Source organism: Nodosilinea sp. LEGE 06152 (assembly GCF_015207525.1).
GTDB lineage: Bacteria > Cyanobacteriota > Cyanobacteriia > Phormidesmidales > Phormidesmidaceae > Nodosilinea.
The window spans coordinates 341,556-455,106 of the sequence record NZ_JADEWR010000001.1 but is presented as its reverse complement, the minus strand read 5'-3'; the positions used below and the strand labels follow the sequence as shown (position 1 = coordinate 455,106).

The 113,551-nt window shown below is 58.5% G+C and carries 108 protein-coding genes and 1 pseudogene (2 of these 109 only partly in view); 57 read left to right on the top strand and 52 right to left on the bottom strand.

Annotated features, from left to right (window positions below):
* Positions 1 to 175: the 3' portion of an STAS domain-containing protein gene (locus IQ265_RS02135; RefSeq protein WP_194050546.1), read on the top strand. Its footprint begins 152 nt before the window's first position; only the last 175 of its 327 coding nucleotides appear in the window; its start codon lies beyond the left edge, outside the window; the stop codon is at positions 173 to 175.
* A 521-nt stretch (positions 176 to 696) separates the two neighbouring features.
* Here IQ265_RS02135 and IQ265_RS02130 read toward each other — a convergent pair.
* Entirely contained in the window at positions 697 to 1,830 is a 1,134-nt protein-coding gene (locus IQ265_RS02130) for a SpoIIE family protein phosphatase (protein ID WP_194050545.1), read from the bottom strand.
* Positions 1,831 to 2,235: 405 nt separating this feature from the next.
* Between IQ265_RS02130 and IQ265_RS02125 the strand changes: the two genes are divergently transcribed.
* Positions 2,236 to 2,700 carry a cupin domain-containing protein gene (locus IQ265_RS02125; RefSeq protein ID WP_194050634.1) on the top strand — a complete coding sequence of 155 codons (465 nt, stop codon included), beginning with the start codon at positions 2,236 to 2,238 and terminating at the stop codon, positions 2,698 to 2,700.
* Positions 2,701 to 2,743: 43 nt separating this feature from the next.
* Positions 2,744 to 4,495: a CocE/NonD family hydrolase gene (locus IQ265_RS02120; protein ID WP_228037467.1), complete on the top strand. Its 1,752-nt coding sequence runs from the start codon at positions 2,744 to 2,746 to the stop codon at positions 4,493 to 4,495.
* 492 nt (positions 4,496 to 4,987) lie between these two features.
* On the opposite strand, the gene IQ265_RS02115 is transcribed toward IQ265_RS02120, so the two are convergent.
* Positions 4,988 to 6,739: an NFACT RNA binding domain-containing protein gene (locus IQ265_RS02115; RefSeq protein ID WP_194050544.1), complete on the bottom strand. Its 1,752-nt coding sequence runs from the start codon at positions 6,737 to 6,739 to the stop codon at positions 4,988 to 4,990.
* Positions 6,740 to 7,098: 359 nt separating this feature from the next.
* Between IQ265_RS02115 and IQ265_RS02110 the strand changes: the two genes are divergently transcribed.
* The 4 genes from IQ265_RS02110 to metK all read left to right on the top strand — a co-directional run bounded on the left by IQ265_RS02110 (position 7,099) and on the right by metK (position 10,128).
* Positions 7,099 to 7,362: a DUF370 domain-containing protein gene (locus IQ265_RS02110; protein ID WP_017298145.1), complete on the top strand. Its 264-nt coding sequence runs from the start codon at positions 7,099 to 7,101 to the stop codon at positions 7,360 to 7,362.
* 166 nt (positions 7,363 to 7,528) lie between these two features.
* Positions 7,529 to 8,125, top strand: a complete 597-nt coding sequence (locus tag IQ265_RS02105) for a Uma2 family endonuclease (RefSeq protein WP_194050543.1) — start codon at positions 7,529 to 7,531, stop codon at positions 8,123 to 8,125.
* Between the two features lie 234 nt (positions 8,126 to 8,359).
* Complete coding sequence (locus tag IQ265_RS02100) at positions 8,360 to 8,806, top strand: SufE family protein (RefSeq protein ID WP_194050542.1); 447 nt, start codon at positions 8,360 to 8,362, stop codon at positions 8,804 to 8,806.
* 167 nt (positions 8,807 to 8,973) lie between these two features.
* Positions 8,974 to 10,128, top strand: a complete 1,155-nt coding sequence (gene metK, locus IQ265_RS02095; protein ID WP_194050541.1) for a methionine adenosyltransferase — start codon at positions 8,974 to 8,976, stop codon at positions 10,126 to 10,128.
* 88 nt (positions 10,129 to 10,216) lie between these two features.
* Here the strand turns inward: metK and IQ265_RS02090 are convergent, their stop codons facing one another.
* Together IQ265_RS02090 and pgl are read right to left on the bottom strand one after the other, a co-directional pair.
* Positions 10,217 to 10,678: an FHA domain-containing protein gene (locus IQ265_RS02090; protein WP_194050540.1), complete on the bottom strand. Its 462-nt coding sequence runs from the start codon at positions 10,676 to 10,678 to the stop codon at positions 10,217 to 10,219.
* A 183-nt stretch (positions 10,679 to 10,861) separates the two neighbouring features.
* Positions 10,862 to 11,617 (bottom strand): 6-phosphogluconolactonase, encoded by a 756-nt coding sequence (gene pgl / locus IQ265_RS02085; protein WP_194050539.1) that lies wholly within the window; start codon positions 11,615 to 11,617, stop codon positions 10,862 to 10,864.
* Positions 11,618 to 11,970: 353 nt separating this feature from the next.
* Here pgl and ureA point away from each other — a divergent pair, with 353 nt between their 5' ends.
* From ureA to IQ265_RS02065, 4 genes are all read left to right on the top strand, one after another.
* On the top strand, positions 11,971 to 12,273 hold the full coding sequence (gene ureA, locus IQ265_RS02080; protein ID WP_106870073.1) for an urease subunit gamma: 303 nt from the start codon (positions 11,971 to 11,973) through the stop codon (positions 12,271 to 12,273).
* Positions 12,274 to 12,281: 8 nt separating this feature from the next.
* Positions 12,282 to 13,340 carry a S41 family peptidase gene (locus IQ265_RS02075; RefSeq protein ID WP_194050538.1) on the top strand — a complete coding sequence of 353 codons (1,059 nt, stop codon included), beginning with the start codon at positions 12,282 to 12,284 and terminating at the stop codon, positions 13,338 to 13,340.
* On the top strand, positions 13,337 to 13,642 hold the full coding sequence (locus tag IQ265_RS02070; RefSeq protein ID WP_194050537.1) for an urease subunit beta: 306 nt from the start codon (positions 13,337 to 13,339) through the stop codon (positions 13,640 to 13,642). Before IQ265_RS02075 ends, IQ265_RS02070 begins: the two co-directional genes overlap by 4 nt.
* Positions 13,643 to 13,791: 149 nt before the next feature.
* The gene (locus IQ265_RS02065; protein WP_194050536.1) at positions 13,792 to 15,180 is read left to right on the top strand and encodes an alkaline phosphatase family protein; all 1,389 of its coding nucleotides are present in this window, start codon (positions 13,792 to 13,794) and stop codon (positions 15,178 to 15,180) included.
* A 229-nt stretch (positions 15,181 to 15,409) separates the two neighbouring features.
* Here the strand turns inward: IQ265_RS02065 and IQ265_RS02060 are convergent, their stop codons facing one another.
* The 4 genes from IQ265_RS02060 to IQ265_RS02045 form a co-directional block, all read right to left on the bottom strand.
* Positions 15,410 to 15,787 carry a type II toxin-antitoxin system VapC family toxin gene (locus IQ265_RS02060; RefSeq protein WP_194050535.1) on the bottom strand — a complete coding sequence of 126 codons (378 nt, stop codon included), beginning with the start codon at positions 15,785 to 15,787 and terminating at the stop codon, positions 15,410 to 15,412.
* Positions 15,774 to 16,019 (bottom strand): AbrB/MazE/SpoVT family DNA-binding domain-containing protein, encoded by a 246-nt coding sequence (locus IQ265_RS02055; protein ID WP_194050534.1) that lies wholly within the window; start codon positions 16,017 to 16,019, stop codon positions 15,774 to 15,776. The genes IQ265_RS02060 and IQ265_RS02055 overlap by 14 nt, the downstream gene beginning before the upstream one ends.
* A 118-nt stretch (positions 16,020 to 16,137) precedes the next feature.
* Positions 16,138 to 16,476, bottom strand: coding sequence for a hypothetical protein (locus IQ265_RS02050; protein ID WP_194050533.1), 339 nt, complete (start codon positions 16,474 to 16,476; stop codon positions 16,138 to 16,140).
* A 60-nt stretch (positions 16,477 to 16,536) separates the two neighbouring features.
* Entirely contained in the window at positions 16,537 to 19,338 is a 2,802-nt protein-coding gene (locus IQ265_RS02045) for a cation-transporting P-type ATPase (RefSeq protein WP_194050532.1), read from the bottom strand.
* An 83-nt stretch (positions 19,339 to 19,421) separates the two neighbouring features.
* Between IQ265_RS02045 and IQ265_RS02040 the strand changes: the two genes are divergently transcribed.
* From IQ265_RS02040 to IQ265_RS01980, 13 genes are all read left to right on the top strand, one after another.
* Positions 19,422 to 20,270, top strand: a complete 849-nt coding sequence (locus IQ265_RS02040) for a DUF3153 domain-containing protein (RefSeq protein ID WP_194050531.1) — start codon at positions 19,422 to 19,424, stop codon at positions 20,268 to 20,270.
* Positions 20,271 to 20,419: 149 nt separating this feature from the next.
* Positions 20,420 to 20,767, top strand: a complete 348-nt coding sequence (locus tag IQ265_RS02035) for a LapA family protein (protein WP_194050530.1) — start codon at positions 20,420 to 20,422, stop codon at positions 20,765 to 20,767.
* A gap of 95 nt (positions 20,768 to 20,862) precedes the next feature.
* Positions 20,863 to 21,117, top strand: coding sequence for a hypothetical protein (locus tag IQ265_RS02030; RefSeq protein WP_194050529.1), 255 nt, complete (start codon positions 20,863 to 20,865; stop codon positions 21,115 to 21,117).
* Between the two features lie 99 nt (positions 21,118 to 21,216).
* Positions 21,217 to 22,083, top strand: coding sequence for a segregation/condensation protein A (locus IQ265_RS02025; RefSeq protein WP_194050528.1), 867 nt, complete (start codon positions 21,217 to 21,219; stop codon positions 22,081 to 22,083).
* Between the two features lie 289 nt (positions 22,084 to 22,372).
* Positions 22,373 to 23,539, top strand: a complete 1,167-nt coding sequence (locus IQ265_RS02020) for an NDP-sugar synthase (RefSeq protein WP_194050527.1) — start codon at positions 22,373 to 22,375, stop codon at positions 23,537 to 23,539.
* Between the two features lie 443 nt (positions 23,540 to 23,982).
* Entirely contained in the window at positions 23,983 to 25,176 is a 1,194-nt protein-coding gene (locus tag IQ265_RS02015) for a BMP family ABC transporter substrate-binding protein (RefSeq protein ID WP_194050526.1), read from the top strand.
* Between the two features lie 9 nt (positions 25,177 to 25,185).
* Positions 25,186 to 26,295, top strand: a complete 1,110-nt coding sequence (locus IQ265_RS02010) for an ABC transporter permease (RefSeq protein WP_194050525.1) — start codon at positions 25,186 to 25,188, stop codon at positions 26,293 to 26,295.
* Positions 26,296 to 26,326: 31 nt separating this feature from the next.
* Entirely contained in the window at positions 26,327 to 27,274 is a 948-nt protein-coding gene (locus tag IQ265_RS02005) for an ABC transporter permease (RefSeq protein WP_194050524.1), read from the top strand.
* A 178-nt stretch (positions 27,275 to 27,452) separates the two neighbouring features.
* Positions 27,453 to 27,869, top strand: coding sequence for a hypothetical protein (locus IQ265_RS02000; protein ID WP_194050523.1), 417 nt, complete (start codon positions 27,453 to 27,455; stop codon positions 27,867 to 27,869).
* 263 nt (positions 27,870 to 28,132) lie between these two features.
* The gene (locus IQ265_RS01995; RefSeq protein WP_194050522.1) at positions 28,133 to 28,909 is read left to right on the top strand and encodes an SDR family oxidoreductase; all 777 of its coding nucleotides are present in this window, start codon (positions 28,133 to 28,135) and stop codon (positions 28,907 to 28,909) included.
* Between the two features lie 102 nt (positions 28,910 to 29,011).
* Positions 29,012 to 29,476: a thioredoxin-dependent thiol peroxidase gene (bcp, locus tag IQ265_RS01990; RefSeq protein ID WP_194050521.1), complete on the top strand. Its 465-nt coding sequence runs from the start codon at positions 29,012 to 29,014 to the stop codon at positions 29,474 to 29,476.
* A gap of 3 nt (positions 29,477 to 29,479) precedes the next feature.
* Positions 29,480 to 29,935 carry an NUDIX hydrolase gene (locus IQ265_RS01985; protein ID WP_194050520.1) on the top strand — a complete coding sequence of 152 codons (456 nt, stop codon included), beginning with the start codon at positions 29,480 to 29,482 and terminating at the stop codon, positions 29,933 to 29,935.
* An 80-nt stretch (positions 29,936 to 30,015) separates the two neighbouring features.
* Positions 30,016 to 30,879 (top strand): alpha/beta hydrolase, encoded by an 864-nt coding sequence (locus IQ265_RS01980; protein ID WP_194050519.1) that lies wholly within the window; start codon positions 30,016 to 30,018, stop codon positions 30,877 to 30,879.
* On the opposite strand, the gene IQ265_RS01975 is transcribed toward IQ265_RS01980, so the two are convergent.
* The 3 genes from IQ265_RS01975 to IQ265_RS01965 form a co-directional block, all read right to left on the bottom strand.
* Positions 30,876 to 31,667: an alpha/beta hydrolase gene (locus tag IQ265_RS01975; protein ID WP_194050518.1), complete on the bottom strand. Its 792-nt coding sequence runs from the start codon at positions 31,665 to 31,667 to the stop codon at positions 30,876 to 30,878. The two genes, IQ265_RS01980 and IQ265_RS01975, sit on opposite strands and share 4 nt — an antisense overlap.
* 85 nt (positions 31,668 to 31,752) lie before the next feature.
* Positions 31,753 to 32,136: a hypothetical protein gene (locus IQ265_RS01970; RefSeq protein WP_194050517.1), complete on the bottom strand. Its 384-nt coding sequence runs from the start codon at positions 32,134 to 32,136 to the stop codon at positions 31,753 to 31,755.
* Between the two features lie 312 nt (positions 32,137 to 32,448).
* Positions 32,449 to 32,787, bottom strand: a complete 339-nt coding sequence (locus tag IQ265_RS01965) for a hypothetical protein (RefSeq protein ID WP_194050516.1) — start codon at positions 32,785 to 32,787, stop codon at positions 32,449 to 32,451.
* Between the two features lie 516 nt (positions 32,788 to 33,303).
* Here IQ265_RS01965 and IQ265_RS01960 point away from each other — a divergent pair.
* The 5 genes from IQ265_RS01960 to IQ265_RS01940 all read left to right on the top strand — a co-directional run bounded on the left by IQ265_RS01960 (position 33,304) and on the right by IQ265_RS01940 (position 38,161).
* Positions 33,304 to 34,323 (top strand): heme A synthase, encoded by a 1,020-nt coding sequence (locus IQ265_RS01960; protein ID WP_194050515.1) that lies wholly within the window; start codon positions 33,304 to 33,306, stop codon positions 34,321 to 34,323.
* Positions 34,324 to 34,444: 121 nt separating this feature from the next.
* A complete protein-coding gene (locus tag IQ265_RS01955; protein WP_194050514.1) occupies positions 34,445 to 35,425 on the top strand; it encodes a heme o synthase in 981 nt (326 codons plus the stop codon).
* Positions 35,426 to 35,663: 238 nt separating this feature from the next.
* Positions 35,664 to 36,689: an ABC transporter ATP-binding protein gene (locus IQ265_RS01950; RefSeq protein ID WP_194050632.1), complete on the top strand. Its 1,026-nt coding sequence runs from the start codon at positions 35,664 to 35,666 to the stop codon at positions 36,687 to 36,689.
* Positions 36,690 to 36,698: 9 nt separating this feature from the next.
* Complete coding sequence (locus IQ265_RS01945) at positions 36,699 to 37,616, top strand: ABC transporter permease (protein WP_194050513.1); 918 nt, start codon at positions 36,699 to 36,701, stop codon at positions 37,614 to 37,616.
* A gap of 170 nt (positions 37,617 to 37,786) precedes the next feature.
* Positions 37,787 to 38,161 (top strand): hypothetical protein, encoded by a 375-nt coding sequence (locus IQ265_RS01940; RefSeq protein ID WP_194050512.1) that lies wholly within the window; start codon positions 37,787 to 37,789, stop codon positions 38,159 to 38,161.
* Positions 38,162 to 38,320: 159 nt separating this feature from the next.
* On the opposite strand, the gene IQ265_RS01935 is transcribed toward IQ265_RS01940, so the two are convergent.
* The 4 genes from IQ265_RS01935 to IQ265_RS01920 form a co-directional block, all read right to left on the bottom strand.
* Positions 38,321 to 38,914, bottom strand: coding sequence for a GUN4 domain-containing protein (locus IQ265_RS01935; RefSeq protein ID WP_194050511.1), 594 nt, complete (start codon positions 38,912 to 38,914; stop codon positions 38,321 to 38,323).
* Between the two features lie 137 nt (positions 38,915 to 39,051).
* On the bottom strand, positions 39,052 to 42,288 hold the full coding sequence (locus IQ265_RS01930) for an efflux RND transporter permease subunit (protein ID WP_194050510.1): 3,237 nt from the start codon (positions 42,286 to 42,288) through the stop codon (positions 39,052 to 39,054).
* Positions 42,289 to 42,413: 125 nt separating this feature from the next.
* The gene (locus tag IQ265_RS01925) at positions 42,414 to 43,673 is read right to left on the bottom strand and encodes an efflux RND transporter periplasmic adaptor subunit (protein ID WP_194050509.1); all 1,260 of its coding nucleotides are present in this window, start codon (positions 43,671 to 43,673) and stop codon (positions 42,414 to 42,416) included.
* 126 nt (positions 43,674 to 43,799) lie between these two features.
* Positions 43,800 to 44,390 carry a TetR/AcrR family transcriptional regulator gene (locus IQ265_RS01920; protein ID WP_194050508.1) on the bottom strand — a complete coding sequence of 197 codons (591 nt, stop codon included), beginning with the start codon at positions 44,388 to 44,390 and terminating at the stop codon, positions 43,800 to 43,802.
* A gap of 588 nt (positions 44,391 to 44,978) precedes the next feature.
* On the opposite strand from IQ265_RS01920, the gene IQ265_RS01915 reads away from it, so the two are divergent.
* Both IQ265_RS01915 and IQ265_RS01910 read left to right on the top strand, forming a co-directional pair.
* On the top strand, positions 44,979 to 46,472 hold the full coding sequence (locus tag IQ265_RS01915; RefSeq protein WP_194050631.1) for a SulP family inorganic anion transporter: 1,494 nt from the start codon (positions 44,979 to 44,981) through the stop codon (positions 46,470 to 46,472).
* 7 nt (positions 46,473 to 46,479) lie between these two features.
* Positions 46,480 to 47,346, top strand: a complete 867-nt coding sequence (locus IQ265_RS01910; RefSeq protein ID WP_194050507.1) for a universal stress protein — start codon at positions 46,480 to 46,482, stop codon at positions 47,344 to 47,346.
* Positions 47,347 to 47,570: 224 nt separating this feature from the next.
* Here the strand turns inward: IQ265_RS01910 and IQ265_RS01905 are convergent, their stop codons facing one another.
* Positions 47,571 to 48,497 (bottom strand): histone deacetylase, encoded by a 927-nt coding sequence (locus IQ265_RS01905; protein WP_194050506.1) that lies wholly within the window; start codon positions 48,495 to 48,497, stop codon positions 47,571 to 47,573.
* 276 nt (positions 48,498 to 48,773) lie between these two features.
* Between IQ265_RS01905 and gyrA the strand changes: the two genes are divergently transcribed.
* Complete coding sequence (gyrA, locus tag IQ265_RS01900) at positions 48,774 to 51,401, top strand: DNA gyrase subunit A (RefSeq protein ID WP_194050505.1); 2,628 nt, start codon at positions 48,774 to 48,776, stop codon at positions 51,399 to 51,401.
* Between the two features lie 32 nt (positions 51,402 to 51,433).
* Entirely contained in the window at positions 51,434 to 51,847 is a 414-nt protein-coding gene (locus tag IQ265_RS01895) for a VOC family protein (RefSeq protein WP_194050504.1), read from the top strand.
* Between the two features lie 96 nt (positions 51,848 to 51,943).
* Here IQ265_RS01895 and IQ265_RS01890 read toward each other — a convergent pair whose 3' ends face one another.
* Together IQ265_RS01890 and IQ265_RS01885 are read right to left on the bottom strand one after the other, a co-directional pair.
* Positions 51,944 to 52,831 carry a hypothetical protein gene (locus IQ265_RS01890; protein ID WP_194050503.1) on the bottom strand — a complete coding sequence of 296 codons (888 nt, stop codon included), beginning with the start codon at positions 52,829 to 52,831 and terminating at the stop codon, positions 51,944 to 51,946.
* Between the two features lie 78 nt (positions 52,832 to 52,909).
* The gene (locus tag IQ265_RS01885; RefSeq protein ID WP_194050502.1) at positions 52,910 to 53,992 is read right to left on the bottom strand and encodes a sirohydrochlorin chelatase; all 1,083 of its coding nucleotides are present in this window, start codon (positions 53,990 to 53,992) and stop codon (positions 52,910 to 52,912) included.
* Between the two features lie 276 nt (positions 53,993 to 54,268).
* Between IQ265_RS01885 and IQ265_RS01880 the strand changes: the two genes are divergently transcribed.
* The 3 genes from IQ265_RS01880 to hemL all read left to right on the top strand — a co-directional run bounded on the left by IQ265_RS01880 (position 54,269) and on the right by hemL (position 57,591).
* Entirely contained in the window at positions 54,269 to 55,096 is an 828-nt protein-coding gene (locus tag IQ265_RS01880; RefSeq protein ID WP_194050501.1) for an ion transporter, read from the top strand.
* A gap of 230 nt (positions 55,097 to 55,326) precedes the next feature.
* Positions 55,327 to 56,163 (top strand): cell division ATP-binding protein FtsE, encoded by an 837-nt coding sequence (ftsE, locus tag IQ265_RS01875; RefSeq protein WP_194050500.1) that lies wholly within the window; start codon positions 55,327 to 55,329, stop codon positions 56,161 to 56,163.
* 126 nt (positions 56,164 to 56,289) lie between these two features.
* Positions 56,290 to 57,591, top strand: a complete 1,302-nt coding sequence (gene hemL, locus IQ265_RS01870; RefSeq protein ID WP_194050499.1) for a glutamate-1-semialdehyde 2,1-aminomutase — start codon at positions 56,290 to 56,292, stop codon at positions 57,589 to 57,591.
* A gap of 112 nt (positions 57,592 to 57,703) precedes the next feature.
* Here hemL and apcD read toward each other — a convergent pair whose 3' ends face one another.
* The 4 genes from apcD to IQ265_RS01850 form a co-directional block, all read right to left on the bottom strand.
* Positions 57,704 to 58,189, bottom strand: a complete 486-nt coding sequence (gene apcD / locus IQ265_RS01865) for an allophycocyanin subunit alpha-B (protein ID WP_194050498.1) — start codon at positions 58,187 to 58,189, stop codon at positions 57,704 to 57,706.
* A gap of 227 nt (positions 58,190 to 58,416) precedes the next feature.
* Positions 58,417 to 59,364 (bottom strand): J domain-containing protein, encoded by a 948-nt coding sequence (locus tag IQ265_RS01860; RefSeq protein ID WP_194050497.1) that lies wholly within the window; start codon positions 59,362 to 59,364, stop codon positions 58,417 to 58,419.
* A gap of 90 nt (positions 59,365 to 59,454) precedes the next feature.
* Positions 59,455 to 62,241: a molecular chaperone DnaK gene (gene dnaK / locus IQ265_RS01855; protein WP_194050496.1), complete on the bottom strand. Its 2,787-nt coding sequence runs from the start codon at positions 62,239 to 62,241 to the stop codon at positions 59,455 to 59,457.
* Positions 62,242 to 62,369: 128 nt separating this feature from the next.
* Positions 62,370 to 62,636, bottom strand: a complete 267-nt coding sequence (locus tag IQ265_RS01850) for a hypothetical protein (RefSeq protein WP_194050495.1) — start codon at positions 62,634 to 62,636, stop codon at positions 62,370 to 62,372.
* Positions 62,637 to 62,906: 270 nt separating this feature from the next.
* On the opposite strand from IQ265_RS01850, the gene IQ265_RS01845 reads away from it, so the two are divergent.
* Entirely contained in the window at positions 62,907 to 63,488 is a 582-nt protein-coding gene (locus IQ265_RS01845; RefSeq protein WP_194050494.1) for a Uma2 family endonuclease, read from the top strand.
* 56 nt (positions 63,489 to 63,544) lie between these two features.
* On the opposite strand, the gene IQ265_RS01840 is transcribed toward IQ265_RS01845, so the two are convergent.
* Complete coding sequence (locus IQ265_RS01840; RefSeq protein ID WP_194050493.1) at positions 63,545 to 64,840, bottom strand: C1 family peptidase; 1,296 nt, start codon at positions 64,838 to 64,840, stop codon at positions 63,545 to 63,547.
* Positions 64,841 to 65,300: 460 nt separating this feature from the next.
* Between IQ265_RS01840 and IQ265_RS01835 the strand changes: the two genes are divergently transcribed.
* The 9 genes and pseudogenes from IQ265_RS01835 (at position 65,301) to IQ265_RS01795 (ending at position 74,052) form a co-directional block, all read left to right on the top strand.
* Entirely contained in the window at positions 65,301 to 65,552 is a 252-nt protein-coding gene (locus tag IQ265_RS01835) for a UPF0175 family protein (RefSeq protein ID WP_194050492.1), read from the top strand.
* Positions 65,549 to 66,037, top strand: coding sequence for a DUF3368 domain-containing protein (locus tag IQ265_RS01830; RefSeq protein WP_194050491.1), 489 nt, complete (start codon positions 65,549 to 65,551; stop codon positions 66,035 to 66,037). The genes IQ265_RS01835 and IQ265_RS01830 overlap by 4 nt, the downstream gene beginning before the upstream one ends.
* 100 nt (positions 66,038 to 66,137) lie before the next feature.
* On the top strand, positions 66,138 to 68,639 hold the full coding sequence (locus tag IQ265_RS01825) for a GH116 family glycosyl hydrolase (protein WP_194050490.1): 2,502 nt from the start codon (positions 66,138 to 66,140) through the stop codon (positions 68,637 to 68,639).
* A gap of 68 nt (positions 68,640 to 68,707) precedes the next feature.
* A complete protein-coding gene (locus IQ265_RS01820; protein WP_194050630.1) occupies positions 68,708 to 68,920 on the top strand; it encodes a type II toxin-antitoxin system VapB family antitoxin in 213 nt (70 codons plus the stop codon).
* Positions 68,907 to 69,305 (top strand): PIN domain nuclease, encoded by a 399-nt coding sequence (locus IQ265_RS01815; RefSeq protein WP_194050489.1) that lies wholly within the window; start codon positions 68,907 to 68,909, stop codon positions 69,303 to 69,305. Before IQ265_RS01820 ends, IQ265_RS01815 begins: the two co-directional genes overlap by 14 nt.
* Before the next feature lie 118 nt (positions 69,306 to 69,423).
* Positions 69,424 to 70,287, top strand: a complete 864-nt coding sequence (locus IQ265_RS01810) for a DUF4230 domain-containing protein (protein ID WP_194050488.1) — start codon at positions 69,424 to 69,426, stop codon at positions 70,285 to 70,287.
* 8 nt (positions 70,288 to 70,295) lie between these two features.
* A pseudogene (locus IQ265_RS01805) lies at positions 70,296 to 71,093 on the top strand (glutathione S-transferase family protein).
* Positions 71,094 to 71,096: 3 nt separating this feature from the next.
* Complete coding sequence (locus tag IQ265_RS01800; RefSeq protein ID WP_194050487.1) at positions 71,097 to 72,377, top strand: FAD-binding oxidoreductase; 1,281 nt, start codon at positions 71,097 to 71,099, stop codon at positions 72,375 to 72,377.
* Positions 72,378 to 72,438: 61 nt separating this feature from the next.
* Complete coding sequence (locus tag IQ265_RS01795) at positions 72,439 to 74,052, top strand: cyclic peptide export ABC transporter (protein ID WP_194050486.1); 1,614 nt, start codon at positions 72,439 to 72,441, stop codon at positions 74,050 to 74,052.
* Between the two features lie 103 nt (positions 74,053 to 74,155).
* Here the strand turns inward: IQ265_RS01795 and IQ265_RS01790 are convergent, their stop codons facing one another.
* From IQ265_RS01790 to IQ265_RS01755, 8 genes are all read right to left on the bottom strand, one after another.
* The gene (locus tag IQ265_RS01790) at positions 74,156 to 74,827 is read right to left on the bottom strand and encodes a hypothetical protein (protein WP_194050485.1); all 672 of its coding nucleotides are present in this window, start codon (positions 74,825 to 74,827) and stop codon (positions 74,156 to 74,158) included.
* A 171-nt stretch (positions 74,828 to 74,998) separates the two neighbouring features.
* Positions 74,999 to 75,655 carry a glutathione transferase gene (gene yfcF / locus IQ265_RS01785; RefSeq protein ID WP_194050484.1) on the bottom strand — a complete coding sequence of 219 codons (657 nt, stop codon included), beginning with the start codon at positions 75,653 to 75,655 and terminating at the stop codon, positions 74,999 to 75,001.
* Between the two features lie 76 nt (positions 75,656 to 75,731).
* On the bottom strand, positions 75,732 to 76,529 hold the full coding sequence (locus IQ265_RS01780) for a hypothetical protein (RefSeq protein ID WP_194050483.1): 798 nt from the start codon (positions 76,527 to 76,529) through the stop codon (positions 75,732 to 75,734).
* Between the two features lie 184 nt (positions 76,530 to 76,713).
* On the bottom strand, positions 76,714 to 77,328 hold the full coding sequence (locus IQ265_RS01775; protein WP_194050482.1) for a chromophore lyase CpcT/CpeT: 615 nt from the start codon (positions 77,326 to 77,328) through the stop codon (positions 76,714 to 76,716).
* A gap of 191 nt (positions 77,329 to 77,519) precedes the next feature.
* Complete coding sequence (locus IQ265_RS01770; protein WP_194050481.1) at positions 77,520 to 78,623, bottom strand: type I secretion C-terminal target domain-containing protein; 1,104 nt, start codon at positions 78,621 to 78,623, stop codon at positions 77,520 to 77,522.
* A 217-nt stretch (positions 78,624 to 78,840) separates the two neighbouring features.
* Positions 78,841 to 79,647 (bottom strand): HAD family hydrolase, encoded by an 807-nt coding sequence (locus IQ265_RS01765; RefSeq protein WP_194050480.1) that lies wholly within the window; start codon positions 79,645 to 79,647, stop codon positions 78,841 to 78,843.
* A 291-nt stretch (positions 79,648 to 79,938) separates the two neighbouring features.
* Entirely contained in the window at positions 79,939 to 81,060 is a 1,122-nt protein-coding gene (locus IQ265_RS01760) for an aromatic ring-hydroxylating dioxygenase subunit alpha (RefSeq protein WP_194050479.1), read from the bottom strand.
* 51 nt (positions 81,061 to 81,111) lie between these two features.
* Positions 81,112 to 83,067 carry an FAD-dependent oxidoreductase gene (locus tag IQ265_RS01755; RefSeq protein WP_194050478.1) on the bottom strand — a complete coding sequence of 652 codons (1,956 nt, stop codon included), beginning with the start codon at positions 83,065 to 83,067 and terminating at the stop codon, positions 81,112 to 81,114.
* A 201-nt stretch (positions 83,068 to 83,268) separates the two neighbouring features.
* Here IQ265_RS01755 and IQ265_RS01750 point away from each other — a divergent pair, with 201 nt between their 5' ends.
* From IQ265_RS01750 to IQ265_RS01735, 4 genes are all read left to right on the top strand, one after another.
* The gene (locus IQ265_RS01750; protein ID WP_194050477.1) at positions 83,269 to 84,042 is read left to right on the top strand and encodes an ABC transporter permease; all 774 of its coding nucleotides are present in this window, start codon (positions 83,269 to 83,271) and stop codon (positions 84,040 to 84,042) included.
* Between the two features lie 187 nt (positions 84,043 to 84,229).
* Complete coding sequence (locus IQ265_RS01745; RefSeq protein ID WP_347404896.1) at positions 84,230 to 85,060, top strand: glutamine amidotransferase; 831 nt, start codon at positions 84,230 to 84,232, stop codon at positions 85,058 to 85,060.
* Between the two features lie 40 nt (positions 85,061 to 85,100).
* On the top strand, positions 85,101 to 85,994 hold the full coding sequence (locus tag IQ265_RS29785; protein ID WP_194050476.1) for an NAD(P)-dependent oxidoreductase: 894 nt from the start codon (positions 85,101 to 85,103) through the stop codon (positions 85,992 to 85,994).
* Positions 85,995 to 86,491: 497 nt separating this feature from the next.
* On the top strand, positions 86,492 to 86,683 hold the full coding sequence (locus tag IQ265_RS01735) for a DUF2949 domain-containing protein (protein WP_106869441.1): 192 nt from the start codon (positions 86,492 to 86,494) through the stop codon (positions 86,681 to 86,683).
* 213 nt (positions 86,684 to 86,896) lie between these two features.
* Here the strand turns inward: IQ265_RS01735 and hisB are convergent, their stop codons facing one another.
* From hisB to aroB, 3 genes are all read right to left on the bottom strand, one after another.
* On the bottom strand, positions 86,897 to 87,538 hold the full coding sequence (gene hisB / locus IQ265_RS01730; RefSeq protein ID WP_194050475.1) for an imidazoleglycerol-phosphate dehydratase HisB: 642 nt from the start codon (positions 87,536 to 87,538) through the stop codon (positions 86,897 to 86,899).
* A gap of 233 nt (positions 87,539 to 87,771) precedes the next feature.
* Entirely contained in the window at positions 87,772 to 88,512 is a 741-nt protein-coding gene (locus IQ265_RS01725) for a DUF2993 domain-containing protein (protein ID WP_194050474.1), read from the bottom strand.
* A gap of 253 nt (positions 88,513 to 88,765) precedes the next feature.
* Entirely contained in the window at positions 88,766 to 89,860 is a 1,095-nt protein-coding gene (gene aroB, locus IQ265_RS01720) for a 3-dehydroquinate synthase (protein ID WP_194050473.1), read from the bottom strand.
* A 343-nt stretch (positions 89,861 to 90,203) separates the two neighbouring features.
* On the opposite strand from aroB, the gene IQ265_RS01715 reads away from it, so the two are divergent.
* On the top strand, positions 90,204 to 90,299 hold the full coding sequence (locus IQ265_RS01715; RefSeq protein WP_106869431.1) for a cytochrome b6-f complex subunit PetL: 96 nt from the start codon (positions 90,204 to 90,206) through the stop codon (positions 90,297 to 90,299).
* On the opposite strand, the gene IQ265_RS01710 is transcribed toward IQ265_RS01715, so the two are convergent.
* From IQ265_RS01710 to IQ265_RS01665, 10 genes are all read right to left on the bottom strand, one after another.
* A complete protein-coding gene (locus IQ265_RS01710) occupies positions 90,286 to 91,569 on the bottom strand; it encodes an O-antigen ligase family protein (RefSeq protein WP_194050472.1) in 1,284 nt (427 codons plus the stop codon). The genes IQ265_RS01715 and IQ265_RS01710 overlap by 14 nt on opposite strands.
* Positions 91,556 to 93,001, bottom strand: coding sequence for an undecaprenyl-phosphate galactose phosphotransferase WbaP (gene wbaP, locus IQ265_RS01705; protein WP_194050471.1), 1,446 nt, complete (start codon positions 92,999 to 93,001; stop codon positions 91,556 to 91,558). The genes IQ265_RS01710 and wbaP overlap by 14 nt, the downstream gene beginning before the upstream one ends.
* A 31-nt stretch (positions 93,002 to 93,032) precedes the next feature.
* Positions 93,033 to 94,166, bottom strand: coding sequence for a glycosyltransferase family 4 protein (locus tag IQ265_RS01700; protein ID WP_228037464.1), 1,134 nt, complete (start codon positions 94,164 to 94,166; stop codon positions 93,033 to 93,035).
* A gap of 7 nt (positions 94,167 to 94,173) precedes the next feature.
* Positions 94,174 to 94,995, bottom strand: coding sequence for an SH3 domain-containing protein (locus IQ265_RS01695; protein ID WP_228037463.1), 822 nt, complete (start codon positions 94,993 to 94,995; stop codon positions 94,174 to 94,176).
* Between the two features lie 199 nt (positions 94,996 to 95,194).
* Entirely contained in the window at positions 95,195 to 95,863 is a 669-nt protein-coding gene (pdeM, locus tag IQ265_RS01690; RefSeq protein ID WP_347404895.1) for a ligase-associated DNA damage response endonuclease PdeM, read from the bottom strand.
* A 55-nt stretch (positions 95,864 to 95,918) separates the two neighbouring features.
* Positions 95,919 to 97,247: a glucose-6-phosphate dehydrogenase assembly protein OpcA gene (gene opcA, locus IQ265_RS01685; protein ID WP_194050470.1), complete on the bottom strand. Its 1,329-nt coding sequence runs from the start codon at positions 97,245 to 97,247 to the stop codon at positions 95,919 to 95,921.
* An 84-nt stretch (positions 97,248 to 97,331) separates the two neighbouring features.
* Positions 97,332 to 98,861: a glucose-6-phosphate dehydrogenase gene (gene zwf / locus IQ265_RS01680; RefSeq protein WP_194050469.1), complete on the bottom strand. Its 1,530-nt coding sequence runs from the start codon at positions 98,859 to 98,861 to the stop codon at positions 97,332 to 97,334.
* A gap of 303 nt (positions 98,862 to 99,164) precedes the next feature.
* Positions 99,165 to 100,220, bottom strand: a complete 1,056-nt coding sequence (fbp, locus tag IQ265_RS01675; RefSeq protein WP_194050468.1) for a class 1 fructose-bisphosphatase — start codon at positions 100,218 to 100,220, stop codon at positions 99,165 to 99,167.
* A 446-nt stretch (positions 100,221 to 100,666) separates the two neighbouring features.
* The gene (locus IQ265_RS01670) at positions 100,667 to 101,560 is read right to left on the bottom strand and encodes an alpha/beta fold hydrolase (protein ID WP_194050467.1); all 894 of its coding nucleotides are present in this window, start codon (positions 101,558 to 101,560) and stop codon (positions 100,667 to 100,669) included.
* 95 nt (positions 101,561 to 101,655) lie between these two features.
* Positions 101,656 to 101,889, bottom strand: a complete 234-nt coding sequence (locus IQ265_RS01665) for a hypothetical protein (protein ID WP_194050466.1) — start codon at positions 101,887 to 101,889, stop codon at positions 101,656 to 101,658.
* Positions 101,890 to 102,148: 259 nt separating this feature from the next.
* On the opposite strand from IQ265_RS01665, the gene IQ265_RS01660 reads away from it, so the two are divergent.
* Complete coding sequence (locus IQ265_RS01660; RefSeq protein WP_194050465.1) at positions 102,149 to 102,511, top strand: DUF1823 family protein; 363 nt, start codon at positions 102,149 to 102,151, stop codon at positions 102,509 to 102,511.
* A 171-nt stretch (positions 102,512 to 102,682) separates the two neighbouring features.
* On the opposite strand, the gene IQ265_RS01655 is transcribed toward IQ265_RS01660, so the two are convergent.
* Entirely contained in the window at positions 102,683 to 103,060 is a 378-nt protein-coding gene (locus tag IQ265_RS01655; protein WP_194050464.1) for a single-stranded DNA-binding protein, read from the bottom strand.
* Between the two features lie 226 nt (positions 103,061 to 103,286).
* Between IQ265_RS01655 and menA the strand changes: the two genes are divergently transcribed.
* The 3 genes from menA to IQ265_RS01640 all read left to right on the top strand — a co-directional run bounded on the left by menA (position 103,287) and on the right by IQ265_RS01640 (position 106,762).
* The gene (gene menA / locus IQ265_RS01650) at positions 103,287 to 104,201 is read left to right on the top strand and encodes a 2-carboxy-1,4-naphthoquinone phytyltransferase (protein WP_194050463.1); all 915 of its coding nucleotides are present in this window, start codon (positions 103,287 to 103,289) and stop codon (positions 104,199 to 104,201) included.
* 183 nt (positions 104,202 to 104,384) lie between these two features.
* Positions 104,385 to 105,380 (top strand): o-succinylbenzoate synthase, encoded by a 996-nt coding sequence (locus tag IQ265_RS01645; protein WP_194050462.1) that lies wholly within the window; start codon positions 104,385 to 104,387, stop codon positions 105,378 to 105,380.
* A complete protein-coding gene (locus tag IQ265_RS01640) occupies positions 105,365 to 106,762 on the top strand; it encodes an AMP-binding protein (RefSeq protein WP_194050461.1) in 1,398 nt (465 codons plus the stop codon). The genes IQ265_RS01645 and IQ265_RS01640 overlap by 16 nt, the downstream gene beginning before the upstream one ends.
* A gap of 10 nt (positions 106,763 to 106,772) precedes the next feature.
* Here the strand turns inward: IQ265_RS01640 and IQ265_RS01635 are convergent, their stop codons facing one another.
* Together IQ265_RS01635 and IQ265_RS01630 are read right to left on the bottom strand one after the other, a co-directional pair.
* Positions 106,773 to 107,228, bottom strand: coding sequence for a hypothetical protein (locus tag IQ265_RS01635; RefSeq protein WP_347404894.1), 456 nt, complete (start codon positions 107,226 to 107,228; stop codon positions 106,773 to 106,775).
* A gap of 84 nt (positions 107,229 to 107,312) precedes the next feature.
* The gene (locus tag IQ265_RS01630) at positions 107,313 to 108,050 is read right to left on the bottom strand and encodes a phosphodiester glycosidase family protein (RefSeq protein ID WP_347404893.1); all 738 of its coding nucleotides are present in this window, start codon (positions 108,048 to 108,050) and stop codon (positions 107,313 to 107,315) included.
* A gap of 232 nt (positions 108,051 to 108,282) precedes the next feature.
* Here IQ265_RS01630 and IQ265_RS29220 point away from each other — a divergent pair, with 232 nt between their 5' ends.
* Positions 108,283 to 108,429: a hypothetical protein gene (locus IQ265_RS29220; RefSeq protein ID WP_255523412.1), complete on the top strand. Its 147-nt coding sequence runs from the start codon at positions 108,283 to 108,285 to the stop codon at positions 108,427 to 108,429.
* 23 nt (positions 108,430 to 108,452) lie between these two features.
* Positions 108,453 to 109,028: a pentapeptide repeat-containing protein gene (locus IQ265_RS01625; protein ID WP_228037503.1), complete on the top strand. Its 576-nt coding sequence runs from the start codon at positions 108,453 to 108,455 to the stop codon at positions 109,026 to 109,028.
* A 50-nt stretch (positions 109,029 to 109,078) separates the two neighbouring features.
* Here the strand turns inward: IQ265_RS01625 and IQ265_RS01620 are convergent, their stop codons facing one another.
* The 5 genes from IQ265_RS01620 to IQ265_RS01600 all read right to left on the bottom strand — a co-directional run.
* Positions 109,079 to 110,476: an FAD-binding oxidoreductase gene (locus IQ265_RS01620; RefSeq protein ID WP_194050458.1), complete on the bottom strand. Its 1,398-nt coding sequence runs from the start codon at positions 110,474 to 110,476 to the stop codon at positions 109,079 to 109,081.
* Positions 110,477 to 110,544: 68 nt separating this feature from the next.
* On the bottom strand, positions 110,545 to 111,654 hold the full coding sequence (locus IQ265_RS01615) for an FAD-dependent oxidoreductase (RefSeq protein WP_194050457.1): 1,110 nt from the start codon (positions 111,652 to 111,654) through the stop codon (positions 110,545 to 110,547).
* 111 nt (positions 111,655 to 111,765) lie between these two features.
* A complete protein-coding gene (gene psbQ, locus IQ265_RS01610; protein ID WP_228037462.1) occupies positions 111,766 to 112,212 on the bottom strand; it encodes a photosystem II protein PsbQ in 447 nt (148 codons plus the stop codon).
* Positions 112,213 to 112,303: 91 nt separating this feature from the next.
* A complete protein-coding gene (gene folP / locus IQ265_RS01605; RefSeq protein ID WP_194050456.1) occupies positions 112,304 to 113,182 on the bottom strand; it encodes a dihydropteroate synthase in 879 nt (292 codons plus the stop codon).
* An 84-nt stretch (positions 113,183 to 113,266) separates the two neighbouring features.
* Positions 113,267 to 113,551, bottom strand: the 3' portion of a protein-coding gene (locus IQ265_RS01600) for an amino acid ABC transporter ATP-binding protein (RefSeq protein ID WP_194050455.1). The gene runs 438 nt beyond the window's last position; 285 of the gene's 723 nt are visible here — the last part of the coding sequence; the start codon falls outside the window, past its right edge — the gene reads right to left on this strand; it ends in the stop codon at positions 113,267 to 113,269.

The following is a 113,551-nucleotide window of genomic DNA, read 5'->3' as shown; positions in this document are numbered from 1 at the left end:
TCTGGGCACGCTGGTCGTGCTGCTCAAGAAAATTCGAGGGTTAGATCGCACCCTTTGCATTTGCTCCATGAATGACCAGGTGAGAATGCTATTTGAACTCACCAGCATGGATCGTGTCTTTGAAATTTACGCAGATCGGCAGGCCTTCGAAGCAGCCAAGCTCACAGTGTCCTAGGGGCTGTCATCAATTAGCTGCTGAATGCCTGCAAATCAAGGATGACAGCCCTAGTTTTTTTGGGGTCGGGCTTGGCAAGGCTTGGGACATAAGGTTTCTGGCCAGAGTTGATGGCACGCCCTAAGGCATCCTTGGGCATCCAGCACGACTGGCGTTTAGAGAGCAAGATCTCATACCAATCGTCCATGCCGCTAGCGCGGCACCCCCAATGATAAAAACAGCCATAGCCGGTCCCTGAGCGAAGTCGTTGGTGAAGCCGCCCCAAAGGGGCTAGGGATGGCTATTTATAGAGCAAATCCTATCTGGTCACACCCGGTTTGTAGGGGCATTGCAGTGCAATGTCCCTACGAGATCCCTATTTTGAATCAGGGTTTCTCAATGCAGATTTCGTATCAGACTTCAGAAATTATCCCAATCGCCTATGCCGCTAACACGGCACCTCCAACAACAATAGCCACAGCCGTTTTCTAAGCCAAGTCGTTGACGAAGCCGCCCCAAAGGGGCCAGGGAATGGGGTAGCGCTAGTCAAGGCTGACCATCATCAGCGACATATCGTCGCTGGCAATTTCCCCTGCCTGGCGCTTGATCACCGCATCGAGAATGTGGTCGACGCTTTTTTCGCGCTTGGCCAAGGCCAGCAGATCGACAAAGGCATCGAGGCCGAGGTACTGCTGATTTTGTTGCAACACCTCGTAGAGGCCGTCGCTAAACAGGTAGAGGCTGCTGTTGGGGGGCAACTGACAGCGCTGCCACTGATATTTGGCATCGGGCAGCATACCCACGGGCATGCCGGGGGTACGCAGGCGGGTGGTGGTCACCTGCTGGTCGGCATCGATGGACACCAGCACCGCCGGGGGGTGGCCCGCGCTGGCGTAGAGCAGCTGGCGGTTGGCGCAGTTGAGCACGCCGTACCAGATGGTGAAATATTTTTGGTTTTGGTCGCTCATCTGAAAGGTTTCGTTGAGCGCTCGCAGTACTTTTTCGGGTCGGTAGAAGCTTACATCGGGCAGCGACTGCGATCGCAGCACATTCAGCACCGAGGTGGACAGCAGCGCCGACCCCAGCCCGTGCCCCGACACATCGAGCAGGTACACCACCAGGTAGTCGGGGTCGAGCCAGTAGTAGTCGTAGCAGTCGCCACCGAGCTGCTGAGAGGGCAAAAACCGCGACTGAATTGGCACCCGACCGGTTTGATCGTTGGGCAGCAGCGATCGCACGTAGCCTTCGGCCTCGGCCATTTCGGCCTCCATGCGCTGCTTTTGCTGGCGCAGGTCTTGGGTCAGCTGGTAGATGCGCAACCCCGCCCGCACCCGCGCATTGAGTTCGTTGATGTCGACCGGCTTCGAGAGCAGATCGTCGGCCCCCATTTCCAACCCCTTGACCCGATCGGCGGTGCTGTAGCGAGCCGTCAGCAGCAGCAGCGAGGTAATTGAGAGCACCGGATGGTGCTTGAGCGCCTGACAAATCGCCAGCCCACCAATGTCGCCCGGAATATTCCAGTCGCAGATAATTACCCCCGGCAGCAGCTTTTCGGCCAGGGTTAGCCCCTCGGCTCCGCTGCGGGCAGTGGTCACGCTATAGCCCTGCTGTTTGAGGGCACTGACCAAAAACTGCTCCGTAGCGGCATCGTGCTCAATGATGAGGATGTCGATCATGCTGCGCTTTGGATCAAAGGGTTAACCGTAAAACCGCGAGTACATAGAGAGGCAGATGGCGGGGAAATGGGCACAGGGTTTTGATAACCAACCCTGCGATCGCCAGTGAGCGGTATACACAGGTTTAGCGTAACCCTAAACCACGTCGTCAAGGAGCTTCATGAAGATCCTACGCGACTGTGCGGCAGGAACCCTCCCGCACCACCAGAAGAGCCCTGGAATTACAGCTGCCCTCGACCAGCTGAGGACAGCCCTGGCCAGCCAGGCAACTTTTTATGAAAGGTACAGTGAGCTACTGTGATCTCCGTGGGACTCTGTAAGCATAGTCAAGCCTGAACCGCTAGGTCGACCTTTATGGACACTCTGGTTATGGACGCTCCTGTGATGGATACGGTGGCTTGCCCGTTGCCCACAAGCTGCGTGGTACCCGTTTTCAAATCGCCTAAAGACTATCAGGCCTACCGCATCAGCCCTGGTGACTCCAACCGTTTGGCCCTGGTGTTTGACCCCACCATTGCCGATATGTCGCTTACCTACTGCGTTGAGATTTTTGACGTCGGCGGCAAAACGCCTCCCAACCGCCACCAGGTCGCCGTCGAAATGTTCTTTGTGCTCAAGGGTGAAGGCTGCGCCACCTGCGACGGCAAAACCGTGGCCATTCAGGCGGGTGACAGCATTTTGGTGCCCCCCAACGGCATCCACGTCGTCGAAAATACTGGCCCCTCCCGGCTTTATACCCTGTGCATTATGGTGCCAAACGAAGACTTCGCGGAGCTGATTCGCAGCGGCACCCCGGTCGAGCTTGACGACGAAGACCTGGCCGTGCTGGGTCGACACGACGCTCGCCACCCCCTATCCCTCGCCTCGTAGGGTGGGCACTGCCCACCAGTCCCCCATCACACGCCATCAACCCTTGCCCACATCCCCCCTCGGTCCCTACACCGTTGCACCCAAGCAGACGCTAAGGCTAGACTTGCCCCCCCTCTCTGCTCAATCAGGCGGATCGACCGAGGTTCAAAGCGCTGCCGCCGTTTACCTCGACGCCGATGTGTACTATCCAGTGGGGGAGGGGCTATTTCCGGTACTGCTAATGCGGCAGCCCTACGGACGCGCGATCGCCTCAACAGTGGTCTATGCCCATCCCACCTGGTACGCCAGCCACGGCTACATCGTGGTAATTCAGGACGTGCGAGGGCGGGGCACCTCTAGCGGCGAATTTGACCTGTTTCGCCACGAGGCCAGCGACGGCTACGCCACGGTGCAGTGGGCCGCCGCCCTGCCCCAGAGCAGTGGGGCAGTGGGCATGTACGGCTTTTCGTACCAGGGCATGACCCAGCTCTACGCGGCGACTCAGAAACCGCCTGCGCTAAAAGCGATCGCCCCTGCCATGGTGGGCTACGACCTCTACGCCGACTGGGCCTACGAAAACGGTGCCCTACCCCTGCAAATTGGGCTGGGCTGGGCGCTCCAGCTCGCCGCCGAAACCGCCCGACTTCAGCAGAATACCGTTGCCTACCAGGCCCTACACCAGGCTGCCCACGCCCTGCCCCTGAACGAGGCGATCGCCGCCCGGCCCCAGGTGCTCAAGACCTGTGCTCCCGACTCGTTTTTTCACCAGTGGCTCGACCACCCAAGGCCCGACACCTACTGGCAAGAGCTACAGCCCGACTTAACCGGGGTGGAGTTGCCCATGCTGCACATCGGCGGCTGGTACGACCCTTACCTGCGCGGCGACCTAAGGCTGTATCAGCAGATGGTGGCGCAAAGCAAAGCCCCTCAAGCCCTGTGGATTGGTCCCTGGGGACACCTGCCCTGGGGTCGCCGGGTGGGGGCCGTCGATTTTGGTCCCGAGGCTGATAGCGCGATCGATCGCCTCCAGATTAGCTGGTTTGACCGTTTTCTAAAGGACCAGCCCACCGCAACTTTCCCAGCTCAGCCGATTCAGCTATTTGTGATGGGGGCAAACCAGTGGCAGGGGCGCGATCGCTGGCCCACTGACCCAGGCCAACCCCTTTACCTCACCAGTACCGGCCTGGCCGGACTGCGCTGGGACGACGGCCATCTCATCCCTGATCTACCCCAGCCCGAGCTATCCCAAGCAAAAAGCTGGCCCCAGCCTCAAGATGTCATTGTGCACGACCCCTGGCGACCGGTGCCCTCCCTGGGGGGCCACTGCGGCCTGCCCCCCGGCCCCTACGATCGATCGACCCTTGACAGCCGCACCGACGTACTTACCTACACGACCGCACCCCTACCCGAGGGGTTGACGCTGATTGGCACCCCCATCGCCCGTCTCTACTGCCAGGCCGATGCCCCTAGCTTCGACCTCAGCGTGGTGCTGTCTGAGGTGCACGCCGACGGCAGAGTGATAAATCTCACCCAGGGCCACTGCCGCGTCGATCGCCCCGATTCGTCCGATCTCAATCCCCAAGTCACGCTGCCCCTACAGCCCACCGCCTGCACCCTGGCCGCTGGCCATCGACTGCGGCTGAGCGTGGCAGCGGCCTGCTTTCCGGCCTATGCGGTCAACAGCGGCACTGGGGCTAGCTACGGCGATTGCCCACAGATTGACCATCGCGTGATCACCCTTACGATTGCCCACGGAGCCCAATACCCCTCCTACATCCAACTGCCGAGGGATGCAAAGGCAGAGCGCGATCGCTAATCTTGATAGATGGCGCGATCGCCACGCCAGGGATAGCCAGAGGAAAAACCTTCACCAACCCACCAAAGGGAGCGTTGCGACAAAAACGTAAAGAATAAAAAAATCGGCTCCCTAGGGAAGCCGACTCAGGTGATACTAAATATCTAACGTTGTTCTCTCAATCTGGAAGAAACCACCAAACATTTAGCGCTTTTGGCAGCGCTGGAGACTGGCTAGTTTTCCCGTGGAGGGCTCTCATCTCCTCCGTTTTCCATTGTAACAACAATTACAGATTTTCTTTAACACAATCTCTACTAGTTGTGTGTTGATTCGATAACTTAAGCTGATGAGCAAACGTACTCAGTAGTTTCTCGGATGCCTCAGCAAACGCCTGGTCCGCCCTGAGATTCTGACAGAACTTGCTTAGGCCAAGTCTTTAGGCCGCAAGACACCCCCGAGATACCCTTTCGGCATTCAGCATTGCTGCCGATCATACCAACGACAGCGCCTTGCTTAAACCAACTCCAGGGGCTGAGTTGCCTGCGTCTGTTCTACCCGGCGAGGCTGTCCCCAGATCACCGTTTCGTGCTTGTAAATCACCATGCCGGGGCGCGCGCCCTTGGGCTTGTAAACGTGCCGGGGCTGAGTATAGATGACAGGCACCTGGTCGGCCTGGCGGGCACGGCTGAAGTAGGCCGTCAGGTCAGCGACGTAGTGCAGATCGCGATCGCTCGGTGCCTGCCCCGCTTCCAGCCGCAGCAGCACGTGGCTACCCGGAATTTCTTGGGTGTGAAACCAGAGGTCGTAGTCGGTGGCTACGGTAGAGATGAGCAGGTCGTTCTGGCGGTTGTTGCGGCCCACCAGCACGGGCAGACCGTCGGGCGTTTGAAGCTGACGAAAACCCTCATCACTCGCCTTGCGCTCACTGGGGCGATAGTCGGGCGAGGCCAAATAGCCCTGCTGAATGAGCTCATTGCGAATGTCAATCAGCGCCTCCAAATCGGCTGGCTCATCGTAGGTAGGAATCTGGCTCAGGGCCGCCTCCACCTGCTCTAGATAGGCCAATTCTGCCTGTACCTCCCGCAGTAGCGGCACCACGGCATCCTTGGCGCGCTTTAGCTTTTGGTGCTGCTTGTAGTGGCGCTGGGCCTGCTGAATGGCGGTTTTGTCAGGGTCAATGGCCAGGATAATGGGCTCACCCGTCTCAAAATCATCCACCGCAAGCTGGGTTACCCCAGGCTGCCATTGGTAGCTGTAGGTCATTAGTAGATCAGCCTGCTGGCGGTACTGGTCGGCCTGGGCCGACTGGTCGAGGCGCTGCTCAAAGGTGCTAGCCTTTTGCCGCAGTTTGTCGAGCACGCCCCTGAGCTTTTGTTGAATTTGGTTTTGAATGCGATCGAACTGCTGCAGGCTAAGCTTGCGGCGGTAGTACTGATTCAGCAGGGTGTGCAGGTCTGCGACAGGGGCCACCCCCTCCCAGTCAAGCACCGTATACCCCCCATCGGCCCAGCCGGGGAAAAACTCCCCCTTCTCCAAACAGAGCAGCCAGCGCTGCCACACCTCAAACAGACGATTCCAGTCAGTCTGGGTAAGGCTATCGGCAGGCTGATCGGGGGCGAGGTGGGCGGCGGTTAGCAGCGATCGCACCAGCGAAGAGCTTAGCCCCCCGTAGCTCTGCATCAGCATTTTTTTGAGCGTGCTTGGCACCAGCGTCACCCGCTCCTGCCAAGATTCCTGAGATTCTTCTCGGCTCGGCAATGTGTTCATAATGGCCGGGGGCAGCACGTAGGGGTCGCCCGTTTGAATCGGCCGCACCCGCGACTGCTGATCGCTTACCTGGTGCGCCGCCGTCACGATCTGGTTTTGGGCGTTCGCCAAAATCACGTTGCTGTATTTGCCCATAATTTCGACATACAGGTGCCACTGGGGCGGGTCGCCAGGGCGAGGGCCAAACTGCAAATCGATCGCGCGCTCCCAGGGGGCCACAGGCGTGATCGCAACCAGGGCCAGCTGGTTGAGCTGGTGCTTGAGCTGCTGACTAAAGGTAAAGGTGTCTTGCCCCTTGGGGGGAGCATCGCCCAGGTGCAGCCTCGCCGCCTGCGGGTGCCACGAAATCGTCAGCCAACCCCGGCGATCGAGGGTGCGCAAGGCCAGGGCCAGGGTGGTGGTATCGAGCTGCACCACCGTCTCGCAGCGAGCGGGTACCCAGTCGGCCCGCAGGCTGTGGCACAGAGCCATCAAAGTCGTAAAGTCAACGGGCTGCACAGTAGCACTCTCCAGGCGAGACAAATAGGGAAGGTAGGGCGATCTCTGGCTAAACTACGTCTGAATCTATGTCTATAGACATAGGAGGATAAGCGGTTTAAAGCGCCAAGAACTTCCGAGCGAGGGTTCTTGGGGCCGAGAGATGTAGCCCAAGGTACGAAAACGCCAAAAAACTGAAGTTTCGCCTGAAATTAACCCTCAGCACTAAAGGGATTCGTTAGTATGGCAGATAAGGTGATTTGGGCCTGATCTCGGCTCAAATGCAGCGCCTTGTGCCAAAAAAGCCTTGGGTTTTCTGGCCGGTCGGGGCTAGTCCTGGCGTCAGTACCAGAATCTCCCGTTATCGCTCCTTTTATATTATGGACATCAAGCTGATCAATATTGGCTTTGGCAACATCGTATCGGCCAATCGGGTGATTGCCATCGTTAGCCCCGAGTCTGCCCCCATCAAACGCATCATCTCCGACGCCCGTGAACGAGGGCAGCTAGTCGATGCCACCTATGGTCGCCGCACGCGCGCCGTCATTATCACCGACTCAGGCCACACCATTTTGTCGGCCATTCAACCCGAAACCGTGGCCCACCGTTTCGTCAGCGGCAAGGATAGCGACGGTAAGGCGTAGGTAGAGTGGGTGGATAAATGTTGATCCAAAAACCGTGAACAAGCGATCTGGTAGCTCGTCAAAAGACTTGATGTACCGTAGGGCGGGCATTGCCCACCAGCCTAGAATCCATGTATTTAGATAGGCTCTAGGTGGGTAGTAGCCTCAATCAGTTCAACAAACGCCCATGATTGCTGTACTGGACAAAGCCCCCATCACCTTTGACGAATTTGTGGAGTGGTATCCAGAAAATTCGGAGTATCGCTACGAACTGCGGCGGGGGGTGGTGATCGAGACGCCCAAACCAAGGGGAAAGTACTCTAAGCTAGCGGGCGATTTGGCTTTTGAACTGGGTGCGGCCATCCGCAGCGCTAACCGCTCCAGTTTCATTCCCAAAGAATGTGTGATTAAACTCTCGAACGACATCGGCTATGAACCAGATATTGTCGTTTTAGATGAAACGGCGATCGCCGACGAGCCCCGCTGGGAGCGAGAATCGGTAATTACTCGGGGCCAGTCGATCAAGCTGGTGGTGGAAGTCGTGTCTACCAACTGGCGGGACGACTATCTGCTCAAGCTAGCCGATTACGAAGCCTTTGGCATTCAGGAATACTGGATTGTAGATTACCTGGGGCTGGGCGGACGGCGCTATAATGGCTCGCCGAAGCAACCTACCTTTACCCTTTGCCACTTAGTAGACGGGGAGTTTGAGCTACAGCAGTTTCGAGGTAGCCAATCCATCGTTTCCCCCACATTTCCGGGATTGTTGCTGACCGTAGACTAGGTATTTGGTTAGGGCTGCTATGGATTAGGACGGTTAGGGTGTGTCATCGCGCCGCGTGATGCCGTGCTTACGGCAGCAACGAATTGATATGGGTGATATGGTCGTTGCGGCTGAGGGAGCAGGAGCGTTCGCCATTATCCTGTAAGCCGACAGCGTGCCCTGCTGTCCCTGGCCTCACCCTATCGCCTTCTTTTGCTTGGTAGACTACTAGCAGGTCATTACCCCAGCCACCGCATGTTCGCCGATCGCCCTGAGTCTATTGAAAAAATTGTGGCCCGCTTTCAAAAGGCCGCTGACCCTAAGCGTCGCTACGAGCAGCTGCTGTGGTTTGCCAAAAAGCTGGATCCGCTGCCTGAGGACTACAAAACTCCCGAGAACAAGGTGCCGGGCTGTGTTTCGCAGGTGTTTGTAGTCGCCGATTTGGTCGATGGCCAGGTAATCTACCAGGCCGACTCCGATGCCCAAATCACCAAGGGGCTGGTGGCGCTGTTGATCAAAGCCCTCAACGGCCTCAGCCCCGCCGAAATTGTCGCGCTCAGCCCCGATTTTATTAAAGACACCCAGCTCGATGTCAGCCTTACCCCATCGCGGGCCAACGGGTTCTACAACATTTTTAAGACCATGCAGCAAAAAGCTCAGGCCCTAGTCGATGGAGCCGCGCCGGGAGCTGTGATCAGCTAATCGACCTGAGGGGGGCACTGCGGCGAATCGCCAGGGGAGACGCTGCGCGATCGCCTTACCGCCCGACTCAGCCCAGCGCTCTAGCTAAACTTTGATAAACTTTGGAATGCGAATCAGCCCCGGCTGACTCCGCTCCTGTTCCTATTGCTACTGGTTGGGCCTATTCCATGAGCGAGTACAGCATTTTTACTTCCGAGTCGGTATCTGAGGGCCATCCCGACAAAATGGCCGATCAGATCTCCGATGCCGTCTTAGACGCCATTCTCAAAGAAGATCTCAACGCCCGGGTGGCGGTAGAAACCCTGGTCAAAACCGGCATGGCCGTGATCGCCGGGGAGGTGCGCACCAACACCTATGTTGATTTAGAAGATATCGTTCGCAACGTCATTTTGGGTATTGGCTACGACAGCTCCGATGTGGGCTTTGACGGAGCCTCCTGCGCGGTGCTCAATGCGATTGGCAAGCAGTCGTCAGACATTGCCATTGGGGTCGATGTCGCGACTGACAAAGACCTGGGGGCAGGCGACCAGGGGCTCATGTTTGGCTACGCCACCAACGAAACCGATACCCTCATGCCCGCCCCCATCTACTACTCGCACCGGCTGGTGGAGCGGCAGGCCCACCTGCGCAAACACGGCGTGCTGCCCTGGCTACGCCCCGATGCCAAGAGCCAAGTAACCCTGCGCTACGAAAACCTGAAGCCTGTGGCAGTTGAAGCGGTAGTGCTCTCCACTCAGCACGACCCCGACATTTCCCAGGCCGATATTCGCGAAGCGGTGATGGAGGAAATCATTAAGCCGGTGCTGCCCAACGAGTGGCTCCACGCCGATACCCAGTACCACATCAACCCCACGGGGCAGTTTATTATTGGTGGCCCCGTGGGCGACTGCGGCCTGACCGGACGCAAGATTATTGTCGATACCTATGGCGGTATGGCCCGCCACGGCGGCGGTGCGTTCTCGGGCAAAGACCCCACCAAAGTAGACCGCTCGGCGGCCTACGCTGGCCGCTACGTGGCCAAAAATATCGTGGCAGCGGGCCTGGCCGATCGCTGCGAAATTCAGGTGTCCTATGCGATTGGGGTGGCTCGCCCGACCTCTATCTCCATCAACACCTTTGGCACGGGCAAGATTGCCGACAGCGCGATCGCCGACCTGGTGAGCCAGCACTTCGACCTCAGGCCCCAGGGGCTAATCGACATGCTCGATCTGCGTCGCCCCATTTACCAGCAAACGGCGGCCTATGGCCACTTTGGCCGCGAGCTGCCCGACTTTACCTGGGAGAAAACCGACAAGGCCGACTCGCTCAAGGTGGCCCTCTAGCCTAGTTTTACAGCAAAGCCCTGCGATCGCAGGGCTTTGCTCGTTGTGCGCAACTGGTTGTAGGCACCTTTTGCATGCACCTGAGCAATCATTCGTCCTCGGGCTCGTCTTCGGGGTTGATAACCGTGGTCTGGTGAGACAAAACCTCTGAGCTATCGTGGGATTCGCTGTGGGTGCCGTGCCCGGCCTCCTTAGCTTCTTCGGTCCGGCGGCGGTTCATTAACAGCTCTTTGAGAGGGTCGCGCTTTTCTTCGGAGACATGTATTTGAATATTTGGCCCCGATCGCGCCAGACGAATGACAATGCCGTCCTCCACTGGCACTTCGGTGATGCGGCGACCGTCTAGGTATGTGCCATTGGTGCCAATGCTCTTGACGGCCCAGCCGTTATCGGTACGGTGAATTTCGACGTGGTGGCGCGAGACAACGGCGCTGTAGAGAACCACATTGTTATCGGTCGAGCGACCAATGCAAATCACAGGCTCTTGATCAAAAGACCAGCTTTGAACCGGAGTTTTGTGGAGAGGGTGCAACAGCGAAAGGGTAATCACATTACTCAATCAAAAACGATCCCTGTAGGTTTCAATCATAGAAGAGTCTGGCAGACCCCGACCTACTTTTAGACCCAGCCGCCACCGCCGCCAGATAGGGGAATCTACTGCCTAGATAATAGTCTAGGTTGAGAGCAATTCAGAGGGGGAGTGCAGCCCCTATTTAGTTCTTCCCGGCTGTACTCACGAGCGCGGTGCGGATCCTAAATCTAGATCACCAACGGCCTGGCGATCGAGCAGCCAGCGCAGTTCACCCTGGGGCCGCACCAGCCGTGAGGGGTAGGCTTGGTCGTCGCCCTCGGGGGCAAACACCTGGGCTAGGGCGGCTTGCTTATCGGCCCCGGCCACCAAAAATAAAACCTGGTGGCTGTGGTTAATCAGCGGGGCGGTAAAGGTAATGCGGGGATCGTCGCCTTTGTTGCCCACGGTCACCAAATGATCGTTCACCGCTAGCGCTGCCGTGTGGGGAAACAGCGAGGCGGTGTGACCGTCATCGCCCATGCCCAGCAAGATGAGGTCAAACTCAGGGATCTGGTCGTGGGAAGTGCCCTGGAGACCGCCAAACACCGATTTCACCATCGCCTCGTACAGGCTAGCCGAGGCGGCCGGGTCACCCTCCAGGGTAGGCGTTACCAGAATGTGGTCGGGGGGAATAGGTACGCGATCGAGCCAGGCCGCCTTGGCCATACCGGCATTGCTGTCGGGGTGGTCGATGGGTACGTAGCGCTCGTCACCCCAAAAAATGTAGAGCTTTTCCCAGGGCAGGTCTTGCTCGGCCAGGCTGGCATAGAGGGGCTTGGGGGTGCTGCCCCCAGCCAGGGCCAGGGTGCAGTAGTCGTGGTCGGCCACGGCGCTACGAATAGTGTCGATCACCAGGGTTAAGGCCCGCTGCACCAGGGCAGGCTTGTCAGGCAAAATTTCAAGCAGGGGGGCAGTCATGGGTAGAATCACCGGTAACGACCCCAGAATGCCTTGTACAGGGCTGACCAGCTAGGTTAGAACAGGATTGAGCATCTCAGCCTAGGCTAGGCACGAGCTGGCGCGCGATCGCCGCTTTCCCGCTGTTGTCATGTTCTAACCCGAGTGGCGGTTGCTATACCAAGGAGTTTTCGCAGGGCTTTTCATAGAGCAGACTAGCTCAGTTCTGCCGCCAATCACAGCGGCTTAAGCTTTACTTTCAAAGCAGAGAGCCTTATGGTTCAATCGTTGGTTGACAAGCCGCTCAAAACCTTGAAAGCTTACGGTTAGCCCTAGTTCTTCCGCTGGTGCCCCGTCATTCCTACCTTCGCCCCATGCAACTGACTCCTCAGGAAAAAGACAAGCTGCTAATTTTTACCGCTGCTTTGGTGGCCGAGCGCCGCAAAGACCGAGGGCTGAAGCTCAACCATCCTGAGGCCGTCGCCTACATTTCTGCGGCCATTCTAGAGGGCGCGCGCGATGGGCGCACCGTAGCTGAGCTGATGAGCTACGGCACCACCTTGCTCAGCCGGGCCGACGTTATGGATGGGGTCGCCGAGATGATTCACGACGTGCAGGTGGAGGCCACCTTTCCCGACGGCACAAAGCTAGTCACCGTTCACGAACCCATTCGGTAGGGCAATTCATGGCTGTCTCAGGCTCTAACCCAGGGGATATTGTGCTGGATGCTGATGCGATCGAGGCCGTGCTGGGAGCGCTGCTGACCCAGCTCGACGCTTACGTCTTTCCAGAGGTGGCGGAAAAAATTCAGGACGACATTGAGCAGCGCCTGGAGTCGGGGGGCTACAGCGACATTACCGGCGGGCAGCAGCTAGCCGATACGCTGACGGCCCAGCTTCAGCAGATGAGCGGCGATCGCAACCTGCGACTGCACTTTAGCCCCGCCCCTCTGCCCCACATCGAACCCAATGTCACGCCCAGCGCTGAAGAAATAGAGCGCCAATACCAGGCCAGCCGCCGCCGCAATTTCGACTTCAACAAAGTTGAGCGTCTGCCGGGCAATGTGGGCTACATTCAGCTGTTTAGCTTTGAGCCGCCGGAGTTTGCGGGCGATGCCCTGGCGGCTGCCATGACCCTGGTAGCCCACACCGACGCCCTGATCTTTGACCTGCGCCACAACCAGGGGGGTTCTCCGGCCATGGTGGCGCTGCTGTGCAGCTACCTGCTCCCCCCTCACCCACCCATTCACCTCAACGACCTGTACTGGAGCGAGACCGACGAAACCCACCAGTGGTGGACGGTGCCTTACGTGCCAGGGCAGCGCTACCTCGACAAGCCGGTCTTTGCCCTCACCAGCCCCGAGACCTTTTCGGCGGCGGAAGAGTTTGCCTACAACCTGCAAGTGCTAAAGCGCGGAGCCGTGGTCGGCGAAACTACGCGGGGTGGGGCTAACCCAGGGCGGGGCTTTCGGCTGCACAACCACTTTTGGGTGTTTATGCCCACGGGCCAAGCGATCAACCCCGTCACCGGCAAAAACTGGGATGGTACGGGTGTGATCCCCACCGTGAAGGTACCGGCAGAAACCGCCCTCGACACCGCCCATCTGATGGCCCTCAATCACCTGCTGGAGGCTGGGCCGGAGGGGGTGGCCCGCCGCGAGCTGGAGGAAACTCTGCCCAGAGTCGAGCGATCGCTCCAGCAAAAGCGCCAAGATCTAATCGCCAACCTAGGAGGCCCCTCATGATCCCTGGAGAACTGCTGCCCGCTGAGGGCGAGATTGAGCTAAACGCAGGCAAAGAGACGGTGACGTTAGCGGTGGCCAATACCGGCGATCGCCCCATTCAGGTCGGCTCTCACTTTCATTTTTTTGAGGTGAATGCGGCCCTGAGCTTTGAGCGCGACTCGGCGCGGGGCATGCGGCTCGACATTCCCGCCGGGACTGCGGTGCGGTTTGAGCCGGGCGACGAGCGCGACGTGACTCTGGTGCCCCTGGCCGGAGAGCGGCGCGTGTATGGCTTTAACGCCCAGGTCGAAGGGGCGCTTTAGCTTTCTAATTGTAGGCATTCCTTATGATGAAGATACGCGGGTGCTCCCCCCTGCCCCCTTTTATTTAAGGGGATACATAATTGCATTTGTGATGGCGAGTATCTGGGGGATTCTCTACGAAACGAACGATCTGATTACTGAGCCTTCCCATGCCCACCCCTCGCCTGCTGATCATCGGCCTCGACTGCATGGCCCCCGACCTGGTGTTTGACCAGTGGCGGCACGATTTGCCCAACCTATCGCGGCTGATGGGGTTGGGCAGCTACGGCAGGCTGGAGAGCAGCATTCCCGCCATCACCGTGCCCGCCTGGAGCTGCATGATGACCGGGCGCGACCCCGGCGAGCTGGGCATCTATGGGTTTCGCAATCGGCGCGATCGCGACTACCACTCGATGGGCATCTCCGACGGACGAGCGGTCAAATTTCCGCGCCTGTGGGATATTTTGGGCGAGGCCGGGTGGAGCGTGGCGGCCCTCAGCGTGCCGGGTACATCGCCACCCTACCCGGTCAACGGCTCGCTAGTCTCCTGCTTTCTCACCCCCAGCACCGAGGTGCCCTTCACCCATCCCCCCGATCTAGGTGAGCAGATCACCGCCTGGATGCCCGATTTCATGCTGGATGTGCCCAACTTTCGCTCTGACGAAAAGGAGCGCATTCTGGCCAATCTCTACAGTCTGTGCGACCAGCGCTTTACCCTGGCCGAAAAGTTGATCACGCGCGATCGCCCCGACTTCTGCATGCTGGTGGATATGGGCGTCGATCGCATTCACCACGCCTTTTGGAAACCCATGGACCCGCGCCATCCTCAGTACGAGGCGGGTTCCCCGTTTGCCACTGCCATCCACGACTACTACGTGCATGTGGATCAGCGGGTGGGGGATCTGCTGGCGGTCTGCGACCCCGATACCGCCGTGCTGGTGGTGTCTGACCACGGGGCACAGCCGCTGATGGGCGGCATCTGCATCAACGAATGGCTGATCGCCAACGGCTACCTGACGCTGAAGGAAGCCCCCGCCGAGGTGCTTCCCCTGGACAAAGTCGAGGTGGACTGGAAGAACACCCAGGTGTGGGGGGCCGGGGGCTACTACGCCCGCATTTTTCTCAACGTCAAGGGGCGCGAACCCCAGGGCACCGTGGCGATGGCCGACTACGAAGCCCTGCGCGACGAGCTGGCGACGAAGCTCTCGCAACTTACCGATCCCGATGGCAACCCGCTACCGATCAAGGCGTTTAAACCTCAAGAAATCTACCAAAAAGTGCGGGGGCGGGCACCAGATTTAATTGTGTATTTTGACGATTTAGCCTGGCGATCGGTGGGCAGCGTGGGCATCAACAGCCTCTACACCGTCGAAAACGACACCGGCCCCGACGACGCCAACCACGCCCCCCTGGGCCTGATGATTTTCCATGACCCCAAAGCGCCAAAGAATGGGCAGGTGCTGGAGGGCGCGCAGCTTTACGACCTGGTGCCGACCCTGCTTCACCGCTACAACATTGACGCACCTTCGGGGCTACGGGGTAAGGTGCTGGCGATTTAAGGGATGATTAATATAGCGATGGCCATTGCGCTTAGGACACTGACCCTTGCCACTGGCTAGAACTGGGACAGCGCAACGGCGTATAGCCACCGCTTTAGGGGTTTAGGGAATGTCCTAACCGTCCTGGCGATGGCTATAACTGAGATTATCGGCAGTAGACAGCCTTGGAAACACATCAGGACTGTGCGTCCGTTACTCGCGGTGCTAGCTAGGGACACTACTCCAGGCACTAAAATCCTCTCTCCCCCTTCAACTTGCTATCGAAGCTGACAGTTTCTGTGCAACCTGCTTGCCGAGATACAGCCCCAATCAGGTAGTCAGAGAAATCTGCCTTGCCCTGTTTGTATCGCTGAAGCGCTTGATCAACCGTTGAGCGGCTTTCAAATTCAAAGGCAGCGCTGTGGAGCATCGCGTTTAAAGTGTGGATCACTTCAGCTCTTTGAAAGCGATAGCTGGCACCTCTGAGCACCCAAACCAGTTCGCACAAAACGATATTGGCAACAAAGCAGGGTTGGTTTCGCTGGATCACCTCAGAGGCTTGCCGCCATTGCTGCTCGTCGTCGCGGGTGAGGTAGCGAACCAGAATATTGGTATCAAGCCCAATCATTCGCGCCCTCAGAGATGGCATCATCTATGTCATCTTGGGTAGCGGGGGAGAGGTTGGGCCGATGCAACATACCTGACAAGGTTTCTACGGCAATGGTGAGGGGAAAGATTTTGACCTGGCCGTTTTCATCAATGACAAACTCGACCCGACTACCACTGACAAGCTTAAGGTGCTGCCGGATCTCGTCTGGCAGGGTAATTTGCCCGGTATCGGTGACGGTGGTTCTGAGCATAGGAAAAAGATAAAGGGAGGCTTACTGCTATTTTAGTAGAGCTTTAGCAAAGCCAATCGAATTAACAATCAAGCTTCGGAACACCGTTTCCTCTTTTTACAAGCGCTGCTAACCTCAATTAAATGAATAAGCTTGGTTGACCATCTATGTGAATAGAGAAGCTTTCGTAATGTGGCGTGTCATCAAAAATCGTTAGACAACAGCCGTTTTCGAAGAATAGGGAGAATGCTTGTGGCGGCTCAACGCTTGTACGAAGAATGGGCACATCAATAATCTGGTGAAGGCGGAAAGCTTCTCGTTCAGTGTGATCCTGCTCTTCGTCAATCACAATTCCCTTATCGTCAAAAAGTTTCCAACGACCTTCAACAAAAATGCTACCTACACCAGATGCGTGAAACTGAATTTGAAAGCGGCCTAAGCAGATTTGATTGAACTCTCGTCCAATAAAAAGATTCACTGGTAAATCAGGTGGCACCCCGTACATTTTGCAACTGCCTCGCTAGTGAGCAAAGCCGCGCTAATCCCTCACGACTTTGCCTCGGATGCGGCGGTAGATTTTTTCGGCTTCGACCCAGACAAATAGTAGGGTACTAAAACCAAAACAGATTAGCAGTTCATAGGGGCTGAGCAGGTGGGTGCCAAAGAAATTTCGCAGTGGCTCAACGTAGATCAGCATGAGCTGGAGCACGCAGGTTAACGTCACCGCCCCCAGCACAAACGGGTTTGACCAGGGCGACATTTCTACGGTGAGGCGAGTGTTGGAGCGCACGGCGATCGCGTGGCCCATCTGGGCCAGGCAGAGAGTGGTAAACACCATTGTCTTCCAGCGATCGGGGTCGCCGCCCTGCTGTGACCAGTTGTAGGCCCACACCATCATCGACACCGAAATAATGGCAAACACCACGCCGATGCGCAGCATGTAGGCTCCCAAGCCACGGGCAAAAATCCCTTCCTGGGGGTCGTGGGGCGATCGCTCCATCACGTCGGGTTCAGCCGGTTCTACCGCCAGGGCCAGGGCCGGGAAGCCGTCGGTAACCAGGTTCATCCACAAAATTTGTAAAGGCGTCAGAGGCACATCCAGAATTGGCAAAATCAGCGGCGACAGGGCAATGGTGAGCAGTTCACCAATGTTAGAGCCGAGGATGTACTTCACAAAGCGGCGAATGTTGGTGTAGACCACCCGGCCTTCTTCGGTGGCAGCGACGATAGTGGCAAAGTTGTCGTCTAGCAGCACCATATCGCTGGCTTCCTTGCTGACGTCGGTGCCGGTAATGCCCATGGCGATGCCAATTTCAGCCTGTTTGAGGGCCGGGGCATCGTTGACGCCGTCGCCGGTCATCGCCACAATCTGGTGGTCTTTTTGCAGGGCTTTGACAATGCGCAGCTTGTGCTCGGGCGACACCCGCGCGTAGATATTGACCTCCTTCACCGCCGCCTCTAGCTCGGCCTGCGACATTTTCTCCAGATCAGCGCCGCTGAGCGATTTGGCTTGGGCGTCAGCAATGCCCAGGTCTTGGGCGATCGCCATGGCGGTGAGCTGGTGGTCGCCGGTAATCATCATTGGGCGAATGCCTGCCCCCCGGCAGCGTTCTACCGCCACGCGCACCTCCGGGCGCAGGGCATCGATCATGCCCACCAAGCCCAGCCACACCAGGTCTTGCTCCGCCCCATCCGGGTCGCCCTCGGTGGGCACTTCGCTCAGGGGACGGTAGGCAAAGCCCAGCACCCGCATTCCCTTAGCGGCCATATCGGCGTTATCAGCCAGAATGTGCGATCGCGTCTCCTCCCCCATTGCCACCCGGTCTGCCCCCTTCAGGCAGCTAGTGCAGCAATCCAGCAGCATCTCCGGCGAACCCTTGGCCAACATCAGGTAAGGAGACCGCACCACTTCCCCAGGCAGGGTGAGGTCGGCCGCTAGCGCCTCGACGCCGCTGAGCACCACGCTCATGCGCTTGCGCTCTGAGGAAAACGGAAACTCCACCACCCGCTGCAACTCATGGCCCAGATGATGACGATCGAGGCCGCTTTTAGCCGCCATTACCACCAGCGCTCCCTCGGTGGGGTCGCCCATAATTGCCCAGTCACCCATCTCCTTTTGCAGCACAGAATCGTTGCACAGCAGGCCATCCACCAGCAGCAGCCCGGTGTCGGTGCTCCGTCGGGGGTCTATCGACTGGCTCTCGCTCAAAAAATCGCCTTCGGGGGCGTAGCCCTCGCCGGTAATGTGCAGCGTCTCGCCCAGAGTGCGCACCTGCTGCACCACCATTTTGTTTTGAGTCAGGGTGCCGGTTTTATCAGAGCAAATAGTGGTGACTGATCCCAGGGTTTCCACCGCAGGCAGGCGGCGAATCAGGGCGTGGCGACGCACCATGCGCTGGGTACCAATCGCCAGCGTCACAGTAATTACCGCAGGCAAGCCCTCGGGAACCACCGCCACCGCCATACTCAGGGCTACCTCCAACAGGCGCTCAAAGGCCTCCCAGCCGCCAAAGATCACGCCCCCAACGACGACAATCGCCACCAGCGTCAGCGACCCGGTGACCAGCACGTTGCCCAGCTGGGTCATGCGTTGCTGCAGCGGGGTGGGCTCGGTTTCGACCCCCTGCAGCATGGCGGCGATGCGGCCCAGCTCGGTCTTCATGCCGGTGCCGGTGACCAGCACGCGGCCTCGGCCCTGCACCACCTCAGTGCCCTGAAACACCAGGTTCTTGCGCTCGGCTAGAGCAGTCTCGCTCGCCAGGGTGGGGGCCGCCTGTTTGTTAACGCCCTGGGCTTCGCCGGTCAGGGCCGACTCGCGCAGCTGCAGATTGCTGGCCTCCAGCAGGCGACCGTCGGCGGCCACCTGATCGCCTGCCTCCAACAGCATGATGTCGCCGGGCACCAGGTCCTGGGAGGGCACCTCCTGTAGACGGTCGTCGCGCTGCACCAGCACGTTGGGGGACGCCATTTGCTTGAGGGCGGCGAGAGCTTTTTCGGCCCGGCTCTCCTGCAAATAGCCCAGCACACCGTTGAGAATGACGATCGCAAAAATCGCGATCGCATCCTTGGGAAATTCCTGGTTTCTAAACGACAGCACCCCCGACACCACCGCCACCGCGATCAGCATCAGCAGCATAATGTTGGTGAACTGATCGAGCAGAATACGCCAGGCGGGGCGGCCCCCGGTTTCTTCTAGCTCGTTGGGGCCGTACCGGCTGCGACGATCAACCACCGCCTGGGCGCTGAGGCCAGTACTGGCATCGCTGTCGAGCTGGCTCAGCGCTGCGTCGATGCCAACCGTATGCCAGGCGGTCGTGGAAGCAGAGGAAAGGTCAGTCATACAACGCTACTAGCTACCGTTGGATCTCACGCTCTAATGGTATAGCCTTGGTCGAAGCTACGGTAACAGGCAGGGGTGAGATTTTGGCACAGCAGACCGTTGCGGTACAAAGGTTGACGGCTCTGGGGCGGATTGGACCTGGCCGTGCTAGACGCCTCATCTGGCGGCTGGCGGTGCTGCTGTGGTTGCCGCTACTGCTGAGTGGCTGTCTGCGCTACGACCTCACCCTGCGCTTTGACCACCACACCCACGGCCAAATTGTGCAGACCATTGACCTAAGCGATCGCGGTGCCGCCCTGGCCCAGCCCACCCTAGAGCCCTGGCTTGAGGAGCTGAAGGGGCGATCGCGCCCCCTTGGCGGCCAGCTTAGCCAAAGCCCGCAGACCGTCACGCTCACTGTGCCCTTTAGCACCGCCCGCGATCTAGGCGATCGCTTTCAGCAGTTGTTTTCAACGCCAGAATCGACCTCAGAGCTGTCTACAGAGCCCGGCCCGGCTGAGGCATTCGACCAGGGAACCCACCCCACCTATCTCCAGCTGCCCGGCTGGGGGGCGGTGCCCTTTGAGCTGAGCCTAGACCAAACCAACTGGGTTTTCGTCAGCCGCACCCACCTCGTCTACAGCCTCGATCTACGCGATCTTCCTGCCAATGAAGAGGACGCGGCTACTCCCGCCTGGGCCGATCTGCGCTTTCGCCTGCAGGTGCCCTGGGGGCTGGCCCAGGTCTCTCCCACCGCTACCCCGCCGCTGAGCCAGGGTGCCGCCGGGGCAATTTGGCAACTGCAGCCCGGTCAAATGACCCGCATTGATGCCGTGTTTTGGCTGCCCAACGCGATTGCCCTCGGCACTCTGGGCATCGTCGCGCTGGTCCTGGGCGGTTACGGGCTGCGCTATCGAGTGTTTAAACCCGCAAAAACCTTTGGCCAAAGTTAAAGTCTGCCTGGTTAAATAACGTTATCTAAGTCCATCTGTAAAGCCCTACTGATTTCGACCCGTGGGAAACCCTTTGGGGAAACCATAGATTCTGGGCTGGACTTAGGGCTAACCTAGCAACTTAGACCAAGCGTTTTGAGGCCAGAGTCATGCGGCAGATCAATTTCGTCGTTATTTTTGTAATTGCCCTAGCCCTGGTGCTATTTGGCATTGAAAACACCGAGCCAGTTATTATTCACCTTGCACCGGGAATGGATGTAGAAGCGCCGCTGTGCGTGGAGCTGATTATGGCCATGGGCATCGGGGCGGTTTTTGCCTGGGTGTTTAGCGTCTGGGCTCAGGTGCAGGGTTATATGTCCTTTGGCAAGCAGGTGCAGCAGCGCGAAATTCGCATTCAGGAGCTAGAGCAAGACGTGCAGCGCTACCAGGTCAAGCTCGAAGAACAAAGCCTGCTGCTGCCCGCCGCCAATGTCGAAGATGGGGAAGCGGTTGCTTAGGGCGTCCCGTGGGGCTGAGGAGCGAGCCCGATCGCCATCGATCTCAGTTGTTATAATCTGACCAATGCACCCGTTGAGCTAGCGAAGGCCTCATCATGCCTGACGATGGTGACTCTACTGAGGTGACTCAGCGCCCACTGCTCAGGTGGGGCTTGCGGTTTGCTGGAGGTGCTGCCCTGGGCATTCTGCTAGTAGCGCTGCCGCTCACCTACGGCTCTCCATGGAGCCTCGATTCAATGCAAATCGCCAGAGTCAGCTTCGTGATTTTTGGATGCGGAACAATGGCCGTGCTCTGGGGACAAGCGCTGATCGATGCGGTGATGGAGGCGCTGGCCAAAACGGGCCTTTGAGCTATCATGGGCCGATTGCCGCGCCGTGGTGGCCCAGTGGCGACTCAGACAGTGGGGGCTGTCTAGCGATCTCCGAGCTTTTCTGCACTGCCTGACCTTATGTCGTCATCTCTGGCTCAAACCGCGATCGCATTTCTTATCGACCTGGCCGATCAGGGCGAAATCGACCCGTGGGATGTCAAGGTGATCGACGTGATCGATCGCTTTTTGTCGCTGCTCAAGACCCAGGCCGAAGCGCTGGCCAGCCAGGGCCGCACCCCCTACGAGGCCAACCTCTCCGAGTCGGGCCAGGGGTTTCTCTACGCCTCGATGCTGGTGCTGCTCAAGGCCGATACTATGGTGCGGGCCGAAGCCGAAGCCGAGGCCGAAGCCAACCCCGAAGAGGTGTGGGAGGAAGACATTCCCGACCTAGTGCCGCTGCCCCGCAACCTGGAGCGCCACCTGCACCGCCGGGCTGTGGCCCCCACCCCCCAGCGGCGGCAGGTCACTCTGCACGAGCTAATTCAGCAGCTCGAAACCATGGCCACGGTGATGGCCGACCACACCCCTCGCCTGCGGGCCAGACGGGCCAGGCCCCAGCCCCAGCGCCAGGCCGTGCGCGCGATCGCCCAGCTCGCTCACCAGGAAAACCTCTCTGAAATTGCCGCCGCCCTCGAAGCCTTCCTCGATCAGTACTGGGACGAACTGGGCGAAGACACCCTGTGGATCGACTTTGAGCTACTGCTCCAGCACTGGCCCAGCTTCAAGCCCGCCGACCTCGAAGACGCCCACGACTTTGACACCCCCCACGCCGCTGAGGTGCACGAGAAGGTAGGGGTGTTTTGGGGACTGCTGTTTCTCTCGGCTCAGTCGAAGGTAGAACTGAGCCAAGACACCTTCTACGCCGATTTACGGGTCAGAAACCTCAATCGCGCCCCTCTGACGGCTGAAGACGCCGAACTACCGGCCTTTATTCTGCCGGATTAGGCCAAACTAGCGTGTATGCGCTTTGGGAGTTGCAGGCGATCGCTACCGTTTCAGAGTTAGGGGGGCTATTTTAAAGAAAGTGTAAGAACTCCTTGAAGGCCAGTCGGCTTACCAATGCTCTGGCTAAGGGCGCTGTTAGCATGACCGAGTGCGATGGCCGGGGACTGGCGCGAGGCCAACGCCCGCTCCAAATTCATTCCCAGCTGGTTTCGACAGCCGGTCGGCCCTCGCTCAAAAAACTGCTCTGCGGCAGATCTATACTCCAATACATATTAAGGATTCTATTTGTATGAAAGCCATGATCCTGGCTGCCGGCAAAGGCACCCGCGTTCGGCCCATCACTTACACCATTCCCAAGCCCATGATTCCGATCATGCAGAAGCCGGTGATGGAGTTCTTGCTTGAACTGCTGCGTCAGCACGGCTTCGATCAGATCATGGTGAACGTGAGCCACCTGGCCAACGAAATTGAGGGCTACTTTCGCGACGGGCAGCGTTTTGGGGTTGAGCTGGCCTACTCCTTTGAGGGCCGCATCGAAGAAAACGGCGAACTGGTGGGCGACGCTATTGGGTCTGCCGGGGGCATGCGCAAAATCCAAGACTTTTCGCCCTTCTTTGACGACACCTTTGTGGTGCTCTGCGGCGACGCCCTGATTGACCTCGACCTCACCGAGGCCGTGCGCCGCCACCGCGAAAAAGGCTCGATCGCAACCATCATTACCAAAACCGTACCCCTCAAGCAGGTGCCCAGCTACGGGGTAGTGGTCACCGACAGCGAAGGACGGGTGAAATCGTTCCAGGAAAAACCGGCGGTGGAAGAGGCGCTCAGCACCGAGATCAACACTGGCATCTACATCTTTGAGCCCGAGGTATTCGACTACATTCCCTCAGGAGTATCGTTTGACATTGGCGGCGATCTGCTGCCCAAGCTGGTGGCTAACAACGCCCCCTTCTACGGCATTCCCATGGAGTTTGAATGGGTCGACATCGGCAAGGTGCCCGACTACTGGCGCGCCATCCAGGACGTCCTGACTGGCGTAGTCAATCTGGTTGATATCCCCGGCGAAGAGATTCGCCCCGGCGTTTATGTAGGCCTCAACGTCAAGGCCAACTGGGACAAGGTCAATATCGAAGGCCCGGTTTACATTGGCGGCATGACCCACATTGAAGACGGAGCCACTATTATTGGCCCCAGCGCCATTGGCAACAACTGCTCGATCTGCAGCGGCGCGATCGTCGACAAGAGCGTAATCTTTGAGTATTCGCGCATTGGCCCCGGCGTGCGCCTGGTCGATAAGCTGGTATTTGGCCGCTACTGCGTCGACAAGACCGGAGCCTCCATTGACATGAAGGCGGCAGCCCTCGACTGGTTGATTACCGATACTCGCCAGGAGTTTCCCCTGGTGCCGCCGGTAGAGCACCGCGCGATCGCCGAACTGCTAGAGCAGCACATCTAAAAGAATCCGTTAAAGGAATCTGTCAGCGCTGCTGAACTGAAGCCTGCACTTAAGGGTGAACGGCACCAAGCCTCTGGCTGAGCTGCCCCTGCGCCCCTGCGAGAGACAATGCCTTTAATGCCTGCCGGCATTCAGCAACCCCATCTGCCGGTTGACGCGCTAACGAATTAATTCTTTAACAAAAAAATTATGGCCCCGGAGTTGAATTGCTCTGGGGCTTTGCTTTAGAGAATCTCTATCTACCGATAGTGGCGAAGAACACGGTAGACGGTTGTTTCTGATACAACTACTTCAGGGTCTTTTACCAATTCTTAGAGGGTAACCTAAACGCTTAGGCGGCCCTGGCAGACCGAGCCGACTTGAAGACCCACTCAGTTTGTCGCTAGGCTGCCATTTTGAAGCTGTTCTGCCACTGTATTCAGAGAATTAAGAGAGTTTACACAATGAGCGATCGCAACCGTTCTTTTCACCTGTCGCGACGGCAGGTGATGCGTGGGCTGCTGGCCACCTCCGCCTTTGGGCTCACCGCTAAGCTTGGCACCGGCTGTGCTCAGTCGCCCGGTTCTGGAGGCGGGGCGGCAGCTGACGGCGGGGCGGCAGAAGAACTGGTCGTAGGCTTTATCTACGTCGGCCCCAAGGACGACTTTGGCTATAACCAGGCCCACGCCGAAGGGGCCGCAGCCATGGCCGCCAGCGTGCCCGGCATTCGCTTAGTCGAAGAGGCCAGCGTGCCCGAAACCACCGCTGTAGCCGAAACCATGCGCAGCATGATCGAAATCGACGGGGCTAAAGTCCTGTTTCCCACTTCGTTTGGCTACTTTGACCCCCACATTTTGGCCCTGGCCGAAGAATTTCCCGAGGTACAGTTTTTCCACGCCGGAGGCCTCTACCAGGACGGGGTGCACCCCAAAAACGTCGGCAGCTACTTTGGCTACATTGACGAGGCCCAGTACGTGGCCGGGGTGGTAGCCGCTACCATGAGCCAGTCGGGCAAGCTGGGCTTTGTGGCAGCCAAACCCATCCCCCAGCTGCTGCGCAACGTCAACAGCTTTACGCTGGGGGCCAGGTCGGTCAACCCCGCCGCCACCACCCAGGTGATCTTTACCGGCGAATGGGCAGAACCCGTAAAAGAGGCCGAGGCCACCAACAGCATGGCCGATCAGGGCATTGAGGTGATTACCTGCCACGTGGACAGCCCCAAAGTGGTGATGGAAACCGCCGAGCGGCGCGGAGTAATGACCTCGGGCTACCACGCCAACCAAAGCTCTCTGGCTCCCCAGGGCTACCTGACCGGAGCCGAGTGGGATTGGTCGAGCATTTACACCGCCCTGGGCCAGGATTTTGTGGACGGCAAAACCCTGATGACAGGGGGTATTCCCCACATTCTGCGGGGTGGGTTGGCCGACAACTTCTGTAAGCTGTCGCCCTACGGCCCGGCGGTCAGCGATGAGGCTAAGGCTGCCGGAGATGCCGCCCTGGCCGCCATTGAGTCGGGTGAGCTGGTGATCTATGCAGGGCCGCTTCAGACCAACACCGGCAGCGAGATTCTGCCAGCCGGAAAAGAACTCAAAACCGACAACGTCGAGCTGGAGAAAATGGACTATTTTGTTGAGGGCGTGATTGGGTCCATTAGCTAGGAAACAGCCATGCAGTTGACGGCGATCTGGCGGCGATTCACGCGGCAATCTCTGCGGGCATCGCTGGAATCGATCGCACTGCCCGCCGGGGCAGTGCTGGCCGCCCTGATGATCTTTGGGGTGTTTTGCGCCCTGGCCGGGGCCAACCCCCTGGCGGTGTACGGCTCGATCTATCGGGCCGCCTTTGGCAGCTGGAGCGCCTGGCAAAACACCCTGATTCGAGCCTCGCCGCTGATGCTGACGGCCCTGTGTACGGCGCTGCCCGCCCGCCTGGGCCTGGTGATCATCGGCAACGAAGGGGCGCTGGTGGTGGGTGGCCTGGCGGCGGTGAGCGTCGGGTTGGGGTTGGGAGGATCTCTGCCCGGTGGCCTAGTGCTGCTGGCGATGGCGCTGGGCAGCCTGGTGGCCGGGGGCCTGTGGATTATGGTGGCGGGGGCATTGCGCCACTACCGGGGGGTAAACGAGACCATTAGCAGCCTGCTGCTGAACTATATTGCGATCGCCCTGCTCAACCACCTGGTGCAGGGGCCTATGCGCGACCCAGCCTTTGTCAGCAAGCCCTCCAGCTTTGAGATTGACCCCTCGGCCTGGCTGGGCACCCTGCCCGCCACCCGAGTTCACTGGGGGCTCATCTACGGCCTGGTGGCTTCGGTGCTGGCCTACGTGTTAATTCAGCGCACCACCTTTGGCTTTGCCGCCCGCACCGCCGGGGGCAACGTGCGGGCCGCCCGCATCGCCGGACTGCCGGTGGGCAAGCTGACGCTGGCGGTGTGTTTTTTGGCGGGCTCCTGCGCCGGGCTGGCCGGCATGGTCGAGGTTGCCGCTGTGCAAAAGCGCCTCAACGAATCGATCGTGTCAAACTACGGCTACGCGGGTATTTTGGTGGCCTTTGTGGCCCGCCACAACCCCCTGGCCACGGTGCTGGTGTCGGTGCTGCTGGGCGGCATTTTGGCCAGCGGCGGCATTTTGCAGCGATCGCACAACCTGCCCGATGCCACAGTGCTGGTATTCCAGGGCATTGTCTTTCTCTGCGTGCTTTACAGCGAGTCGCTCTACGGGCGCTTCCCCATCTTCCAGGAGCGCGAGGTTCAGACTGAAGGTGCGGCTGTGGCTGGGTAGATGGGTGGATGAGTAGGGGAGTGGATGAATAATGGCAACGGAAGCACTGGGCTGGTGGGGTGTACCCCTGGGAATTTTAGCCGGTACTCTGCGGGGGAGTGTGCCCTTTCTGCTGGTCAGCCTGGGCGAATGCCTGACCGAAAAAAGCGGCAAAATCAACCTCGGTCTGGAGGGCACCCTGCTGATTGGGGCCATGAGCGCCTACGCCATTTCCTACCTGAGTTCAGGAATTGTCGGGCCTACGCTAGCTCCCTGGTTAGGGGTGCTGGCGGCAGGGCTGGCGGGCATGGGGCTGGGGGCCATCCACGGCTGGCTGTCGCAGCAGCCCCGCGTCAACGATGTGGCGGTGGGCATTGCCATGATTATCTTTGGCGGCGGCCTGGCCAACTTCTTTGGCAAGCCCTTCATTCAGCCCCAGGCTCCTCAGCTGCCGACGCTGCCAGCGGGCGGCTGGAGTAGCCTACCCCAGGTGCAGTCGGCGCTGCAAGTTAGCCCGCTATTTTTGCTGGGGGTGGCGATCGTGCCCCTGATGAGCTGGTTTTTTAAGTCAACCCGGTGGGGGCTCTACGTGCGAGCCGTAGGCGACAGCCCCGATGCGGCGCGGGCGATGGGTATTTCGATTTTTTGGGTGCGGATGGCGGCGATCGTGGGGGGCAGTTTTTTGGCGGGCATTGGCGGAGCCAGCCTGTCGCTGTTTTACCCTGGCGTGTGGACTGAGCGCATTTCTAGCGGCCAGGGCCTAATGGCGGTGGCGCTGGTCATTTTTGCCCGCTGGCAGCCCTGGCAGTGCCTGTGGGCCTCGCTGCTGTTTGGCGGTGCCCAGGCGCTGGGGCCAGCGTTTCAGTCGGTGGGCATCGACTCGTACTACTACCTGTTCAATGCCGCCCCGTATATTCTCACGCTGGTGATTATGATCATCACCTGTTCGCCTAAGAGAACCCTGGCAGGCGCACCGGGGGCCTTGGGCAAGGATAGTTAGAAAATTTGGCGACCTGCATGGCAAATGCCGGTAAGAGCAGCGGTAGTACAAGCAGTCTAGCGCTTCTCATGACGGGCTAAGCCAATACAGTGAGATAATTAGCGCGGTGCCAAAGGCCAAAGCCACTGGCTCTAGGCATCCCGCCAAACACTTTTGACCTCATTTCGGACAAGCCCCTATGACCCAAGCTGAGCAGCTCATTCGCATGGCAGAAGACGAGCTGACGGAGTACAGCACCGACGCCCGCAAAGTTGAGAAACTGCGCCGCAAGTTTAGCTTTGCGGTGCCCTATCCTCAGCAGCAGGCGGTGCGCGACGAGGTGGCAGCCAGCATTCCCAACAACTTTCTGGCCAAGCTGGTGGAAGAAAACCGACAGACAGTAGCTCTGCCCTTTTGGGGCATTGGCGGGCTGGGGCTGCTGCTGGGTATTTCTGGACGGCAGCCGCTAGATTTAATTGCGACGGGAATTGGCTTTTACGTGGCTTTTCAGGTACAGAAGTGGGGCTGGGAGCTGCAGGCCAAGCGACTGGTGCTGCAAACCCTGGACGAAATCGAGTCCAGCGTGAAGAATCCTGAGCCGGAGAAAACGCCTTAGGGCGCGTCAGCAATTGTGGCCAAAAGTCCGATACATCAAGCCCTGCCACGCCCAACCCCAGGAACAGGCTAGGGGCTGTAAACCTTGATTTTGAGTGTTGAGCAGCTAATTGATGACCGCCCCTAGGGCAGGGTTAAGGGGCGGTAGGGAGTCGGGCTTCAACTTGGCAGTGACTGAGAGGCCCGGCGATCGCCCAGCAATCCGGCCTCCTATCCTTGCTTTCTCGCTAGACTCCGTTGATCTATTCACAGTTTTACCCCCCTATGACCCTATCCCTTGCCAACCAGACCGTCCTGATTACGGGGGCCAGCAGTGGCATCGGGGCCGCCTGCGCCCGTCAGCTAGCTGCTCTCGGGGCAAGGTTGATTTTGGCTGCCCGCCGGTTAGAACCCTTGCAGGCGTTAGCCAACGATCTTCAGCAGCAGCATAGCTCTGAGGTGCTGACGATAGGGCTGGACGTGCGCCAGCCGGAGGCCGTCAGCGAGGCGATTAGTGGTTTGCCGGATAACTGGCAGGCGATCGATATTTTGATCAACAACGCCGGGCTGAGTCGAGGGCTAGACAAACAGTACGAAGCCCCCCTGGACGACTGGGAAACTATGATTGACACCAACGTCAAAGGCCTGCTCTACGTCACGCGGGCGGTGGTGCCGGGCATGGTGGCGCAGGGTCGGGGCCATGTGGTGAATGTGGGCTCAATCGCGGGGCGGCAGACCTACCCCGGCGGCAGCGTTTACTGTGCCAGCAAAGCGGCAGTCAGGTCGCTCTCTGAGGGGCTTAAGCTCGACCTGCTGGGCACCCCGGTGCGGGTGACGAACATTGACCCCGGCCTGGTCGAAACCGAATTTAGCCTAGTGCGTTTTGGGGGCGACGCCGATCGCGCCAAGGGAGTCTACCAGGGCCTGACCCCGCTGACCGGCGATGACGTAGCCGACGTGATTGTCTTTGCCGTCACCCGCCCGGCCCACGTCAACGTTAGCGATGTGCTGCTGCTGCCCACCGACCAGTCCTCGGTATTTCATGTGCATCGGGCCGAGTAAGCACTCCAACGGCGTAAAAGCCCCACCCTGCCCAATCCAGCGTTATAGAAGGCCAGCGCTATACAATAGGCGATGGCGTGTAACGTTTATTGAATACTGACTATGACCCTTTCCGTTGGCGACCCCGCCCCCGACTTCAGCCTCCCCGATGCCACCGGCAAAACCTACAGCCTGGCGGATCTTAAAGGTCAGCGCGTGGTGCTGTATTTTTACCCTCGCGACAACACCCCTGGCTGCACCAAAGAGGCCTGTGGGTTCCGCGATCGCTACGCCGACTACCAGGGCAAAGACGCAGTGGTGCTGGGGGTGAGCACCGACGACGCCAAGTCCCACACCAAATTCATCGACAAGTTTAGTTTGCCTTTTCCGCTTTTGGTGGATGAGGGCGGCGAAGTGGCCAGCCGCTACGGCGTTTATGGCCTGAAAAAGTTCATGGGCAAGGAATATATGGGTATTACCCGCAGCACCTTTATCATTGGCCCCGACGGCAACCTGGAGAAAGTCTACCTCAAGGTCAAAGCCGAGACCCATGCCGACCAGGTGCTAGCCGACCTGGAAACCCTGTAGCCTATGGCTTACTTCGCCCACATTGTGCGCACTCTGCTGGGGCTGCTGCTGCGCCGCCCCATTTTGGGTACCTGCGTTATTCCCCTGATGGCCGACGGCACGATTGTGCTGGTGCGCCGCCGCGACAACGGCCTCTGGAGTCTGCCCGGCGGCATTGTCGACTGGGGCGAAGACGTGATCACCGCCGCGGCCCGCGAGCTGAAGGAGGAAGCAGGGCTGGAAACCGTTGGGCTAGAGCGACTGGTGGGGGTCTACTCGCAGCCTGGGCGTGACCCGCGCTTTCACTCGGTGTGCATAACGGTGGCGGTACGGGTGACGGGCCAACCCTACCCCGCCGACCCACGCGAAATTTTAGACGTGCGCCACTTCACCGCCGACACCCTACCGTGGGATCACCTTTCCCACGACCACCGCCAGCATTTGCGAGATTTCTTTAAGGGAGAAACGGTTTTAGCCTAAGCTTTTGGGTAAACCGCTGAATTGGGATGCTGGAGCACGGCTTCCCGGTTACTCTGGTGCCATCTACCTTACCGAGTGCCATGCCGTTACCAACCGACAGCCCCATTCGCACTGGCCGCATCAAGCTTCCGCTGGGGAGTTTGTTTTGGCATGAGGGCGGCAAACCCCAGGACGAAACGGTGGTGTTTCTCCACGGCTCGTGGCATGACAGTACCCAGTGGCTGCCCCTGATGCAGCATTTGGCTCCCCGCTACCACTGCCTCGCCCCTGACCTGCTGGGCTTTGGCGAATCGTGGCGAGAGGAGAAAACTCCTTACTCAGTGGTCCTGCAGGTGGAGGCGCTGCACAGTTTGTTGAGCGCCCTGCGCATTCGTCGCTGTCGACTGGTGGCCCATTCGCTAGGAGCCTGGGTGGCGGGTCAGTATGCCCTCACCTACCCCGATCAGGTGCAGAGTTTGGCCGTTATCGCCCCCGAGGGGGTGCGCGATCGCGAGCTGAGGGGTCGCTGGCGGCGCGATCGCTGGTTGGTTGCCCCCTGGTCGCCGCTGCCCCTGGTGCTGCCCTGGCTGGGCAAAGCCCCTTGGGTAAAGGCACTGCGCGATCGCCATCGCGGTCTGCGCCAGGCCCCCGCCGCCTGCCAGATGCTCTTTCAGCGCCGCACCGCCGCCATCAACGGCGAACTGCTACACCAGGGACTCGGCAAACTTTGGCTGCCGACGCTGGTGCTAGAGCCTAGTGCTGCCGACCCCGTTACGCACCAGCTCACCCAGGCCTGGCTGCGCCTGCTCCCCAATCCTCAGCATCAGCAGCTTGCTTCGGCTGACTCGCTACTTGGCGTCGACGAAGCCGCCTGCGCCAAGGCTCTAGAGCTGATGATGGCCGCAGATCCACCGCGCCCGCTGCCCATTCCTGCGGTCAATCGACCCCGGCCCGCCGCCCTCTAGGCTTGAGCCGGATCAGTAGCCAGGGTCGCCATCAGCAGCTGAGACAGTTCTTCTGCTCGGTTGAGCACCATCAGGTGGCCGCCATCGGGAAGGACAATATCGACGTTGCGATCGCCCAGGGGGAAGACGCGATCGCGCCCACCGTGAATTTGCACCAGGTTTTTGGGCACCACCTGATTGCGCCAGCCCACCACTCGGTTGATAGCCCACTTGAGGAAAAAGGGGTCGGTATCCACCAAAACCTGCCTAAACAGCGACCGATCTTCCGGATCATCCAACCCAAACAGCCAGGTCATGAGCCCATAGACCGCCCACAGCAGCCGCTTAAACGGCACTACCAACTGTAGCGGCAGCCAGCGAAACAGCTTGTAGTAGTTGGGCACCTGTGCCCCAGTCACGGCGCTTGAGATCACAATGACCTGGGCTGGGTCGCACAGTTTTGCCATTTCCACAGCCATCAACCCACCAAAGGAAAGCCCAACCAAAATGGGATGTTCCGTAGTGACCTGGGCTAACAGGCGCTGGGCGTAGTGCTCGATCGATTCGCCCCGGCAAGGACGCTCCCAGCAAATGTAAACCGGGCGGTACCCCTTTAGCTGCAGGCGATGAAAGACACGCCAATCGGCCCCAAGCCCGCTGATAAAGTAGATCTCGCGGCTGGCCTCATCGGCCTTATCTACGCCCGCAAATGGGTCGAGCCCCTTAGCGATCGCCCCATCCGACTGCAGCTTTGGGGTTTGCAGCTCAGGCCCTAACGACTCAATTTGTAGCTCTGCCGTATCTGTCATTCCTGCCTCTATGTATCTGCTCGGTCGCGAGCTACGGCGTCTGGGTTGGGGTCTACGGCACAGCCCCTAAACCCAGAGGTAGCCCTTAGCGCTGGCCCTTGAGCGCTTCAATCTCTTTGCGAATGGCGGCCAGCTCTTGGGTCAGAGATTCTAAATCGCTCTGCACAGCAGCATCCACCACAGGACTAGCCACAGTGGTAATGGTTGGCCCGTCGGTCGCTGCACCGGAGTTGGTGAAGGGGTTCGGCACCTGGCTGAGCAACGAGTCTACAAACAGCCGGGCTTCACGCTCGGTGGTCGCGCCTTTAACTTCCAGTTCTTCGGTGAGCCGGTTGACATCACCGCCCAGGGTAGAAAATTTTTGGTTAGAGGTTTCGGGGTCTTGAATAGCCTCAATCAGAGATGCGGTGGCCCCGAGGGTAACGCGAAACCCTTTCTGCAAAGTCTGAGAGATATCGTCAGAATACATATTTAATCCCTTAAAAATGCGTTATTAGAACCTTCAAAAGCCAGACAGTCGCCAGCCGCCGTCAGAAGCATGTCAAATCGCTTCCTCGAGCACTTTTCGCTCTGCGCCGGCCGCGTTTTGCGCTCATATTCTATCGTCTTCCCCTTGGGGAAGGTAGCATCTCAGGCTACTATCCTTCTCTGGGTAGAGGGAAAAAACTGGTTTGATATCAGGCCAAAATAGCCGGCGTTGCCAAGGTTTAAGGCTACAACGCCAGCCCCCACTCGCCCCCTGTAAACTCAAACTTGGGCCTACCAGCCCCGACAAGTTCGCCTAGGACAGGTACGCGTTCACGTCTTCATAGATCTGCGACAGCTCAGCTTCGGTGGTAACACGAATGCGATCGTCGCGCAGCGTTATCAGGGCCTTAGCAGCAAAGGGGCTAGGCCAAATGTTGGGGTTGCAAAAGACTTCTAGAAAAACGTCTCCGGTATGGCGGTACTCCATCGGCGGTTGAGGGGTGCGGCGAGTCGGTTCTCCACCCTGCGCCGCCGCCGCTTTGAGCGCGGTCATCAGCTCGCCTAGGGCAACTTTTAAGCCCTGGGCTGCCTCACTAGAAAAGGTGAACTGCAGGGAGCCCTGGGGCAGGTTGAGGGTAAGGGGGGCGCTCATAAAAAACGTGCTCATCGCGATCGGTGGACGGTAGTCAGCTAGCTTTCTGGGCTTAAAATCTGGCACCTGCTAGCCAGCCTACGGCATTGGGGTCTCTGTGAACCAGAGTTGTGAACCAGAGCTGTAAACCGGTTAGGGGCGATCGCAGCAACCCTGCGCGCGGTTGTGGTCACAGCCGCTACTGGGAGCGATCGCCAAAGGTAACGATACGTTACGTTGTGTGTCTAGCTACGGCACGACTTGAATTTTCGTATAGCCCATATCCCCGGGTTTGAATCCCAAAGAAAACCCTAAAGCTTTGCCAATTCAAGGTTTTCACTCCCTACAGTAGTAATCAGTTACCACAATTGTCGGCGCTGATATTCCTGATTAGCTTGTTATCAGTGGGTGGAGCAATTACTCCTGTGTGCCTGCCAAAGTCTTAACACCGGCTGTGGCAGCCGAGCCTAACCCTCACACCATCACGTCTGCTCCTTCCACCCCCCTAAAACTGCACTGCTGAATGCTGGAGATGGCATGGCCGCAAATTTCCCCTTCCTTTCGCCCCCAACAATCGCTCGTAAATCGCTGTGGCCCGCCGCAACGTCTACCCCCGTCGATCGCATTCGCCGCCTGGTCTGGAAGATTGCCTTCGCGACGCTGGCCTTGATGGCGGTAGGCAGCGCTACCCGAGTCATGAACGCAGGCCTGGCCTGCCCCGACTGGCCCCTATGCTACGGCCAGCTAGTACCCCAGCAGCAGATGAACCTACAGGTGTTTTTAGAGTGGTTTCATCGGCTCGATGCCGCGTTAATTGGCCTTAGCACCCTCTGGCTGGTAGTGCTGTGCACCTGGTACCGGCGACAGGTGCCGGGTTGGCTGCCCTGGGCGGCGGTGGGTGCCCTCGCCCTAATTGGCGTTCAGGGAGCGCTGGGCGGGCTAACCGTAACCCAGCTGCTGCGCTTCGATATTGTGACGGCCCACCTGGGCACGGCGCTGCTGTTCTTTAGCGCCATGCTCGTAATCGCCAGTTGCCTGCTGCCCTACCGCTCCACCGGCACTGTCGGTCGCCTGCCCTGGCTGGGGCTAGGGGCTACGGCAATCGTCTACGTTCAGTGTTTGCTAGGCGGGCTAGTAGGGTCGCGCTGGGCGGCTCACCAGTGCCTGGGGCTCAAAGAACTGTGCCAGGTCATGAATAGTCACCTGTTGGGCATAGTGCCCGCGACCGCTGCGGTGCTGGCCCTCACCTGGACAGTGTGGCGCACCCCGGCGCTCACCTATCCGCTGCGGCGACTGGGCGGCCTGGCTAGCATGCTGCTGGTGTTTCAGCTAGTGATGGGCATTGCAACCTTCCGACTCAGGCTTCAGGTCGAGCCGCTGACGGTGGCTCACCATACCCTGGGGGCGGCGCTGGTGGGTACGCTGGTGTGCTTTACCGTGCTGGCCTGGCGCGATTCGCGCAGCGACTTATCCCAAAATCGCCTCGGGCCTGCCCCAACCGACTATCGCAGTAACGAAGTGGCGTCTGCCCAGGAGTTGGCCAGCGCTGCCGAGTAGTTGTACGGGCCTGGAGCAGCTGCTCTAGAGCGAACAACAGAGCTGTTTTGGAGGTTATGCAGTCGTTTTCACCATTTTTTGCTGACAGTTGCGGTTTTTAGAACCATTTAGGATTTTTTGCATGAATCAGACCACCACCTGGAATGCCCCCACCCGCCATCACGACTCGTTTGGGGCCGTCGTGCGCAGCTACGTGCAGCTCACTAAACCCCGCATCATTCCCCTCCTGCTGATTGAAACGGCGGCGGCGATGTGGGTGGCTGGTCAAGGCCAGGTAGACCCGGTGCTGCTGATGGTGACGCTGCTGAGCGGAACCCTGGCGGCAGCTTCGGCCCAAACCATCAACTGCGTCTACGATCGCGACATTGACTACGACATGGAGCGCACCCGCCACCGCCCCCTGCCGTCGGGGCGCATTCAAATTCGCGATGCGCTGGTGTTTGCCGGGGTGTTGGCGGTACTGGCTTTCAGCCTACAGGCCCTGGTTGCAAACCTGCTGAGTGCCGTTCTGGCGATGGTGGGCATCGCTATCTACGTCGGCGTCTACACCCACTGGCTGAAGCGCTCTTCGCCGCAAAATATTGTCATTGGCGGGGCAGCGGGAGCGATCCCCCCGCTGGTGGGCTGGGCTGCTGTTACAGGCGATCTGCCCCTAGCGGCCTGGCTGTTTTTTGCCATTGTGTTTATTTGGACACCGCCCCACTTCTGGGGTCTGGCCATGCTAATTCAGGACGACTACGCCAAGGTCAACGTGCCGATGATGCCTGTGGTGGTGGGCGACAAAGCGACGGCCCAGCAGATCTGGTACTACACCCTGGTGCTGGTGCCGCTGACCCTGATGATGACCTACCCACTCAAGGCGACTGGGGTGGTCTATGCGGCGATCGCCCTGGGTTTGGGCAGCATGTTTATTCAAAAAGCCTGGGCCTTGCTCAAAGAACCGAGCGATCGCGATCTGGCCAAAGACCTGTTCAAATACTCCATTCTCTACATGATGCTGCTGTCGGCGGGCATGGTGGTGGATAGCTGGCCAATCACTCGGGCAGCGGTGGCGACTCTTTCAAGTCACCTGGAGCCTTTGGCTAGCGTGCTGCCATTTTAGGCATGGGTGACGAGTGGGTGGATGAAATAATCTTGAGTTTAGAGTTTGACTGCAACCCGTCCTAGCCAGCACTCGATTCAAGTGCCGGCCAGGGCGTTCAAGGTGGCGAGGGGCTTTCTAGATCCTGTCCAGTTCGGAATCCCCAACCCAAACCCAATATCTGGCGTTCTCCCCCCGCTCAGTGGAGTTCTGTAGAATAACCAGTGTAGGACCAATACGTTTGGGGTTAGCTCTACAGATGGTCGCGGCGGTATCGATTCAAAACCTGAAGAAGTCTTACGGGGCGGTGGCGGCGGTGCGCAATGTATCGCTCACCATTGAGCCAGGCGAAATTTTTGGTCTGCTGGGGCCAAACGGGGCGGGCAAAACCACCACCATTCGCTGCCTCTGCACGTTGACCACTCCCGACAGCGGCACGCTTGAGGTGATGGGGGTTTCGGTAGTAGACCAGCCCCGGCTGGTGCGCCAGTATCTGGGCTACATTGCCCAAGAGGTCGCCCTCGACAAGGTGCTGACCGGGCGTGAGCTGTTGCAGCTCCAGGCGGATATTTACCACATGCCCAAGGGGGTTTCTGGCCGTCGCATCGACCAGATGATTGACCTGCTGGAGCTGGGCGACTGGGCCGACCAGAAGACTGGCACCTACTCCGGCGGCCTCAGAAAGCGGCTCGACTTGGCTCTGGGTCTGCTGCACCAGCCCGACCTGCTGGTGCTCGACGAACCCACCGTGGGGCTTGATATTGAAACGCGATCGTCGGTGTGGAGCTTTCTGCGCCAGCTGCGGGCGGCAGGCACCACCATTTTGATTACCAGTCACTATTTAGAAGAAGTCGATGCCCTTGCCGATCGCGTGGCGATTATCGACCAGGGCAAGGTGATTGCCTCTGGTACCCCCAGCGATTTGAAGGACAAAATTGGCGGCGATCGCATCACTCTGCGCATTCGCGAATTTACCTCCGACGACGAGGCCGAAAGCGCGCGCACGATGCTGGCCGATTTGCCCTTTGTGCGCGAAGTGATTGTCAATGCCGCCCAGGGCAACTCCTTAAACCTGGTGGTCGATCGCCAGCCTGACGTGCTGCTGACCGTGCAGCAGGCGCTTAAAGCGGCTGGTCTGCCCATATTTGGCATTGCCCAGTCGCGCCCCAGCCTCGACGACGTGTACCTGGCGGCGACAGGCCGCACGCTAATGGATGCCGAACTGGCCGCCGTGGGCCAGCGCGACCTCAAGAAAGAAAAGAAACAGGCTATGAAGGGACGCTAGGATAAGACCATGAGCACCACCATTTCCACCCCATCCCCCACCCGCGAGGCTGCCCCTAGCCTCGAAAATTCAGAACTCAACGCCTGGAAGGCCGATGTCGTTAAAGCCCAGGGGGTTGTTTCTGGAGCCTTTTTGCAGGAGACCCTGGCCATGACTCGGCGGCTGTTTATTCAGCTACAGCGTCGCCCCACCACCCTGGTGGCGGGGGTAGTTCAGCCACTGATCTGGCTGGTGCTGTTTGGGGCGTTGTTTCAAAATGTGCCCGCCGGGCTGTTTGGCGAAAGCCGCAACTACGGGCAGTTCTTGGGGGCAGGCATTATTGTGTTTACGGCCTTTGGCGGTGCTCTCAACGCCGGGCTGCCGGTCATGTTTGACCGCGAGTTTGGCTTTTTGAACCGGTTTTTAGTCGCGCCTCTGGCCTCCCGTTACTCCATTGTGATGGCGTCGGCGCTGTTTATTGCAGCCCTCAGCCTGGTGCAAACGGCAGCAATTTTGGGGTTGAGCGCGGTGCTGGGGGCGGGGCTGCCCAGTCTGCCAGGGCTGCTGCTGGTGTTGTTTATCGTGATGGTGCTGGTGCTGGGCGTAACGGCGCTCAGTCTGGGGCTGACCTTTGCTCTCCCCGGCCACATTGAGCTAATTGGGGTAATTTTTGTCACCAACCTACCGCTGCTATTTTCGAGCACGGCGCTGGTACCACTGGAGTTTATGCCCGGCTGGCTGCAGGTGGTGGCCAGCCTCAACCCTCTGACCTATGCGATCGAACCGATTCGCTACGTGTACCTGCACCCCAGCTGGAGTCTGGGCAGCACGGTGCTGCAAACGCCCTTTGCGGCCGTGTCATTGGGCGCTTGTCTAGCGGTTTTAGTGGCCTTTTGCGGGCTATCGCTGGGGCTGATTCAGCCGCTGCTGCGCCGCCGCATTGCCTGAGCCTAGGTTTGACGTGAGCAAAATGAATGCCCTGGCCAGTTGTGGAGCTGGGCTAAAAGGGTCGGCGGCAAGCGAGTTAGCCGCTACAATACAGGCTTAGAAGCACAATTTACCTGTGCCCAAAGCCTGTTCATAAAGTTTGAGTCGTTACGGTGTCAAGGAGTGCTCCTATGGCTTACCCAACTTTTGTCTCCCGTTCGGTAGCTGCCGCGATCGCAGCCCTGGGTCTACTGTCTTTAGCTCCCGCTGCCCTGGCCCAGTCAACCAGCACCGATCCTACCCGTGCCCCTCGGGTTGATCCTAACGAGGGGTTTGGCAACACAGATGCCAACACCGGTTTATTTGGGGAGAATGCCAGCCCCTTCGATCTGATTCACCGAGCCGTGCTGATGAACGATCGCAGCTCCAGCGACTTTAGCCGCCAGCACCGGGGCCGCATTAACACCGCAGCAGAAAATTTTCGGATTCTACAGCAGAATGCCGTGCGTCAACAGCAGCCCGGCTTAGAGGCTCCTGAGGCTGCTCCGGAGACCGGGGCAGAATAGGGTTACGCGTCCGACGGTTGGCCGTTTCGACGTGTATTATCTAAGAACTAACAGAAGGCCCACCCTGACTCCTCAAGGTGGACTTTCTGTATTCGTATTTTTATAGTTGTGGGGCAATAACGCGCTGCCAGCCCGCATACCGCTAGCCGCCGCCAGGCCCTATAGTTCGCAGGTAAATAGCCGGGTGAGAAAGTAGTTGACCATTTTGGCCCCGTAGGGCGAATCCCACCAGACTACGGGATAGCAGCCGATGGGGTCATCTAGGTCGTGGCGAGCCTGATCGATGGTTTTCCACTGGTCGTTTTGTCGCCAGCCTACCCGCTCGCCCAGGCGGTTGAGGGTAGCGCTATCTTGGGCGATCGCGCTCTCCAGGGTGCCGCCCACCGATTGATAAATCTGCAGCTGCACGCTAAAGCCGAAGCGCCCGCCCGTGTAGGTCGTCCACAAGCGATCGACCACCCGCAGAACGCTACAGGGAAACAGGCGAATGGCGTCGGGGGTGAGATCTTCGCGATCGGGCGTGCCCGCCTCCTGCAAGATGACCCGCACAGTTTCTTCGTCGGCCTCCAGCAGCTTGCCCGTTTTAAGCAGCCGCTGGAGCGGCTGGTAGCGCTCGACATCGGTCACCAGGGTAAGCGCATCCTCAAGGCGGGCAATGCGCTCGGTCAACCCCTGCTGAATAAATCCTTCCAACCTAGATTCCAGCGCTTCTAAGCGGGCGGCCAGTTCGGTCTGCGACCCTTCCCCATCCATATCGACTCCTTATTAGGTAATGTGGGCCAAAACGGTGACTTGGGCCAGCGGTATCGGGCCAATCGGTCTGCGTAGAGCCATTTAGCCAACGCTATAAATTCTAGTCTTGGCCCAGCTCAAGTGTCAGCTAGCGCTGCCTAGGCGGGGTTTTCTCCCTGCGACCGTAACGGGGCCAGAGCCTCGTCTGCTTCAACCTGGGAGCGATCGCCATTGCGCGAACTGTTTGAGATAGACGGCGGTGCCCCAGGGCCACCAAACATCCGCTCGGCCAGGCCTTTGAGAATGACGTAGAGCACGGGCACCACCAGCAAGCTCAGCACCGTGGCCACCAGCAGCCCGCCAAACACCGTATAGCCTACGGCCCAGCGGCTAGCGCTACCGGCCCCGGTCGCCACCAGCAGCGGCGAGAACCCCACCAGCGATGAAATGGCGGTCATAATAATCGGTCGAAATCGCTGCTCGGCGGCGGCGATCGCGGCGGGTACCAGGCCCAGCCCTTGGTCGCGGGCCTGGTTGGCAAATTCCACAATTAGAATGGCGTTTTTGCTGGCCAGGCCGATCAGCATTACCAGACCCACCTGGGCGTAGATGTTGAGGTCAAGCCCCCGCAGAAACAGAAACACCAGAGCACCCAGCACCGCCAACGGTACCGTCAGCAAAATGATAATTGGGTCGACGTAGTTTTCGTACTGGGCCGCCAGCACCAAAAACACCACCAGCACCCCCAGCCCAAAGATAATAGTAGCCAGGCCGCCGGAGGCAATTTCTTCTCGGGCGGTGCCCTGCCAGGCCTGCCCCACCACCGGCAGCGACGCCTGGGCGTGGGCATCGCTCATGGCCGCAATTAGCTGACCCGAGCTAGCCCCCGGTGCGGGCATGCCCTCCAGCTTGATCGATCGCAGCAGGTTGAAGTGGTTAATGGTGGATGGCCCCACCACCTCGCTCAGGCTCACCACCTCGCCCAGGGGCACCATCGTGCCCTGGCGCGATCGCACATAAATGCTGTTGATGTCTGACGGCTCGTTGCGGAACCCCTCCTCGGCCTGCACATAGACGCGGTAGTTGCGTCCGCCGCTAGTGAAGTCGTTGACGTAGCGCGAGCCCAGGTACGTGCCCACGGTGCTGAGGGCCTCATTGATGTCAATATCGAGGGCCTTGAGGCGATCGCGGTTGACGTCAACCTGCACCTGGGGCGAGCTGGCAGTGAACTGAGTAAACACCCCCATCGAAGCGGGCGACTGGTTAGCCAGGCCAATAATTTCGTAGGCGTTGCCCAAAAACTGATCGATGCTCATTTGGTTACCGCTGCGGTCCTGCAGCTGCATTTCCAGCGCTCCCGTGGGGCTAAAGCCCGGCACGGGCGGCGCGTTGAAGGCAATCACTAGCGCCTCTTGAATGCCCGAGAGAGCACCATTAACCTGGGGCAGCAGCCCTGCCACCGTTGACTCAGGGGCGCGGCGATCTTCCCAGGGGGCCAGGGTGGCGAAAAACACGCCCTTGTTAGGCGAAGGGCCGTCAAAGCCAAAGCCCGACAGCATAAAGGTGCTGGTCACCTCCGGAAACTCCGAGATAATTGCGTCGGCCTGGGCCATCACGCCTTTGGTATACTCCAGCGACACGCCGTCGGGAGCTTGCACAATTCCTAGAAAATAGCCCTGGTCTTCTTCGGGCACAAAGCCGGTGGGCACAATTCGCAGCATGCCGACCATCAGCAGTATCCCCACCACAAACAGGGCCACTACGCCGTAGCGCAGCCGAATCAGCATTCGCACCAGCTGCCGGTAGCGCTCAATGATGCGCACCAGCTGGCGGTTAAACCAGGTAAAGAACCCGGCCAGGGGTCCGCCGCGCACCGCTGTTGTCGGGCGCAGCAGCAGGGCCGACATGGCGGGCGAAAAGCTCAGGGCGTTAAAGGTCGATACCACGATCGCAAAGGCAATGGTCAGGGCAAACTGCTGATAAATTTTGCCGGTGCTGCCCGGAAAAAACGCTACCGGAATAAACACCGCCATCAGCACCAGCGACGTTGCGATGACCGCCCCCGAGAGTTCCTGCATCGCGTCGAGGGCGGCCAGACGAGGGCGCATGCCCTGGTCAATCTTGGCGGCAATGGCCTCCACAATCACAATGGCATCATCCACCACCACGCCCGAGGCCAGAATGCAGCCAAACAGCGTCAGCGTGTTGATGGAAAACCCAAACACCAGCAGAAACGCCATGGTGCCAATCAGCGATACCGGAATCGCGACCGCAGGCACGATGGTCGCTCGCCAGTCCTGCAGAAAGATGAACAAAATCAGCAGCACCAGGACGATCGCCGTGATCAGGGTGATCAGCACCTCCTTTAGCGACACCCGCACAAAATCGGTGGTGTCAAACACCAGCTCAGCCCGATAGCCCGGCGGAAAGGACGCTTCTAACTCTGCCATTCGCGATCGCACCGAGCGGGCGACTTCTAAAGCGTTGCTGCCCGGCAGCTGGTATACCAACAGGCCCGCCGCCAGCTTGCCCTCGGTTTTGGCATCAAAGCTGTAGTCCTGAGCCCCCAGTTCGGCTCGACCCACGTCTTGCAGACGCACCAGGTCACCGTTTTCGCCTACTTTAACTACCAGGTTCTCAAATTCTTCGACTTCCTGTAGGCGACCGGGTAGCCGCACCGTGTACTGGTAGGCTTGGCCACTGTCCACTGGCGGAGCCCCAATCGAGCCACCCCCCACCTGTACGTTTTGCTCCTGCAGGGCCGCCACCACATCGTTAGGGGTCAGCGCCTGGCTGGCCAGCGCCGCCGGATCGAGCCACAGGCGCATCGCATAGCGGCCAGCCCCAAACACCTCGGCATTGCCCACGCCGTTGAGCTGCTTCATTTCGTCGAGAATGAACAGGTCGGCGTAGTTGCTCAGGAACAGCGCATCGTAGCGATCGTCATCGGTAAAGAAGCGATACACCAGCAAAATGCTGGGCGACTGAGCGTTGACCGTTACCCCCAGCTGAGTTACCTCCGGCGGCAGCTGCGGCTCGGCTCGGGCCACCCGATTTTGCACATCCACCTGGGCAATGTCTTTGCCACGACCGGGCTGAAACACCACGTTAATGCTGCTCTGGCCAGTGTTTGTGCTGCTAGAGGTGATAAACTCCATCCCCTCCACGCCGTTGATCTCGCGCTCCAGCACCGTAGTGACGTTGTTCTCAACGGTTTCGGCGTCGGCTCCGGTATAGTTAGAGGCCACCAGAATCTGCAGTGGGGCAATCTCGGGCAGTTGCTCAATCGGCAGCAGCGGAATGGCCACCGCCCCCGCCAGCACAATCAGCAGCGTGCACACGGTAGTCAGTACCGGGCGACGAATAAAGTTATCGGCAATGGAGAACAGCGCCATAGGTAGAATACCGGGGCTTAAGGGATAGAGGGCCGCGATTTCCAAAGAAATCGCCTTGCGAATCGCGCCACACAGACGCTACACAACCGTCAAAGCAGCAGGAACTCACGCCCTAGCATCACGGCCTAAGGTGTTGCTGAAGCCTGGGCTTCGGGGGCAATCGGACGGCCGTCCTGCAGCTGCAAAATATTGGTCACAATCACTTCATCTCCGGGTTGCAGCCCGTCAATCACCTGATAGTTGTTCCCCTGCATTTGCCCCAGCTGCACTGGCCGCTGGGAAGCCACCCGCAGGGTTTGCCCGTCTTCCTGGGGCTGGTCGGTGGCCACAAACACAAAGCTTTGTCCGGCGATGCGAGTCACCGCCACGGTGGGCACCAGCAGCGTTGCGGTGGTGCTCCAGATCAGCCTGGCTCGCACAAACTGTCCATCCCGCAGGTTGCCCGCCTCATTTGGAAAACGAGCCTTCACTAAGATCGATTGTCCGGCTCCATCGACCTCCGGCGAAATGAAGTTAACGCTGCCCGTGGCCAGAGGTTCGCCCGTATCAGGGCTCAGCAGCTCTACCGGAATACCTGTCCGCAGCTGGCTGGCCCGCGTAGTCGGCACCTGAATGCGTAAAAATAGCTCGCTATTTTGGGTGATGGTGGCCAGGGTTTGCCCCGCCTGTACGTAATCGCCCACCTTGAGCGACACATCGCCGAGGCGACCGGCAACCGGGGCCACCACCTGCTTAAAGCCCACGTCTGCCTGACTGACATCGACCTGGGCCTGGGCCTGCTCAAAGGTTGAGAGCGCCTGCTGCAGCTGGGCCTGGGCCGCTCGCACGTTGTCTTGGGCCTGGCGCTGGGCGGACTGGGCGACATTGAGCTGGTTTTGGGCGTTGTCTAGGTCTTGGCGGCTCAGTGCCCCTGCCCCCACGAGCCGCTCGGTGCGGCGAAATTCTACGGAGGCCAGCTCGACGTCGGCCTGGGTGCGGGTGAGCTGAGCTTGGGCGGCATCGACCTGGGCCTGGGCGGCCTCGCGCCCAAAGCCAGCGGCCTGGGCGGCCGCTTGATTGGCGGCCACTTCAGACTGCACCTGGTCGGGGCTGAGCTGCACCACGGGCTGACCTTGGGCCACGGTGCTACCAGAGCTAACCAGCACCTGAGTCACCCGGCCCTCTACCTCGGGCTTGAGCTCAATGCGCTGCTCGGCCTCAAGGGAGCCAACGAAGTCAGAGCCTTCCTCAAAGGTGCCGGGCTGAAGTTCTTGCACCCGCACCTGCACCGCCTGAGGCCCCATCGCCCCTGGTGGCTGAGGTTGGCTACAGGCCGCTACAGCTAGCGACAGGGCGAGGGCAGCCCCCAAAGCCTGACCCGATCGACGAATGGTTACTGGCAGCATAGGATCACCAGACTTTGAGTGCGTGTTAGACATGAATGCCATTGCCTAATGGTAATGCAGAGAATTTTAGAGGTATGCCCCAAGGTCTCGCCAAAGCCCGCTATGCCAAGCCCTAGATCGTAGCCGTTAACTATTAAGAGAGGGTAATGAACCGCGATCAAGCAGGTAGAGCTTTACCATATCGACCAGCAGGCGGGCGCGATCGCGAAACGAGCAACTCTGCGGCTCGTAGATACGGTGCAGCAAAATGCCGTCTACCGCACAGCAGAGGAATCCCATGAGCTGCGGGTCATCTAACCCTAGCAGGGCGGCTATCTGCTGCTTGCTCTCCTGCCAAACGTCATGAAACACCTCCACTGGTGCGCCACTTTCCCGGTGCTGATGCTGGTAGAACTCAATCCAAATCAGCATTTTCTTTCTCAAAAAGTCCTCGTTCTGAGCCACAAACTCTAGGGCAGCCTCTATGCGCCCCAGCACACACTCATGTTGGCCAGCCGCGATCGCATTTTGAATATCTTGCAGCGTAGTTTCGCGCACCAGTTGCTCAAACAAACCTTCTTTACTAGGAAAGTAATGGTAAAGCGTGCCCGTAGACACCCCCAGCCCCTGGGCAATTTGGCGCATGGTCAGCGCCGCGTAGCCCTTTTCAGCAAATAAGTCAAAGCATTGGTTTAACAACTCCTTGCGGTACTGGTCGTGGTCGACAATCTTGGGCATACATGTTCAGGCGCTGCGGCCTAACCTCTGAGCAGCTTTGAAACGATACCCCAAGCACTAGAAAATTTATGTTGGACGATCGATATAAAAACAATAGAGCCTTTGCCCTTTCCTGTAAACCTTAAAGTGTGTTTATTTGGTTTAGCGCCTAGACATTGGCTTTAATTTGCTCTTACATGGGCATGGGCTAGGGGTCTATTCCTAGATTTACGCGCTGCCCACCGCGCTTTATTTTGCCTTCACCACTGGCAGGTAGCCTGACCATCGTAGTCAGCAGCAAGGGCACAGTGGGGGGATGGGTTTAGGTATAGGCACGCAAACGCAGCGCGGGCGCTGGAGGCAGGTCAAACCTTACCCTTGGGTCTTCTAACTGCCCCGCAAACATTGACTGGAACTGTTGGTTAGCTGAACTCTTGGGTTGACCTGAGGGCAGAGTAAGCTGCCTCGGCTAGCCCCCAGTCCTCGGGTACCCACAGGTAGGAAATCAACGGGGTGCGGGGCCAAGATCAGACGCTGTTCTCTAGGGTTAAACGATTATTTGAGCGTTTAGGAGGCACATTGAATACTTACAAATTAAACACCTATAAGATGAGGCTCCGGCGGCTCAAACCTAGCCACCTGAGGCGAGAGTGGTTGGCTAACCCCAAGGCCGATATTTTAGCTGGGGCCGTGGTAGGGCTGGCGCTGATCCCCGAGGCGATCGCCTTTTCGATCATCGCCGGGGTCGACCCCAAGGTGGGGCTGTATGCCTCTTTTGTCATCGCAGTTACCACCGCGTTTCTGGGCGGCAGGCCCGGTTCTATCTCCGCCGCCACCGGGGCCATGGCCCTGCTGATGATTGACCTAGTGCGCGACTACGGGCTGGAGTATTTGCTGGTAGCCACCCTGTTGACCGGCGTTTTTCAGGTAATTTTTGGGGTGCTTAAGCTAGGCCGCCAAATGCGCTACGTGCCGCGAGCCGTAATGGTGGGCTATATCAACGCCCTAGCGGTGCTGATTTTTCTAGCGCAGCTGCCCCAGCTTATCAACGTACCGCCGGCGGTATACGTCATGGCCGCCCTTTCCCTGGTGATCATCTACGGCCTGCCTCGGGTGACTAAGGCAGTACCGTCGCCCCTGGTGGCGCTGTTTGTGATGACAACGGCAGCAATTTCTTTGGGCATTGACGTGCCCACGGTGGGCGACATGGGAGAACTGCCCACAACCCTGCCTGTTTTTGCTCTGCCCCAGGTGCCCTTAACCCTCGAGACCCTGCGTATTGTGCTGCCCACATCCCTAACCATGGCGGTGGTGGGGCTACTGGCTTCGTTTCTGACCGCATCTTTAGTAGATGAGCTAACCGACACTCCCAGCGATAAAAACCGAGAGGCCAAAGGACAGGGCATTGCCAACATCATCACCAGCTTTTTTGGCGGTATGGCGGGCTGCGGCATGATTGGCCAATCGGTGATTAATGTGCAGTCGGGTGGCCGAGGCCGATTGTCTACTCTGTGCGCCGGGGTGTTTCTGTTGTTCGCCATCCTCGCCCTCAGCGGCTGGGTGCGTCAAATGCCCATGGCGGCTCTGGTAGCCGTCATGATCATGGTTTCGATTGGCACGTTTCGGTGGGCCTCCTTTCGCGACATGGCTCGCATTCCCCGCAGCGAAACGGCGGTGATGCTAACCACCATGCTGGTGACCATTTTTACCCGTAACTTTGCGCTAGGGGTGGCCACCGGTATTGTCATGAGCACGGTGTTTTTCTCGCGCAAAATTGCCCGGCTGGTGTTTGTCGACAGTGTGCTAAAAGATAACGGCAGCCACCGGGTTTACAGTGTGTCGGGGCAAATTTTCTTTGTGTCGATCGACGAGTTTTTAGAAGCTTTCGATTTCAGTGAATTTGTCGATCGCATCACCGTCGATCTGACCCATGCCCACCTGTGGGATCAGGGGGCGGTAGCCGCTTTAGATAAAGTCGTGAATAAGTTTCGCCGGGCTGGGGCAGAGGTGGAGGTCATTGGTCTCAATGACGCGAGTGCCACCTTGGTCGACAAGCTGGCGATCCATAGCCGACCTCCCGTTAGTTCACACACCGCTGACTAGAGAAAATATGGCGCAACGCATCTTACTGTGTACAGACGGTTCACCGTTTGCCCAAAGCAGCTACCCCTACGGGGCGTGGTTGGCCAAGCGGCTCGGGGCCAGTGTAGACGTGCTCTACGTTAGCGATGACCGAGGGCGAATCACGGCAGAAGCTTCTAACCTCAGCGGCAGCATTGGCCTAGGTGCTTCAGAAAGCCTGCTCAAAAAGCTGGTGGAGGTAGAACACGAGCGGGCAAAACTCCACCACCAGCAGGCCAAGCTGATTTTGGCCGCTGCTGAGCAAATCCTAACCACGGCTGGGGTCGAATCGGTCAAGCTGATTCATAGGACTGGTTTTTTAGTGGACTACCTGGAGAAGCTGGAGGTCGATGCCGACCTGATTGTGATGGGCAAGCGGGGCGAGTCGGCCCAGTTTGCGGCGGGGCATCTGGGGGCTAATCTGGAGCGCATTGTGCGGGCCAGCCAGCGGCCCTGCCTGATCACCCCGCGTCACTATCAGCCTATTGAGCGGGTGCTGATCGCTTACGACGGCAGCCTCAGCAGTCAAGCAATGCTGACATTTGTCGCTCAATCGCCCTTGGTCAAAGGGCTGGAGATACATGTGATTACCGTGGCTAAAGGCGCTGATGACGCTGCGGCTGTAGCCTCCCTGGAGCGGGCCAAGCATCAGCTCCAGGCCACCGGTTGGGCACCCGTTTGCACCCTGGCAGAGGGGGACCCTGAGGCGGCGATCGCGCAATATTGCCAAACTAACGCCGTAACGCTGCTGCTGCTGGGGGCCTACGGCTATAGCCGCATGCGCCACTTGGTCATAGGCAGCACCACAGCCCAGGTGCTGCGCAGCACCGATTTGCCAGTGCTGGTCTTTCGGTAACTGGTATTTCGGTGCACCGCGCTGAACTCTCCTGGCCTGACATAGCAATCGCCACTTAGGTTAAGGCATGACACCAGCGAGATGTTGGAGTGGCGGTTGCGAACCAGCTACTGTCCCGGTCTGGGCTGAGATCCTCGATTCTGTCCTAAATCAGCTGGCCAGGGCGATATAACCAATTGCAACCGTCCTAGTCGTCGGCCTTCCGCACCTGGCCAAAACGGCTTTTACACTCCTAACCGCGCTGCGATCGTAGCCAGCACCGACCGGCTGAGCGCGTCGTAGTCATAGCCGCCCTCAAGGCCAAACAGAATCCTGTCGGTGACGCTCAGGCAATGCTGGGTGAATGCACCGTAATCTTGGGGCTGTAGGTTGATGTCGGCTAGGGGGTCAGCGGCATTGGCGTCGTACCCGGCGCTGACGATCAGCAGATCGGGAGCGAAGTCTGTCAGAAAAGGAACTACCTTTTGCTCAAATGCCTCGGTGTAATCGGCGCTGGCGCTGCCGGGGGCCATGGGCAGGTTGAGCACGTTGCCGTGAAAGCCGGTTTCGCTGCTGTGGCCGGTGCCGGGGTAGGCGGGCAGCTGGTGCAGCGAGCAGTAGGCGATCGCGGCATTCTGCTCCACCAGCGCCTGGGTGCCGTTGCCGTGGTGCACATCCCAGTCGAGAATGGCGACACGGGCAATGCCGGGCTGCTCTAGGGCGTAGTGGGCGGCGATCGCCGCATTGGCGAACAGACAAAAGCCCATGCCGCGATCGCGCACCGCATGGTGCCCCGGCGGGCGGGCCAGCACAAAGGCCGAATGCCCTGTTGAGCACAGGTAGTCGACGCCATCTAGCCAGGCGCTCACCGCCAGCCGCGCCACGGCATAGCTCTCCTCAGAGACTACGGTATCGCCATCGACGTGGCCACCGCCGGTATGGGCAATTTCGCGCAGGGCCGCAACGTAGCGAGGGTTATGAATTTGGGCAATGCGCGTATCGACATCGCGCTGGTGCACCGGAGTGGGCGATCGCCAGTCTAGCTGTCCGGCCCAGGTCGCCTGCTCTAAAGCGGCCACAACCGCTTTCAATCGACCCGCGTTTTCAGGATGAAAATGGCCGGTGTCGTGGCTTAAAAATTCTGGCGAATAGATAATAGCAAAATCGGCCATGGTGAAGGCGTGGTGCACAGCAAACTCTCAGGGGACAAACTATCAGAATGAAGGCCCCGTGGGAGGGGTTAAACGAAGCCGCAAAGCACTGCGGAATCAGGGCTCCATGTCCCGTCCTTCTACCATAGCAACCTCTGATTTGACCCAGGGATTTCGTGCTAAAATATAGCCTGTATGCAACCCCAAAAACATAACTGATTAAGCGCTATTCAGCACCGCTCGGTGCGAGGGTCTGACTAGCGCTTTGTTGTTCGCAAATTCGGAGTTTTTCCGCCTATGGCAACCCCAGAAGAGCGCATCGTCCCTACCGATCTGCGCGTTGAAATGCAAAGCTCTTACCTGGAATACGCCATGAGCGTGATCGTGGGTCGGGCGCTGCCAGATGCCAGGGATGGGCTCAAGCCGGTGCACCGCCGCATTCTCTATGCCATGCACGAGCTGGGTTTAGCCGCCGATCGCCCCTTTCGTAAGTGCGCCCGTGTGGTGGGCGAAGTGCTGGGTAAGTACCACCCCCACGGCGACACGGCGGTGTACGACGCCCTGGTGCGCATGGCCCAAGACTTCTCCATGCGAATGCCGCTGATCAACGGCCACGGCAACTTTGGCTCCATTGACAACGACCCCCCGGCGGCGATGCGATACACCGAGTGTCGCCTGCAGTCGCTGACCAGTGACTCGCTGCTGCAAGACATCGAGTCAGACACCGTCGATTTTGCCGATAACTTTGACGGTTCCCAACAAGAGCCAGTGGTGATGCCCTCGCGGCTGCCCCAGCTGTTGCTCAACGGCTCCTCCGGCATTGCCGTGGGCATGGCCACCAACATTCCGCCCCACAACCCCGGCGAGCTGATCGACGGCGTGATCGCGCTGATCAATAACCCCGAGATCTCTACCGCCGAGCTGATGGAGATCATCCCCGGCCCCGATTTCCCCACGGGCGGGCAAATCTTGGGTCGCAGCGGCATTCGCGACGCCTACATGACCGGGCGCGGCTCGGTCACCATGCGCGGCGTGGCCAGCATGGAAACCATCGAGCACCGGGGCCGCCCCGATCGCGAAGCCATTGTCATCACCGAGCTGCCCTACCAGACCAACAAGGCGGGCATGATCGAGCGGATCGCCGAAATGGTGAACGAGCGCCGCCTGGAGGGGATTTCGGATATTCGCGATGAAAGCGATCGCGACGGTATGCGCATCGTCATCGAGCTGAAGCGCGACGCCTACCCCCGCGTGGTGCTCAACAACCTCTACAAGCAGACGCCCTTACAAAACAACTTCGGCGTCAACATGCTGGCCCTGGTCAACGGCGAACCCCAGCTGCTCGGCCTCAAGCGCATGCTGGAGGTGTTCCTGGAGTTTCGTGAAGAAACCATTGTTCGCCGCACCCGCTACGAGCTGCGCAAAGCCGAGGAGCGCGACCACCTGCTCCAGGGGTACCTGATCGCCCTAGACAATTTGGATGCCATTATTGCCCTGATTCGCGGCGCGGCAGACACCCCGACCGCCAAGCAGGAGCTGATGGATACCTACAGCCTCTCGGAGCTACAGGCCGACGCTATTCTGCAAATGCAGCTGCGCCGCCTCACCGCCCTGGAGGCCGACAAAATCCAGCAGGAGCACGAGGAGTTGGTCGCTAAGATCACCGACCTGCAAGACATTCTGGCCCGCCGCGAGCGCATTCTGGAGATCATCACCACCGAGCTGGGCGAACTCAAGGCCAAGCACGACAGCCCCCGCCGCACCGTGATCGAGATGGACGACGGGGAACTCACCGACATTTCGCTGATCGCCAACGAGCAGGTGGTTATTCTCGTCACCGACCAGGGTTATATCAAGCGCATGCCCGTGGCCACCTTTGAGGCCCAGAGCCGCGCCACCCGAGGCAAGGCCGGGGCCAAGATGAAGGAAGACGACGGCGTGCAGCACTTCATCACCTGCTACACCCACGACTACCTGCTGTTCTTTAGCGATCGCGGCGTTACCTACGCCCTGCGCGCCTACCAGATCGCCGAGGGCTCCCGCGCCGCTCGCGGTATGCCCATCGTGCAAATGCTGCCCATCCCTAAAGAAGAGGCGATTACCTCGGTGCTGGCGGTGCGCGAGTTCACCGACGAAGACTATCTGGTAATGCTGACCCAGGGCGGCTTTGTGAAGAAAACCGCCCTGTCGGCCTTCAGCAACATTCGCACCAACGGCCTGATTGCCATTTCCCTCGAAGAGGGAGACCACCTCAAGTGGGTGCGCCTGGCCCGCAACACCGACAGCATTTTGATCGGCTCGCGGCGGGGCATGACCATTCACTTTAAGGCCACCGACGACCAGCTGCGGCCCCTGGGCCGGCCCACTCGCGGCGTGCGGGCCATGGCCCTGCGCGACGGCGACGAGCTGATCAGCATGGATATTTTGCCCAGCCAGGTGGTGGAAGCGGTGGTGCAGGCCACGGAGGCGGGCGGCGACGACGACGACGACGACACCATCACCAACGGCAGCGAAAGCGGACCCTGGGTGCTGGTGATCACCGCCTCGGGCCTGGGCAAGCGGGTGCCGGTGGCCAAGTTTCGCCTGCAAAACCGGGCCGGTATGGGCCTGATGGCGATCAAGTTCCGCAAGCGCGACGACACCCTGGCCTCGCTGCTGGTGGTGGGCGAGGGCGACGAACTCATGCTGGTAACCAACCGGGGCATCATCATTCGCCAGCGGGTGAACGATATCTCGATTCAGTCGCGCCCGGCGACCGGGGTGCGCTTGCAGCGGCTTGATGCCGAAGATGCGATCGCCGCCGTGGCCGTGGTGCCCCCTGCGCTGCAGGAAGAGCCCTTCGACGACACGGTAGAAGCGATTGTGGAAGCGATCGAGGAGGCTGCCGAGGCACCCACCGAAGTCACTCCTGATGAACCAATCTAACTATTGCCCCACCCCTGGGAAAGAAAATCGCCATGGTAGATCTGGGGTTAACCCACATTGCCCTGCCCGTTGCTGACATAGAACGCAGCATTGCGTTCTATAGGACCTATGCAGCGATGGAGGTGATCCACCACCGGGTCGATCAGGCGACGGGGGTTAAGGTTGTGTGGCTGTCTGACCACACGCGCCCCTTTGCGATCGTGCTCATCGAGCAAGCGGCGGTACAGCCCCTGCTGACTCACTTGGCCCATTTGGGAGTCGGCTGCAAAAGTCGCGAGGCAGTAGATACCCTGTGCAACCTGGCCCGGCAGGAGGGTTGCCTACTACAAGACCCGCAAGATTCTGGCTACCCGGTGGGCTACTGGGCCTTTTTGCGCGACCCCGATGGCCACACATTGGAACCCTCCTATGGGCAGGAGATTGGGCTGGCCGCGAAGAAAGGCTAATTTTATAGCCATCGCCCTCCAATTTCCCGGCTCGACGAGCACATTGGCGATGGAGGGTTCTCTTGGCGGTTGGGCTTTAGATGTATTGGAGGCAACCTAGGCCGCCTGTTCTGCTTCGGCGGTTGGGGCTAGGGGAATGACTGGGGCAGGGGCGGACTGGGTGGTGAAGCTGTCCCACCGGTTGAGGTATGGCGCGAGGTGGCGATCGCCCTCAGTGATGCGATCGCGCACCACCGCCCGCACCCGCTCCTCTTCGTCGCCATACTGCTCTGGGCTAAAGAACCCGGCAAATCGCCCGGCCCGCAGCCATACCAGGTAAGTGCTCAACGCGTCGTACTGACTCTGCACCACAATGGATTGCAGATCCCCGTCGACCCACCAATCCACCACATCGTGTGGCTCTGCCCCCACCGGGCCGGGAATGCCCATCGCCGCCGCCAGTTCGTGCAGGGTAGGCGTCGCAATGCCCCAGCCGCTGAGGACGCTTTTCAAATCGATGTGGGCATCGCCGTGGCGGCTAAAGTAGTCGCTGCCCCAGCCCTTGTCGGCCCGGCGGCAAAATTCTGCGGCTGAAATGCCTGAAACCAGCCCGCGCTGCAGCAAAATCGGCAGGTCAGCGGTTTGCGAATTAAAGCCCACCAGCTGAGGATGGTGCTGCCCCAGGTAGCTCAGAAAGGTAGAAATCAGCTCTCCCTTATCCATCAGCTGATCAATCTGCCTCGGCAGGGTGGTCAAGCGCAGGCGAATGCCGCCATCGGGCTGCTGCTCTCGGATTACGGCAGTGACAGCGACCACGCGACACAGCGCCGTTTTGAGGTGCGGGCGAGGCTTGTCTGCCGTAGCCCCAGCCTTAGCCCACATCACGTCGAGAACGTCAGCATCGGGCATCGTTTGAGGCAGGCCGTACACCCGCCGCCCCGAGGCGGGGTCGGGCACCCACTCCAAATCAAAAGCACACACCTGCCGACCGACGGATTTGAACATGGCTGCCCCCTGGGTTGTGCTAAAAACTCACCCAGGCGCTGGCTGGGCATTGTTTTTAACATTCCCAGGTCGCTGAGCCTAGGGAACTTGCCAGGCCCGTTGGTGATAGTCGTCGGGTTCTGGAAATAGATCAACAGGTTCACCGTGGTGATGCCCGTGCCCATGATCATGCCCGTGCCCGTGCCCATGATCATGCCCGTGATCATGGGTATGTCCCTGATCGTGAGCGTGTCCATGATCGTGCCCGTGGGCGTGCCCATGACCGTGCTGCCCGTCCCTAGCAGCCAGACGAAACTTGCACATTTCGCAGTTCATCGCTACCTGACCCAAATGGGTTTCTAGCTCGCGATCGCGCAAAATCTGCATCAGCTGCGGGTGGCTGCCCATCTCCGGCAAATAGACCACCTGCTGATCGCGATGCGCCGCCTGCTCCTGCTGAGTGATATCTACAATCTTCTTCACCAGCACCCCGGTAAAGAGAAAATAGGGCAGCACAATGATGCGCTTGGGGTCGTACAGTCGGGCGCGGCGAAAGCCTTCTTCTAAACGGGGGTGGGTAATGCCAATAAAGCAAATCTCGACGGTTTTGTAGCGGCTGCCCTCCCACACAATTCGGGCCAGCTTATATACATCGCCATTGGCGTCGGGGTCGCTAGCCCCCCGACCCACAAACAGCAGCACCGTATCCTCGCGGCCAATGCCATCGGGGTTAAAGCGGGGCGTATCTAGCTCTGCCAAGCGCTCTTGCCAGAGCTGAATGATTGCAGGGGTAATGCCAAAGTGGCGACCGTAGTGAAAGGTCACCTGGGGGTGGCGCTGACGAGCGCGATCGAGCTCATTGGTGACGTCAAACTTGTTGTGGCGGGCCGCAAACAGCAGAATTGGCAGCACCGAGATATCGGTGTAGCCCTTCTCCACACACAGATCGACGCCATCTTGAATGGTGGGTTCGCTCAGCTCCAGAAAGCAGGGAATCACCGGGCGAGAGGTGTCGAGCGCTTGGTAGGCGGAAGCAAATTCAAGCACGCGATCGCGCCCCTCCGTATCCCTGCTGCCGTGGCCCACCAGCAGCAGCGGTCGCTGGGTGGGCAGGGGCGACCAGCGATCGGGCGCACTGGGAGAAAAATCGTGCAGAGTGGTAATAGTGGGGGCGATCGCCATAGGTACTTAACGTGCCGCAGTGATAATAAATCTAACCTTCAGCTCAGTCAAAAGGTACCGGCAATGACAATTTGGACAGTAGCCAACCTGGCAGGGGGCAACGCTAACCTAAACCTGCACAGACCTAAAGGCCAAATCCACCACCGGACTAGCCTGAGATAAAACCATGGTTGCCATAAAAACGCAGCCAGATAAAAATCAGTCTGCCTGGTTATCTTAGCCCAGGGCAGGGCGTAGAACCATCCTGGGGGTGGGCATTAACACCGCATTGACACCATGGAAGAGATCTTAGACGAGCAACAAGACACCTGGCGCAATGGTCAAAAACCCGCGCTACGCGATCGCCTGCGCAGCGAATTGAACACTACCGACACCCTGGCGGGTCGGCTAATCAACGGCGCGATCGTGCTGCTAATTTTTCTATCTGCCGTCATTTTTGTCCTCAAAACCTACCCAATTCCGCCCACCCTCGACAACTGGTTAAATCGCCTCGATTGGGTGATTGTGCTGGCCTTTACCCTCGAATATGGGCTGCGACTTTGGGTGGCCAAGCGCCCCTGGTACTACGCCCTCAGCCTCTACGGTTTAATCGATCTAATTGCCATCCTGCCCTCCTGGATTGGCGTCTTTGACATTCGCTTTTTGCGCTTTTTTAGATCGCTGCGAATTTTACGCCTGGTGCACATTTTCAATAATCGGCTGTGGTTTGGCCGAGTGACCAGTGCCGACAGCCTGATCCTAATTCGCATTTTGTTGACCCTGGGCACGATTATTTTTATTTACTCTGGCCTCATTTTTCAGGTCGAAAACCCCAGTAATCCAGAAGACTTTGGCACGTTTTTAGATGCGCTCTATTTTGCTGTCGTCACCATGACCACGGTTGGCTATGGCGATGTCACCCCCATCTCCGAAGCCGGGCGAGGGCTAACAGTCATGATGATTCTGACCGGCATTGCGCTCATTCCCACCCAGGTCAGCAGCCTGATTCGGCAGCTGGGCAAAGTGGGGCAGCCCCAGCACCTGCCCTGCCCCGGCTGTGGCCTTAATCCCCACGACAACGATGCCCTGTTTTGCAAACGCTGCGGTACTCTTCTAGAGTCCTAGTTTGCGATCGCCTCCCGTCTTCAAACAGTCCCCCAAAGCGCTGTCTCCTGAGTAACAAAACATAACGATTATTGAAAAAACAAATATGCCTTTTGCCGGGCACAGTCTTTCCGGTACAATGGCCACCCAAAAGCCATGTCAGCCCTATCCCCGGCGCTGGCTGCGCAGTTCATACGTTTCAGCTAGGCTTAGTCCCGAGCCAGCCCAACCCACCTCAGTTAGGACGTTCCATGACCTCTGTGCTCCACCGCCCCACCGACGACACCAAACTCTCCAGCCTTCCCGAGGAAGTCAGAGCCAGACTGCAAGACCGCTTCAAGCTTGTAGTACCCGCTCGCTCCGCTGCCGACCCATCCCCCTCTCCCGTGATTGAAGAGGCCCCGAACAATCCCGATGTCCAGCCTATTGTCTCGCTGACCAATGTAGAAAAAATCTACACCAACGGCAGCAAAGCCCTCACTGGCGTCAATTTAACGGTTAACCCCGGCGATTTTCTCTTTGTTACCGGCCCGTCGGGCTCTGGCAAATCAACCCTACTCAAGCTGCTCTACGGCTACGAGCGCCCTACCAACGGCAACATTTTGGTCAGCGACGAGCCAATTTCTAACCTACGCGGCAATCGCCTGGCCATGATGCGTCGCCGTATCGGCGTGGTATTCCAAGACTACAAACTCATTCCCAAGCGCACCGTGGCCGAGAATGTGGCCTTTGTGCTGTGGGCCCAGGGCTTCACCCGCAAAGAAATTCATCGTCGCCTCTGGCCTACCCTCAAAATGGTGGGGCTACAGGGCAAGGCCCAGTGCTTCCCTGACGAGCTGTCTGGGGGCGAGCAGCAGCGGGTCAGCATTGCCCGGGCTGTGGTCAACACCCCACCCCTGCTGCTGGCAGACGAGCCTACCGGCAACCTGGACGCCGACAACTCCCTTCAGGTAATCAAGATTCTCAAGAAGCTTAACTCCATTGGCATTACCGTCATCGTCACCACCCACGACGAACATCTGGTGCGAATCTCCAACCATCCCGTTGTGCAGATCAAGAACGGCCGCCTGCACCACCTGCGCCGCTAACGCTACATTCCTTAACATCTAGCGGTACGCCTTATCCAATCAATAGGATAATGATCAGAGCTAACATTCAGACGGCCCAACAAGTTTGAGGCGTCGGATGATTTTGGACTCTGAGAGGAACGTGCCTTGGTCAGTACAGCCCCGTTTAAGACAGCAAAATCACAAGAAATTTTTACCGCCGCCCAAAACCTCATGCCCGGTGGCGTTAGCTCTCCGGTACGAGCATTTAAGTCGGTGGGCGGGCAGCCCATCGTGTTCGATCGCGTCAAGGGTGCCTACATTTGGGATGTAGACGGCAACCAATACATCGATTACGTAGGCACCTGGGGGCCCGCCATCTGTGGCCATGCCCACCCTGAAGTACTGGCAGCCCTGTCGGCAGCGCTTGAAAAAGGCACCAGCTTCGGTGCCCCCTGCTATCTCGAAAACGTGCTGGCCGAAATGGTGATCCAGGCCGTGCCCAGCATTGAAATGGTGCGCTTCGTCAACTCCGGCACCGAGGCCTGTATGGCTGTGCTGCGGCTGATGCGCGCCTATACCGGACGCAACAAAATCATCAAGTTCTCGGGCTGCTACCACGGCCACGCCGACATGTTCCTCGTGCAGGCCGGCTCCGGCGTCGCTACCCTGGGCCTGCCCGATTCCCCAGGGGTGCCCAAGTCGGCCACCAGCGACACCCTCACCGCCCCCTACAACGACCTTGAAGCGGTCAAGGCCCTCTTTGCCCAAAACCCCGACGAAATCGCCGGGGTGATTCTAGAGCCTGTGGTAGGTAACGCTGGGTTTATTACCCCCGATGGCGGCTTTTTAGAGGGGCTGCGAGAAATTACCCGCGAAAACGATGCCCTGCTGGTGTTTGACGAAGTCATGACCGGCTTCCGGATTGCCTACGGCGGTGCCCAGGCTAAGTTCAACATCACCCCCGACCTCACTACGCTGGGCAAAGTAATCGGCGGCGGGCTGCCGGTTGGAGCCTACGGTGGTCGCCGCGACATTATGGAAATGGTGGCTCCCGCTGGCCCGGTGTACCAGGCAGGTACCCTGTCGGGTAACCCCTTGGCCATGACGGCGGGCATCAAAACCCTGGAGCTGCTGCAGCGACCGGGTACCTACGACGAGCTAGACCGACTGACTAAAAAGCTCATTGAAGGGCTCCTTCAGGTCGCTAGGGATACGGGTCATGAGGTCTGCGGTGGCCACATCAGCGCCATGTTTGGCATGTTCTTCCACCCCGGCCCCATTACTAAGTTTGAAGATGCCAAGGGGTCTGACCTGGAGAAGTTTAGCCGCTTTCACCGGGGCATGCTGGAGCGCGGTGTGTACCTGGCTCCGTCACAGTACGAGGCGGGCTTTACCTCCCTGGCCCACACCGATGAGGATATTGACGCCACGATCGCAGCCGCCCGCGATGTACTAGCAACTCTGTAAATCTCTTTCGGTCGGTGCGTCATCGATTGGAATGACGCACCCGAGGAAATTAACCTACCTAAAACGAAACCCCGGATTCTTGAGGAATCCGGGGTTTTTAGATTTTCTATACCTACGACATGGCCTGGATGATGTAGTCGAAGTAGGGGGCCGCTTCGGCGGCGTCTTCGTCAGACAGCAGGTTTAGCGAGGCGTCTTTGAGGCAGCGGATGGCTTCAGCCATACCGGGCACAGGGACATCGAGGGCGTTGTACATTTCGCGGACGCCCACGATACCAATGGCTTCAATGGGAGTTTGGTCGCCAGCCAGCACACCGTAGGTAACTAAGCGCAGGTACCAGCCGTAGTCGCGAATACAGAGGGCGCGCTGCTTCTGGCCGTAGGCATTGCCGCCGGGGGCAATAAAGTCGGGCCGCCGCCGCCATAGCTCTCTGCTGGCCTGGTCAACAATCTTTTTTTCGTTCTCAGAGAGCATTGCGGCAATGCGGGTGCGCTGCTCGCCGGTTTTCAAAAAGTCTTCAATCGCCTTGAGCTCGCCGGTGGTTGGGTAGCGCAGCTCGTCGTCGGCATTCAAAATAACTTGGCTAACAACAGACATAGTTAAAAATGACGGGGATGACCTTTTTCATTGCTAGTTTAGCGACTCGGGGGTCGCTAGGGAAAGTTAAATTCTCATTTAGTTGGCCATGCCTGAGCATGGCTAGGGCGATCGCCGGGGTCAGGAACCAGGCAAAACCATCTATTTTGTCTGAGTTTTGTCGCTTTTGCTCACTATTCTTTCCCTGAGCGACCCAGGAAACTCTGTAACGCTTCGCAACAATTGCGCTAGCTGAACAGGTCGGCGCGGGGGCGAAACCGCTCAGTCTGGCGCAGTTCCTCGTAGAGAGCTTTTTCGCGATCGCTCAATTCCCTCGGCACCACAATCTCTAGCTCCACAATTTGATCGCCGCGTCGTTCTTGCCCCGCTAAATAGCCTCGCCCCGGCAGCTGAATAATTTGCCCGGTTTGCGCCCCCTGAGGCAGAGTGCTGCGCACAGGGCCATCGAGGGTGGGAATATCGATGGTGCTGCCCAGGGCGGCCTCGCTAGGCGTGATGGGTACCCGACAGTACACGTCGTTGCCCCGCAGGGTGTAGAAGGGGTGCGGGTCAACCTGAATGCGCAAGTAGAGGTTGCCGCCGCCAATGCCCTGGCCCCGCAGGCGAATGCGCTGGCCGGTAACCATACCAGCGGGCATGTTGACCTCTAGCGATCGCCCGTCCTCCAGGCGAATGCGCTCGCGCCCGCCCCGGAAGGCTTTTTCTAGGGGAACGGTGAGGTCGGCCTCAGCATCGCGGCGGCCGGTGGGGGTAGTTGGTGCGTAGGTAGCCGTGTTGGCGGCATAGCCATCGTCGCTAGCACTACGGCGGGCCGGGCGACGGTTGAGGAGCTGGTCGACAAAAACATTGAAGTCGGGAAATTCACCAAAGCCAAAGTCTTCGAGGGAGATGCGCCCGCCGAAGATATCGCCAACGACCGACTTGCCCTGGCCCTTCTTAAAGCCCTCCTGCTGCCAGTACTCGCTAAACTTCTCATACTGGGCCCGCTTTTCGTCGTCAGAGAGGACGGTGTAGGCTTCGCTCAGCAGCTTGAAGTGATCCTCTGCGGCCTGGTCGCCGGGGTTGAGGTCGGGGTGGTACTGCCGCGCTAGCTTGCGGTAGGCCTGTTTAATGTCGCTAAAGGTCGCTTCTCTAGAAACCCCCAGAATGTCGTAGTAGTTCCGAAAGTTCTCCATGGGGAGGGGATGGGTGGGCGGATAGGGGAATGGTTGCGGGAACGGGTGGCTGACTGCCCTAGCCCGTTGCCCCTGGACAACGTTGGATGACTAGAGCCATTCGTCGCGATCGCTCCAGTTGTCGTCATCATAGCGGGGAGCCGGTCGGCGATTTGCAGCGCGTTCGGCTTCAAAATCGCTGGGCACACCCCGCTCGGGGGCGGCTGGCGGTCGGGGGCGGCTTTCCGGAGCCCGTGACTCTGGGGGGCGGCTGGGCGGTGCTGACTGACCCCAAGGATCGTCGTCCCAGTTGTTTGGCGGGGTAGCCGGAGACTGGCTGGGGCGACCATACGGGTCGTAGCTCTGACCGTCAGCAGCACTATCATTGCGGTAATCAGCCGCACCGTAGTCTGAGCCGTAGCCTGAATTGGGTGAACTGGGACGATCGTAGCGATCGCTGTAGCCTGAGCTACCATAGCCCGATTCGTCATAACTGGGGCGGGAGGGCTCAGAATTGGGCGATCGCGCTGCGTCCCCATTGGAGAATTGGCCGTAGTCTGAGCGACCATAGTTTTGGTCATAGTCCTGACGGTCATAGTCTGAGCGCCCATAGTCTGAGCGGCCATAATCCTGTTGGCTATAGCCCTGCTGACCGTAGCTCGATTGCCCGTAGTCCTGACGACCATAGTCAGAAGCGGGAGGCTGGTTGGGTTCTGGTGGGCGGTTGCCCGATGAAGGCGCTGCGCGGTCGTAGCCAGAGCTGTCGTAGCCGCGGTCAATATCGCGACTGTCGCCATAGCCCTGACTGCCATAGCCTGGGTCACTATAGCCCTGGCTCCCGTAGCCCTGACCGCTGTACCCGGTCGTGCCGTAGGCGCGGTTATCGTAGGCTGGACTGCCGTAGCGCGGCCCACCCGCTCCACCCCGGTTGTCGTAGTCCCAGTCGTCGTCCCAGCTGCCCCAGGAGGCATTGCCCTGGTACCCGTAGTTGGGCCGTGCGTCTAAGTCGTCGTCAAAGGAGAAGGTTTTCTTTAGAGTGCTGCCAATTTGGCCCAAAATTCCGCCTTCGGGAGCCTCGTCCGCCTCGTACAGATAGGCCTCGCGGTTGAGGTCGTAGAGTTCGTCTTGCAGTTCAGCCTGGGCAATGTCGATGCCGCGCTCGTCGCTTTGCTCCAGGTAGTCGCGCAGCTCTTGCACTAGCCCCTCAATGCGGCGACGGCGATCGCGGGCAAACTGCATACCAAAGTCGAGGGCCACCTCCCGCAGCAGTCGCTCAGCTTGGAAGGTCAGCGCTTCGGCTCGGTTGCGCTTTTCGACCCGCTCGCGTTGGAGGCGATCGGTTTCGGCAAATTCCTCCGCCTCGCGGATCATGCGCTGCACTTCGCCTTCTTCTAGGTTGGAGGCACCCTGCACCGTCAGACTCTGCTCGCGCCCGGTCGTCTTATCCATCGCCGAGACTTGTAGAATGCCGTTGGCGTCGATATCAAAAGACACCAGCACTTGAGGCACACCGCGCGGGGCAGGGGGAATGCCCATCAGCTTGAAACGACCTAGGGATTTGTTGTCGGCCCCCATCTCGCGCTCGCCCTGGAGCACATGCACCTCTACCGAGGTCTGGTTATTTTCAGAAGTGGAGAAAATATCCGATCGCCGCACCGGAATGGTGGTGTTGCGCGGAATCACCTTCTTCATCACGCCGCCGATGGTCTCGAGGCCCAGGGACAGCGACGTGACATCGAGCAGCATGATATCCTGCACTTCCTGGGTGATGATGCCCGCCTGCACGGCAGCACCCACGGCTACAGCTTCGTCTGGGTTGACCGCCTGGCTGGGTTCGAGACCAATCAGGCCGCGTACCAAATCTTGCACCATAGGCATCCGGCTGCCGCCGCCCACCAACACCACCTCGTCAATGTCATCGGGGGTGAGGCCCGCATCGCTGAGGGCCTGCTTGAGGGGCGCGCGCAGGGCGCTGACCAGATCGCCGCAGAGGCCTTCGAACTGCGATCGGCTTAAGCGTGTCTCAATATGCTTGGGGCCCTCGGGGCTAGCGGTGATGAAGGGCAGGCTAATCTCGGTGCTGGCCACGCCAGACAGCTCAATCTTCGCTTTTTCCGCCGCTTCGGTCAGACGCTGGAGTGCCTGACGATCTTTACGCAGGTCAATGCCTTCCTTCTCAAGAAATTCATCGGCCAGCCAGTCGACAATTTTGGTGTCAAAGTTGGTGCCCCCCAGCTGGGTATCGCCTGAGGTCGATCGCACCTCAAACACCCCATCGCCCACGTCCAGAATCGATACGTCGAAGGTGCCGCCCCCCAGGTCAAACACCAAAATAGTTTCGTTCTGGGCCTGATCGAGACCGTAGGCCAGCGCTGCCGCCGTGGGCTCGTTGAGAATGCGCTTGACCTCTAGTCCCGCGATGCGCCCGGCATTGCGGGTAGCCTGGCGCTGGGCGTCATTAAAGTAAGCAGGTACAGTAATTACCGCCCCGGTCACCGGCTGACCCAGGTAGCGGCTGGCCTCATCGGCCAGCTTGCGCAGCACAATGGCCGAAATTTCTTCGGGGGCAAAGTCTTTTTCGAGCCGGGGGCAGCGAACTTTGACGTTGCCTAGATCATCGCGGCGAATGGTGTAGGGCACTCGCTTAGACGATGGGTCTAGCTCAGCGTAGCGGCGACCCATATAGCGCTTGACGCTATAGAAGGTGTTCTGGGGGTTCAGCACCGCTTGCCGTCGGGCCATTTGCCCCACCAGCCGCTCGCCCTCTTTGCTAAAAGCCACTACCGAGGGCGTAGTCCGCATCCCTTCGGCGTTGGCAATCACCACCGGCTTGCCACCCTCCATTACAGAGACCACTGAGTTGGTCGTGCCCAGGTCGATGCCAACTACTTTTCCCATTCGCTCTGGCGTCTCCTTATCTGTCTGTCTGCGTGCTCAATGCAGGTTAGCACCGAGGGGGCGTTGCTTCTGCCAACCTACTTACATCAACTTTCTTAATGATAGTCTGTCTCGGGCTGGCCTAGATTCTACATCCCGCCTTCTAGGTAGGCCTCACGGTTGAGGTCATAGAGTTCGTCCTGCAGCTTGGCCTGGGCTATGTCAATGCCGCGTTCGTCGTTCTGCTCTAGGTCGTTCTGCTCTAGGTAGCCGCGCAGCTCCTGTAACAGCCCTTCGATGCGGCGACGGCGATCGCGGGCAAACTGCATACCAAAATCAAGCGCTACCTCCCGCAACAGCCGCTCAGCCTGGAAGGTGAGTGCTTCGGCCTGGTTGCGCTTCTCGGCCTGTCCCATTCACTCTGGCGTCTCCTTATCTGTCGGACTGCATGCTCAATGAAGGTCAGCACCGGGAGGGCATCACTTCTGCCTCGACTTGCTTAATCATAGTTTGTCACAGGCTGGCCTAGATTCTATCGCATGGTCTGAGGAGCAGAGGATGAGGAAGACAAGGGATAGCTAATCTTGATTTTTGAGATGTTGAGCGACATTTGCTTAGTGCTTATAGATAGACTGAAGAAGACGTTCAAATACTGAGCGCTAGTTAGTTCTCCATTTGTTTGTCCTATGGTGCAGACTCGGCCAAGATTCTATAGCTTTGACGACTATCTGGCCTATGACGACGGCACAGAGAACGTTTACGAGCTATTTAATGGAGAGTTAATTGAGGTGCCGCCAGAGTCAGGGCAAAACGTGCAGATTGCCAATCGCTTGCTGCTGATCTTTGCACTGCTGTTAGGAATAGACCGAGTGCGGGGTCACGGCCTAGAGCTTGAGGTCAGGGGCGAGCCGAAGAATCGCTACCCCGACCTGACGGTAATTCAGCCCGAACACATTCAGCTCCTGGCCAAGCGCAACACCATTCGCCTGACGATGCCGCCGCCGACCCTAGTAGTCGAGGTGGTTAGCCCTGGGGAACTGCAGTGGGAGCGCGACTACATCGCTAAACGCGCCCAGTATGAAGATTTAGGCATTCCAGAATATTGGATTATTAACCCTCAAGACCAGACGGTGCTGGTACTGGCACAGCAGGGCCAGGGATTCACAGCTGTGGGTACCTTTGCGGGCAATCAGCAGCTAGAATCGCTCCAGTTCGCAAACTTAAACCTTACGGCAGCTCAACTTTTTGTCGCGGGTGCTCAGGAATAGTTCTATTTTTGTAGAGTGCGTCACGTGAGGCAATGACGCACCGCAGCTCACCCTATTTATTCTTCTTCGGAGTAATCTTCCTCCGCTTCAGATTCCTCGTTTTCTTCCTCAAGCTCTTCCTCAGAATAATCCTCTTCTTCGGGTTCTTCTTCCTCAGATTCTTCCGCTTCAAATTCTTCTTCGGAGTAGTCTTCCTCCGCTTCAGATTCTTCTTCGGAGTAGTCTTCTTCGGTTTCTTCCGCCTCAGAATCATTGCCGTAGCTAAAGCTGTAGGCATCATCTACAGCGTAGTCCTGGCATAGAGCATCAAGGGTTTCGATGAATTCGGTGGCGTCATCGATGGGTAGATCAAAGTTAAGAATGTCTAGCCGGTAGGGGCTGCCTTCGGATTCTTCATACCCGTAGTCGAAGTAGTAGTCGTCCTCGCTTTCAACGTAGTTTAGGCAGAGGGCTTCGAGTGCCTCTGTAAAGCCCTCTGGGTCTTCGGTGTGGATGTAGAACTCGTAGAGTAAAAGGGAGCTATCGTCGGCAAAGAATGACTCGTCGTCCTCCCAAACTTCGGTGCTAAAGTCTAGGTCGCTGAGCGATTTGATGATCCAAGAATCGTGACCGTTGTAGTCGTCGTGGATGACGTAATCGTAGGGAACGTAGCAGTAGCCGCGATCGCCCCACTCCGGCCCCCAGGAATTGCGCACAATGAACATGCGGTCTTTATCGGAGTAGCCCACGCACAGCATGGCGTGCCAGCCGTGAGTTTCACGCACGTTGTCGGAGCGCTTGGGCTGAGGCACCCGGCCTTTATTACGGGTGGCCTCGTCAAACGACTCAAAGGTATTGAGGGCAAAGGCGATGGGGTAGCCCTCAGCCAGGGTGTGCCGCCAGAGGTCTAGATCGGTGTCAATGGTCTCGGCCTCAATGATTTTGAAGTTGGCGGCGTGGTCATAGGCATCGGCATCGGGTTCAGTAAAGATCAGGTCTTCGTCGTTGGGCCAGAGATCTTCGGAACAGGCACCGTGCTGCATCAGGGTTTCGATCGCGCAGTACATCTGAGTGCCGCCGTCTTCATTGTGGCTGCCGGTCTGCGATCGCGCGTTGTAGTACACAAACAGGCGACTAACGTCGGCGGCATCCCCCAGGTCGCGCTTGGCCAGATACTCGTAGGCCCCTACAAAGGCGTTGGCTACGCAGCTGTTGCCAACCTGCGCTTCTACCTCAGTCATATGCTTACGCAGATCTACTCGAGGGGGCAGATTCACCTTCCTAAACCGACCGATTTGGTGATGTTTGACGTTGTCTGGCTTTTCACCCGGTTTATAACCGCCAATACGAAACTTGCGGTTCTGCGTAAACATACCGGTAACCTCGAAGGAATAGTCTCTCTAGCATTCCCGTCGCAGACAGGCCAGAAACAGCGCCTAAACAATTGCCCAAAGTGAGCACGGAAAACATCGAGGGATATCTTTATGTGATGTCATAGGATATCTGTAGCAGCAGCATGGGTATAAAAGTATTTGTTGGCTTTCATAGATCTGGCGAGAAAACACATATAAAACAAGCACATAGCCTGCACTATTGGCCTATGACAGAGGAGTCATCAGAACTCGCCTCGGCGAGAACTTGTATGGTGACCACACTTTTTAGCTCACACCATCAAAGGTTGCAGGTTTTTTTGAATGAATTCCAAATTTATTTGACCATTAACGCTTTGCCAACAAAAAGCCCAAAGAAACTTAGGTTTCAGAGATAAACACCTGCATTCACGCCATAAAAGTCCGGTTTCAAATAGCACCAGTATTGCGCCAACTCTCCACTATGAAAATCGCCCTTAATATTCCAGATGAGATTGCTCAAGACCCTACCTTTTCTAGAGCCAACTGGCTAAGAGAAATTGCGATCGCCCTGTTTGAGCAGGAGCAGGTCACGCTGGGGGGTGCCAGCCAAATTGCTGACATGCACCTGATGGAGTTTCAAAAATATGTCGGCAATTGCGGTGGTTGCATTCACTACGACGTGCAAGAATTTGACGAAGACATGAAAAACCTGTGGAGCCGAGGTTGGCTATGATCCTAGTAAGCGACGCCTCGTCTTTGGGCAGTTTGGCCTTGATTGATTATCTTTGGCTGTTGGAATCTATCTACGGCACCGTCATTATTTCAGAGGTCGCGGCTAACGATTTAGCAACCGCCAAAAATGCTCGTGTTCAGGCAGTGCTTTCGTCTGGCTGGGTTCACGTGCAGGCCCCCTCGGAACTGGCGATCGCTGAGGCTATGCAGCCGGGTAAACAGCTCGATTTGGGCGAAACCCACGCGATCGCCCTGGCCTTACAGCTCAAGGCCGACGATCTATTGATGAACGAGCGCCGGGGTCGCCAGGTTGCCCATGATCTGGAGCTATCGGTGATCGGTATTTTTGGCATCATTGTCCTGGCTAAAAAAAAGGCGCTAATTCCCAGCGTGCGGCGGTTGATGGATACGCTGGTGGAGCAGGCAGGCTTTCGCATCAGCCATCGGCTGTACCAAAGGATTTTGAGGTTTGCCGACGAAATTTAATAAGTGTTGGGTGATGAAGCTGCGATCGCTGGCCTCATTCGTGATCGGGTTCAATTTTGGGGAGATTCTATAAATTAACCCGCTCCGGTAAAATTCTGGGATGACTGAAACCCTACCTCTTCCCCAAATTCCGTCCCAGGCGTGGCAGCGACCCCTCGGCCAGCCGTGGGAGCACCACTACATCGTGCGCTACGCCAGCAACCTCGACGATGGCCCCAACCACGGAGCACCCCTGGGCGGGCTGGGGGCTGGCTGTGTAGGGCGATCGCCCAGTGGCGACTTCAACCTCTGGCATATAGATGGCGGCGAGCACGTGTTCGGCAGCTTTCCGGGATGCCAGTTTAGCTTGTGGGAGCAGGGGGGCGGCAGAACCCAGACCTACGCTCTCAGCACCCAGCCACCCGAGGATGGCAGTCTGTCGTCGTGGTCGTGGTACCCGGCATCGACCAAGGCTCGCACTACGGGCAGCTACCACGCGCTGTATCCGCGCAGCTGGTACCGCTACGAGAATGTGTTTCGCGCCCAAATTACCTGCGAGCAGATTTCGCCGATCTGGCCCGATAACTACAAAGAAGCTAGCTATCCCGTCGTCGCGTTTGAGTGGACGGCCCATAATCCCACCACCACCCCCATCACCCTGAGCCTGATGGTGAGCTGGCAAAACATGGTGGGCTGGTTCACCAACACGCAAAAATCTCCGGAGGTGCTGCTGCGCGACGACGGCAGCCCCTACTACGACTACGTGCCCGCCCTGGGAAAGAGTGCAGGCAACTTCAACGAATTCATCAACGCCGACGGCCTTAAGGCGCTGGTAATGAATGGGGCTTGGCAGGGCGACCCCAAAGAGGGCAATGGCCAGTGGTGCATCGCCGCGCTGGATGACCCCGGTGTAGAGGTCTCCTACGATTTGCGCTGGAACCCGACGGGCGACGGGCGCGACCTGTGGGATTCGTTCGCCAAACTGGGTCGGCTGATGAATTTGCTGGATACGTCCCCGGCCGAGGAAGGCGAGCAGATCGGCTGTGCGATCGCCCTCCGCTTTACCCTGCAACCCGGCGAAACCCGCCAGATCCCCGTTGCCCTGGCATGGGATTTGCCCGTGACAGAATTTGCCACTGGGGTGAACAACTACCGCCGCTACACCGATTTCTTTGGCACCGATGGCCGCAATGCGCGGGCGATCGCCTTCGATGCCCTGACCGAATACAAAACCTGGCAGCAGGCGATCGCCGCCTGGCAGCAGCCGATTCTCGATCGGCTCGACCTGCCCGACTGGTTCAAAATGGCGCTGTTTAACGAACTGTACGACCTGGCCAGCGGCGGCACCCTGTGGAGCGCCGCTACCGAGGCCGACCCCGTGGGCCAGTTTGCGGTGCTGGAGTGCATCGACTACCGCTGGTACGAAAGCCTGGATGTGCGCCTCTACGGCGGTTTTGCCACCCTGCTGCTGTGGCCCGAGCTAGAGAAAGCCGTGCTGCGCGCCTTTGCTCGCGCCATCCCCGCCCAGGACGATCGCACCCGCATCATCGGCTACTACGTCACCATGGGGCTAGAGCAGCCTCCGGCGAAGCGCAAGCTGAAAGGTGCGACGCCCCACGACCTAGGTGCCCCCAACGAGCACCCCTGGGCGCAGACCAACTACACCAGCTACCAAGACTGCAACCTGTGGAAAGACCTGGGCAGCGACTTTGTGCTCCAGGTTTACCGCGCCTACCAGTTCACTGGGGCGACAGATGTAGCCTTTCTCAAAGACTGCTGGCCAGCGGTGGTCGATACCCTGCAATACCTCAAGCAGTTTGACAAGGACGGCGACGGCATTCCCGAAAACGAGGGGGCTCCCGACCAGACCTTCGACGACTGGCAGCTGAAGGGCATTAGCGCCTACTGCGGCGGGCTGTGGCTGGGGGCAATGGAGGCTGCGATCGCGATCGCAGAAATCCTCACCGCCGCTGGTCTGGCCCCCGGCAACACCCCAATTTTGCTCAGCCAGTACCGCCGCTGGCTCGACAACGGCCTCAAGGCCTACCACCCCAAGCTGTGGAATGGCCGCTACTACCGCCTTGATACGGGCAGCGGCTCGGATGTGGTGATGGCCGACCAGCTCTGCGGCCAGTTTATGGTGCGTCACCTGGGCCTGGCCGATTTAGTTGAGGACGAATTTACCCTGTCGGCCCTCGATGCTATTTACGACGCCTGCTTTGTGAAGTTTAACCAGGTCGTTCAAAGCCAGGAACGGCCGCCTCAGCAAAAGTTTGAGGGAGCACAGCTGGGCAACTTTAGCGCCGCGACGCTGAAAATGGCGATCGGCGCGGCAAATGGTGTGTTGCCCGATGGCAGCCCCGAAGACCCCGACAGCACCCACCAGCAGGAGGTGTGGATCGGCATCAACTTTGGCCTGGCCGCCTTCCTTGCCCAGATGGGCAAGCGGGAAGAGGCCATGGCGATCGCCGAATCCGTCGTGCAGCAGATCTACGCTTACGGTCTGCAATTTCGCACCCCCGAGGCGATTACCGCCCTGGGGACCTACCGTGCCTGCCACTACATGCGCCCCATGGCGATCTGGGGTTTGTACGCTGTGTTAACCGCAGGTCGGAATTTCTAGGTCGGGCTAGGATGGAAGGCGACGCAGCAGCTTTCCTGTTGGATCGTTTTCATGTAGGTCTGTTCCCTATGGAAATTACGCTCAATATCGACGAAAAACTGCTTGAGGAAGCGCTGCAGCTCACAAAGCTCACCAGCCAGGAAGAGTTATTGAGTCTTGCCCTGCAGGAACTTGTCAAATCACGGCGTAAGAAGAACTTGCTCGACCTAGCAGGGAAAATTCGTTTTTCTCCCGATTTTGACCATAAAGCCCTGCGCGAAACTCGCCATGCTGCTGATTGATACATCAGTTTGGATTAGTGTCTTTCGCGATCGCAGCGGTCAAGTGCGCCAGCAGCTTGAAACTTTAATTGCCGCTCGCCAGGTCTTACTCAACCGATTCACTCAGCTGGAACTGCTTCAGGGCAGCTTAAATGAGCAAGAGTGGACAATTCTCTCGACTTATCTCGATGAACAGGACTACGTTGAGCTAACGGCTTCCTCTTGGCAAGCCGCTGCTCGTATTTACTATGATTTACGCCGTCAGGGGTTGACCGTTCGCAGCCCAGTTGACTGTTGCATTGCTCAATCTGCAATCGAAAACGATTTACTTTTAGTTCACAACGATCGCGATTTTGAAACCATTGCTCAAGCTAGACCGCTCCGCAACCTTCGCTTTCAGCCTTAAATCTTGTCTACCCAAAACTCAAGTCTAAGAATAACTCGCAAAAGAAAGTACACTTGAACTATATTTCTCGCCTTCCTTAACATCATCCATTTGTCCGTTTAATACCTACTCTCCGCCCATGCGCCCTGCACCTCCCGATCGCAAACTGCCCGACCCGCTGCCGCCGCGCTTTGTAGACCCCAGCGTTCCGGCTGAGCCTTGGCCTATCCCCACGCCCGTGCCGCCGCCGCCTCGTCGATCGCCCTTTCGGCCCATTCGCACGGTTTTTAACGCGCTGCTCGGTGGCGCGGTGCTGGTGGGCGTTGTGGCGGGGGTTGGGTTTTGGCGCTCGGGCGATCGCTTTCTCGAAGGCGTGCGCATTATGCTTACCCCGGCTCCGGCGGAGCCGCAGGTGGATGTGCGGTCCGTCGTCGTTCAGCAGCTGCGCGGGGCCAGCGAGCTAACCACGGCGATTTTTGCCATGGAGGCAGTGGTGCCAACCAAGAGCGATCGCACCCTGGCGGGCTACGTGATTGGTTCTACCAATTTGCTCTACATTGCCTACGGCGAGGTGCGGGCCGGAGTTGACCTGGCCGAACTCACCGCCGCTAACGTGCAGGTGACCGGCGACGATGCGATTCAGATCACCCTGCCGCCACCCAAAATTCTCGACAGCAAAATTGATCTCAGCAAATCAAACGTGTTTGACTACAGCCGGGGCTTTTTGGGCCTGGGGCCAGATGTGGCCCCCGAGCTGCAAGAGCGTGCCCAGCAGGAAGCCCTAATTAAAATAGAAGAAGCTGCCTGTAGTGAGGGCCTGCTGGCCGAGGCCAACCGCCGTGCCGAGGTCACTGTGGGGCAGTTGCTTGCCACCGCTGGGTTTGAAACCGTCACCGTCACCACCCAGCCACCGACTAATTCCGCCTGTGCAGCGCCTGCAAATAGCGATACAGTGTTACCGGGTTTAGCAGTACCCACTCCGCCCCCAGAACCCGGCCAATAAGGATTGTCATGCTAGAGCTGTACCAGTTTGAAGCCTCCTCTTTCTCCGAAAAGATTCGGCTGATTCTCGACTACAAGCAGGTGCCCTACCGCAAAGTCGAAGTAACCCCTGGTGTAGGGCAGGTTGAAGTGTTTCAGATGTCGGGCCAGCGCCAGGTGCCCGTGCTAAAAGACGGTGAGTTGGTAATTCCCGACTCGACCGCGATCGCGCTTCACCTCGAAAGMKSTYWCYYCGATCGCCCCCTGATCCCCACCGACCCCAAGCAAAAGGGCCTGTGCCTAGCACTAGAAAGCTGGGCCGACGAGGCGATCGTGTCTAAGGCCCGCGTTGTGATGGTCGGTGCCTTTAAGCAGCACCCCAACTTTCGCACCGCCCTGCTGCCCAGCTTTACCCCTGGCCCCCTGCGCGACCTAGTCGGCGCACTGCCCGGCGACATTTTGAACCTGGTGGGCACTGGCGTCGGCTTTGGCCCTGAGGATATCAAAGTAGCCACCGCTGGCCTGCGTCAGGATCTCGAAGCCCTGGTACTGATGCTGCAAAACAGCCCCTACCTACTGGGCGATTCGCCCACCCTGGCCGACTTTGCCGTGGCCGCCGCCACTATGTACCTCAAATTTCCTAGTGCCCAGTACGTCGATTTGCCCAGCGGCATTGGCGGCAAGGGCGTACCCGGCCTGGTGGACGTGCCCGAATATCAAGCCTTCTTTGCGTGGCGCGATCGCCTGTATGCTGAGTTCCGCGCCGCCCGCACCAATGTGCCCCCCGCCAGCCCTGGCAGCGGCCCTACCCCGATCAGCATTGACTAGGGTATGGCCAACGTTGCTGAGATTTTGGGACACGTTGTGGGCAGCGATGCCCTCTTCTCCCCCGATGCCCTTGATCTACCCGCACCCCTAACCCCCGAAGCCGTTGTCTGCCCCGCCACCGAAGCCGAGCTGGCGGCAGTGATGGCCTGCGCCAACAAACACCGCTGGCGAGTTATACCCTGCGGCAGCGGCAGCAAGCTGGCCTGGGGCGGCGTTGGGTCAGGGGTTGATCTCATTGTCAGCACCGCCCGGCTCAACCAGGTGATTGACCACGCGGTGGGCGATATGACCCTCACCGCCCAGGCTGGGGCAAAACTGGCAGATTTAGTGCCCACGCTGGCCCAGCACAACCAGTTTTTGGCCATCGACCCGGCCTACCCTGACCGGGCCACTCTGGGCGGCATTGTCGCCACAGCAGATACTGGTTCGCTGCGTCAGCGCCACGGTGGCCTGCGAGATATGCTGATTGGCATTTCTTTTGTGCGCTACGACGGGCAGGTGGCCAAGGCGGGCGGGCGAGTGGTCAAAAATGTAGCGGGCTACGACCTGATGAAGCTGCTGATTGGCTCCTATGGCACCCTGGGGGTGATTTCTCAGCTCACCTTTCGCCTTTATCCAAGGCAAGATGCCTCTAAAACCGTGGTGGTCACGGGGGCAGCGGGGAAAATGGAATCCCTGGTGACCGCCCTGCGCCTGTCGTCGCTGACCCCGGTGGCTCTAGACATCCTCTCGCCCGCCCTAAGTGCCCGCCTGGGCTATGGCGACACCTTGGCGCTGTTGGCCCGATTTCAATCCATTGCGCCGGGGGTAGAGGAGCAGGTAGGGGCGCTCTCGAAAATGGTGGGAGAGCTTTCGCTCATCGTGCTGGAGGGCGTAGAGGATGAACAGATTTGGGCTACGGTACGTGATATTTTGTTTCCCCAGGTCACAGAACCCCAAACCCCAGAATTCCAGGCAACCGTGGCCAAGGTGGGGGTGTCTCCAGCCAAGGTTACAGCCTGGCTCGATCAGCTAGCTTCTGGTAGCTTAGCTCGCCTGCACGCCGGCAGCGGCCTCGGAACCCTGCGCCTAGCGGAGGCGTCGGTAGAGGAAGTGGAAACCTTGCGATCGCGCTGCGCCGCCAACGGTGGCTATCTCACCCTGATTGAGGCCCCCCTCGCCCTAAAGCAGTCGGCCGAGGTCTGGGGCTACGGCGGCAACGCCCTGGGCGTTATGAAAGCCATCAAAGCTCAGTTTGACCCCCACCATCGCCTCAGCCCGGGTCGCTTTGTCGGCGGCATTTGAGGGATGAATTTCAGGGCTGCCAGCGGGGAGTGACCGAAACCTACGACCTCCAGCAAAACCAATGCAGCTGATCACGTTTTTGCTTCGGTCATCGTGGCTAACGGTCGCGATCGCCATTCTCGCTGGTGGGCTCAGCGGGGCGGGCAGCGCGCTCATGCTGGCCTCGATTAACGCCGCCATTAGCAACCCCGATCACAACACAGACCAACTTCTGCTGGGCTTTGTGGGGTTAGCAGTGCTCACGCTGATCGCGGGCAGTGGCTCCCAAATTTTGCTGGCGCGGCTGTCGCAGCAGGCTATTTACAGAATGCGGCTACAGCTGAGCCAGTGGATTTTGGCTTGCCCCCTGCGCCAGCTCGAAGAACTGGGGGCCAATCGCCTTCTGGCATCGCTGACGGATGATATTGAAGCGATCTCTAGCACGGTCATCAACATTCCCTTTCTGTGCGTCAATGCAGCGCTTGTGCTGGGCTGCCTGGGCTATTTGGCCTGGCTCTCCTTCGGGGTATTTTTGACCATTTTGGTGGTAATTGCGGTGGCGATCGCGATCGTCCAGCTCATGCTCAACCACGTCTATGCCCTGCTAAAACTAGCGCGCAACCAGCAAGATCTTTTGTTTAAGCACTTTCGCGCCGTTACCGACGGCATTAAAGAACTAAAGCTGCACACCGCTCGCCGCAACGCCTTTCTCAATGAGGATTTACATACCACCGCCGCTACCTTTCGAGACTATGAAATTCAGGCTGAAAGCATTGCCGCCGTTACCTTGAACTTCAGCGGACTGCTGTTTTTTGGCATTTTGGGCGTGCTGGTATTTGGGTTGCCGCGCTTTGCCGCTGTCACCACGCCCGTGCTGTCGGCCTATGCCCTCACCATTACCTACTTGGCCCGACCCATCGAAAGCATTATTTCAGTTTTGCCAGTGTTGAGCCGGGGTAGCGTAGCCCTTAAAAAAATCGAGGAATTGGGACTATCCCTCGCCCATCAGGCTGAGCGGCTGCCGTTAGAAACGCTGGCTCCGCACGCATTTCAGCGGCAGATTGAGCTGGTCGATATCACCCACACCTACCACACCGAGCGAGCAGGACAGTTTACCCTCGGCCCAATGAGCTTGTCGTTTCAACCCGGTGAACTAGTCTTTATTGTGGGAGGCAACGGCAGTGGAAAATCGACCCTGGCCAAGCTCATCGCAGGTCTCTACGCCCCCGAATCCGGAGAGGTACGCTGGGATGGCCGTGCCGTTACAGAACAGGACAACAATGCCTATCGCCAGCTTTTCTCTGCCGTGTTTTCAGATTTTTATCTGTTTGAAAGAATGCTCGGCATTCAGATGGATAATCTAGATGCCCAAGCCCAGCAGTACCTAGAGAAACTTCAGCTTGAACACAAAGTTGAGGTCAGCCAGGGAATGCTTTCAACGCTGAACCTGTCCCAGGGGCAGCGAAAACGACTGGCTTTACTGACTGCCTATCTAGAAGACCGCCCCATTTATCTCTTTGACGAATGGGCCTCCGATCAAGATCCGTCCTTTCGAGAAATATTCTACAAGCAGATTTTGCTGGAGCTAAAGCAGCGCGGCAAAACTGTCCTAGTGATTAGCCATGACGATCGCTATTTTTACCTTGCCGATCAGCTGATTAAGCTGGAGTATGGCCAACGAGTTAATGAGTCGTGAGTAAGTAGCCGCAATTTATGATGGGGGGTGTTATCGCTGGCACTTCCCCTTTAGCTACTACTTGATTGAACCTGCAATACGATCGCAAGTACGATCAGTAAGCCTAGTCAACCCTGAAGTTGAGAGAATTTTCGGCATCGGCGATCGTCTTCTTCATGTGTCGACTGGTGTTTTTAGCAATCACTTCGACAATTCGGTTAGCCATTTTGAGGTCGTTAATGCCAAGCTGCACCAGTCGTGCCCTCAGGGCGCTGTTAAACGCCGCAGCCAGGGCCGACTGCTGAAAGTGATGCGTGGCCAGGCGAGCATCCTGATCGCTCAGCTCAAAGATGCCCAGGGCTTTCATTTCGAGGGTAATCGTTTTAGCCTGGGGCGTACCGTCCTTAGCCGCCAGCCATTGCTCAACCTTGGGATGCTGCTTAACAAATTCTCGAAAGCTCTCCAAATATGCGGCCTGGCTGATTAGAGCAACAGACTGCGCCAGAGTGAGTTCTTTCTGGGTAGTTTCCAGATAAACCTGCAGCAGTCCGGGGCCAATCGGCAGGAAAGGTAGAGTTGACCCAATCAGCTTGCCCAGAGGAGAGTTAAGCGCGGCCAGCAGTGAGTCAAGCTGGTTCACCAATGGCGCTAGTTTTTGGAGATTGGGGCCTTCTTCTGCAAATACTTTGGCTAGACCCAACACGGCATCGGCGGCATCCACAGTGCCCTTGGCCCCCTCCGGCGGAGCCAGATCGCAGATGTCAGCGGTGAGAAAGCTCCAGAGGCGGGTAGCCATTAACGGTTCCTTAGAGACATTTTGGGTTGAGGAGAAGGATCCATTTCAAGCTCAGGTCAATTATTAGGCTGCGGTCCATAGCCATTGCCAGCATAGTTAGGACGTTTCAAAGGTTCTGGAGCGATGGCTAGATGCCCATTCGCTACCTAAGTTTTCGCCAATGACAGTCACCTATATCCTAAGCGAACTGGCCACCGCTGCACTTTGCCCTACCCAAGCAAGCACCGATGACCGTTGCCACTGGTGCTGAACATACTGTACCAGCCGATCGGGTACCTCATCGCCATTGGCGACCAGGCGATTGAGCATCAGCGCCAAATCGGTATCAGCAATACACCACTGGCTAAAAAGCGACAGGTGGTAGTCTTGAAGCAGGGCCGTTGCGGCCTCAAAAAGGTGCTCGACGGCAATGCGGGCGCTATCCGACAGAGGCGTATCGCAGGGCTGTTGAAAGATGACGGTTGTGGGGCGCTCGTCGCGCAGGGGCAGTAAATCGCTGCGTAGCCAGGCCTGAACCTGTCGCGCCCTGGCCCGATCGCCAGGCTGCTGCGGATAGAGAGCAGCATGGTTCGGCGGCGGAAAAACGTCCTCCAAATACTCCACAATTGCTGAGGATTCGGATAGGGAAAAACTACCATGCTCCAGCATGGGCACTCGACCCGTGAGGGAACGCCGTTGATAATCGGCCTGGCGGTTTTCCTGAGCCGCGAGATCGACGCCGATTAGTTCATGGGGCAACGCTTTCTCGTGGAGAGCCACAAACACCGACATGGCGTAGGGGCTCATGAACTGAGCGTCGACAAATAACCTCAAGGGGGACGGGCTCATACTGTTCACCTAAACACATTGCAGATCGCGGTTCAACTAAGATTGTGGCCCCAATGGCCGTCCCCAAGCGCCCTCGCTAGCGCTTCAAAATCCAGTTCACCAGGGGAATGGCGGCCTTGGCAGGCAGCGGCTGAATGGCGAAACGAAAGGGCAGCAGCAGCATGACGGGCCGACCGCCGCGATCGCTGAAGGGCTTGAGCTGCACTACCAGGTCGAGGGCGTAGTTGCGCAGGGGCGCTTTGAGGTTGACCATTTTCGGTACGTCTATCACCGGGGCGGCCTGCTGCAGCACCTGGGTATCGGCGCTGCGGCCAAAGCAGTCTTCGCTGGTGACAACGGTGCTGAGGTACTGGTTGGGGTTGACCACGCTGGCCACCTGGGGCAGGGCCAGGTCGAGGCGCATGCCGGGGGTCTGGCGAATCACCCGGCGAATTTCGTTGGTCATGCGGCTGATGGAGCTGCGATCCCAGTCGATGATCACCTGAAGGGCACTGCTTTGGTTGACGACCTGCACCGTCAGACCCATGATGGGCTGCAGCGGATGCGGCCCCTGGGGCAGCACCTGCATCACAATTTGCCCAATTTGGGGCGTCTCGGGCTGGTCTTCAGGGGGGGCAAGGCTGCGGGGTTCGGGCAGCACCAGCCGCAGCGAGACGGCTTTACCCAAAGGCTCGACCCCAGCCAGCACCTCAGCAGAAGTTTCGTCAAACCCCTGACGCACCATCTGCGATCGCACTGCGCTCTCCAGGCTGACGGCATCGGGCACCAGCACCACCTGGTCTTCTAACTCCTCCTCAATGGACAGCGCCATCTGATAGACCACGTAGCCTATACAGATGAAGTACACAGTCAGAATGAGGATATCGATCTCCATACGGGTGTCAGAAGGGGCGGGGTTAAAAGAGGGTGCAGCCGGTGAGTCTAGCGATAAAGGGGCAATTTTCCCAAAAACGCTGCGCGAACTCGCCTGCGACAAGGCCACAGAGCCTCAGGCATCGCTTTAGGGTAACACCGATAGCCGCGCTGCAAGCGGAGAAAAAGCCCCCTTTATCAGCGCCTCACGCCGGTAGGGCAAAGGCGCTTTGCTTCACCAGACAAAACGGCCCCATCTTCGGCCCCCAGGTGGTTTTGCCGGTCTCAGGATCAATGCCGCGATCGTTCATTTTGAACACCAGCGGGCTACCGGGGGCCGACGACTCGGGACCAATGTCAAAGGCCAGCCGCACGTAGGAGGTAACGCCATTGGCGGTAAAGGTGCACAGACTATCGCCCGGCAGCCGAGCGCTGTAGGTCTGTCCGTCGGGCTGGCGCTCAATGGCAAGCCCACAGGTAGGCAGGTCGATCAACTCCTGACGGCTAAGACTGGCCAGGCGCTCAGGTTGGGTAGCACCACCCAGGTAGGCACCTGGGTCGGGCAGGGCGTAGTACTGACCCCAGAGGCCGTTTTCCTTGGTCGTCAGGTGCAGAATGCGCTGCCGGTAGGGCGGCTTGCCAGCGGTGACGCCAATCTGCTCGATGAAAAAGCCGTAGCCCTCGTCAAAGATGGGCTTAGGCAGGGGCCGCAGCCACAGCCGCAGGTGCAAATACCAGGCCGGGTCGGCCAGGGACTGGGAACGATTGTCAAACTCTCCGGCTAAGGCGGTGGCCAACGGTTGCAGCTGGGCCTCGATCATAAGTCTTTGCCTGCATTGCTTCAGCCCTGATGCTACCGGAAAGTGGGGCTACAGCGATTGCCACCTGGGTTAGGACAGAACAACAGCGGCATACCTAGAGTGGCGGTTGCGCTCCAGCTAGTCTCCCAGCCTGGGCTGAGGTGCCTGATGACGGCCTCAACTAGCCGACCAGCACTATAAGCTGAGGCGGCTTACTTGAGCAGGGGCACCCCCGTGGGCGGCGTAAAGGTAACGCTGGCGGGGGTAATCGTATCGGCCTGAACCCCCAACAAAATAGCCTCGGTAGAAACCTGACCCAGGGGCGTGGTGATCTGCACGTGGGTATCGGCCCCTACCTGCACAATGTTCAAGAAGGGCAGCAGGTCGCCACCCGCAAACAGGGGCTGGGAGGCAATCAGGCTAAGGTCGAGGCGATCGCCCTCGGCCGCATTGAAGTCGAGGATGGTGTCGGTGTCGGTGCCGCCACCCACCAGCGGGTCGTAAGCCCCTGGGCTATTGAGCCGAAAGACATCGGCCCCCGCTCCGCCCACCAGCGTATTGGCCCCACCCCCACCGTAGAGAATGTCGTTGCCTGCGCCGCCGACCAGCAGGTCGTCACCGACCCCACCCTCGATCGCATCGTCGCCGTTACCCCCAAACAGGCCGTTGTTGCCCACTCCACCCACCAGGGTATCGTTGCCGGAGCCGCCAAAGGCGAGATTGTGGCCCCTGCCGGTCAAAATCAGGTCGTCGCCACCAAAGCCCAGGAGGGCGTTGTCGGCGGCGGTACCAATCAAAAAGTTTTTGCCGCTGGTGCCCTCTACCAGGGCAAACGTGCGCGAGGAGGGCGAGGTGCTGGCTGTGCCTCGCCCGCCCAGGCCCCCTGGTGTGGCCGTAAACAGTCCGTCGAGCGCCGTCGAGAAGAGGTCTACGGGTTCGCTCACGGCCCTCAGGCTGCCCTCCGCCAAATTCACCTGGTACAGTCTTGGGCTGCCCGCCGAGCGCCCGTAGAAAAAGACGTTGTCTACGGTGACGATGGTTGAAGACTGGCTCACTGGGGCCAGCGTGGCCCCAGCGGACAGCGCCGTTGCGCCCAAACTAGAATACGCAGCGCTACCGACGGTATCCCCAGCAGCGCTGGCCTGTTTAACTGAACCGCTTGATCCCACAACACTAGAGGGTGCTGCCGGAGGACTATCCTCAGCCTCACTGGTATCTGAACCACCGGCATCGAGATGACCGAAAGCTAGGTTGTCAGAGATCACGGGCCCTGGTGCGGCGGGAGTTTTAGACGGGGGAACAAATAGGTCAGTCATGGCAACACAGGGGCAAACAGCATGGCTTCAGGGCTGGGCCATCGACGTTAACCAAAGCTTTAACAATGGGCACCAGCTTCTATCCCTGATTCTGGCGCTGGCGCATTTATCCGGAAAATTTTGGTTGGTAGCGTCACGAACAATTTAAGCAATGGGCAGCGCGGTCAAGATTACGTAAATCTACGGTGAAGCGTATGTTACATGATTGAGGCTCACACTACTCGGTTTTTAACGGCCAGTTTGCAAAGGAACCGCAAAACTGAGGCAGAGTTAGCCGACTAATGCCCTGGGTCGCCATCGCCCGATCGGCCGCCGTATTGTAGCCCCAGTCGGCCAAAAACAATCCTACATCGCCCAGGTCTGGCTGGCGCTGAACCGCCTGCAAAGCCTTGAGCCGGTCTTCTACAAACCAAATGGTTTGCCCAGCCTGAGAAGATTTGATCAGCCGCAGAGTTTCGTACTTGGGACGCTTGACCTCTTTGCCCAAAATACGGTCGCCCGGCTCCGGCCCCAACGGTCCATCGCCAGGCAGCGCAATGCCCCCCTGGATCAGTAATTGCTGAATAAATCGCCCTTCTTTGGTAGAAATTATTACCAGCTCAACCCCATCTGCGATCGCCTGCTGCAAACGGTCGACCACGCCGGGGTAAAACCGCTGGTAGCTGAGCCAGTCGTCAATGTTGGTATGAATCCAGCGATCGCGCACGCTATCGACCGCCTGCCCCAGGGCCTGAGGTTCTACCTTCCCCTGCTCTAGCAGCTGCGGCACAATCTCAGACCAGCGCTCCAAAATCTCCTGGTCAGCAATACCCGTCATCAGCCCGTAGAGCACCAGCGGCATCTCCCAGCCCGTTTCTACCACCGGGCGCAGGGGGTAAAATCGCTCGGCCAACCCCTCCGGCGGTGCCCCTGCACTCGGCTCAAACACATCGGTATAGGCCCGCCAGGCGGTTTGAAAATACTCCCGCAGCCCGTCGCAGACCACACCGTCAAAATCGAGCGCCAGGATATCGGGGGAAGCCATTGGAGAAGGAGGTTAGGGGATAGGGAATCAGCTATCAGGTTTAAGGTATCAGGTGCCGGGTTTTAGGTGTCAGGTTCTGCCGTAGATCTTACCCCTCACCTCTTGAACCTGAAACTCACCTATCCCCTTTCTCCCTATGGGAGACGCTAGCGCGAACAACTTCGCTCAGGGACCGTCAACCCTTCGACTTCGCTCAGGGACCACCTTCGACTCCGCTCAGGAACCATCCACTCATCCCCTTCGACTCCGCTCAGGGACCGTCCACCCATCCACCCATCCACCCATCTACACCTACACCTCCGCCTGCTGACGAATCAGCTGCTGCACCGCCGTCAGCGCCCGGTTCAGCTCTGGGCCTCGGTAGGTGGGGTGTTGCTCAAAGGCCTGCTGTTCTTGCTCTAGCATCAGCACGTCTTCGCGCACCAGTCGCCGCAGCACAAAGCTGGCCGAGTTGGTAAACGATCGCTTTACAAACCGCCGCACCGCTAGCGGGGTTTTATGCAGCCTCGGAAACCGTTCCAGGGAGGTAAAGTGCAGCAGGTAGGCGCGGGTGTGGGTTTCGCTAACCGGACAAAACAGGCAGTAGATTTTAAAGTCATCGCCCAGGGTCGACTTCCAGTGGGGGTAGTGGTAGTAGACATCGAGCGGCTCGGGGTGCAGCTTACGCAGGGATGGAATGATCAGCTGAGACGCCGACCAGATTTTGTCGATGCGGTAGTAGCTCTCGGCGTCGTAGTGGGCGTGGACATGGGCCTCGTCGGCCTCTAGCCCGGCCAGCACTGGGTTAGCCCACACCTGGGCACCGCCGTGCAGGTGGCCGTGGTACATGTCCATCAAATTCTCAATTAAGAATGAGTAGTGGGCCTGCACGTCGATGGTGGCCACTGAGCCGATGAAGTTGAGGTGCTCCCACTCGGGTACAGCCAAGGGCAAAACCTGCCCGGCCACAGCCACTTCGCCGGGGAAGATCCAGATAAAGCCGTCCCGTTCTTGCACGGGGTACTGCCGCAGGGTGCAGGTGGGCAGCTTTTGCTGGGGTTCGAGGTAGGGCACGTGGGCGCAGCTGCCGTCGGGGCCGAACTGCCAGCCGTGGTAGGCACAGACCAGGTTGTCGCCCGCCACGGTGCCCTCGCTGAGCTTGACCTGGCGGTGGGGGCAGCGATCTTCGACGGCGATCGCGGTGCCCGCGCGATCGCGGTACAGCGCGATCGGCTGGTGCCACAGAGTGACCGCCAGGGGTTTATCCTTCAGCTCCTCACTCTGGGCCACCACGTACCAGTGGTTGAGGTTGATGCCCAGCTCGCGCAAAGATCGTTTGGGGGCCAGCCTCGTTTCTGGGACTGAGGAATCTTGACCGCCGCCCAAATCAGGCTGTTCAAGGGTTGTGACCGCTGCGCTCTCTAATCCGTCCATCTCACACCTGCCCTATGGCTGAAGACAATCTACCGATGCCGGGAATGCTCCCTAAATTTTTAGCACCCCTTCGGGGTTGACCGAGAGAATGGGGCGGCGCTGCACCCCTTCGCGCTGCAAAATCGCGTTGGCCGCCAGCAGACCACTGCTCACCGCCCGCTCCATTAGCCCGCAGGGAAAGGGCATCCGTACCCAGTCGCCCGCAAACAGCAGGTTGGCGGCGGCGGTAGTGGTTTGGGGCCGGTTGGCAAAGCTGCCGGGGGGAAAACCCGCAAAGTTCTTTTGGTTGACTAACTGCCGGTGCAGCACGGTCGCACCCTTCAGCTCGGGCACAACTTCGTACAGCTCGGCCTCAAAGGTGCTGAGAATATCGGCCTGGGTGGGAAAGTCTTTTTCTTTGTAGCAGTAAGCGTGTAGCTCGACGACGCTGCCCCCGGTGCGATCGCTCCAGGCAATATAGTCGTCTTGAATGCGGTGGTAGAGGGTAATGCTGTCGGTGAGCTGGTAGCCCGAAAGCGAGGTAAACCAGCTGTGCTGCCAGTCGAAGTCGCGATCGAACCAAAAGCGGGCCACGGCAAAGGGGTCGGCCACTCGCAGCTCGTCCACCTGGGCCACCAGGGTCGGTTCTACCTCGCCCTCCGAGAGGGCAAATAGGGCCTTAATACCGGGGATATCGGCGGCCATCACGTAGTAGTCGGCGGTCAGGTCGTGGGCCACATTGGCCTCGGCGTTGGCGTCAGTGGCCACTAGCTGGATGCGATCGCCCTGCCGCTGCAGCACTTTAAACGCCGTCAGATTTTCCCGCGCTGGACCAGCCAGCACGGCACCATCACTGGCGTAGGCGGCCCCGTGGCAGGGGCAGAGGTAGCCGTCTGCTGTGGTAGTAACCTGGCGCTGCACACTACAGCCCTGGTGGGTGCAGGTCAGCGACAGCGCTGTTTTAGCCCCCGGTGCCACCGAGTAAACGCTGTCTCCGGCCCCAAAGTATTCCATTGTCTCTGAACTCAGCAGCGGGTTGCGCTCGACCCAAAAGGGCACCGGGTTAACCGCAACGCTGCCATTCTGGTAGGTGACCCCGGCCACTTTGCCGCCCTGCCAGTTGACCTGGCTCACGGTCACCCCCGTCAGCACCTGACCACCATTGGCTTTGATCGCCGCCACCATGGGGTCAACCAGCGATCGCCCCATATCCTGGCAGGTGCCGTTAAAAGCCAGCCCCTCGGGGTTGCCAAAGAAGTAGAAATGAAAGAACTGCATTAGCTCCCCGGCGCTGAGCACGTCGGGGGCATTGAGACTCGACTTGGCGAAGGGCAAAAAGTAGAGGTCGTACAGCCCGCGGGGAAAGTCGTTGCCCACCCACTCGGTCACCGACAGGTTGTCGAGGCGCTGGTAGGTCTGGGGGTTGCGGAAGCCGGTAATTTCTCGAAACACCTGGAGGTGCTTGAGGTGCGTCAGGTTGATGCCCCACTCCAGTCGGTTCGACGACGAAATGGCCAGATCGACGATGTTCCACGGAAATGCCGAGTTGCTGGGGCGAAACACTTCGGGGTCGTAGTGGTTTTTGTAGACCAGCGAATAGTAGTCGAGGGATTTGAAATTTTGCTGAATGCTGAGCTCGTCGACCAGGCTAAACAGGTTGTAGTACTGCGGAAAAAAGCCGTGGAAGCCGTGCTCCATCATGAAGTGATCGTCGCCCACCTGGATGGGCCAGCTGGCAATTTTGCCGCCTAGCTGGGGCGATCGCTCTAACAGCGTAACCGCCACCCCGCGCTGGCTCAGCTCGTAGGCCGTCGCCAGCCCCGCCAGCCCGCCACCCACAATAATGGCCGAGGTCGATCGCCCCACCTGAGCGGGCAACTCCAGGCGATCGCGCTGAAACACTGTGGGCTGGGGCTTGCTGAGGCGCGAATAGCTCAGCAGAGCCGCAATACCTCCTACACCAAAGAGCTTGAGGACGTTACGACGGGCCAGGGTTTGGGCAAATAGCCCCTCTAAGGATTGACTCATCTGGGGTTTTAGCGTTGCTTAGGTCAAACTCGCCTAGGAAGTACTTCCGAGGGTGTGTGGAGAGCGACTTGGGCATTACGGTAACACAGCTTCGCGGCCAGGGGAGGGGCATCCAGGGCTCCCGGCCAGAGGAGGTTGGATCCCACGTGAAACCTGTTAAAGACTGTAGTATTAAGTTGCCTTTACAGTCTACTCATCTTGATGAAATACGTGCGAGAGACCCTAGCGGTTGCCCAGCGCATCTTGGTTGAGCTGGGGCGGCGGCGACGGAGCCTGATTTTTTGGGCTATTTTTCCGGTGCTGCTGCTCATCCTCAACAGCCTGATCCTGCAGGAGCGGCTGCAAATTTCCCTGGCCGAGGCCTATACCCAGGCGGCTCCCTCCACCCTGGTCGGGGCAGCGCTATTCTTTAGCGGACTGGGGGGCAGCGTAGCCACAGTCGTGTCTGAGCGCGAGCAAAAGACGCTGAAGCGCCTGTTTCTCTCGCCCCTAAGTGGGGTGTCGTATTTTTTGGGCATTTGTTTGGCCTACGGGGCGATTGGGCTGGGGCAGATGGCGCTGGTCTACGCGATCGCCCTCTTCTACGGGGCCAGTCTGGGCGGCAACCCGCTGGCCAACCTGCTGATTGTGCTGCTCAGCATTGCCGCCTACGTGGGGGTGGGGTTTGTGCTGGGCACCCAACTCGCCCGCCGCACTGAAGATGTCAACGCCCTGATTGCCGCCTTTGGCATTCCGCTGATGATTTTGGGGGGCACCTTTTTGCCCACGGCGTTTTTCCCCGACTCCCTGGCCCAGCTTACTCAGTTCAATCCCATCTACCACATGATCGAAGCTCTCTCCGGCGTCGTCGTGGAGGGCAGCACCCTGGCCGAGGTTGGCCCTCACGTGCGCTTTCTGGGTCTGTTTGCCGTGGCTATGGTAGTGGCTGGTTGGTTATCGTACCGCCGCATGGTGCAGGTCGAGCGCCAGCTGTAGGGGCGGCTCAGCCCCGCTTGACGGGCCGAAGCGATACAGTAATAGGCATGTCGGCTCGATGAGGTTGCCGCTCTGTGTATTGGCGGTGCCTTGCTAAACCAAATTCAAGTCCACGTGTGGAGTTTAGCCGATAGGAAAACCCTAAACCCCAAGCTGGGCTTGGCCTAGAGGAGAACTGCTAAGCGTTGTGAGTGCTAGCCTACCCGTTTTGATTGTTGTTCACCAGTCCACCTCTAACCCGGGCCGGGTGGGGGATGTACTGCAAGCCCTGGGGTTTACCCTCGACGTGCGCTGCCCAGCCCTGGGGCAGTCACTGCCCGCCACCCTAGAGGGCCATAGTGCCGTCGTGGTCTTTGGCGGCCCTATGAGTGCCAACGACGACCACCTAGACTTCATTCGTCAAGAACTCGACTGGATTGCGATCGCGCTGGCCTCAGACAAACCCTACCTGGGCATTTGCCTGGGAGCACAGCTGTTGGCCCGCACCCTGGGGGCATCGGTAGTGTCTCACCCAACGGGCCAGCGCGAAATTGGCTACTATCCCATTGTGCCTACCCCAGCTGGTCAAGAAATCTTGCCCGGTCCGCTGGTGGTCTATCAGTGGCACCGGGAGGGGTTTAATCTGCCTGTGGGCAGTCAGCTGCTGGCCACAGGCTCTCTGTTTCCGCACCAGGCCTTTCGCTACGGACGGCGGGCCTACGGTCTCCAGTTTCATCCCGAAACTACCGCCGCCATAGTTAACCATTGGACGACCGAAGGAGCCGACCATCTCACCAGCCCAGGGGCCCAGGCGCGAACCCACCATATTAGCCAGCACCGCCTTTACAGCCCAGCCGTGGAGCACTGGTTACGCCAGTTCCTAGCCGAATGGATCGGCGTTACTGGCAACGCCGAGGTAGTGTGGGGGCAGTATCACCCCCTGCATTCCCCCGGCCCGGCCCAAAGTCCAGCCCAGGGTAGTGGCCAGAGCACAACCACCGACCACCGCCAGCCGCCCACCATGACCGAAATCGGCTAGCACAGCACGGCTCAACTAACCACGAGGGAGAACACAACGGGTGAAAATTGGCGTAATTGGCACTGGGTTGATGGGGTCACCGATGGCTCTCAGACTGCTGTCGGCAGGCCACCGCGTATGGGTGTACAACCGCAGCCCGGAGCGGCTGAAGCCCCTAGAGCTAGCAGGGGTTACGGTCTGCCCCAGCCCCCGCACCCTGGCAGAGGCGGTAGAGGCCGTGATTCTTATGGTGACCAATGGCGATGCGGTGCGATCGCTCCTCGACGACATGGGTCTGCAAGATTACGAGGCGTCCCGCCCGTCCCCCCTGAGCACCTGCGCCATCATTCAAATGGGCACCATTGGCCCCGCCGAAAGTCAGGCCCTGGGCCAGAGCGTAGCCGAGGTAGCAGGCACCTACCTAGAGGCACCGGTGCTGGGCAGCATTCCCGAAGCTAAAAACGGCAAACTCATCATTATGGTGGGGGCCGAAACTGAGGCTTACCAGCGCTGGCAGCCCCTGCTGGCCTGCCTGGGCAGCACCATCTACCACGTCGGGCCGGTGGGCAGTGCTGCCACGCTCAAGCTCGCCATGAACCAGCTAATTGGTTCCCTCACTGCCGCCTTCGCTCAAAGTCTGGGGCTGGTTCAGGCCGCTGGCATCGATGTCGATACCTTTATGGCGGTGGTGCGCCAGAGCGCCCTCTACGCCCCCACCTTCGACAAAAAGCTGCACCGCATGCAGACCCGGCAGTTCGCCGACCCCAACTTCCCTACCAAGCACTTGCTGAAGGATATGAGCCTGTTTGTAGCCGCCGCCGAGGCCGCCGGGCTGCAGGCCCTGCCCGCCGAGAGTGTGCGACAGCTCGTTGACCAAGCGGTCGAGGCCGGATTTGCCGACGATGATTACGCGGCCCTCTTCAATATTGTTAGCCCTCTATCCGATTCTGATTAGGCCAAAAAGCTGGGGGCAAAGCCCTGCCTTTACAACGCAAAAATCGTTGGCGTTGCTGGGATCAGGTACGAATTAAAACTGCAACGTCCTTTGCAGGAGTAAACGGCCGTAAAGCCTTCGGTTTGGCTGCGCCTAGACCCTACCCAAATTTATGCTTCAGTTCAGCAACATCAATTTTTGATCAAATGTTAAGGGTTCCAACGTTCCATGAAGCGTTACCCGAAATTTTTAGCCAAACTTGGGTATCTTTTATTGCGATCACCGAAAACCACTACTGAGCCGCCCCTCAAGTCGTAGGCATCGGTACCGCCTTGCCCAAGCCCCCATTTTCTAAATTGCAGGGAGAATGCTTGAAGATTGTGCTGTCAGCCTGTGCGTGTGGGTGTGACAAAAGTTTGTTCAAACCTGCGCGAAATTAATGTTGTCACCGAGGCATCCTTGTGTAAAATCGTGAGCAATATCTATGTGCCCTAGCGCCCCTAAGGAGGTGAGACTTGATGACGGTTAGTGTTCAACCGAGTTTGATCCGGTTTTTACAGGACGATTTAGCTATTTCGGCAGCCTCTATCCAGGTTGCCCTAAAGCATAGCGAGCAAGACCCTGGGCCATTGCCCATGATTCTTTGGCAGTACGGTTTAGTGACCCTAGAGCAACTAGAGCAAATCTATGACTGGATGGAAGCGGCTTAGACCCACGGCACCCTGCCCCAGCAAACCCTCACCAAGTAACAAGAGGCCCAACCGATAAGAGGCGTAGCACCAGCTGCGCCTCTTGTTTATTTGTAGACAACGACTCCGCTGCTAGGCAGATTCTTTAAAAAGCTGGTTTCCAGTGCGCCTGGAAGCGGTGGTTGGGAGATTTGCCGCTGTAGGGTTTAACTTTTCGAGTTAATTTTGGGGTAGCTAGATTACCCCCTTGGAGCTAGGAATCAAATGCGCCCGCCGAGGGTCGACCTCGGTAGCCATGCGCATAGCTCGGGCAAAAGCTTTGAAGGTAGCCTCGATGATGTGGTGTGAGTTAATGCCGTCGAGCTGGCGAATGTGCAGGGTCATTTGGCTGTGGTTGACCACGGCAACAAAAAATTCGCGCACCAGCTGGGTGTCGTAGGTGCCCACCCGCTGGGTCGGAATCTCTAGCCCATAACTGAGGTGGGGGCGGCCCGAAAAGTCGAGCGCCACCTGCACCAGCGATTCGTCAAGGGGGGCAACGAAATGGCCAAACCGGGTAATGCCCTTGCGATCGCCCAAAGCTTGGTGCAGCGCCATCCCTAAGGTAATGCCCACATCCTCATTGGTGTGGTGGTCGTCAATCTCAATATCCCCCGTAGCCGCTACCTCCAGGTCGATCAATCCGTGGGAAGCAATCTGGTGCAGCATGTGATCCAAAAAGGGAATGCCCGTTTTGGCGCTGCACTGTCCGGTACCGTCTAAATTTAGGCTCACCTGTACATCGGTTTCGCCAGTCGTGCGGCTGACGCTGGCGCTGCGGCTGGGGTAAGTCAGGCTGGCACCGGAGGCCGCTAGGGGACGATCTTGGGTTTGCATGGCAGTTTAACGGGTTAAACCCCTGATCATAAACGACCACTGAGCCAGCCAGGGCATTGAAATAGCCACCTGCACGACACAAAATTTCAACCGCAGCACCCTCTCTATGCATACTGCGGTTGCTCTACTCACCCCATTTCCCCCTACGGGAGACGCTAGCGCGAACGAACCCGCTCAGGGAACCCCGCCTACTCGCCTACCCGTCCACCCATCTACCAAAAACCAACGCCCCCTTAACCACCGGGAAACGTTTTCAAATGGGCCTTGGCTTGCAGGGTCATGTGCTCTTTCTGCACGTCAATGCGCTCGACCTGAAAGGTCATACCGCTGAGGCTAAACTGGCGCAGGTCGAGCAGGTCATTCGCTGCCGCGAGCAGGCTTTGGGTGAGGGGTTCCGATGTGTTGTTTGGTTCCATCTGCACATCGTTGAGCATCAGCTGGTAGCCCTGGGCGTCGACGGCGGGGACCGCGCTAAAGGCGACGTGCTGCTGTTCCCCCGAATCCAGCTTCAGAATGTCGGTTGCGATCGCCACTCGTCCTTCGCCAGGTAGCGAAACCTGAACCTGCTGAATTTTCATCTGCACTGGGCGATCGTCCAGTTTCACCTCCAGATTTTGCAGCTTTTGCTGAATGTAATCAGAATTGCAGGCCCGCTCAATGTCAGCCTCGGTTAGCTTGGCGGCCATTGCGGCATTGGTGGGGCGGGTTAGCTCAATGTTGCCAAAGGCCGCTTTGATCGGGTCAATGGCCATACCGTCGGTTTGCACCCTCAGTTCTTCGGTGCGCAGGTCACCCTTGATGACCAAACCCTGCCCCTGAATATCTGCCGACTCCACTTCCCCCTGCAACAACGCCCCTGGGTTGGTGCGAATTTCGGCTTCCAGGCTTTCCACTGAGTCGAGCTGGGTAGATAGCCCCATTTCGACAGCCTTGCTGAGCGCCTGCTCTCCCAAATCTGAATTGCCCTTGGCCATGATTAGTATCTCTGTATACGCTTGAAGCCCTCAGTCTAGATGGCCCGCAAAGCCTTTAAGCTCCATCGTGGTGGGGGTTTTGGGCGTCGACAAGAGTTTGCTTTAGGAAGATCAATTAATCTTTCTTAATGAGTAGCCCAAGCTGCGATCGGCGTGGCAGCAGCGCGGCCCTATTGCTCCGCAGTGCTTTGCGAAGGGCGATCGCTGGCAAAGACAACCAGCCGATGGAGATACAGCGGCGTGGGATGACCGACTACAGGGCAGCTAAAAGGGTGTCGTGGGTGATGTCGCCCGTGACGAAGGCATCCCCTAGACCCTTAGGCATAACAAAGCGCACCTGACCGTCCTCTACTTTTTTATCGCCCTGGAGCAGCGCCAGAATATCGTCGGCGTTTAGCTGCGCGGGTATTTGAGTAGGTAGCCCCGCTTTTTCGATCAGCTTGAGCTGGCGGGCTTCTTCCGCCGCTGTCCAGTAGTTGAGGGCAGTAGCAATTTTGCCAGCGGCTACCATGCCGATCGCCACCGCTTCACCGTGATTGACGCCCCGGTACTGCATCAGGCTTTCAACGGCGTGGCCAATGGTGTGACCATAGTTGAGAATGGCCCGCCGCCCCGCTTCTTTTTCGTCCTGAGAGACTACCTCAGCCTTAGCCTGGCACGATCGCGTCAGAATAGTGTGCAGCAGCTCGTCGCCCAGGTAGCGGTACTGGTCCAGTCGGGGGGCCGCCTCCAGGGTTTCAAACAGGGCGCGATCGCGAATCACGCCGTACTTGATCACCTCGGCCATCCCAGCGCGAAATTCTCGCGCCGGCAGGGTCTTGAGCACCAGCGGGTCGATCATGACCAGGCGGGGCTGGTGAAAGGCCCCAATTAGGTTTTTGCCCTGGGGATGGTTAACCCCAGTTTTGCCGCCAATAGAGGCATCGACCATCGCCAGCAGCGAGGTGGGCACCTGCACCACGCTCAGCCCCCGCAGCCAGGTGGCGGCAGCAAAACCCGTCATATCGCCAATCACGCCGCCGCCCAGGGCTACCATCGCCGACTTGCGCTCCAGGTGAAAGCCCAGGGCCGCATCGTAGATCTTTTGAATCGACCCCAGGGTTTTGTAGCGCTCTCCAGCCGGCAGCAGGCAGGTCTCGACGGCGTAGCCAGCCTCGGTGAGGGAGGCGAGGGCGCGATCGCCATACTGCTTAAAAATGGCCGGGTTAGATACCAGCAGCAGCTTTTGCCCTGGCTTCACCAGCGGCGCTCCCCCCGCCAGCCAGCTACCCAAATGGTCAATACCCCCAGTGGCAACCACCACCTCATAGGGGTTATTCGGCAGCGGCACAGGAATGACAGATTTCATGAAAATAGCCAGGCGACGGATAGGGTTGTTTAAAAACTTTAGCCGCTTTGGGCAAAGGAAGGTGAGATAAGGAAGGTGAGAGGATGAGGAAGGGAGAGTGCAAAATTCAAAATTCAAAATTCAAAGCGCAAAACCAAAGGTTTCTCGTTCAAAGACGCTGCGCGTAGGCGAAGCCAGTCCGAAGGACTTACAAATTTTGAATTCTCAACTTTGAACTTTGAATTCATCCACCCACCCACCCATCCACTCGCCTACCCGCCCACCCATCCCCCCACCCCCCTCTCCCCACACTTCCCCCGCCGTGGTTCAATAATAGAGTCGTAGCTGTTGTGGAGAGAGCGTTATGGGCGGTGTAGTTGCCTACGTAGTATTTTTGTCGGTCATGGTGGGCACAGCCCTGGGGCTGTACTTTGGCCTGCGAGTGACTAAGCTGATTTAGATGCTGCTGACTGAGCCATCCAGCCCGGTGCCAGGTAGGTGACGGCCTGTAGGCAGCCCAACAGCAGCCAGCCCAAAATATTGATGCGGCCATCGTAAAAGGCCAAATCAAAAAAGGCGAAGGCTGTGGTGCCGCCAAAGCCAGCCAGGTAGCCGCCGAGCAGAGCCAGAGTATCGTCCGGGAGTGGGGTGCAGATCACCAGGTAGGTGCTGCGCCCCACGACCCATCCCACTAGCCCGGTAAACCCAAGAGCAACGGGCAATCCGGCTTCGGCGGCGAGCATGAGCCACAGGTTATGGGCATGGGGCAAAAAATCGCCCGCCACTGGAAAATCGGCTGGGTCGTAGAGCAGCTTAAAGGTGCCCAGGCCGCTGCCAAACCAGGGGTGGTGAGGAATCATCTCTAGGGCCAACTGCCAGACGCTAAAGCGCAATGAGACGGTGGCAAAGGCCTCTGGCAGGGAGCGCCCACCCACGCCCCAAAGGAGGGCGCTGATGAGCATAAGTGCGATCGCCCCCAGCCCAGCCCAAAGAATATAGCGATAGGGCCGCAGCAGACCGCCAAACAGCAGCAGCTGTAGTCCGGCAATTAACAGCCCATTGCGCGACCCAGAGCAAAAAATACCCACCAGTACCAGGGCTGTGGCACCGCATATCCACAGGCCCTTAGCCCTGAGGTCACGGCGGCTGAGGTAGTAGGCGCAAAGGCCCAGCCCCAGACCAAACACAATTACCATATAGTTGGCGAAGGCATTGGGGTGGCCAAATACCGCGCTGGCCCGCTGGCCGTAGTCGGTCTTGAGGTACAGCCACTGTAGCCAGGGCGAGCTGCCCCAGCGGCTGAGGCCACCGGGCGATCGCAGATAAAACTCGGCCACCGCCGCCAGATTGATCGGAATAGTAGCCACCAGCAGCGTTACGCTCCAGCGGTGGAGGGTTTCTAGGGGTTGCCTAAAGGTGGGTAGGGCGACGGCAATCGCCGCGTAAAGGACAAAAAATGGAATAAAGTTCAGCGCCTGGAGGGCCGACTCGCCTGGGGCTTGCGATAGCGCAACGCTAACGCCAAGCCCCAGGGCCAGCCACACCCAGCCCTGAATATACAGCAGCCGCCAAATCTGTCGGTGCCAGCGGCCCAGGCTGACAATTAAAAAGCTGCCTAGCGTGGCGATCGCCCCATAGACGATGTAGGGCAGCACCCCCAAACTGGCCAACACCAGCCGCTCCAGGGCTAAGCTGCTAACCCCAAACCCCTTTCCCTTAGTAGGCTCCATCGCCAATCATGACCACCCAAATTGTTTTTAGCAGAATATAGACATCTAGCCACACCGACCAGTTTCTGACGTAGTAGGCGTCGAGATTGACCCGCTCCTCGTAGGACACATCGTTGCGCCCCGACACCTGCCACAGCCCCGTCAGGCCGGGCAGCACCTTAGTGTAGAGGCTGTATTTGTCGGCATAGCGAAAAATTTCTTCTTTAACGATGGGTCGAGGCCCTACCAGGCTCATTTCTCCCCGCAGCACATTCCACAGCTGGGGCAGTTCGTCTAGGCTGGTGCGCCGCAAAAAGCGTCCCACGCGAGTAATGCGAGGATCGTAGCGGAGCTTGTGGTCGCGCTGCCACTGCGATCGCAGGGTTGGGTTGGCCTCAAAGTAGCGCTCTAGCACCTGGTCGGCGTTAGACACCATCGAGCGAAATTTCCAGGCCATAAACGGCACGCTATTCTGCCCGAGGCGCGGGTGGCCGTAGAAAATTGGCCCCGGCGAATCGAGCTTAACCAGTACCGCAATTAGGGCCAGCAGCGGCAGAACCGCGACGCCTATGACCAGCGTTAGGCTTACATCGAGCAGTGCCTTAATCAGGCGCGGCCCCGGCAGCAGCAGCTGCTGGCGAATTTCCAACCCCAGCACTCCCCCCAAGTCCTTTGAGCTGACCCACAGGCTGGCCACCCCAAACAGGTCGGGAATCATCATCAGGTGCGGGAAGGTGCGGCCGTAGCGCTCTAAAATTCTCAGCAGCTTCTCCCGCTGCACCCCCGGCATGGCCACAATGGCGTAGTGGATGTCGTGCTTGCGGGCCAGGCGGGGCGCGATCGACAATGGCCCCACCACCGGCACGCCGCAGATGGTATCGCTGCGATCGCGATCGTCATCGAGCACCGCCACGGGCTTCAGGCCAAAGTTGGGCTGGTTTTTCAGCGTTTGAATCACCAACTCCCCCGTGCGGCCACCCCCCAAAATGAGCACCTGATACCCCCACCAGGGGTAGGGGGCAAACACCTGCCGCACCAGCAGCCGTCCCAGCAGCACCAGCAGCAGTGACAACACCCAGGCGATCAAAAAAACGCCCCGCGAGTAGGTTTCACTCTCGCCGGTTAAAAATAGCCCTGCCCCCAGCACCAGGTAGGTAAAGCTGGTCGACAGGCAAATGCGACGCAGCTCATCGACCGGGCTGAGTCCCACCGCTGGGTAGAGCCCCGCTGCCGCATAGGCCAGCAAAAACACGCCCAAAATAGGCCATAGCTGCCCGTATAAGATAGGAGAGTACTCCCCCCCCAACGCCAACCGTAGATAAACACCCGCAACTCCGGCCAACAATAAGGCCAGCAGATCAGACGCACCCAGCAGGCCAACCATCGGCAGCGATCGGGTTGACATCCTCAGCGACAACATTACGGGCTGAACCGTACGCTCCAGAGGAAACATAAATTTCCCCAATACTCCTGCAACACCGACACTACTCTAATTCATCGCCCTGCTGAAATTTCAGCCACTTCTGCTGCAAATAGGCGGTTATTTCCCGCTGAAACCGAGCTTCTGAGAATGTTTCGGCCTGATTACGAATGATTTCGGCCTCAAACTGAGAACGGTGCTCGTCAAAATATTGCACCGCCTGCACCAAATGATCAACGGTTTGCTGTCTAAACAGCAGGCCGGTTTTGCCATCGATCACCGTTTCGGCACAGCCCCCTTTGCCGTAGGCAATCACAGGTGCCCCCGCCGCCTGCGCCTCAACCACAGTAATGCCAAAATCCTCCTCGGCTGGAAACACAAACCCCCGACAGCGTTCCATATAATCAGACACCACAGCGTCGGGCGGGTTCCGCAAAAAGGTAATGTTTTGCTGAGCCGTTTTTTGCAGCGAGGCCAGGGCCGGGCCGTCGCCGATGACCACCAGGGGCAGTCCCAAACGGTTAAAGGCCTCTATGGTGAGGTCGACTCGCTTGTAGGGCACGCAGCGCGACACCGTCAGGTAAAAGTTGTCGCGGGGCTGCTGCCAGCGAAAGCGATCGATGGCGACGGGCGGATAGATTACCGTGGCCGGGCGGCGGTAGGTTTTCCAAATTCGACGGGCCACATAGCGAGAATTGGCCACAAAACAGTCAACCCGGTGGGCGGCGGCTAAATCCCACAGCCGCAAGTAGTGCAAAATGAGCCGGGTCAGGGCGCTTTTGGCCCCGCTAGTCAGGCCCGCCTGCTGGAGGTACTGCTGCTGCAAGTCCCAGGCGTAGCGAATGGGAGTGTGCACATAGCTCACATGCAGCTGGTGGGGCCGCGTCAGCACCCCCTTAGCTACAGCGTGGTTGCTGGAAATCACCAGGTCGTAGGCGGAGAGGTCAAACTGCTCAATCGCCAGGGGCATCAGCGGCAGGTACTGGCGAAAGTGCCGTCGCGCCCAGGGCAACGTTTGAATGAAGGAAGTCTGCACCCGGGTGCCGGGAGGAATCAGCGCGATCGCCTCAGGTTCTAAAAACTCGACCAGGCTAAACACATCGGCCTGGGGGCACACCGCTAGCAGCTGCTCGACCACCTTTTCTGACCCGGCGCGGCTGACCAGCCACTCGTGCACCACCGCTGTAGAGGTCGGCAACTGATACCTATTCACAGGTGGCGCTACCCTCAATGCCGGCGTAGCTCAGGTTCACTTGCGAGCCGCTGCGCGGGGTGCCCCCCGACAGATCGACCAGCGATACCGGATAGCTGCGATCGCTGGTGGGCGGGCTGGTGCTGCCCTGGTAGAGCGGCTGCCCCTGGTTGCTGCTGCCCTGGCGATTGAGGGTGGCGTCGAAGGTGTTGTTGGTTTCCATATTTACAAACCGCACCAGGTGAAAACCGTTGGCGTCGTAGAAAGCGGTCACGGTCATGCCGTCCATCAGGCCTTCGCAGGAGCTGCTGGTGTCAGCCCGCTGCGACAGCGGCTTGGCCCGTCCTTCGGTGTTGATAAAGTCGCTGCGAATCCAGCCTTCGGCCCCCGATTCGTCAAACTTGACAAAGTACCAGGTGCCGTCGCTGGCCTGGGCCGATCGCAGCAGCTGCACTGGGTCGCCCACCACGCCATAGCCCTTGGCCGAGGATGAGGTAGTGGGCTGCGATCGCAGGTTAATCTGGGCCTCGGGCTGGGCGGCAATTAGCTGCGCCGCCTGGGGCGGGTTAACCGCTTGCCCCGTGCCCCCAACCCCAGGCTCAGGCGGGTTCGGGGCTGGCGTTGTTCCTGTTCCTGGGGCTGTTCCTGTTCCTGGGGCTGTTTCTGGGCCTGTTCCTGGGGTTGGCCCAGTGGGGTCTAGCGCCCCTGGCTGCTCCTCAGTTTGCTCAGTGGGCATCACCACAGTAGTCTCGCTGCGCCGTCCGCAGGTAACCGCAGCCAGGGCGACCACAACACTACAGAGCGCCACTGCCATCCATACGTTGGCCTTTGTCATAGCTATGCCCCTCAGGAAAACCAGAGATCTAGCATAGCGTTTGGCCCTCAGAGATTTTAGGTTTGAAAGGGGGGATTTTAGATTGGCACAGTAGAGCGATCTACAAGGAGTTTTAGACAGGAATTTGGCGAGCAACCTTCCCCTGCGGTGGCTGGGCTACAGCAACCCCACCAGCCAAAATCTAAAATCCAAAACTGTTCTATTTGCCAAACCCCACCACTGCCCCTTCCGCCACCACGTAGGCCACCTCCCCCGCCGCCAGGGTAATGTCATAGCCGCCGGTAAACTCGCCAAAGGAGGGCAGCGTTAGCCGCGTCTGCCCAGCCTGCCAGTAAAAGCAGGGTAACCGCAGGCGATCGCAGCCCATCTTCAGCCGCAGACAGGGGTGAATGTGGCCACAAATATTTAGGCGGTTCTCGCTGATCTCAGGCTCGTGGCTGAGCAGAATGCCGCCTAGATCCACCGCTTCGACGAAGCACTCCACCGAGAGCTGACTGAGAATGTCTTGCAGCCGGCGATCGTGGTTGCCCAAAATGAGATGGGCGCTCACCTGAGTGCGGTGCAAAAACTTCAGCCAGGTATCAATCACCTCGTCGGCCATACCGTCTCGCCCGTGGAACAGGTCGCCCAAAATCCAAAGCTGCTCGGGCTGGTATTGAGTACACAAAGCCTCTAATCGCTGCAGCGTAGCGTGGTTGATCTGGCTCGACACCGGCAGCCCGTAGTGCTGAAATGTCTCCGCCTTGCCCAGGTGTACATCTGACACTAGCAGCGCCTTGAACGCATTGATATAGACCGCTCGCTCCGGCAGCAGCTGTAGCTGAACCGAGCCAGCGGTGAGGGTCTCTGTGGCAGACGTTGAGGGCACCATCGACAGCATTTCCCTAGCGACTGTTTGCCACTGTAAGGGATTTACCAACCGCCTAGAGCAAGTTCATAATCTTCGCTACCATAGCCAAGCTCTCTTCGTAGAGAATGTCTTCGCCCCAGCGCTGCAGCTGCTGCCCCAGCATAAAGTCGGCTTTCTGGTCAGACAACGCCGTCACCTGCTCTACCTGGCAGGCCTGGGCCCCACCGCCCGCCTCCATGCGCATGCAGCCCGAGGTCTCAGAGCACAAAATGGTGCAGCAGTTAGCGTTTGTGTTGGTAGAAAGCACCCGCAGCCCGGTCAGGTCGCCAATTACCTCTCCCGAGTCGGCTACTGGAATGCTTGCCAGCTCTGCCTCAATAGCCAAATCGTTTGGCCCCTTGAAGTGAACTTGCTTGATGTTGTAAATGCCCCCCTCTTCCACGTAGCCGGTGGGCTCCCAGCCCAGGCGGCTGGCAAACCAGCCCAGATACAGCAGCGCCTGGGCAGCGTTACCCTGCTCATAGTCAATGCTGATGCGATCTACATCCATCAGCGACTCGCGCCGCTCGGGGGGGTCAAAGGCGGCGGCGGTCAGCTCTTGCCAGGGGGCCAAGCGGTGCCAGTTGAGGTCGGCAATATAGGTGCCCGACTCAATCAACTCCTGCATCTTTTGCAGCTCGGCCTCGGCATCGCTAAAGTAGCTGGAGTCAACAATAATACAGTTGCTCGACTTAGCCAGGTTTTGAAAAATGAGCTGCTCGGGGCTGGGGGTGGCCTTCCACCACACAAACTTGGGCAGTTCCGGCAGAATCAACGACGCCACCAGGTCGCTAACGCGCTCTAGAGCAGCTTTGGTGCCGCGCAGATTGATGTACTCACAGCACACCAGGTTGCCCGAGCCTTTTTTCTGTACCGGACAGTACACCGACACCTGGGCCGTCACCCCTGTATCCTCACCAAAGGTAGGGCAGAGACTAATAATACGGCAGGGGTTGTGGGCTGAAATAGACTCGCTGAGGCTAAACCCCCGCTGGTCGAGGTTGGGGTAGAGCTTTTGGGAGGTAGACAGCTTGGCGTACTCCTCGCGAATGCGGGCCAGGGTAGGGGGGTCAACCCGACCAGTCACCCGCAAGTCGTAGGCAATCTGGGCCTGACGCAGCGCCTCGCGGGTTTGAGGACCGTGGTTGCCGTCAATGTAGCCCCCGTAAAAGCCCAGGGCGGCTAAAATCTGCTGCACCTCCTCCGGCTCATAAATCACCATGGTGAAGGTGGTGGCCCGGGTGGCCATTGGGGCTGTTGCCCCCGAATCTTGCTGACGCCAGATACTGTGCAGCTCTGACTCAATCTCGTCGAGGGAGATATCCTTGGGCTTTTGCAGAGCAACGATAGGAGTAGTAGTCATAGGGCCGTGAAATAGGGGGCAGGGAGTAGAAGATTTTGAGGTTTGAGGTTTAAGTTCAGGGATTGAACTCTAACTCAAAACCCTTTAAAGGCGTCGCCAGCGACGACCGTCTTTGTTGAGCAAGAACTCGGCCTCCACTGGCCCCCAGGTGCCCGCCTCGTACATAGGAATCGCCTTAGGATCCGCCGGAGCGTCCCAGGCTTCGAGCAGGGGCGTTAGCAGTCGCCAGGAGGCTTCGACCTCGTCACCTCGGGTAAACAGGGTTTGATCGGCCAGCATGCAGTCAACAATCAGGCGGGCATAGGCATCGGTGTTGGCCTGGCCAAAGGCAGCGTCGTAGCGAAAGTCCATATCGACCGATCGCGTCCGCAGCGAGTTGCCCGGCGTTTTCACCTCAAACCGCATCGATATGCCCTCGTCGGGCTGAATGCGCAGGGCCAGCACGTTGTGGTTCATCTGCTGCGCCGCCGACTGAAACATCAGGTGGGGCACCTCTTTGAAGTGAATCGAAATCTCGCTCACCTTCTTGGGCATGCGCTTGCCGGTGCGCATGTAGAAGGGCACCCCCTTCCAACGCCAGTTGTCAATTTCGAGCTTGATGGCGCTAAAGGTCTGCACCGTCGATTCGGGGTTGGCTCCTTCCTCTTCACGATAGCCCGGTACCGACTGACCCTTCATCCAGCCGCCCGAGTACTGACCGCGCACCGCCGCCTGACTAATGTCGTCGATGTCGCTGAGGCGAGTAGCCTGGAGCACCTTGGTCTTTTCGTTGCGAATGCTGTCGGCATCGAGGGAGTTAGGGGCCTCCATTGCCGTGAGGCAAAACAGCTGCATCAGGTGGTTTTGCACCATGTCGCGCAGCGCTCCAGCGGTCTCGTAGTAGCCCGCCCGGCCCTCTAGTCCTACGGTCTCGGCTACGGTAATCTGCACGTGGTCGACAAACTGCCGGTTCCACAGCGGCTCAAAGATGGCGTTGGCGAACCGAAACACCATCAGGTTTTGAACGGTTTCTTTGCCCAAATAGTGGTCGATGCGGTAGATTTGCCGCTCGTTGCAGACATCTTGAACCACCCGGTTGAGCACCCGCGCCGAGGAGAGATCTTTGCCAAAGGGCTTTTCAATAATTAGGCGCTGCTTGTCAGGGTTTTCGAGCATGCCAGCCGCCCCTAGCTGCTGGGTGGCCTCGCCAAAAAAGCGCGGCGCTACCGACAGGTAAAACACCCGGTTGCCCTGGGTGCCCCGCGTTTGGTCAAGTTCGGCCAAAAAGGTCTTGAGCGACTGATAAAATTCGGGGTCATCAATGTCGCCGGGGCAGTAAAACAGGCCACGGGCGAAGTCTTGCCAGATGGCTTCATAGCCCAGCCCGTTGCCAAACTCCTCTACCCCCTCCCGCAGGTGCTCGCGGAAAAACTCGTGGCTCCACTCGCGGCGGGCCACACCCACAATGGTGAGCTCGGGGGGCAATCGCCGCTCGCGCCGCATTTGGTAAATGGCAGGCACAATTTTGCGCTGGGTCAGGTCGCCTGAGGCACCAAAAATAACTAAAATCTGCGGTTCGGGAATGCGGTCTTGTTGAAGACCGACGCGCAGGGGATTTTCAAGCAGGGACACCATAAGCGTGCGAGGTAAAAGGCAAGGGGGTAAGTGCTAAAACCAAAGGTTAAATTTGAGTTGCGGAGCACCGCTAGGGCACCTTAAGCCGCGCCATAACTACTTTTAGATAACAGAAACCGCAATCTATATTGACAGCAGATTTCATAAATCTAGTGAGACTACAGACCGTCTTAATCAACCAATACCAAAAGCGTATTGAACGTAACTAGCGCGGCTGTTAACGGTAAATTTGACTACTCAAGCCTGGAGCACAAAGCTTAAGCCAGGTTTAACGAATGGCTCACAGAGCGATCGCAGCGTAATTTAAGTGCTTAGCAGCGTGCTCTGGCGGCGGCTATGGTCTTGAATGAACGACTCTACCAGGGCGACATCATCGGTGCTGCCAACAATAAAGGGAGTGCGCTGGTGAATCTCGCCGGGCATCACGCTCATGATGTCTTCGTGGCCCGTGCTGGCCCGTCCGCCTGCCTGCTCAATTAAAAAGGCTAGAGGTGCCGTTTCGTACAGCAGCCGCAGCTTGCCCTCGGGCTTTTTAGTCGTGCCGGGGTAGAGAAACACGCCGCCCTGGGTCAAGATGCGGTGAAAGTCGGCCACCAGTGCCCCTGTATAGCGAGCGGAGTAGCCGTCATGGCGATGAACGTAGCGGGTAAAGTCGCGAATGGCGTCTTCCCACTGCCAGAAGTTGCCTTCGTTGACGCTGTAGGTAGGGCCGTGGGCTGGCACCCGAATGTCTTCGGCGGCCAGAATAAACTCGCCCAGGCTGGGATCGAGCACAAAGGCGTGGACGCCGCGACCGATGGAGTACACCAGCACCGTACTGGGGCCGTAGAGAATGTAGCCTGCCGCTAGCTGCTGGTGGCCATCTTGGAGTAGGTCAGCGGCAGTGTGGTCGAGGTCGTCGCCCTGCTGCCGACGAATAGAAAAAATAGAGCCTACGTTGAGGTTGATATCGACGTTGGAGGAGCCATCGATGGGGTCATAGAGCAGGGTATAGCGCCCAATCGGGCAGTTTTCGGGGATGTAGTAGGGTTTGTCCATCTCCTCCGAGGCCAGGCGGCAGACCAGACCGCTCTGCTCAAATACGGAGATAAAAACGTCGTTGGCGTAGATATCCATTTTTTTGACAGCTTCGCCCTGGACGTTGGTTTCGCCGGTAAAGCCCAAGGCCGATTCCATCAGTCCGGCGCGGCTAAGGTGGCGAGCAATCAGCTTGCCGGCTAGGGCAATGCGGTTCATTAGGGCGCTGAGGTCTTGGGCCTCGGGGCCAAAGCTGTGCAGCTGTTCGAGCACGTGGCGGGAAAGGGTTTTGCAGTCGCGATCGAGGGCAAAGCCAGAATCGGCGGGTTGGTAGTCGGCCATCGTAGGGATCCTTTGTTAGGGGCAGGGTAGCGGCGGCCAGAGGGCGACAGTTCTTAGGTTGCGTCTATAGGTTGCGTTTGTAATCTGTCTTTATGGTAAGAAGGCTGACTGGGTTTGATGGCAACCTTTAGAGACACTTTAGAAATGAGGGGCAGCTGAGAGCGCCGAGAGCGAGCTGAGGTGAGGGGTTAGGGGAGGCTGAGCCCAGTGCCGAAGGCGATCGCAGTAGCCTCACCAATCTACTTTTGCGGCCTCCCCTGGCCCACCGCTGGCAGAAAGCCCGCCGCCTGGGGATCGAGGCAATGTATACTGGGCGCACTTGAGGACACCTACGGCCGATTGACCCGCCTGGTTAGCAGGCCGAGATCAAACTCTGATGGATTCTGAACAGATCTGAAGCCTGTCGGTTTTAGCCTTAGTCCTGTTTAGCATGCGATCGCAGCGGCTCAAGCAGCCTCAGCCTCAGCCAACCACCCTAGCACCAGCGGATTGACCAATTCAGGGGCTTCATCTTGGGGGCAGTGGCCCACGCCCGCCAGTTCTTCCATCGCTTTTACGGCAGGAAAATTAGCCAGGGTGCGGCCCTGGGCGATCGGTTCCCAGGGGTCGTCCTGGCCCCAAATAATCCACACCGGGCAGTGGGCCTGGGGCAGCAAATCTTCGGGCAGCGGCCCCTGGGAGTAGCGCACAAAGGCCAGAAATACATCAGCGGCCCCGGTGGTGAGCGCGGGGGTAAGAATGGCTTCGACCAGCTCGTCGGTAATGGCTTCGGGGCGGTGGTAGGCCTGGCTCAGCAGGTTACGAATCACCTTGCGCTGGGCAATGCGGGAAAAGAAAAAGCGCCCTACCGGAGCGTAGCCCAGCAGGTTTTGCACCACAGGGGTACTGAGGCGCTGGTGCCAGGGAATTTCGGCCCGCCTGCGCTCGTGCAGCATCCGCACCGAGCAGTTGAGCATAACCACGCCCTTGACCCACTCAGGCCCATCGACCGCAGCCTGGAGCGCCACGATGCAGCCAATGGAATTGGCCACCAGGTAGGCGGGCTGACCAATCACCTCACGGCAAAAGTCGAGAATTTGCTGGCCCCAGGTTTCGAAGGTGTAGGGCAAAGGATCGTTGGGGGCAGGTTTGTCAGAGAGGCCAAAGCCCAGCAGGTCGATCGCATAGGCCTGATACTGCTCGCCGTAGACCGGCAAATTTTTGCGCCAGTGATCGCTGGACGCGCCAAAACCGTGAATACACAGCACCGGAGTACCCGTGGTGCCAATCTGCTGGTAGCGAATGGACAACCCCTGCCACGACCAAGTTTTGACAGCGGGGGCAGCTAGAACGGTAGACACGGGCGTTGCCTCTCAAAATCGGGCTTACTTCACACTCCTTAACCCTAGCGAAAAGGATGAGTTTCAGCCAGCGCCGGTCTGGTGCAGCGCTATTGTTACGAGCGGGCCGATTCGTTAATGACCGCGATCGCCCACAGGCAGCCCAGCAGAGCCAGCGATCGCGCCAAAACCTGCTCCAGGAAAAACGCGATCGCTCCAGCGACTAGGGGTAAGTCGAGCACCAGGGCGGCCAGGTAGGCAATGGTGCAGCCCGCTAGCCCCAGCAAGAAGTACTTGATGAGGGTAAAGGTGATGCCGAGCAATTGATTATGGCGGTGAGGGCGTCGCATAGTGAGTTCTCCAGGCTGACAGCATGACCTACAAGCGCAGTTACTACTCATAGTTTCTAAAGATTAGGTGTGCTTTGCGGCCACAGTGTGACGGGAGAGTGAAGTGGATGCTAAAGCAGAAGTGAGCTAACGGACGCAGGCGATCGCGCCTTGAGAAGCATCCCAGGCACAGCAAGGCATTCAAAATTGATCAACCAAACTCTAAAATGGGCGTGGGTTAGCACAACCCAGTGACAGATCGCCAGGTGGATAACTCGCCATGCCCCCGCTAACCGACGATACTCTTTGGGCCATCCTCAACGACGAACTGGGGGATGATGCTGTGAACCAGCTGGTGTGGCACGGCCTGGGCTACCGCGCCACCCCGGCTGGGTGGGATGCCTCGACAGTGGATGCCGCCTGGGCAGAAAAGTACCCCGAGCCGCCCAACTTTATTGAAAGTCGCCCAGCCACGGTGCAGCTAACGCGATCGATTCCGTCAGAATACAAGCAGCTCTTAAAAGAAGAACTGGGCTTTAAAGGCTACACCGTTGACCAGCTCATGCCTCGGCTAACGCGGCGGGCCACGATGGTGAGCTGGCTACTCAGCTATCGCAAGCAGCAGGACCAATCGGGTTCTTGAGTTTAGCCTTTGGAGGGTAAGCATTAGAAAAGGATGCGGAAAACCGCATCCTCGCTCTCAACCCACGGCGCTCTCTCCGTGGATACTGGATCTGCTGCTGTCTCCGGCGACGGCGACCTGTGGAGGGAATGGCCAACCTCTTACCGAGACTCAGCAGAATAGCTAAAATCGCTAGAACTCTTGCGCGGCCTTAGGTTCTTCAACCCTGGGCGACGTGTCTAGGAAAATATCGGTGGCTTTGAGCTGTAGCCCAGCCCGCGCCTGGGAGTCGGCTTTGCTGATGTAGGGGGAGGCATCGATCGCGCCGCTGGCAATAATCAGCGAGCCTTTCTTGATGTGAGTGAGCTTGCGCCAGGCGGGGGAGCCTTCCCACACGCTGATGCTGACAGTAAAACTGTCGTTGTCTTTGCGGCTAGGAACGCGATCGACGTAGATAGTCAGTTCGGCAACCTGGGTGTTGCCCCCGGTCTTGCGCTCAACGTTGCGAATTTCGGGGTCGGCGGCAACATTGCCGGACAGGGTACACAGATTCAGGCCGCGGCTAGACATAGCGAAAGTTTCCTTGGGGTTAGATGCACCAGACCCTGCTCAGCGATGCAGATGTCCGTGGCTTTAATATGCACAGGCTTTATTAATAATTCGCTATGGAAAATCACGTAACTTTTTAGACTCGTCTCTACGTATTTATAGCGGCGTGGTTGAGTTTGGGCGCAAAAATTGGTCGCAATCATCGTCCGGCTAAGCGATATGCTAGGCCTGGAGTAATTGCAGTGCCATGACCACTCGATCGGTAGACCCCGCTGCCCGCAAGCTCTGGCTGGCAGCTATAAAGCCCCCTATGTATAGCGTTGCCATTATGCCAATGGTGGTGGGCAGCGCGATCGCCTACGCTGAGACCAGCCAATTTAACAGCGGTATTTTTGCGCTGTTTATACTGGCGGCGGTGCTTATTTTGGCCTGGGAAAACCTCAGTAATGATGTGTTTGACTCAGAGACCGGCATCGATGTTAATAAAGCGCATTCTGTTGTCAATTTGACTCGCAATCGACGGCTGGTTTTCACCCTGGCTAACCTCTGTTTGGGGCTGGGCATTGCGGGTATTTTGGCGATCGCCCTGATTCAGCAAGACCCCACGGTGCTGGTGCTCATTCTGCTGTGCTGCGGGCTGGGCTACCTCTACCAGGGGCCACCCTTTCGCCTGGGCTACCAGGGGTTGGGCGAGGTGCTGTGCTTTTTTAGCTTTGGCCCTCTGGCCATGGGGGCGGCCTACTACAGCCAAACCCAGAGCTGGTCGTGGGCGAGCCAGCTGGCTGGGGTAATCGTGGGGCTGACCACCACGCTGGTGCTGTTTTGCTCGCACTTTCACCAAGTAGAGGACGACCTGGCGGCGGGCAAGCGATCGCCCATCGTGCGCCTGGGCACCAGGCGGGGGGCAGCGCTAATTCCCTGGACTTGTGGGGTGGTGTTTGCGATCGCGGCTATTTGCCTGACCCTGGGGCTGTTTCCCGTCTGGTCGGCGCTGGTCTTTATCAGCCTGCCCTCGGCCTGGCGGCTGAGTCGCCACGTCACCCGCTTCCACGATCAGCCCACGAGGGTGTTCAATGCCAAGTTTTTTGCCATTGGCCTTCACTTTTGGAGCGGGGTGCTGCTGTCGCTGGGCTTTTGGCTAAGCACCTGGCTAGGCGTTTGATGCCTGTCTTGGAGTGGCTGATGCAGAATTTTGGATTTGCGATTTTGGATTTTGGCGCGTTGTCTAATACCGAATACTATCTGGCTAACCCTCGATTGGTAGGGGCATTGCAGTGCAATGCCCCTACGGGGTACCTGTTTTGAAGCGGGATTTCCTAGGTCGGATTTCGGCTAACGCGGGGTGATGGGGATTGAATTAGCGGTTCGGCCTTACCAGCGGCGGTTCGTGAAGCCTCTACACACTGCCCACGGGCTTTGGACCTGGCGGGAGGGGTTGTTAATTCGACTGCGAGATAGTCTGGGCCGAGTGGGCTACGGCGAGATCGCCCCTATTCCCTGGTTTGGCAGTGAGACATTGGAGGATGCGCTGACGTTCTGTAATGCTCAGAGCAAAGACTGGCAGGTTGAAACCGTGCCCGATGCGCTGCCTGCGACCCAGTTTGGGGTAGGGTGCGCCTTAGCTGAGTTAGTTGAGGAAAATTCTGCTGGGTACGAACCGGCGATGCCTGCGGATAGCTTTGCTAACGCAGACATCTGCGGCCTCCTGCCTGCTGGTGAAGCAGCGTTAGATATAGCATCCCAACGGTTGGCTCAGGGGCACCGTACCCTGAAATGGAAGATAGGTGTGCACGCTATCGCTGACGAAATTGGCCGGCTAGAGCGATTGATGGAGAACCTGCCCAACCACGTTCAGCTTCGACTAGATGCCAACGGTGGCCTGAGCATCAGCCAGGCGGAACAGTGGCTGACGGCCTGCGATCGCATCAATGCGGAGCCTCAGACAGCTGCGATCGAACACCTGGAGCAGCCGCTGCCGCCCAACCAGTTAGCAGCGATGCAGGAGATGGGTAGGCGCTACCAAACGGCGATCGCCCTGGATGAATCGGTGGCGACGCTAACTCAGCTGGAGGATTGCTGGGCTAAGGGCTGGCGGGGGGTGTTTGTGGTCAAGCCTGCGATCGCGGGCTCGCCCCAGCGGCTGCAAGCGTTCTGCCAGACCCACCGACCCCGGCTGGTGTTCTCCTCGGCCTTTGAAACCCCTGTGGGCCGACGGGCAGCCCTGTCCCTGGCGACTCGATGCGCTCCAACTTCAGCCCCAGCGCTAGGATTCGGCACCCAGGGCTGGTTTGCCGACAATTGGGATACCCTACCCCCCGCCGAGCTATGGGACCGACTCTGAGGGATGTGTTGCGCGATCGCCGGGGCGATGACTGGCTAATTGGCCCCAGCAGTGAGGACTTCTGGCAGCGGTTAGAACACCTGTCTCCCGTTTTTGCAGCCTATCGAGCATCCTATGCTGCGCCTGGGACTGGCGTTTTAATTGCCGAGGCTGACCCGCTGCAATTCTTGGTCGTCTGCCTTGCTGCCTGGTCCACCAATTGCGTTGTTGTCTTGGCGAATCCTCGCTGGGGCCAGCAGGAGCGGCAGCAGGTTACCGATATGGTGGCTCCTAACTGGAATGCGCCGCTTGCGCCGAGGCTAGGTGCTTATGCCTGCCAAGTGTCCGGCGCAGAGCCGGGGCAAATTCTGATTCCCACAGGTGGGTCGTCAGGGCAAATCAAGTTTGCGGTACATGCCTGGGAAACGCTAATAGCCTCGGTAGAAAGCTTTTGCACGCACTTTAAAGTTGAGACCGTCCACGCCTACTGTGTGCTGCCGCTGTTTCACGTTAGCGGGCTAATGCAGGTGCTACGGGTGCTGGCTTCCGGTGGACAACTGGCCATTCAACCCTATAGCGATCTCAAGGCTGGCGAACGATTGGCCTTGCTATCTAGCGGGTTTCTCTCTCTGGTACCGACTCAGCTTCAGGACTTGCTAAGTTTGGACAGCGATACTTCCTGGCTAAGGAGCTTTCGAGCGGTGCTGCTGGGGGGCGCTCCGGCGGGGCGATCGCTCCTCGATCAGGCCCAGGCGGCCCAAATTCCTGTTGCCCTCACCTACGGCATGACCGAAACCGCCGCCCAGGTCGCTACCCTGCTGCCCAAGGAGTTTCTGGCGGGGCACCGCAGCAGCGGCAGACCGTTGCCCCACGTAACGCTCACTATTCTTAGCGACCAGGGCGAGCCCGAGCCGTCGGGGCAAGTGGGGCGGGTGTTGATTCAGGCGAGTTCTTTGGCCCAGGCGTATTTGAGCCTTGGTAAGGGGATGGTGGTGGGCAGTACCCACCCTACGGGGCCGTTTGCTACCGACGACATGGGCTACCTCGATGACGGGGGCTATTTGCATATTGTGGGGCGCAGCAGCAGCAAGATTATTACCGGCGGCGAGAATGTGTTTCCTGAAGACATTGAAGCGGCGGTGCTGGCAACGGGCTGGGTGAGGGATGCTTGTGTGGTGGGGTTGCCCTGCGATCGCTGGGGTCAGCAGCTCTGCGCCCTAGTGGTGATGGATTCTACAACACTGCTGCAAGACTTACCGGAGCGACTGCGATCGCTGTTGGCTCCCTACAAATTACCCAAGCAGTGGATACTGGTCAGTGACCTACCTAGAACCGCCCAGGGCAAACTCAGTCGCCCCCAAGCGTTGCGCCTGGCTGAAAAAATTCTGAGCCTGGACGGCTAAAATTCCTGACTCATTGCACAGGTTTGATCCATTTCTGCTGCTGTGCTAGCTCTAGGCTGACGGCGGCGGTGGCAAAGATCAGCAGGCTTTCGGCGATCGCTACCGCAAACGGCCAGCCCCGCAAACTCACCGCCGCCGCCACATTTACCAGGGCCAGCCCCCGCACCAGGCTAAAGGCCAGCACCACCCCCGTTTTGAGCTGAGAGTTCTCGTCCTGGCGCACAGCGTAGCGGTAGGTAATGCCGAAGAGGCCGCCAGAGAGGCCCGCGATCGCGGCGCTGATCCAAAAGGTGCTGCCACTGAGTCCTGATGCGACTGACGCTAGCGCCGCGCCCCAGCCAAGGGATGGCACGCGGTGGGCCAGCAGGAGTCCAGCCGCCACTATGCCAGCCGCGATACCAGCCAGCACCGCCGCCTTCAGCGACTCAATTCGGTCTTCATCGGTAAACGGACGTTCTATGGGCACAGTGCGTTTAAGTGGCAACAGAATTGAGGCTACAGGATTGATTGCACCGCTGCCAAAATTTCCTGCAGGTTTGGGGCAGAAACATCACTTTTGAGCGTAAAACCCCAAATGGTTAGCCACCGGACGCTCCCGCATCAAAATTTTGGTATGAGTAGGAGCATTTAAAACCGTTGGCTTTGACCCGGTTTTAACGACTAAGGTGGATGACCCCCCGCCGTCTAAACTGAGCGCCGTATCAACCCCAAGCTGCTTAAAGACTTCGGTTAGCTCTGCCAAGGTAATGCCCTCACTGTAGAGAGGCTGCTTGCCATCAACGATAGCTAACCATAGCGTTTCCCCTGTCTCGTTCACAGCAACTGCCGTGCGAGAGTAGGGCTGATCCGACTCGGGCTCACTAAGGGCAACCGGGTTGTTGTTAAGGATTAATAGATCTCGGCCCGCAACGGCCTGGGCGGTACCGACAGGACATTCGCCTGTCGCCGAAATTTGAGCCCGATTAGCTGGGGAAATACAGAGGGCTGGCCAATCTGCCTGAGCAGAAGCAAAGGCATTGCCATTGGAAATAGCTTGGCCTACCAGGTTAACGCGATCGCCTCTGCGGGGGTAGAAGTCCCAGGGAGCCTTTTCACGAAATGGATAGAAGTAATTGGCATTGATGGCCAGCTGCAGGTTGAATTCCTGCAAGAATTCTGACGTCGTTCGTGCAGTGGTCTCGCCCCGATTTTCTGCAGATTGGCCCGGAGTAGTGAAGGCTTGGATGCCAGGGGTTGTCAAATCAAGGGTAATGAGGTGAAGGATGTAGGGGCGAGGAGAAGAATACACGCTTCGCTGATAGCTAATTCCGGGGAAAAGGGTTTGCTGAGTAGGCGTGTAGGGGGGCCGCTGAAAACAGAGCTGTGCATATAAAATCAAAGGCAGCAACAGCACTGTTGCGACTATTAACTGCCATTGTCGTCCTACTCGTTTCAGCACGGATAGCGTATGGGTGATTTGGGTTCCCTCGATTTTAGCAATCAGGATTTACGCAACCGCTCCTTTAGGGGCAGAAACCTGAGTGGTGCTGATTTTAGGGGTGCTGATATTCGAGGCTGTGATTTTGGCCAGGCCCAACTGGTGGGGGCTAATTTTGAGCGCGCTAGAACAGGACAAACCCGTCGCCAATTGTGTCTACCGCTTGTGGCTGCTGGAGCGTTTGCTCTAGCGCTTGCCTATGGGCTGAGCCACATGGTTTTTGGCGCTGTGGGGCAGACGCCAGAGCAATCGGCCTGGATGTCTGTCGTCATGCTGCACATCTTTTCAGGAGTGGCGGGGGTTGGTTCGGCTAGCTGCKSTCTATTGGGGTGGGGTGGCATTGGTCGAGCCGGGATGTACCTATCTGGGGTTTGTTCGGCGGCGCTGGTAGGTTTTTTCTACCTTGGCAGCTACTTTGACCAAAACCTGAAGGCTGCGATCGCAGGGGCCGTTGCCGGGGCGGCCCTCGCAGTCGTCTTCAGTGTGGTGGCTAAGCAGCCCATGAGAGTTCTCATTCCCGCCATGGGCGCAATTGCGGCCTATGGGTTCTCCTTTTTGGTATGGACGGCGGCGATCGCCCATTTAAGCGCTAGGCAATACATCTGGGGCGTTGGCTGGGGCGCTTTGTCGCTGGTCTATGTAGGGTTTACTATCTACTCGCTACGGGCTGTGGGGCATGGGGTCAGCCAGCTGATCGGCACCTCTTTTCGAGGAGCCAATCTAACCAATGCTCAGTTTGACCAGGGGAACCTAAAAAGTACTGATTTTTCAAAAGCAATCGGTCGGTAAAGACAGCCAGCGGCAAAGTTGTGCCGCGCCAGCCGCATGGACGATTCGTATTAGGTGTATTCGGAGGAAGAGCCATTGGTCAACGCCTCAGCTCGCTCTAGCCAGCCGCGCATTTTGCCGGGGTTGAGCAACCCGTAGGGGTCTACCTCAGCTTTGAAAGCCACCTGCACCGCGTCCACTTTTTTCATGCCACCGTCTTCAAGCAGGTAGGTGTGGGGGTTAGCGATCAGCGCGCCATTATCTTCGTGGTAACGAATGATTTCGGCCAGCCGTTCGGGGGTTGAGTAGCGCACAATTTGCAGTGCTGCCGGAATCGTGTTGCCGCCCATGCGCAGGTACTCTAGGTGCATGATCACCTCGTCGCCAAAGTGCTCATAGAAGTGCTGCACCCGCTCCAGCTTGGGGTCGTAGGGAAGCAAGGTTTGCAGATAGGTAAGCGACGGGTCAACGCTGCGGGCGTGGAGGGTGGTGTGGTTCCAAGTAAACTCAGCCAAGGGCGCGCCTTTATTGGCCTCCTGGGCCGACTTGCTGTAGGTGATAGTGCCGCCGAATTCTTTCACCAACTCGTTAAATAATTCCAAAGAGGGTTCGGCCACCATTAGCAGTGCCGCCGCTTTGCCCTCAGGCAGGTAGGGCTGTAGGGAGGCAAAATAGCTGGGGATGGGCCAGGCGTGAATACTGATTAGCTTTTTGATCAGCCCGTCGGCGTCACCCAGGGCCTGACCAAAGCGGGCGGCGGTCATAAAGTCATCGAAGGTCACAATCACCTCCGCCCAGGGGTAGGCGGGGCCGAGAGGAATTTCTAACTCGGTGATAATGCCGTTGGTGCCGTAGGCGTGGTTGACCTTGTGCACCTCGTCGCCCCGCAGCTCAATGACGCGGGGATTGTCTTCAAAGGTGACTACGCGCACGGCGTTGAGGTTGCCGCGATCGCGCAGCTGTCCGTAGGTAATCGACCCAATGCCACCGCTGCCGCCGCCAATAAACCCGCCGATGGTGGCTGTCCGGTAGGTGGAGGGGTACATACGTAGCTCCCAGCCGGTTTCGCGAGTCACTTTGTCAATAGCGGCGAGCTTCGCTCCCGGCTCCACCCAGGCCACCCCCGGCTCGACTCGCTTCACCGCGTTCATCTTGCTCAAGTCCAGCACCACGCCACCTTCCAGGGGAATGCACTGGCCGTAGTTGCCGGTACCTGCCCCCCGCACGGTGACGGGCACGCGGGCTTCCACACATACCTTAGCTACCGCCAGCACCTCCTCCTCACCGGTCGGGCGCACAACCAAATCAGCCACCAAATCGGCCAGCTGCCCCTGCAGCACCGGGCTGAAATAGTAATAATCCTTCGAAAGCTTTTCGCGCTGGTTGAGGTCACGAATGGTTTCTATGGTTCCAAAGGCTTGGGCCAGGGCATCCCAGTCGGTGGTGGTAGCGGGGCGAGCCAAAGTCATACGCAGGTGGGATGGAAAGATTACCTTGCTAGTGTAAGGCGCTCGACGGGCGATCGCTGAGGCTTGCGCTACAGCAACAGATCTCGCACCGCCAACGCCGTCGCTGGGGCCAGCAAAACCCCGTTGCGGTAATGGCCGGTGGCTAGCCAAATATTGCTGTACCCCACCAGGGGCTTAATCACCGGGGCAGCCTGGCCCTGGGGGCGGGGGCGGAGGCCAGACCAGCGGTGGGTAATGGTGCCTGTTGCTAGGGCCGGACAGTAGGCGATCGCACCCTGCTGTACATCCTCCAGTCGCTCGGCCTCGGGCTGCATCGCCAGGGCCTCTTCCAGAGAAGTTTCAGGCGGAAACTCGACGGTGGCCCCTACCCAGTAGTCGCCGCTCCCCAGGGGCACTAAGTGAATGTCGTGACCGTTGACCACAGGCTGAAATTCGGGTTTTCCCAGCGGTGCATCCAGGTGCAGGCGCAGGGCTTGGCCCAAAACTGGGCCGACGGCGGTGGGCTGGTTAAGGGCTTGGGTAAGGGGAAGCGTACCTAGCCCGGCGGCAATGATAACCCTATCGGCGGCAATGGTTTGGCTAGCGGTGTGGACGGCGGTGCAGAAAGCGTCTTCCCCAACTGGTTCCGCTTGTTCGAACCCCACCACGGACTGATCGAAACGAAATTCAACTCCGTTGAGCCGAGCCGCAGCCACCAATGCCTGAGTCAGCTCTTTAGGATTGACCTGAAAATCTTGGGGAGAATAGATACCTGCGGCGACTCTATCAGTGCTGAGGTGAGGGCAGCGATCGCGCACCTGCTCCGGCTCCCACAGCTTTAGCTGGTACCCCTGACCCTGGCGAATCTCTTGCAGCGATCGCCACCGGGGCAAGTCATCCGATTCAAAGCACAGGCTAAGAATGCCCTGGGTATTGCGTTGAATCGTTTGTCCCGTCAGCGCTTCTAGTTCGGGAATTAACGTTTGATAGCGGTGCAGGCTGCGCTCTCGCAGTTTCCAGTTGCGGCCCTTGACCTTGTGACTAATCACCGCCATCGCTACCCCCAAAGCAGCGGCAGTTGAGCCCCGGGCAGGAACCGAGCGATCGACTACGGTGACCTGAACCTGCGGACAGAGGCTCAGTTCGTAGGCGATCGCGGCCCCCACCACGCCGCAGCCGATGATAGTGATTTGTTTCAAGGATTCTAAACGGCGCGATCGCGCTAGCCTACCGCAGTCGGTTTTGTGAAGTGAGCATGGGTGCGTCGGTCTTTTCGCGACGCACCAGCATTGAATTGGGCTCAGGTCAATCTATTGAAAGGTCGGCACCAGACTCAAGAACGCGTCAAAGTCATCCAGGGCGTTGCGGTACTCTTGGCCCGCCACCACCTGCTGACCACTGGCCGCTGCCTCGTCTAACCGCTCCAGGTGAACGTACAGCTCTTTGGCCAGCGACTGGGCCTGGGGCTTATCTTTGGTCAGCAGGGTGCCTGCCAGCCGATTCATCCGCGATCGCAGTTCGCCCATTGGACCGTGGATAAAGCTCTGCACATTAACCCAATCCTGGTTTTGAATGTAGCCCTGAAGCTCGGGGAAGCGATCGCGCAGGGATGCCACGCCGGGGGAATACAGCTCTACCTGCTGCAAAATTTCTGGGGTGTAGGTAGTGGGTATTTTAGTCGCCGGGCCACCGCAGGCCACCAGGCAGGTTGCCACAATCGCCAGCACAATTCCCAAAAGAGGTCTAAAGCGTCCCATAGTTACCTTCTGCGCTCTCAACATAGTCGTCTGTATTCTACGCCTCTGCGGGTTTCTAACAAACCCCGTAGAGCCTTAATCAGTCATAGCTCTACGGGATCGATCGCCAAATCGCGTCGGCCACCCGGCACACATCGTGCATCTCCGCCCCGTCGTGGACGCGCAGAATGTCTGCTCCGCCTGCGATCGCCGCGCAGCAGGTCGCAGCGGTACCCCATACGCGCTGCTGGGGGTCAGGCTGATCGAGAATGTGCCCAATGAAGCTCTTGCGGGAGGGGCCGACCAGCAGCGGTTGCCCCAGGTCGCGAAACCGACTGAGCTGACGCAGCAGTTCCAAGTTTTGAGCGTAGGTTTTGGCGAAGCCCAGGCCGGGGTCAACGGCAATTTTGCTGGGTTTCACGCCGACCGCGATCGCATCCTCGATCTGGTGCTGCAAAAACTCGTAGACCTCGCCAATGAGATCGTGATAGTCGGTGTAGTTTTGCATGGTGGCAGGCGTGCCGCGCAGGTGCATGATCACGATTGGCACGCCCAAATCGGCCACCGTCGAGAGCATACCCTTATCGTAGGTACCGGCCGAAATATCGTTAACAATGTCGGCCCCGGCCCGCACCGCCGCCCGTGCCACCGACGATCGCGTGGTATCGACGGAAATAATCGCCTGGGCCAGCGCCTCATCGTCATCGGCGCGAATGGCATTAATCACCGGAATTACTCGGTTGAGTTCCTCCTCACGGGAAATCGACCCTGCCCCAGGCCGGGTTGACTGACCACCGATGTCGAGAATATCAGTGCCGTGGTGCACCAGGTGACGCGCCTGGGCCACCGCCTGGTCTACAGTGTTGAACTGCCCCCCGTCGCTAAAGCTGTCTGGGGTCACATTCAGCACTCCCATAATGTAGGTGCGGCTGCCCCAGCTAAAGGTGCGATCGCGAATTTTCCAAGCAACGGGGGCCGTGAGCACAGACATAGGATTACTTAGGTAGAACCTCTGCCTAGCTTAGACGAATTGCTCCAGCCCCGTACCAACCCTGGCCAGACTTACAAAACCTTTTCACAGCACTTTCTCTAAGAACTGCTGGGCGCGATCGCTCTTGGGGCTGCTGAAGAAAATATCCGGCGGCGCATCCTCCACCAGGTAGCCGCCGTCGAGAAACAGCACGCGATCGGCTACCTCCCGCGCAAAACCCATCTCGTGGGTGACAATGCACATGGTAATGCCAGTTTTGACCAGGGCCTTCATTACCTCCAGCACCTCCTTCACCATTTCGGGGTCGAGGGCGCTGGTGGGTTCATCGAACAGCATTACGGCAGGCTCCATGGCCAGGGCGCGGGCAAT

Bases quoted from the DNA above. Each gene is read 5' to 3' on its own strand.
- IQ265_RS02130 (WP_194050545.1), bottom strand. From the start codon at position 1,830: ATGATCGACATCCTCATCATTGAGCACGATGCCGCTACGGAGCAGTTT.
- IQ265_RS02110 (WP_017298145.1), top strand. From the start codon at position 7,099: ATGGACATCAAGCTGATCAATATTGGCTTTGGCAACATCGTATCGGCC.
- IQ265_RS02105 (WP_194050543.1), top strand. From the start codon at position 7,529: ATGATTGCTGTACTGGACAAAGCCCCCATCACCTTTGACGAATTTGTG.
- IQ265_RS02100 (WP_194050542.1), top strand. From the start codon at position 8,360: ATGTTCGCCGATCGCCCTGAGTCTATTGAAAAAATTGTGGCCCGCTTT.
- metK (WP_194050541.1), top strand. From the start codon at position 8,974: ATGAGCGAGTACAGCATTTTTACTTCCGAGTCGGTATCTGAGGGCCAT.
- pgl (WP_194050539.1), bottom strand. From the start codon at position 11,617: ATGACTGCCCCCCTGCTTGAAATTTTGCCTGACAAGCCTGCCCTGGTG.
- ureA (WP_106870073.1), top strand. From the start codon at position 11,971: ATGCAACTGACTCCTCAGGAAAAAGACAAGCTGCTAATTTTTACCGCT.
- IQ265_RS02075 (WP_194050538.1), top strand. From the start codon at position 12,282: ATGGCTGTCTCAGGCTCTAACCCAGGGGATATTGTGCTGGATGCTGAT.
- IQ265_RS02070 (WP_194050537.1), top strand. From the start codon at position 13,337: ATGATCCCTGGAGAACTGCTGCCCGCTGAGGGCGAGATTGAGCTAAAC.
- IQ265_RS02065 (WP_194050536.1), top strand. From the start codon at position 13,792: ATGCCCACCCCTCGCCTGCTGATCATCGGCCTCGACTGCATGGCCCCC.
- IQ265_RS02060 (WP_194050535.1), bottom strand. From the start codon at position 15,787: ATGATTGGGCTTGATACCAATATTCTGGTTCGCTACCTCACCCGCGAC.
- IQ265_RS02055 (WP_194050534.1), bottom strand. From the start codon at position 16,019: ATGCTCAGAACCACCGTCACCGATACCGGGCAAATTACCCTGCCAGAC.
- IQ265_RS02045 (WP_194050532.1), bottom strand. From the start codon at position 19,338: ATGACTGACCTTTCCTCTGCTTCCACGACCGCCTGGCATACGGTTGGC.
- IQ265_RS02035 (WP_194050530.1), top strand. From the start codon at position 20,420: ATGCGGCAGATCAATTTCGTCGTTATTTTTGTAATTGCCCTAGCCCTG.
- IQ265_RS02030 (WP_194050529.1), top strand. From the start codon at position 20,863: ATGCCTGACGATGGTGACTCTACTGAGGTGACTCAGCGCCCACTGCTC.
- IQ265_RS02025 (WP_194050528.1), top strand. From the start codon at position 21,217: ATGTCGTCATCTCTGGCTCAAACCGCGATCGCATTTCTTATCGACCTG.
- IQ265_RS02020 (WP_194050527.1), top strand. From the start codon at position 22,373: ATGAAAGCCATGATCCTGGCTGCCGGCAAAGGCACCCGCGTTCGGCCC.
- IQ265_RS02015 (WP_194050526.1), top strand. From the start codon at position 23,983: ATGAGCGATCGCAACCGTTCTTTTCACCTGTCGCGACGGCAGGTGATG.
- IQ265_RS02010 (WP_194050525.1), top strand. From the start codon at position 25,186: ATGCAGTTGACGGCGATCTGGCGGCGATTCACGCGGCAATCTCTGCGG.
- IQ265_RS02005 (WP_194050524.1), top strand. From the start codon at position 26,327: ATGGCAACGGAAGCACTGGGCTGGTGGGGTGTACCCCTGGGAATTTTA.
- IQ265_RS02000 (WP_194050523.1), top strand. From the start codon at position 27,453: ATGACCCAAGCTGAGCAGCTCATTCGCATGGCAGAAGACGAGCTGACG.
- IQ265_RS01995 (WP_194050522.1), top strand. From the start codon at position 28,133: ATGACCCTATCCCTTGCCAACCAGACCGTCCTGATTACGGGGGCCAGC.
- bcp (WP_194050521.1), top strand. From the start codon at position 29,012: ATGACCCTTTCCGTTGGCGACCCCGCCCCCGACTTCAGCCTCCCCGAT.
- IQ265_RS01985 (WP_194050520.1), top strand. From the start codon at position 29,480: ATGGCTTACTTCGCCCACATTGTGCGCACTCTGCTGGGGCTGCTGCTG.
- IQ265_RS01980 (WP_194050519.1), top strand. From the start codon at position 30,016: ATGCCGTTACCAACCGACAGCCCCATTCGCACTGGCCGCATCAAGCTT.
- IQ265_RS01975 (WP_194050518.1), bottom strand. From the start codon at position 31,667: ATGACAGATACGGCAGAGCTACAAATTGAGTCGTTAGGGCCTGAGCTG.
- IQ265_RS01970 (WP_194050517.1), bottom strand. From the start codon at position 32,136: ATGTATTCTGACGATATCTCTCAGACTTTGCAGAAAGGGTTTCGCGTT.
- IQ265_RS01965 (WP_194050516.1), bottom strand. From the start codon at position 32,787: ATGAGCGCCCCCCTTACCCTCAACCTGCCCCAGGGCTCCCTGCAGTTC.
- IQ265_RS01960 (WP_194050515.1), top strand. From the start codon at position 33,304: ATGGCCGCAAATTTCCCCTTCCTTTCGCCCCCAACAATCGCTCGTAAA.
- IQ265_RS01955 (WP_194050514.1), top strand. From the start codon at position 34,445: ATGAATCAGACCACCACCTGGAATGCCCCCACCCGCCATCACGACTCG.
- IQ265_RS01950 (WP_194050632.1), top strand. From the start codon at position 35,664: ATGGTCGCGGCGGTATCGATTCAAAACCTGAAGAAGTCTTACGGGGCG.
- IQ265_RS01945 (WP_194050513.1), top strand. From the start codon at position 36,699: ATGAGCACCACCATTTCCACCCCATCCCCCACCCGCGAGGCTGCCCCT.
- IQ265_RS01940 (WP_194050512.1), top strand. From the start codon at position 37,787: ATGGCTTACCCAACTTTTGTCTCCCGTTCGGTAGCTGCCGCGATCGCA.
- IQ265_RS01935 (WP_194050511.1), bottom strand. From the start codon at position 38,914: ATGGATGGGGAAGGGTCGCAGACCGAACTGGCCGCCCGCTTAGAAGCG.
- IQ265_RS01930 (WP_194050510.1), bottom strand. From the start codon at position 42,288: ATGGCGCTGTTCTCCATTGCCGATAACTTTATTCGTCGCCCGGTACTG.
- IQ265_RS01925 (WP_194050509.1), bottom strand. From the start codon at position 43,673: ATGCTGCCAGTAACCATTCGTCGATCGGGTCAGGCTTTGGGGGCTGCC.
- IQ265_RS01920 (WP_194050508.1), bottom strand. From the start codon at position 44,390: ATGCCCAAGATTGTCGACCACGACCAGTACCGCAAGGAGTTGTTAAAC.
- IQ265_RS01915 (WP_194050631.1), top strand. From the start codon at position 44,979: ATGAGGCTCCGGCGGCTCAAACCTAGCCACCTGAGGCGAGAGTGGTTG.
- IQ265_RS01910 (WP_194050507.1), top strand. From the start codon at position 46,480: ATGGCGCAACGCATCTTACTGTGTACAGACGGTTCACCGTTTGCCCAA.
- IQ265_RS01905 (WP_194050506.1), bottom strand. From the start codon at position 48,497: ATGGCCGATTTTGCTATTATCTATTCGCCAGAATTTTTAAGCCACGAC.
- gyrA (WP_194050505.1), top strand. From the start codon at position 48,774: ATGGCAACCCCAGAAGAGCGCATCGTCCCTACCGATCTGCGCGTTGAA.
- IQ265_RS01895 (WP_194050504.1), top strand. From the start codon at position 51,434: ATGGTAGATCTGGGGTTAACCCACATTGCCCTGCCCGTTGCTGACATA.
- IQ265_RS01890 (WP_194050503.1), bottom strand. From the start codon at position 52,831: ATGTTCAAATCCGTCGGTCGGCAGGTGTGTGCTTTTGATTTGGAGTGG.
- IQ265_RS01885 (WP_194050502.1), bottom strand. From the start codon at position 53,992: ATGGCGATCGCCCCCACTATTACCACTCTGCACGATTTTTCTCCCAGT.
- IQ265_RS01880 (WP_194050501.1), top strand. From the start codon at position 54,269: ATGGAAGAGATCTTAGACGAGCAACAAGACACCTGGCGCAATGGTCAA.
- ftsE (WP_194050500.1), top strand. From the start codon at position 55,327: ATGACCTCTGTGCTCCACCGCCCCACCGACGACACCAAACTCTCCAGC.
- apcD (WP_194050498.1), bottom strand. From the start codon at position 58,189: ATGTCTGTTGTTAGCCAAGTTATTTTGAATGCCGACGACGAGCTGCGC.
- IQ265_RS01860 (WP_194050497.1), bottom strand. From the start codon at position 59,364: ATGGAGAACTTTCGGAACTACTACGACATTCTGGGGGTTTCTAGAGAA.
- dnaK (WP_194050496.1), bottom strand. From the start codon at position 62,241: ATGGGAAAAGTAGTTGGCATCGACCTGGGCACGACCAACTCAGTGGTC.
- IQ265_RS01850 (WP_194050495.1), bottom strand. From the start codon at position 62,636: ATGGGACAGGCCGAGAAGCGCAACCAGGCCGAAGCACTCACCTTCCAG.
- IQ265_RS01845 (WP_194050494.1), top strand. From the start codon at position 62,907: ATGGTGCAGACTCGGCCAAGATTCTATAGCTTTGACGACTATCTGGCC.
- IQ265_RS01840 (WP_194050493.1), bottom strand. From the start codon at position 64,840: ATGTTTACGCAGAACCGCAAGTTTCGTATTGGCGGTTATAAACCGGGT.
- IQ265_RS01835 (WP_194050492.1), top strand. From the start codon at position 65,301: ATGAAAATCGCCCTTAATATTCCAGATGAGATTGCTCAAGACCCTACC.
- IQ265_RS01830 (WP_194050491.1), top strand. From the start codon at position 65,549: ATGATCCTAGTAAGCGACGCCTCGTCTTTGGGCAGTTTGGCCTTGATT.
- IQ265_RS01825 (WP_194050490.1), top strand. From the start codon at position 66,138: ATGACTGAAACCCTACCTCTTCCCCAAATTCCGTCCCAGGCGTGGCAG.
- IQ265_RS01820 (WP_194050630.1), top strand. From the start codon at position 68,708: ATGGAAATTACGCTCAATATCGACGAAAAACTGCTTGAGGAAGCGCTG.
- IQ265_RS01815 (WP_194050489.1), top strand. From the start codon at position 68,907: ATGCTGCTGATTGATACATCAGTTTGGATTAGTGTCTTTCGCGATCGC.
- IQ265_RS01810 (WP_194050488.1), top strand. From the start codon at position 69,424: ATGCGCCCTGCACCTCCCGATCGCAAACTGCCCGACCCGCTGCCGCCG.
- IQ265_RS01800 (WP_194050487.1), top strand. From the start codon at position 71,097: ATGGCCAACGTTGCTGAGATTTTGGGACACGTTGTGGGCAGCGATGCC.
- IQ265_RS01795 (WP_194050486.1), top strand. From the start codon at position 72,439: ATGCAGCTGATCACGTTTTTGCTTCGGTCATCGTGGCTAACGGTCGCG.
- IQ265_RS01790 (WP_194050485.1), bottom strand. From the start codon at position 74,827: ATGGCTACCCGCCTCTGGAGCTTTCTCACCGCTGACATCTGCGATCTG.
- yfcF (WP_194050484.1), bottom strand. From the start codon at position 75,655: ATGAGCCCGTCCCCCTTGAGGTTATTTGTCGACGCTCAGTTCATGAGC.
- IQ265_RS01780 (WP_194050483.1), bottom strand. From the start codon at position 76,529: ATGGAGATCGATATCCTCATTCTGACTGTGTACTTCATCTGTATAGGC.
- IQ265_RS01775 (WP_194050482.1), bottom strand. From the start codon at position 77,328: ATGATCGAGGCCCAGCTGCAACCGTTGGCCACCGCCTTAGCCGGAGAG.
- IQ265_RS01770 (WP_194050481.1), bottom strand. From the start codon at position 78,623: ATGACTGACCTATTTGTTCCCCCGTCTAAAACTCCCGCCGCACCAGGG.
- IQ265_RS01765 (WP_194050480.1), bottom strand. From the start codon at position 79,647: ATGGCTTCCCCCGATATCCTGGCGCTCGATTTTGACGGTGTGGTCTGC.
- IQ265_RS01760 (WP_194050479.1), bottom strand. From the start codon at position 81,060: ATGGACGGATTAGAGAGCGCAGCGGTCACAACCCTTGAACAGCCTGAT.
- IQ265_RS01755 (WP_194050478.1), bottom strand. From the start codon at position 83,067: ATGAGTCAATCCTTAGAGGGGCTATTTGCCCAAACCCTGGCCCGTCGT.
- IQ265_RS01750 (WP_194050477.1), top strand. From the start codon at position 83,269: ATGAAATACGTGCGAGAGACCCTAGCGGTTGCCCAGCGCATCTTGGTT.
- IQ265_RS01735 (WP_106869441.1), top strand. From the start codon at position 86,492: ATGACGGTTAGTGTTCAACCGAGTTTGATCCGGTTTTTACAGGACGAT.
- hisB (WP_194050475.1), bottom strand. From the start codon at position 87,538: ATGCAAACCCAAGATCGTCCCCTAGCGGCCTCCGGTGCCAGCCTGACT.
- IQ265_RS01725 (WP_194050474.1), bottom strand. From the start codon at position 88,512: ATGGCCAAGGGCAATTCAGATTTGGGAGAGCAGGCGCTCAGCAAGGCT.
- aroB (WP_194050473.1), bottom strand. From the start codon at position 89,860: ATGAAATCTGTCATTCCTGTGCCGCTGCCGAATAACCCCTATGAGGTG.
- IQ265_RS01715 (WP_106869431.1), top strand. From the start codon at position 90,204: ATGGGCGGTGTAGTTGCCTACGTAGTATTTTTGTCGGTCATGGTGGGC.
- IQ265_RS01710 (WP_194050472.1), bottom strand. From the start codon at position 91,569: ATGGAGCCTACTAAGGGAAAGGGGTTTGGGGTTAGCAGCTTAGCCCTG.
- wbaP (WP_194050471.1), bottom strand. From the start codon at position 93,001: ATGTTTCCTCTGGAGCGTACGGTTCAGCCCGTAATGTTGTCGCTGAGG.
- IQ265_RS01695 (WP_228037463.1), bottom strand. From the start codon at position 94,995: ATGACAAAGGCCAACGTATGGATGGCAGTGGCGCTCTGTAGTGTTGTG.
- opcA (WP_194050470.1), bottom strand. From the start codon at position 97,247: ATGACTACTACTCCTATCGTTGCTCTGCAAAAGCCCAAGGATATCTCC.
- zwf (WP_194050469.1), bottom strand. From the start codon at position 98,861: ATGGTGTCCCTGCTTGAAAATCCCCTGCGCGTCGGTCTTCAACAAGAC.
- fbp (WP_194050468.1), bottom strand. From the start codon at position 100,220: ATGGCCGACTACCAACCCGCCGATTCTGGCTTTGCCCTCGATCGCGAC.
- IQ265_RS01665 (WP_194050466.1), bottom strand. From the start codon at position 101,889: ATGCGACGCCCTCACCGCCATAATCAATTGCTCGGCATCACCTTTACC.
- IQ265_RS01660 (WP_194050465.1), top strand. From the start codon at position 102,149: ATGCCCCCGCTAACCGACGATACTCTTTGGGCCATCCTCAACGACGAA.
- IQ265_RS01655 (WP_194050464.1), bottom strand. From the start codon at position 103,060: ATGTCTAGCCGCGGCCTGAATCTGTGTACCCTGTCCGGCAATGTTGCC.
- menA (WP_194050463.1), top strand. From the start codon at position 103,287: ATGACCACTCGATCGGTAGACCCCGCTGCCCGCAAGCTCTGGCTGGCA.
- IQ265_RS01645 (WP_194050462.1), top strand. From the start codon at position 104,385: ATGGGGATTGAATTAGCGGTTCGGCCTTACCAGCGGCGGTTCGTGAAG.
- IQ265_RS01640 (WP_194050461.1), top strand. From the start codon at position 105,365: ATGGGACCGACTCTGAGGGATGTGTTGCGCGATCGCCGGGGCGATGAC.
- IQ265_RS01620 (WP_194050458.1), bottom strand. From the start codon at position 110,476: ATGACTTTGGCTCGCCCCGCTACCACCACCGACTGGGATGCCCTGGCC.
- psbQ (WP_228037462.1), bottom strand. From the start codon at position 112,212: ATGGGACGCTTTAGACCTCTTTTGGGAATTGTGCTGGCGATTGTGGCA.
- folP (WP_194050456.1), bottom strand. From the start codon at position 113,182: ATGTCTGTGCTCACGGCCCCCGTTGCTTGGAAAATTCGCGATCGCACC.